This window comes from Pseudomonas lyxosi, assembly GCF_047758685.1.
Taxonomy (GTDB): domain Bacteria; phylum Pseudomonadota; class Gammaproteobacteria; order Pseudomonadales; family Pseudomonadaceae; genus Aquipseudomonas; species Aquipseudomonas lyxosi.
Map to the genome: position 1 here is coordinate 3129445 of NZ_CP180481.1, position 114042 is coordinate 3243486.

Here is a 114042-nt window from a genome sequence, read left to right on the forward strand (position 1 = left end):
AGCGTGCGCTGCCAGGGTGAACGACGAAAGGCTGGCCAGTATCAGGGTTGACGCGGCCAGGTGCTTGAGTGAGAAATTCATTGTTGAAGGCATTCCTTTGCAGGCAGTTTGTGAGAAGTTTCTGATCGATGAGACAGAAACGTTACCAAGCTAACACCACGAGAGAGCGATAGGGGAGTCCCCGAAGTGGGATCTGTCGCACAGAAACGCAAAAGCGGCGCACAAACGAAAAAGGCCCGCCAGTCAGACTGAGCGGGCCTTTTGCATGGGCGCAGGTTTTACATCGATAGAATCAAGCGCCCGGCGAACAGGATCAGAATTACCCCCATGGTGCGTTCGAACCAGTGCCCCATGCGCATAAACAGCAGCCGTACCCGGGCACTGGAAAAGAACAGCGCGACGATCACAAACCACAGCGCATTCACAAAACACATCCAGATTCCGTAAAGCGCCTGGATCTTCAGTGGCGTTGTGGCGCTGATGATGGTGGTGAAGATTGCCAGGAAAAACAGTGTGGCTTTCGGGTTGGTCGCGTTGGTCAGGAATCCGGTGGTAAATGCCTTCAGCAATGTTTGTTCTACGACCGGTTCGTCAGGCTTGTCGCCTTCCAGTATGGTCTTGGGTTTGCTGCGCAACAGGCTGACACCGAGGTACAAAATGTAAGCGCCCCCCACAACCTTGGCCACCGTCAGCAGCCAAGGCGTCGTGTGCATCAGGGCGCCGACCCCGAGCAAGGTGTAAAGCACGTGCACGGAAATGCCCGCACCGATGCCCAACGCCGTGCAAATCCCGACCAGTCGACCGAAGCGCACACTCTGACGGATGGTCACTGCGAAGTCCGGTCCGGGTGCAACCACGGCCAGAAAGTGGATAGTTGCCAGCGCCAGAAACTCGCCCAGGTAATTCGAAAGCATCTCAACTCCAGAAAGTAAGGGGTGAAGCATTGCCGCGATAGCCGACAAAGAACGAAAGGCTCAAGCGCGGATCAGCCACACCCGGTGTCACCGAGTGCATGCAGCGCGAATTGAACATGATGAAATCACCCGGCTCGGGAAGAATCTCCAGGGCCGGAGTCCCGAGCAGCGCCGGATCGATGCCGTAACTGTCGCCACGCATTTCGTCGAACTGGTCCGGGGAGATGTCGTGGTCCCACATCTGCAGTGCACCGCCCTCGGCGGGCATGTTCAGGTAAACATTGCAGGCGAACTGCGCTTCCAGGCTTCTGGCCTGGTAACTGTCCGGGGCGTCCTTGGCGAAAATGTCGTGGTGGGCCAGAAAACAGATCCCGGGTTTCACCACCCGGGACAGCCCGACATACATCTTGCGACCGTAGAGATTTTCCAGGTGCGCACCCGCCGGCCAGGACTCGTCGAGCATGCAGCGCAGGGTGTCGACGGGGGACGAATAGGGCGCACACCGGTTGCGCAATTCCGCAATGTTGCGGGTGGCGCGTTCGAAATAATCTTCGATCAGCAGCGGCTGGTTTTCCGCTTCATAAAACGCCATGCCGATGCGACCGATGCTCGGCGCATTGATATAGCCTTCGAAGCCTGGGGCGAGGATCTTGTCGCCAATCTGAATCGCCAGCGGCTTGGGCAACAGGCCTTTGACGCGGATGGCGAGGACTTCTCCATTGGCCAGTTTTTTTATGCACGTCTCATCGAGACGCTCGACGTCAAGCATCATGTCTTAGGTCCATCTATCAGATAGTCAACAGAACCCGCGACCGCAGGTTCCCCCGGCGTCAGGCGATGACAGGAACGGCATCGCCCAAATGCTCAATCCACGCTGTAGTGGACTGACAGCGTTCCCTTCTTCAGTGAAAGGGAAGCGATCGTGACCGTGCCCAAATCCTTCAGGCTACGTACATGGGTGCCGCCGCAGCCGTAGGCGGGCAGTTCACCGAAACCGATTTCCCGGGCGCCTTCACGCATCGACGTCAGGCGCGGCAAATCATGGGCGACCCACTGCTCGATGCCGTGCTGAATCATCTCGGCATCAACCTCTTTTGCCGACTCTGCCGGTTTGAATTGCACGCGTCCTTCGCCCGGCCAGTGATGAGCCTTGATCGGCATCCAGCCCATGGCCTGGACGAAGTGGCCGATCAGGTGGCCGGCGGAATGCATGCGTGAATTGAATTGGCGGCGTTGTTCGTCGACCCGAATCTGAGTCATGCCCGGTTTTACCGGATGGTCGACGAAATGAATGATCCGGTCCGGATCCTGAACCACGCGCAGTACCCGGCTTTCGCCGATCCAGCCGGTGTCAAAGGGCTGGCCTCCGCCTTGGGGATGAAACAATGTGGCGCGCAGCACCACGGCAAATTCGTTCTCATGGGGCGTGCAATCCAGGACTTCCACATTGGCCTTGAGGTCATCACTATGGAAAAAGAGGCGAAGCGTCATATTCCATGCCCTTATTAACAATTCTATTTTTTATTATATGGAGCGTGGAATTGCGTGATAATCCGTTCAAACATCAAAGGACTGTTGCGCTGTGAGCATAAATCTTCCACTACCGCTGCTCGGTGAAATGGCGATTTTCGTCAAGGTTGTCGAGACTGGCAGCTTCTCCGAGGCCGCACGCCAGTTGGGTTCCTCTCCCTCGGCGGTCAGTCGCAGCATTTCGCGCCTGGAGAAGGCGCTCGCCACCCGTTTGCTGCAACGAACCACGCGCAAGTTGCGCTTGAGCGACGGTGGCGAAGAGGTGTTCAAGCGTTGCCAGGAGATGGTCAGCGCAGCCAAGTCAGTGATGGAAATCAGCGGTCAGTTCACCCATGAAGCGGAAGGACTGGTGCGCGTCAGCGTGCCGAAGGCGGTGGGGCGTTTTGTGATTCATCCGCATATGCCGGAATTTTTGCGTCGCTATCCCAAAGTGGATGTGGAGCTGTTGCTTGAGGACCGCCAGGTGGATTTGATCGACGACAACGTTGATCTGGCGATTCGAATTACAGATCGGCCACCTGCCGGACTGGTCGGGCGGCAATTGCTCACCATCGATCATATGCTCTGTGCAACGCCGCAATACCTGGCCGAACACGGCACACCGACCCATCCCCACGACTTGCTCAACCACAGCTGCATCTATCTGGGCGAAACCCCGAGCGATGCACGCTGGAAATTCAAGAAAGGCACCAAGGCTGTCACCGTTGGTGTGCGCGGACGTTATGCGGCCAATCACACCGGCGTGCGCTTGGGTGCAGTGTTGCAGCACATCGGGATTGGCAGCCTGCCGTACTTCACCGCACGTTATGCGCTGGAGCAGGGGCTGATCGTGCAGGTGCTGCCGGACTGGACCTTTCTGGCGTCATACCACGGCGGTGCCTGGTTGCTGCATTCGCCAACCCGTTATTTGCCACCGAAGTTACGGGTGCTGATCGACTATCTGGTGGAGTGCCTGGAGAAGGAACCGACCCTGAGCAAGCCGGGCAAGTTGAGTGGCTCGGTTAGGGGCGCGGCGGAGTATGAGTTACCGGAGAGTGATGGGTTGCTCTGAAGGGGAAAATCAAAAGATCGCAGCCTTCGGCAGCTCACAGTTGAAACGCGATCCCCCTGGAGCTGCCGAAGGCTGCGATTTTTTGATCTTCCGAACACAAAAAAAGGCCCGCATGAATCACCATGCGGGCCTTTTGCGTTTCTGACCGAGGATCAGTGCTTGCTGTCGTCTTTCGACATCGCCAGCAGCTGTTTTTCCTGGTTCCAGTCGAACGGTTCGTCGTTTTGTTCAGCTTCGAAACGACGTTCTTCCAGCGCCTGGTACAAGTCGATTTCATCGTCGGGCATGTAATGCAGGCAGTCACCGGCGAAGTACCACAGCAGGTCACGCGGGACCAGGTGGGCGATTTGCGGGTAGCGGGTGATCACCTGGCACAGAATGTCCTGGCCCAGGTATTGGCTTTCGATCGGGTCGACCGGCAGCAACGCACGCAGTTCGTCGAAGCGCTCGAGGAACAAGGCATGGCTTTCTTCGGGAACCTGTTCGGCCTCACCTACGGCGACCAGGATGCTGCGCAGGTGGTCGAGCAAGACAAGATGATCGGCAACGACATTGGACACGAGATAAGTCCTCAAGAGCAAAACGGGCGCGGGAGTATAAAGCTCCTGCGCCCATTTTTACAGGATCAGCGGACCTTTCCGTCGGCCAGCGCGAGTTCGTCTTTGTCGAAATCATCGACATCAATCACCTTGCGCCGCGCCGCTTCGGCGTCACGCAGGGTCTGCGCTTCCACGGGCTGCAACACGCCAGCTTCAAGCGCTGCATCGATGACGTGTTCCCCGGCGACCGGTTTGATCTGGCCGCTTTTGAGTGCGACATGAAGCTTTTTGCGCAGCGGTTGCGCGGCACTCAGCAGGTTACACGCATGTTGCAGGGCGCCGACCGGGTCATCGGTGGATTGCGGCCGGTAGCAACCGCCGAGCAACTCTTCCAGGGTCGGATCGCCCTTGGCGCGGCCGATCACCGCCGCCACTTCGGCGCCGAGTTTGTCCGATGGCCCTTTGTGACGACGACCGAACGGGAACACGATCACTCGCAACAGGCAACCCAGCACCTTGTTCGGGAAGTTGGTCAGCAGTTCATCCAGCGCTCGTTCCGACTGCCCCAGGCTTTCTTCCATGGCCCAGGTAAACAGCGGTGCCATGTGCTCCGGTGAGTCGAGGTCGTGGTAACGCTTGAGCGCGGCGGAGGCGAGGTACATGTTGCTGAGCACATCCCCAAGACGCGCCGACAGACGTTCGCGTCGTTTCAATTCGCCGCCCAGCAGCATCATGCTCAGGTCGGCGAGCATGGCGAACGCAGCAGCCTGGCGATTGAGGGCACGGAAGTAACCCTGGCTGAGCTTGTCGCCTGGCGCGTGTTCGAAGTGACCGAAACCAAGGTTCAGCACCAGCGTGCTGGCGGCGTTACCCACGGCGAAACCGATGTGCTTGAGCAGCAGACCATCAAACTCGGTGAGTGCCTGGTCCTTGTCTTGACGACCGGCGAGGGCCATTTCCTTAAGCACGAAGGGATGGCAGCGAATCGCACCCTGACCGAAGATCATCAGGTTGCGCGAGAGAATGTTCGCGCCTTCCACGGTGATGAAAATCGGCGCGCCGTTCCAGCTGCGACCAAGGTAGTTGTTCGGCCCCATGATGATTGCCTTGCCGCCATGAACATCCATGGCGTGGCTGATGCACTCGCGGCCGCGTTCAGTGAGGTGGTACTTGAGAATCGCCGACAGCACCGACGGCTTCTCGCCCAAATCCACCGCATTGGCGGTGAGCATCCGCGCGGCGTCCATCATCCAGGCGTTGCCGCCGATGCGCGCCATCGCTTCCTGAATACCTTCGAAGGCTGACAGTGGAACGTTGAATTGTTCACGGACCTGAGCGTACTGGCCGGTCACCAGACTGGTGAACTTGGCGGCGCCGGTGCCGACCGCTGGCAACGAAATCGAACGCCCGACCGACAGGCAGTTCATCAGCATCATCCAGCCTTTGCCGATCATTTCCTGGCCGCCGATGAGGAACTCCAACGGTACGAAGACATCTTTGCCGGAGTTCGGGCCGTTCATGAATGAAGCGCCCAACGGCAAGTGACGGCGGCCGATTTCAACACCGGCGGTATCGGTCGGGATCAACGCCAGACTGATCCCCAGGTCCTCCTCCTCACCCAGCAGGTGATCCGGGTCGTAGGCCTTGAACGCGAGGCCGAGCAGGGTGGCAACCGGTCCCAGCGTGATGTAACGCTTTTCCCAGTTCAGACGAAGGCCCAAGGTTTCCTTGCCTTCCCATTCACCTTTGCAGATCACCCCGGTGTCGGGCATGGAGCCGGCATCAGAGCCGGCCAGTGGGCCGGTCAGTGCGAAGCACGGGATGTCATCGCCGCGCGCCAGTCGTGGCAGGTAGTGATTGCGTTGCTCGTCGGTGCCGTAATGCAGCAGCAGTTCGGCCGGGCCGAGGGAGTTGGGGACCATCACGGTAGAGGCAAGGTCGCCGCTGCGGGTCGCCAGCTTCATCGCCACCTGAGAGTGGGCATAGGCGGAGAAACCTTTGCCGCCAAACTCCTTGGGAATTATCAGGGCGAAGAAGCCGTTTTCCTTGATGTAGGCCCAGGCTTCGGGAGGCAGGTCCATGGTTTGACCGATCTGCCAGTCGCTGACCATGGCGCAGAGTTCTTCGGTCGGGCCGTCGATAAAGGCCTGTTCCTCTTCGCTCAGCTGCGCTTTTGGATAGGACAGTAGTTTTTTCCAGTCCGGGCGACCGCTGAACAGTTCGCCGTCCCACCACACCGTGCCGGCATCGATTGCATCGCGTTCGGTTTGCGACATCGGCGGCAGGGTTTTCTGGAACCAGCTGAACAGCGGCGCGCTGAAGTATTTGCGGCGCAGGTCGGGCAACAACAATGGCGCAGCCACGGCCGCGATCAACACCCAGAAAACCAGCAGCAACCAGCCTGGCGCGCGGCTGAACGCGCCCATCGCCACCACGTAAACGGCAACGACGCACAGGGCGGGCAGCGGGGCGACACGACGGTGGGCTAAAAAAGCAATCCCGACAACCAGAACCAGTATCCACAACAGCAGCATATTTAATCCTCCGTGAAACCAGGGCAAAACCAACTTTCAGAGCTTAGACGGCATCCGCAAAACAGGGCGGTCAGAGCGATGTGATTGAATTCGTGGGAAACCATGGATGAGTTTTGTAGGCCCAGTGGGCAACAGGCCGCGGAAATCGTTCGTTGGGCGGGCGGCAAAGCGTCCATGTTTGGCCGAAACGTCGTTATCTCTGTGCTGAACGTGTCGCTTAGACTCGTGGCTTCCCCAGGAGATTGTTCTCATGCACGAGTATCTGAGTCCCGGCCGCTTCATCGATAGTGACCACCCCTCGGTGGTGGAGTTCGCCGAAAAACATCGCGGCAGCCGTCGCGATCCTCTAGAGCAGGCGATCAATCTCTATTACGCCGTGCGCGAAGCCGTGCGTTACAACCCTTACACCTTCAGTCGCGACCCGGGCACCTTGCGCGGCAGTTATGCGTTGGCGGCGGGGGAGAGTTATTGCGTACCCAAAGCCACGCTGCTGGCAGGTGCAGCCCGGCATTGCGGGATTCCCGCGCGGATCGGTCTGGCGGATGTGCGCAATCATTTGTCGACGCCGCGGTTGCTTGAATTGCTCAAGAGCGATGTGTTCGCCATGCACGGCTATACGGAGCTGTATCTGAATGGTCGCTGGGTCAAAGCCACGCCAGCGTTCAACCAAGCCTTGTGCGAACTGTTCAATGTCGCACCACTGGAATTCGACGGAATCAACGACAGTGTTTTCCATCCGTTCAATCGCGACGGCGAGCAATTGATGGAATACCTGATCGACCACGGCCAGTTCACCGACGTGCCTGAAGCGTTCTTTTTCGAGCACCTGGAAAAGTGCTATCCGCATCTGTTCAGCGACACGCTGCCCGTGCAGCTGGGTGACATGCAGAGCGATTTGAGTCGCGCCTGATCCGGCGTATGCTGCCTGCGCATTCATCCATAAAGAGGCGGTCATGCTGAAGATCTGGGGTCGGAAAAACTCGTCGAATGTCAGAAAACCTTTGTGGGCCGCCGAGGAGCTGGGCTTGGCTTATGAAGCCATCGATGCGGGCGGCGCCTTTGGTGTTGTCGATACGCCGGAGTACCGCGCGATGAACCCCAATGGCCGCGTGCCGGTGATTGAAGACGATGGTTTCGTGCTGTGGGAATCCAACGCCATCGTGCGTTACCTGATGGCTCGCCACGCCAACGGCACCGCCTGGTATCCAGAGGATCTGCAGGCCCGGGCTTCTGCCGACAAGTGGATGGACTGGACCACTTCAAGTTTTGCCGGGCCGTTCCGCACGGTGTTCTGGGGCGTATTGCGCACCCCGGAAGACAAGCAGGACTGGCCGGCCATCAACGCTGCGATCAAGGAGTGCGATGGCCTGCTGTCCATGGCCGATCAGGCGCTGGCGACCCAACCGTACCTGTCCGGCGATGAGATCGGCATGGGCGACATTCCTCTGGGCAGCTTCATTTATGCCTGGTTCGAGATGCCGATCGAGCGCGCACCACAGCCTCATCTGCAAGCCTGGTACGAACGCCTGAAACAGCGTCCGGCCTATCAGAAAGCGGTTATGACCGCGTTGACTTAATACTCACTATCGACACACTTGACTGTACTTGTGTGGCGGCGACAAGCACCATTGCGCTCGTGCGCCGCGGTTGTATTAGTCGCCGCCCGCCCTTATTTGTCCCTTTCTTCCCTTCTTGGTGCGTAAATCCGATATGAGTTCCGCTCTGTCCATCCGGCAGCTAACCAAAACCTACGGCAACGGTTTCCAGGCCCTGAGTGGTATCGATCTGGACGTCGCCGAAGGTGACTTTTTCGCCTTGCTCGGCCCTAACGGCGCCGGCAAATCCACGACCATCGGCATTCTCTCGACCCTGGTGAACAAGACCAGCGGGACGGTGAATATCTTCGGTCACGACCTGGACAAGAATCCTGCGCAGCTCAAGCGCTCCATCGGCGTAGTGCCTCAGGAATTCAACTTCAACCAGTTCGAAAAAACCTTTGATATCGTCGTGACCCAGGCTGGTTATTATGGCATCCCGCCGAAAATCGCCAAGGAACGCGCCGAGCAATATCTGACCCAGCTGGGTCTGTGGGACAAGCGCGATGTCCCGTCGCGTTCACTGTCCGGCGGTATGAAGCGTCGACTGATGATCGCCCGTGCGCTGGTTCACGAACCGCGCCTGCTGATCCTCGACGAACCGACGGCGGGTGTGGACATCGAACTGCGTCGCTCGATGTGGACGTTCCTCACCGAGCTGAACAAGAAAGGCATCACCATCATCCTCACCACCCACTACCTGGAAGAGGCTGAGCAGCTGTGCCGCAACATCGGCATCATCGACCACGGCACCATCGTCGAGAACACCAGCATGAAACAGTTGCTCGGCCAACTGCATGTGGAAACGTTCCTGCTCGACCTCAAAAACACATTGCAAACCGCGCCGCAGTTGCTCGGTTATCCGACCAAGTTGCTCGACAGCCACACCATCGAAGTTCAGGTCGACAAGGCCATGGGCATCACCGCGCTGTTCACCCAATTGGCGCAGCAGAACATCGAAGTGTTGAGCCTGCGTAACAAAACCAATCGCCTCGAGGAGTTGTTCGTGTCCCTGGTGGAGAAAAATCTGTCGAAGGTGGCGGTATGAGTTCCGAGCTGCAACCCAACCTCGTTGCCCTCAACACCATCGTTTACCGAGAGGTCAAACGCTTTACCCGGATCTGGCCGCAGACGCTGCTGCCGCCGGCCATCACCATGGTTCTGTACTTCGTGATCTTCGGCAATCTGATCGGCCGGCAGATCGGCGACATGGGTGGCTTCACCTACATGGAGTACATCGTGCCGGGGCTGATCATGATGTCGGTGATCACCAACTCCTACGGCAACGTGGTCTCGAGTTTCTTCGGCAGCAAGTTCCAGCGTTCCATCGAAGAGTTGATGGTGTCGCCCGTGTCGCCGCATACGATTCTGATCGGCTACACCCTGGGCGGCGTGCTGCGCGGCTTGATGGTCGGGTTCATCGTGACCCTGCTGTCGCTGTTCTTCACCGAGTTGCAGGTGCATCACCTGGGCGTGACCATTCTGGTGGTGGTGCTGACGGCGACGATCTTCTCGCTGCTGGGCTTCATCAACGCCGTGTTTGCGCGCAACTTCGATGACATCTCGATCATCCCGACGTTTGTGCTGACACCGCTGACCTACCTGGGCGGGGTGTTCTACTCGATCTCCTTGCTGCCACCGTTCTGGCAGACCGTGTCCCTGGCCAACCCGGTACTGCACATGGTGAACGCTTTCCGTTACGGCATTCTTGGCGTTTCTGACATCAGGATCAGCGTGGCGATTACCTTCATGCTGGTGGCGACTGTTGTGTTGTACATCGGTTGCGCACGGCTGCTGGTCAGTGGTCGCGGGATGCGCACGTAATCGCGCACTGCTCAATCAGAAACGGCACCTCAGGGTGCCGTTTTTTTATTCTTGCATCCGTCTCTTCTGGCGCCGCCGCCACTGCCGCCCGACCCACCAGCGCCAATACATCATGGTCAGGCAATAGGCGAGAGCGCCGAGCACCAGTCCCGTCACCACCGAGCCGAGTAAAAACGGCTGCCAAAGAGTCGAGAGTTCGCCGCTGATCCATTCCCAGGTCAGCTCGTCCGGCAAATGGCGGGCGGGAACGTCCATCAGCCAGGCACCGGTCTGGTAAGTGCAGAAGAACACCGCCGGCATGGTGATCGGATTGGTCAGCCAGACCAGGCTGACCGCAATCGGCATGTTGCCGCGCACCATGATGGCGAGAATGGCGGCGACCAGCATCTGCAACGGAATCGGCAGGAACGCCGCGAACAGACCCACCGCCATGGCCCGTGCGACGGAATGGCGGTTGAGGTGCCAGAGGTTCGGGTCATGCAGCAGGGTGCCGAGAAAGCGTAAGGACTTGTGTTCCCTGATGCTGGTCGGGTCTGGCATGTAACGTTTGAATAAGCGCCGGGGCATAAGGCTTCTCGGTCGGTTAAGGCGGCAAGTATGTCTGGATTCTATTAGTCGCCCATTCAGACTTTGTGACAATTAATAACGATGCCTGTGCGATTAGCCGGCTATGCCTAGGAGGGGACTCTCAAGGACGGGCGTATGCGCACAGGGATGATGGCGCTGGCGTTGGGTCTGTTGATCCTGCGTTTTTTACCGGTATTACCGCCGGTCTGGTTATGGATGTTGCTGCCGGTAATCGGTTTGATGTTGCTGCCGTTTCGCAGCTATCCACTGGCATTTTTCCTGTTCGGCCTCAGTTGGGCAGGCGCGAATGCACAGTGGGCGCTGGATGATCGGCTGTCGGTGAGCCTCGATGGCGAAACCCGTTGGGTCGAAGGTCGGGTGACGGGATTGCCCCAGAACAATGAGGCCGTCGTGCGATTCGAGTTGGCGGACGCCCGGTCGCGACATGGCAAGGTGCCGAAACTGCTGCGCCTGGCGTGGTATGACGGGCCGCCGGTCAACAGCGGCGAATATTGGCGACTGGCGGTCAAGTTGAAGCGTCCTGCGGGGCTGCTCAATCCCCATGCCTTCGATTACGACGCCTGGCTGCTGGCGCAACGTATCGGCGCTACCGGGACGGTCAAGGATGGCCAGCGACTCAAGGAAGCCCAATGGGCCTGGCGCGACGGCATCCGTCAGCGCTTGCAGGCCGTGGATGCTCAGGGGCGAACGGGCGCGCTGACGGCGTTGGTGCTGGGGGACGGCGCCGGACTGAGTCGCGAAGACTGGCAGGTGCTGCAAGACACCGGCACCGTCCATCTGTTGGTGATTTCCGGACAGCACGTCGGTTTGTTGGCAGGGCTGGTGTATTTGCTGATCGCCGGGCTGGCCCGTTATGGCCTGTGGCCGAAACGCTTGCCTTGGCTGCCGTGGGCCTGTGGACTGGCGTTCGCCGCGGCGCTCGGTTACGGGCTGCTGGCCGGTTTCGAGGTGCCGGTGCGGCGGGCCTGCGTGATGATCGGTCTGGTGCTGTTGTGGCGTCTGCGATTTCGTCACCTCGGCGCCTGGTGGCCGCTGTTGCTGGCGCTTGACGGCGTTTTGGTGCTGGATCCGCTGGCGAGTCTGCAACCGGGTTTCTGGCTGTCGTTCGCGGCGGTGGCGGTGTTGATCTTCACCTTCGGCGGTCGGCTGGGCCCATGGAGTTGGTGGCAAACATGGACCCGCGCCCAATGGCTGATCGCGATCGGTCTGTGCCCGTTGCTGCTGGTGCTCGGGTTGCCGATCAGTCTCAGCGGGCCGGTGGCCAATTTGCTCGCGGTGCCGTGGATCAGTCTGGTGGTGCTGCCTCCGGCATTGCTGGGTACGTTGTTTTTGCCTCTTCCATACGTGGGCGAAGGGCTGCTGTGGCTGGCAGGAGGTTTGATCGACCTATTGTTCAAGGGCCTGGCCCTGATGGCCGGGTACTTGCCCGCGTGGGTGCCGGTGGCCATCCCGTTGTGGATATGGGCACTCGGCACACTCGGTGCCTTTCTACTATTGATGCCTCGAGGTGTGCCGTTTCGCTCGTTGGGTTGGCCGATGCTGCTGTTGCTGGTTTTTCCACCCAGGCAGGTCTTGCCTGAAGGCATCGCCGAAATCTGGCAGCTGGATGTCGGCCAGGGTTTGGCCATCCTGGTGCGCACCCGTCATCACACACTGTTGTATGACACCGGGCCACGTTTCGGCGATTTCGACCTGGGCGAGCGGGTGGTGCTGCCGACATTACGCAAACTGGGCGTGAATGGACTCGATTTGATGTTGATCAGCCATGCTGACGCCGATCACGCGGGCGGCGCCCGGGCCGTTGCCAATGGCCTGCCGGTGAAACGGGTGGTCAGTGGCGATCCCCTGGCGCTGCCGGCCGAGTTGCAGGCAGAAGGCTGCGAGAGCGGCAAGCAATGGGTCTGGGATGATGTACGGTTCCAGCTCTGGCAATGGTCTTCGGCCAGCGACAGCAATCAAAAATCCTGCGTCCTGCAGATAGAAGCCAACGGTGAACGTCTGTTATTGACCGGTGATATAGATGCCGCAGCCGAGCGGGCGCTGCTCGACAGTCCACTGGCCGTCACCACCGATTGGTTGCAGGCTCCGCACCATGGCAGTCGCAGTTCATCTTCCATGGCGCTGCTTTCCGGGTTGCAACCCAAAGCGGTGTTGATCTCCCGCGGCCAGGGCAATTCATTCGGACATCCCCATCCCACGATCATGGCGCGCTATCGAAAACGCGGCATGTCGATCCATGACAGCGCCGAGCAGGGTGCCATCCGTCTGCAACTGGGACGCTTCAAGCCGCCATGGACGATGCGTCAAGAACGGCGTTTCTGGCGCTCTGCGCAATGACTCCGAGTGATTAACGCTCGACCGGATGCGACATCGCGGTTTTCGGTGCGCCGACCCCCTATGTTAGAGTGGCGCACTTTTTCGAGGGGACTGTCACTGTGTGGGAATTGGTCAAATCCGGCGGATGGATGATGATACCGATCATTCTGAGTTCCATCGCAGCCATGGCGATCGTCGCCGAACGTCTCTGGACCCTGCGAGCCAGCCGTGTGACCCCGGAGCATTTGCTCGGGCAGGTCTGGGTCTGGATCAAGGACAAACAACTCAATAAAGACAAACTCAAGGAACTGCGCGCCAACTCGCCGTTGGGGGAGATCCTGGCCGCTGGCCTGGCCAACTCCAGGCATGGTCGCGAGATCATGAAAGAGTGCATAGAAGAAGCCGCCGCGCGAGTGGTTCACGAGCTCGAACGCTACATCAATGCGTTGGGCACCATCGCCGCCATGGCCCCGTTGCTGGGTCTGTTGGGGACGGTGTTGGGCATGATCGATATCTTCAGCGCATTCATGGGTTCGGGCATGACCACCAACGCTGCCGTGTTGGCCGGTGGTATCTCCAAAGCCCTGATTACTACGGCCGCAGGCCTGATGGTCGGCATCCCGGCGGTATTCTTCCACCGGTTCCTGCAACGCCGGATCGATGAACTGGTGGTGGGCATGGAGCAGGAAGCGATCAAGCTCGTCGAGGTGGTGCAGGGTGACCGTGATGTTGACCTGAATGGGGGCAAAGCGTGAAATTCCGCCGCAAGCAACGGGAGAATGTGGACATCAACCTCGCGTCGCTGATCGACGTGGTGTTTATCCTGCTGCTGTTTTTCGTCGTGACCACCACCTTTACCCGTGAAACCCAATTGCGTGTCGATCTGCCGGAAGCGGTCAGCGGTTCGCCTGCCGAAGACCCGCAGGTCAAGCATCTGGACGTTGCCATCAGTGCCGAGGGCGTATTCTCGGTGAACAACCAATTGTTGCCGAAAAACGATCTGGCCACCCTGATGGACGCGCTGCAGAAAGAATCCAGTGGCGACACCAACCTGCCGCTGTCTATCAGCGCTGACGGCAAGACTCAGCATCAGTCGGTCATCACCGCCATGGACGCCGCCGGCAAACTCGGTTTCAGCCACCTGCGCATGACCACTGTAGAGGCGGCGCCGCCCGCGCCCTGATGGCCATGTCAGACCGCTTGCTCGCCGCGTGGTACCAAGGTCATCCGGCCCTGAAGCTGTTGCAGCCGCTGGAGTGGCTGTATCGGCGCGTGGTCAATAATAAGCGCAAGCGTTTTCTGGCGGGTGAGGGCGAGATCTATCAACCGCCGGTGCCGCTGATCGTGGTCGGCAACATCACCGTCGGCGGCACCGGCAAGACGCCGCTGATTCTGTGGATGATCCAGCACTGCCAGCGCAGTGGCTTGCGGGTCGGCGTGGTCAGCCGCGGTTACGGCGCCAAACCGCCGCAACTGCCTTGGCGAGTCGAGGCGGATCAAAGCGCCGATATCGCAGGCGACGAGCCGCTGTTGATCGTCCAGCGCACCGGCGTTCCGTTGATGATCGACCCGGACCGCAGCAGCGCCGTCAAAGCCCTGCTGGCGAGTGAGCCACTGGACCTGATCCTGTCCGACGACGGCATGCAGCATTACCGTCTGGCCCGCGACCTTGAACTGGTGCTGATCGACGCCGCCCGGGGCCTGGGCAACCAGCGCTGCCTGCCCGCCGGGCCGTTGCGTGAGCCGGCCGAGCGCCTGCAAAGCGTCGACGCGGTGCTGTACAACGGCGCAACTGCCGATCGCGACGGCGGTTTTGCCTTCCAGCTTCAACCCACCGAATTGATCAATCTGCAAAGCGGCGAGCGGCGTCCCCTCGACCATTTCCCCGCTGGCCAGGCGTTGCACGCCGTGGCCGGGATCGGCAATCCGCAGCGTTTCTTCACAACCCTCGAAACGCTACACTGGCAGCCTGTCCCGCATGCGTTTGCCGACCACGCCGAATACAGCGTGCAGGCCTTGAATTTCACACCGTCATTGCCGTTGGTGATGACCGAAAAGGACGCGGTGAAGTGCCGTGCCTTCGCCGCCGCCGATTGGTGGTACCTGGCGGTCGATGCTGCGCCATCGCCGGCCTTCGTGGCCTGGTTCGATACGCAGCTGATGCGCCTGTTGCCGGCTCGTCTTTTGCCTTAAATCCGTTTTTATCCAGGGAATGCTCATGGACACCAAATTGCTCGATATCCTCGCTTGCCCGGTCTGCAAAGGCCCGCTCAAGCTCAGTGCCGACAAAACCGAGCTGATAAGCAAGGGCGCAGGCCTGGCTTACCCGATTCGCGACGGCATCCCGGTGATGCTCGAAACCGAAGCCCGCACCCTGACCACCGACGAGCGTCTGGATAAATGACCACAGCCTTTACCGTTGTCATTCCATCGCGTTACGCCTCCACCCGCTTGCCGGGCAAACCGCTGCTGTTGATCGCCGGCAAGCCGATGATCCAGCACGTCTGGGAACAGGCGAGCAAAAGCAGCGCTCAGCGTGTGGTGGTTGCCACTGACGATGCGCGCATCGTCGAGGCCTGCAAAGGGTTTGGCGCTGAAGTGGTGCTGACCCGCGAAGATCACAATTCCGGCACCGACCGTTTGGCCGAAGTCGCCGCGAAGCTGGGCCTCGCGCCCGACGCCATTGTGGTCAACGTTCAGGGTGACGAACCGCTGATCCCGCCGAGCGTGATCGATCAGGTGGCCGCCAACCTGGCCGCCCACACCGAAGCGCGCATGGCCACGCTGGCCGAGCCGATCGAAGACGTGGAAACCCTGTTCAATCCCAACGTGGTCAAGGTTGTCAGCGACCTTAATGGCCTGGCGCTGACCTTCAGTCGTGCCACATTGCCGTGGGCCCGGGACGCATTCGCCAGAAGCCGCGAGCAATTGCCGGAAGGCGTGCCGTATCGTCGCCACATCGGCATCTATGCCTACCGCGCCGGTTTCCTGCATGACTTTGTCAGCTGGGGCCCATGCTGGCTGGAAAACACTGAATCCCTGGAGCAACTGCGTGCCCTGTGGCACGGCGTGCGGATTCACGTCGCTGATGCACTGATCGCACCGCCCACCGGCGTCGATACTGTCGAAGACCTTGAGCGCGTTCGTCGCCTGCTGGAGGCCTGATGCGGGTTTTGTTTGTCTGCCTGGGCAACATCTGCCGTTCTCCGACGGCCGAAGGCGTGTTGCGGCATAAACTGCGCGAAGCGGGGCTGGCCGATCAAATCGAAGTCGCCTCCGCTGGTACCGGTGACTGGCACGTCGGCAAGGCCCCGGACAAGCGAAGCCAGGCGGCGGCCAAGCTGCGCGGTTATGACCTGTCCGCTCAGCGCGCCCAGCAAGTGTCTCGCGCCGATTTCGCCACCTACGACCTGATTCTGGCGATGGATCACAGCAACCTGCGCAACCTCAAGGCCTTGCAACCGGCCAAGGGCAAGGCTGAGCTGGACCTGTTCCTGCGTCGCTACCAGTCGGAAATCGATGAAGTACCGGATCCGTATTACGACGGCGACCAAGGCTTTGAGCAGGTGCTGGACCTGATCGAGCGCGCCAGTGATTTGCTGGTGATCGAATTGAAGGGACGGTTATGAGTTTGCAGGTGCGCGCCCAGGTTTCGCTCAAGCCGTTCAACACCTTTGGCGTCGACGTTCAGGCCCGGCTATTTGCCGAAGCCCACAGCGATGCCGACGTGCGTGAAGCCCTGGCCTATGCGGTGGAGCATGACGTGCCGCTGCTGGTGATCGGCGGTGGCAGCAATTTGCTGCTGACGGCCGATATCCAGTCGCTGGTGCTGCGCATGGCCACGCGCGGGATTCGCATCCTCAGTGATGACGGCAGCAAGGTCGTGATCGAAGCCGAAGCGGGCGAGCCTTGGCATCCGTTCGTGCAGCACACCCTGGCGCAAGGTTTGTCGGGGCTGGAGAACCTCAGCCTGATTCCCGGCACCGTCGGTGCGGCACCGATGCAGAACATCGGTGCCTATGGCGTGGAGATCAAGGACGTGTTCGCCGGCCTGACCGCGCTGGATCGTCAGACCGGCAACCTGCGGGACTTCACCCTGGAAGAGTGCAACTTCGCCTACCGCGACAGCCTGTTCAAGCAGGAACCGGGGCGTTGGTTGATCCTGCGGGTACGTTTCATCCTGGACCGCGCCGCGCACCTGCATCTGGAGTACGGCCCGGTACGTCAGCGCCTGACCGAGCAAGGCATCGATCACCCGACCGCCACCGATGTCAGCCAAGCGATTTGCAGTATCCGCAACGAAAAGCTTCCGGATCCGGCAGTGCTGGGCAATGCCGGCAGCTTCTTCAAGAATCCTTTGGTGCCAGCGGCGCTCGTCGCGCAACTCAAAGGTGAATACCCGGATCTGGTGGCCTACGCGCAACCCGACGGGCAGATGAAACTGGCGGCGGGCTGGCTGATCGAGCGGGCCGGCTGGAAAGGTTTTCGTGACGCCGACGCCGGCGTGCATAAATTGCAGGCGCTGGTGCTGGTCAACTATGGCAACGCAACCGGTCTGCAATTGCTGAACCTGGCGCAACGTATCCAGAAAGACATTTCAGAACGTTTCCATGTCGACCTGGAAATGGAGCCCAATCGGTATTGAGGCTACGCTTTCAAGACTGACCTCAAAGCCCTGCACACGTTTAACGGTGCAGGGCTTTTTTGTTAATGCTGGGTTAACTTAGCCACCTAACGATGCAAACGTTTGCTCCATCAAAGGCCCGATGCAGACGCTACCGTCCGCATAAGAGAGCCTTATTAGCCTGAGCCGATCTGCGTGATGCCAACCGCCAACCCCTGGCGGCAGATTGCTCGACCCCATAACCAATAACTATGCGGGCGTGCCCATGATTACCCTGAAGCTCAATGGTCAAGACCATCAACTCGATGTCACCGAGGACATGCCGCTGCTCTGGGCAATCCGCGACGTGGCCGGTTACAACGGCACCAAATTCGGCTGCGGCATGGGCCTGTGCGGCGCCTGCACCATTCATATCGAAGGCGCCCCGGCGCGCAGTTGCATCACGCCGATCGGTTCGGTGGTCGGCCAGAACGTCACCACCATCGATAACCTGCACGCCGACCCGGTCGGGCAAGTCGTCCAGCAAGCCTGGCTCGACACTGCCGTGGCCCAGTGCGGTTTCTGTCAGGGCGGGCAGATCATGTCCGCCACGGCGCTGCTCAAAACCAACCCGAACCCCAGCGACGAACAGATCGAAGAGGCGATGGTCGGCAATATTTGCCGTTGCGGCACCTACAACCGCATCAAGACCGCCATCCGCCAGGCATCCACTCACCTGAAGGAGGCCAAGGCATGAGCCAGTTACCGAATGATTTCGCGCTGAGCAACCTCAGTCGCCGCGGTTTCCTCAAAGGCGTTGGTGCCACCAGTGCGTTGGTTCTGGTGGCGAGCTGGGGCTGGCAAGACGCTTTTGCTGCCGAGAAAGAGCAGAAATTCGGCGCCGATGGCATGCCCAACGGCTGGATCGATGATCCGAAGGTTTACGTCAGCATCGCCGCCGACGGCATGGTGACCGTGGTCTGCAACCGTTCGGAAATGGGCCAGGGTGTGCGCACCAGCCTGACGATGGTGGTGGCCGATGAACTGGAAGCCGACTGGGCGATGATGAAGGTGCAACAGGCGCCGGGCGACGAAGTGCGCTTCGGCAACCAGGACACCGATGGTTCGCGCAGCATGCGCCACTGGTACGAGCCGATGCGTCGCTGCGGTGCTGCCGCGCGAACCATGCTTGAACAAGCCGCTGCCGAACAGTGGAAAGTGCCGGTCAGCGAATGCCATGCGCAACAGCATAAAGTCATCCATAAACCGTCCGGTCGTGAACTGGGTTATGGCGCATTGGCCGCCGCTGCCGGTGCGCTGGCGGTACCGGCGCGTGACAGCCTGCGACTCAAGCAGCCGTCGGAATTTCGCTACATCGGCAAGGAAGGCACCAAGGCCATCGACGGTGCCGACATCGTCAATGGCCGCGCCATTTACGGTGCAGACGTACATTTCGACGGCATGCTCTACGCCACCATTGCACGTCCTGCGGTGTACGGCGGCAAGGTCAAGTCCGTCGACTCCAGCGCCGCGATAAAAGTCCCGGGCGTGATCAAGGTCGTGCAGATCGAAGGCCATCCGTTGCCGTCGGAGTTTCAGCCGTTGGGCGGCGTGGCCGTGGTCGCCAGTAATACCTGGGCGGCGATCAAGGGCCGCGAAGCGCTGAAAATCGAGTGGGACGATGGCCCCAACGCCAGTTACGACTCGATTGCCTACCGCAAGGAAATTGAGGCTGCATCCCTCAAACCCGGCAAAGTGGTGCGCAATACCGGCAACATCGACGAGGCTATGGGTAGCGCCGACAGCACCCTGGAAGCGTCTTATTACCTGCCGCACCTCACGCAGGCGCCGATGGAACCGATGGTCGCCATCGCCCGCTTCAAGGACGGTGTGTGCGAAGCCTGGGCCCCGAGCCAGGCACCCCAAGTCTCCCGCGAACGAATTGGCGAACGCCTCGGCATTCCGTTCGATAACGTCACCTTCAATGTCACCTTGCTGGGCGGCGGTTTCGGTCGTAAATCCAAACCGGACTTCATCATCGAAGCGGCCATCCTTGCCAAGGAATTCCCCGGCAAGGCAGTGCGGGTGCAATGGACCCGTGAAGACGACATCCACTGTTCCTATTTCCATACGGTGTCGGCCGAGTACCTGAAAGCCAGCCTGAACAAGGACGGCCTGCCGTCCGGCTGGTTGCACCGCACCGTGGCACCGAGCATCACCGCGTTGTTCGCGCCGGGCATGAACCACGAGGCGGCCTTCGAGCTGGGCATGGGCTTTACCAACATGGCGTACGCGATTCCTAACGTGCGTCTGGAAAACCCGGAAGCGGCGATTCACACCCGGGTCGGCTGGTATCGCTCGGTGTCGAACATTCCTCACGGTTTTGCGATTCAGAGCTTTGTCGATGAACTGGCGCACAAGGCCGGCCAGGACCCGCTCAAGTACCAGATCAAATTGCTCGGCCCGGACCGGCAGATCGATCCGCGCACCTTGAGTGAAGAGTGGAACTACGGCGAGTCCCCCGAGCGTTATCCGATCGACACGGCGCGGATGCGTACGGTGTTGGAAACCGCTGCGAAAGCTGCCGGCTGGGGCCGCGAGTTGCCCAAGGGCCGAGGCCTGGGGCTGGCGGTGCATTACAGCTTCGTAACTTATGTGGCGGCGGTGATAGAGGTTGAAGTCAAAGACGACGGCACGCTGATCGTACACAAGGCCGACATCGCGGTGGATTGCGGTCCGCAGATCAACCCCGAGCGGATTCGCGCACAGTTCGAAGGCGCCTGCGTGATGGGCCTGGGCAACGCAGTGCTGGGGGAAATCAGCTTCAAGGACGGCAAGGTCCAGCAGGACAACTTCCACATGTACGAAGTGGCGCGCATGTCGCTGGCGCCGAAGGACGTTGCGGTTCATCTGGTCACACCGCCAGGCAATGTGCCATTGGGCGGTGTTGGTGAACCAGGCGTGCCTCCGATTGCGCCAGCACTGTGCAACGCAATCTTTGCCGCCACCGGTAAGCGCATCCGCAACCTGCCGGTTCGCTATCAGCTGCAAGGTTGGCAGAAGGCGCAGGCCTGATGGACAGCGTCGATCTGAATGTCCTGCGCAGCGTGCTCGAATGGCGCCGCGCCGGTCAGCGGGTGGTGTTGTACAGCGTGGTCCAGACCTGGGGCACTGCGCCTCGGGCACCTGGCGCCATGCTGGCGTTGCGTGAAGACGGCGTGGTGATTGGCTCGGTGTCCGGTGGTTGCGTCGAAGACGATTTGATTGCCCGGCTGCACGATGGTCGTATTCCCGCCGATGGGCCACCGGTGCAGTTGATCACTTACGGCGTCACCCGTGAGGAGGCGGCACGCTTCGGTTTGCCGTGCGGCGGCACTTTGCGCCTGACTGAGGAGCGGGTGGGCGATCCGGACTGGGTCGCTGAGTTGCTGGCGCGCTGCGAGGCGCATGAGATTGTTGCTCGCTCGCTTGATCTCACGACCGGTGAAGTGGTTCTGCAACCGGCAGACAAGACTGATGTGCTGACATTCGATGGCAATACGTTGCGGGCCATTTACGGTCCGCGTTGGCGGCTGTTGCTGATCGGTGCGGGGCAGTTGTCCCGGTATGTCGCCGAGATGGCTCGTTTGCTGGATTTCGAAGTGCTGATCTGCGATCCGCGCACCGAGTTCGTTTACGGCTGGGAAGAGCAGCACGGGCGATTTGTCTCAGGCATGCCCGATGAAGCGGTGCTCAGCATCCAGACTGACGAGCGTACGGCCATCGTCGCGCTGACCCACGATCCTCGACTCGATGACATGGCGCTACTGACGGCGCTGGATTCCAGGGCGTTTTATGTCGGTGCGCTGGGTTCACGGGTTAACAGCTTGAAGCGCCGGGACAATCTGGCTCAGCTAGGCTTGTCACAAGAGGCTATCTCTCGGCTGCACGGCCCGATCGGTTTGCACATTGGCAGCCACACACCGGCGGAAATCGCCTTGTCGCTGCTGGCCGAAATCGTGGCGATCAAGAATGGCGTCGAACTGAAGCAGAAGAAGCCGTTGCAGGAGGTGGTATGAGCGAACCCATCGGCGTCATCGTTTTGGCGGCGGGGCAGGGCAGTCGGTTTCGACAGGAGGCCGGTGCCGAGAAGGACAAGCTGGTGGCGGATTGCACGGGCCGCGAGGGTGCTGTTCATTCGATGATCGAGCAAGTGCTGGTGAATTTGCCGGCTTCCCTTGAGAAGCGCGTCCTGGTGACCACTGTTGATCGACCACAAGTGATCCGCATGGCCAAGGCCTATGGCTGCGAGATTGTGCTTATCGAATCGACCGGCATGGGCGACAGCATCGTGGCCGGGGTGGCGGCGTGTCCGCAGCTCGGCGGTTGGCTGATTGTGCTGGGGGATATGCCGTTCATCCTTCCAGCGAGTATTGAACGTGTGATGGCGGAGATTGCTGATGATGCTGTCAGTGTTCCGGTGCATCAAGGCGAGTATGGGCATCCGGTGGGATTTGGGCGCAGCTTTGGTCCGGCGTTGATGGCGTTGTCCGGTGATCGAGGGGCCAAGGCGTTGTTTGCGCAGGCGAGGGTGGTCGAGGTGGTTGTGGACGATCCCGGAGTGTTGTGGGATGTGGATGTGCCTGAGAAGTTGATCTACCCGCAATGATCGTACCCACGCTCTGCGTGGGAATGCAGCCCGGGACGCTCCGCGTCCCTCTCGAGAGTTGGAACGCGGAGCGTCCGTTGAGGCATTCCCACGCGGAGCGTGGGAACGATCGGATAGACATAAAAAAGCCCCGCCTTGATCACCAGGCGGGACTTTTTAGTGGCCGATGGAATCAGACGAGAGGTTTAGGCTCGTGTTCTTTTTCCAGGGCTTGCTCGTGTTGCTGTACCGCTTCCTGAACGGAGCGCGGTGCTTCGTCGATCACTGATTCAGCGGGTTCGGCTGCAGCGACTTCAGCAGCCGGGGCAGGTGCTGCCTCGACGACTTCAGCGACAACCGGTGCAGCTTCGACAGCAGCCGGAGCAGCAGCGGCAGCCAGTTCGGCTTCTTTCTGCAGACGCTCGGCTTCACGCTTGCGACGACGCACTTCACGTGGATCGTTCGGCGCACGGCCGCTTGGCGTCAGGGCGCTGACAGAGGCGGCTTCGACTTCCGGTGCAGCCACTTCGGTAACAACCGGCGCTTCAACCACCGGAGCAGGCTCGGCAGCAGCAACCACTGGCTCGGACACCATGGCCTCGGCTTCTGGCGCTTCGGCGGCGGCTGGCTCGGCAACCCAGTTGAACGCGGTTTGTTCTTCGCGGACTTCACGGACAGCTTCGGTCACTGTTTCGCTGGCTGTTTCGACAACCGGTTCTGCGGCAACCACTGGCTCAGCGGCAGCTTCAACTACAGGCTGTGCTTCACGAACCGGGGCGACTTCGATTTCCGGAGCGGCGGTCGCTTCGACCGGGGTCGTTGCTTCAACCACTGGCGCTTCCACTGGAGCAGTTTCCAGGGTGGCGGCAGTCGCGCGTTCGGCTTGCTCGTTAGCCTGTGCTTCGGCTGGAGCGCTGATCACGGTGCTGGCAACGGCTGCGGTAACAGCCAGACCGGCGGCCAGATCGGCAGCGCTTGGCGCTTCGTTGGTTTCGGCAGCTTCGTTACCTTCGGCGGACTCGGATTCGTCCGAACCTTCGATCACGTTGCCGTTGGCATCGCGTTGACGCTCGCGACGGTTGCTGCGACGACGCTGGCCACGGGAGCGGCGGCGTGGACGATCGCCTTCGGCGCCTTCCTGACCGTCTTCCTGCAGTTGCTCTTCGTTGGTAACCAGCTCTTCTTCAGCTACTGCGGCAGCGGCTTGCTCGGCACGTGGCTGGCGTTCTTCACGCGGTGGGCGTGGAGCACGTTCTTCACGTGGCTGGCGAGCTGGACGCTCTTCAACGGTAGCAGCGGCGGCCGGAGCGGCATCCAGAGGCTCACGCAGTTCACGAACCGGACGCTCTTCACGATCACCGCGTGGCTTGCGATCTTCGCGAGGAGCGCGCGGTGCACGTTCTTCACCGCGCGGTGCACGTTCTTCACGAGGGGCACGTGGAGCGCGTTCTTCGCGGGCTACTACTGCTGGAGTTTCTTCGCGGGCTTCGCGTGGCTCACGCGGTGCGCGCTCTTCACGCGGTGCACGTTCCTCACGAGGCTTGCGTTCTTCATCGCGGCGACCGTTACGGTTGCGGCTCTGCTGACGACCGTTGCGACGCTCTTCGTTGCGGGCCGGACGCTCGGTGGTTGCTGGTTTTTCAACTACAACCGGAGTAACTGGCTCTTCCTTGGTCGCGAACAGGCTGACCAGCGACTTCACCAGGCCTTTGAACAGGCTTGGCTCAGGCGCGGCGGCCGGTGCGGCAACAGGTGCGGCAGCGACGACTTCGGTTGGAACCGGAGCGTTGGCGCGGGCCGGAGCAGTCTTGACCGCGGCTTCCTGGCGAACCAGGGTGCGGGTCGCAGCGGCTGGCTGGACTTCTTCGACTTCGGCAGCGGCAGCGGCGATTTCGTAGCTGGACTGGCCGACCGCGGCTTCCGGGCTGTCATCGCGCAGACGCTGAACTTCGAAGTGCGGCGTTTCGAGGTGATCGTTCGGCAGAATGACGATGCGGGCACGGGTGCGCAGTTCGATCTTGGTGATCGAGTTGCGTTTTTCGTTGAGCAGGAACGCGGCGACCGGGATCGGCACTTGTGCGCGAACTTCGGCAGTGCGGTCTTTCAGGGCTTCTTCTTCGATCAAGCGCAGGATCGCCAGCGACAGCGATTCAACGTCACGGATGATGCCGGTGCCGTTGCAACGCGGGCAAACGATGCCACTGCTTTCGCCCAGCGATGGACGCAGGCGCTGACGGGACATTTCCAGCAGGCCGAAGCGCGAGATGCGACCGACTTGCACGCGAGCGCGGTCGGCTTCCAGGCATTCGCGGACTTTCTCTTCCACGGCGCGCTGGTTCTTGGCAGGGGTCATGTCGATGAAGTCGATGACGATCAGGCCGCCGATGTCGCGCAAGCGCAACTGACGGGCGATTTCTTCGGCGGCTTCAAGGTTGGTCTGCAAAGCGGTTTCTTCGATGTCGCTGCCTTTGGTGGCGCGCGCCGAGTTGATGTCGATGGACACCAGGGCTTCGGTCGGATCGATAACGATGGAGCCGCCGGAAGGCAGTTCAACGACGCGCTGGAAAGCGGTCTCGATCTGGCTTTCGATCTGGAAACGGTTGAACAGCGGAACGCTGTCTTCGTACAGCTTGATCTTGCTGGCGTACTGCGGCATTACCTGGCGAATGAAGGTCAGGGCTTCGTCCTGGGCTTCAACGCTGTCGATCAGCACTTCGCCGATATCCTGGCGCAGGTAATCGCGGATGGCGCGGATGATCACGTTGCTTTCCTGGTAGATCAGGAACGGCGCGGAACGATCCAGCGAGGCTTCTTTGATAGCGGTCCAGAGTTGCAGCAGGTAATCGAGGTCCCACTGCATTTCTTCGCTGCTGCGGCCCAGGCCGGCAGTGCGAACGATCAGACCCATGTCGGCTGGGGCAACCAGGCCGTTCAAGGCTTCACGCAGTTCGTTGCGCTCTTCACCTTCGATGCGACGGGAGATACCGCCGGCACGCGGGTTGTTTGGCATCAGAACCAGGTAACGACCGGCCAGGCTGATGAAAGTGGTCAGGGCTGCGCCCTTGTTGCCACGTTCTTCTTTTTCGACCTGAACGATGACTTCCTGGCCTTCGCTCAGGACGTCCTTGATGTTGACGCGGCCTTCGGGGGCTTTCTTGAAGTATTCGCGGGAGATTTCTTTGAGGGGCAGGAAGCCGTGGCGCTCAGAGCCGAAATCGACAAAGGCAGCCTCAAGGCTTGGTTCGATGCGAGTAATCCGGCCTTTATAGATGTTGGCCTTTTTCTGCTCGCGTGCACCGGATTCGATGTCCAGGTCGTAGAGGCGCTGGCCATCTACCAGTGCAACACGCAACTCTTCGGGTTGAGTTGCGTTAATCAGCATTCTTTTCATGTAGTACCGTCGGTTTCCGGGCTGCCGGAAACGGCGTTCGGCACACACGACTTCTCATGGTCGGTGTCAGGTGCGTCAGGAGTGGTTGGACACTCCAGTGTCTAGCGAACCCCGACCAATTGGGCCGGCGTCGCGACGTACGCGTCCTGCTTGCTGTGGCTACTTAAGCACTCAGTCAGGAGGAGGAATCAACCAGCGGCTGTGGACGAGATGAAGCGTCTTGATAAAGCCTATTGCTACACAGTCCAGCGGTTGTGCATCTCCACCCTACACGTATCCCTGATAATTCGGGTGCTGCCGCGCGCAGAATCCGCAGCGGGTTGGCATTTACCGTGAGCTCCGAAAGGGGAGGTCACGCATCATGGCTAATTTAGGCGTTGTTTCCGAAGCGTTCGCTCGGGGTTGTTCGTAGCTGACTGCACTTTGTGAACTGGCCGTGAATATTTGCTCGCAAGGCGAGTGAAAACTCTGCTTTGCGGCATGCTTCAGGCCTCATGTCACCTGCGCTCGTTACAACTGCAAACTCTACCGTTTCGTAGCGAAAGCCCCGTAGGACGGCCTCTCGTCCTCGTGAATTGCGTTGGTCAGGGCCGGTTTTTGACCGTTAGTCCGCTGTCCAGGCCACTTTTGGCGGCGTTCGCGACTATAGCAGCAATGATTAAGTGCTTCAATTCCATAAAAAATTGTTATCATCCGCGCCATGACGACTACTGCCCCTTCGACCCCAGCCGTACAACTGCTGGAGGTCTCGCCGGAATATGCCGGCCAACGTATTGATAACTTCCTTCTCGCTCGGCTCAAAGGCGTGCCCAAGACTTTGATTTACCGCATTTTGCGCAAAGGCGAAGTGCGAGTGAACAAAGGTCGGATCAAGCCCGAATACAAGCTGCAGGCGGGCGATATCGTGCGCGTGCCACCGGTTCGCGTGCCTGAGCGCGACGAGCCGGTGCCGCTGGCACAAGGCCTGCTCCAGCGCCTCGAAGCCTCGATTGTCTTCGAAGACAAGGCGTTGATCGTGATCAACAAGCCTTGCGGCATCGCGGTTCACGGTGGCAGCGGCCTGACTTACGGCGTGATCGAAGCCTTTCGTCAGTTGCGTCCCGATTGCAAGGAGCTCGAACTGGTTCACCGTCTCGACCGTGACACCTCCGGCCTGCTGATGATCGCGAAGAAGCGCAGCATGCTGCGTCACTTGCACACGGCATTGCGCGGCGATGGCGTCGATAAGCGCTACATGGCGCTGGTTCGCGGCAACTGGGCGGCCTCGATCAAGCAAGTCCGGGCGTCGCTCGGCAAGAGCAATCTGCGCTCCGGCGAGCGTATGGTCGAGGTCGACGAGGAGGAGGGCAAGGAGTCCGTGACCGTGTTCAAGGTCCTGCGTCGTTTTGGCGACTTTGCCACCCTGATCGAAGCCAAGCCGATTACCGGCCGGACTCACCAGATCCGCGTCCACACCTTGCACGCCGGGCATTGCATTGCCGGTGACACCAAGTACGGCGATGAAGGCTTCAGCAAAGAGATTCGTGAGCTGGGCGGAAAGCGCCTGTTCCTGCACGCCTACATGCTGACTGTGCCGCTGCCGGATGGTGGTGAGCTGAAGCTGCAGGCACCGGTCGACGAGATGTGGGCCAAAACCGTGGAGCGCCTGAGTGCACCCATCTGATTACAAGCTGCTGATTTTCGATTGGGACGGCACTCTCGCTGACTCCATTGGTCGGATTGTCGAGTCGATGCATGTCGCGTCCGAGCGATCCGGATTTCAGTTGCGCGATGATTTTGCTGTCAAAGGCATCATCGGTCTGGGTCTGCCGGAAGCGATTCGCACGTTGTATCCGCAAATCGGCGACGACGAATTGGTAGCCTTCCGTCAGCACTATGCTGATCACTACATCGCCTCGGAGGCTGTTCCTTCGCCGTTGTTCGAGGGTGTGGTCGAGTCGATGGAAGCGTTTCGTTCTGAGGGGTATCGCTTGGCGGTCGCGACCGGCAAGGCCCGTCGCGGGCTGGATCGGGTGCTGAAGTCTCACGGCTGGGAAGATTATTTCGATGTCACCCGCGCGGCCGACGAAACCGCCAGCAAACCCCATCCGCTGATGCTTGAGCAGATCCTCGCTCACTGCGAGGTTCGCCCGGAGCAGGCGCTGATGGTGGGCGATTCGTCCTTTGACTTGCAGATGGCGCGCAACGCTGGCATGGATTCGGTGGCCGTCAGCTATGGCGCGCAATCGATCGAAGCGTTGAAGTTGTTCGAGCCGGCACTGGCCATTGATCGTTTTTCAGAATTGCATGCCTGGCTGAGTCAGCGGGCTTAACAGGTTTTTGCTGGGGTAGATGTCATGACCGACGAATGGAAAGCGCCCGCCAAGTCGAGCGCAGAGAGCGGTGACGAGAAAAGCTGGAAGCTGCTGGAAAAAACCCTGCTGGCCAGCGTGCAGGAGCAGCGGCGGTCCCGTCGCTGGGGGATTTTCTTCAAGCTGCTGACCTTTGTGTACCTGTTTGGCGCGTTGCTCCTGTTCACGCCGCTGATGGACATGGAAAAAGCTGCCACCCGTAGTGGCAACTACACCGCACTGATCGATGTGACCGGCATGATCGCCGACAAGGAGCCTGCCAGCGCTGACAACATCGTCGGCAGCCTGCGTGCAGCGTTCGAGGACGAGAAGGTCAAAGGTGTCATCCTGCGAATCAACAGTCCGGGCGGCAGTCCGGTGCAGTCGGGCTACGTCTATGACGAGATCCGCCGTTTGCGCGGCCTGCATCCGGACACCAAGCTTTACGCGGTGATCTCGGATTTGGGCGCTTCCGGTGCTTACTACATCGCCAGCGCGGCTGATCAGATTTACGCCGACAAGGCGAGCCTGGTGGGTTCCATTGGTGTGACGGCCGCCGGATATGGCTTTGTCGGGACGATGGAAAAGCTGGGTGTCGAGCGTCGCACTTACACCTCCGGCGAGCACAAATCGTTCCTTGATCCGTTCCAGCCGCAGAAGCCTGAAGAAACTCAGTTCTGGCAGGGCGTGCTCGATACCACTCATCAGCAGTTCATCAACAGCGTCAAGAAGGGTCGTGGCGACCGCCTCAAGGACAAGGAGCATCCGGAGCTGTTCTCCGGGTTGGTCTGGTCCGGCGAGCAGGCTCTGCCGCTGGGCCTGATCGATGGTCTGGGGAATGCCAGTTCGGTGGCGCGTGATGTGATCGGCGAGAAAGAGCTAGTGGACTTCACAGTTCAGGAATCGCCGTTCGATCGCTTCTCGAAAAAGCTCGGTGCCAGCGTGGCTGAGCATCTGGCGATGTGGATGGGCTTCCAGGGGCCTTCATTGCGCTGATCTCCTTCGGCATAAAAAAACCGGCCCAAGTGGCCGGTTTTTTAATGTTTGCGCGGTCTCTGTAGCAGCTGGCGAAGCCTGCGTTCGCAAATCCGGATTACGCGGTTTATCTGAAAGGTTGCGGCTTATGGTTTGGCGAGCGCTGCGCACTCGAACGCAGGCTTCGCCAGCTGCTACACACGTTCGGTGCTCAGGGGATCTGCACGCCTTCGGCCAGCAACATGTCCACCAGGCGAATCAGTGGCAGGCCGATCAGGCTGGTGGCGTCAGGGCCTTCGGTGCTTTGAAACAGGCTCACCCCCAAACCTTCGGCTTTGAAGCTGCCAGCGCAGTCGTAGGGCTGTTCCGCGCGCAGGTAGCGTTCGATGCGTGCGGTGTCGAGTGTGCGCATGTGTACGGTGAACGGCACGCAGTCGACCTGGCATTCACCGGTCTGGCTGTTGAGCAGGGCCAGGCCGGTGAGGAAGGTCACGCTGGCACCGCTCGAAGCCAACAATTGTTCGCGGGCCTTTTCGAAGGTGTGCGGTTTGCCGATAATCCGCTCGCCAAGCACCGCGACCTGATCGGAGCCGATAATCAGATGAGCGGGATGATCGCCGGCCAGCGCACGTGCTTTTTCCTCGGCGAGGCGCTTGACCAGCTCGATGGCGGACTCGCCCGGACGATGGCTTTCGTCGATATCCGGCGAGCTGCAGATAAACGGCAGCTGCAAGCGGGCCAGCAATTCCCGGCGATAAACCGAGCTTGAAGCGAGTAATAAAGGCAGCATGCGCATCTCCAGAAGACAGGCGCGAATTCTAGCGGAGGCTTGCAAGTGACGGACAGGGCTGAATTTCCTTTGACATGGCTGGGGGCATCCCTATAATGCTGCGCCTATGTTGAATGACCCGATTCCACCTCACGTTGACCCGCGCAAATTGGCTGATCGTGGCACCACCCTTCAAGGTGAACTGCTGCTGGCCGATTTGGAGAGACTCTGCGACCCGCTTTCCGACACTGTCGGTACGGTGCAGGCTAAATTCGTTTTTGAACGAGATGAACGTAAGTCTGTGGTAATCCACAGTTTTATCGACACCGAAGTCAAAATGGTTTGCCAGCGTTGTCTTGAGCTGGTCACCCTGCCGATCCATAGCGAATGCAGTTATGCTGTGGTGAAGGAGGGTGCGAATACCCAGTCGTTGCCGAAAGGTTATGACGTGCTGGAACTGGGCGAAGATCCTTTGGATCTGCAGTCACTGATCGAGGAGGAGCTTCTGCTCGCCTTGCCCATTGTGCCTGCTCATCATCCGGAAGAATGCCAGCAGCCGGCGGGTCTCGATGAGCCCGAACCGAGCGAGGACGAGGTAACGCGGTCCAACCCGTTCAGTGTATTGGCGCAGTTAAAGCGTGACCCAAACGTTTAGGAGTTAATCAATTATGGCTGTTCAGCAGAACAAAAAATCCCGCTCTGCCCGTGACATGCGTCGTTCGCACGACGCCCTGACGGCAAGCACTCTGTCTGTAGAAAAAACCACCGGTGAAATTCACCTGCGTCACCACGTATCGCCAGAAGGCGTATACCGTGGCCGTAAAGTGATCGACAAGGGCGCTGACGAGTAATCACTTGTCTGCTCAAGTCATCGCGATTGACGCAATGGGCGGGGACTTCGGTCCCCGCAGCATTGTTCAGGCCAGCCTTGCTTGTCTGTCTGCTACGCCCTCGCTGCACCTGACCCTCGTCGGTCAACCCTCCCTACTTGAAGAATTGCTCTCTGGCCAATCGGCTGTGGATCGCTCGCGTCTGTCGATTGCTCCGGCGTCCGAAGTCATCACCATGGACGAAAAACCTGCACAGGCCCTGCGCGGCAAGCCCGACTCGTCGATGCGCGTGGCGCTGGAGTTGCTGCGCGATGGCAAGGTGCAGGCTTGTGTCAGTGCCGGTAATACCGGTGCGCTGATGGCGTTGTCGCGGTTTGTGCTCAAGACCTTGCCGGGCATTGATCGGCCGGCGATGGTGGCGGCGATTCCGACGCAGAAAGGCTACTGTCAGTTGCTCGACCTCGGTGCCAATGTCGATTGCAGCGCCGAGCATCTGTTGCAGTTCGCTGTGATGGGGTCGGTGGCGGCGGAAACCCTGGGCATCGTTCGCCCGCGAGTGGCGCTGCTGAACATCGGTACTGAAGACATCAAGGGCAACCAGCAGGTCAAGCTGGCGGCCACCTTGTTGCAGAGTGCTCGCGGCATCAACTACATCGGTTTTGTCGAAGGTGACGGTGTGTACCGTGGCGAGGCGGATGTGGTGGTATGTGACGGTTTTGTCGGCAATATCCTGCTCAAGTCCAGCGAAGGCCTGGCGACCATGATTGCCGGGCGCATCGAGGCCTTGTTCAAGAAAAACCTTGCGTCGAAAGTGGTCGGTGCTCTGGCATTGCCGCTGATGAAGCGCTTGCAAGCCGATCTGGCGCCTGCGCGACATAACGGCGCAAGCTTCCTTGGTTTGCAGGGGATTGTGGTGAAAAGCCATGGTTCGGCGGGGGTTCAGGGCTTCCAGAGTGCGATTCAGCGTGCCTTGATCGAGATCCAGGAAAACCTGCCGGAACGCATTCACGGTCGCCTGGAGGATTTGTTGCTTTAGGCGTTTTCGTCGGACAATGCTTAAATGTGACCGCTCAGTTCAATTTGCCATCCAACTGTCAGTTTCTTGCGTCCCCCAAGCGGGACGTCAATTCTCCGACGACAAGATCATTAGGGGCTTGTTACATGTCTGCTTCCCTCGCATTCGTCTTTCCGGGACAGGGTTCGCAGTCCCTCGGCATGCTGGCCGAGTTGGGCGCGCAACATCCGGTTGTCCTCGAAACATTCAAAGAAGCTTCCGATGCTCTGGGTTACGACCTGTGGGCACTGACCCAGCAAGGGCCGGAAGAGCAACTCAATCAAACCGATAAAACCCAGCCGGCCATTCTGACCGCCTCGATTGCCTTGTGGCGTCTGTGGCTGGCTGAAGGCGGCGCGCGTCCGGCGTATGTTGCCGGTCACAGCCTGGGCGAATACAGCGCCCTGGTCGCTGCGGGCAGCCTGAGCCTGGGCGACGCGGTGAAGCTGGTTGAGCGCCGTGGTCAGTTGATGCAGGAAGCCGTTCCGGCCGGGCAAGGTGGCATGGCTGCCATTCTCGGTCTGGAAGATGCTGATGTGCTGGCTGCCTGTGCCGAAGCGGCGCAAGGCGATGTGGTCAGTGCGGTCAACTTCAACTCCCCTGGCCAGGTGGTCATCGCCGGTGCCAAGGCAGCGGTCGAGCGCGCCATCGAAGGCTGCAAGGCCCGTGGTGCCAAGCGCGCCATGCCATTGCCGGTCAGCGTGCCGTCACATTGCGAGCTGATGCGTCCGGCAGCCGAACGTTTCGCCGAGTCGATCGCTGCGATCGACTGGCAGGCGCCGCAGATCCCGGTGGTTCAGAACGTCAGCGCCAATGTGCCGGCCGATCTGGAAACCCTCAAGCGCGATCTGCTTGAGCAGCTTTACAAGCCTGTACGCTGGGTCGAATCGGTTCAGGCGCTGGCCGCCAAAGGTGCTACCCAGTTGGTCGAATGCGGCCCTGGCAAAGTGCTGGCTGGCCTGAACAAGCGTTGCGCCGAAGGCGTGTCGACATCCAACCTCAATACCCCCGACGCCTTCGCTGCCGCTCGCGCAGCGCTGGCCTGAATCAGGAGAAGCCTGCATGAGTCTGCAAGGTAAAGTTGCACTGGTCACTGGCGCGAGCCGCGGTATCGGCCAGGCTATCGCCCTGGAACTGGGTCGTCAGGGCGCCATCGTTATCGGCACCGCGACGTCTGCCTCGGGTGCCGAGCGCATTGCGGCAACCCTGAAGGAAAACGGGATTCAAGGCACTGGCCTGGAACTCAATGTCACCAGCGACGAATCCGTTGCTGCAGTACTGGCGAGCATTACATCGCAGTTCGGTGCGCCGGCGATCCTGGTCAACAATGCCGGTATCACCCGCGATAATCTGATGATGCGCATGAAAAATGACGAATGGCATGACGTCGTCGATACTAACCTGAACAGTCTGTTCCGCCTGTCCAAGGGCGTTTTGCGCGGTATGACCAAAGCCCGTTGGGGGCGAATTATCAGTATTGGCTCTGTTGTGGGTGCCATGGGCAACGCAGGCCAAGTAAACTACGCAGCCGCCAAGGCCGGTCTGGAAGGTTTCAGCCGTTCATTGGCGCGTGAAGTCGGTTCGCGTTCGATTACGGTAAACTCGGTGGCCCCTGGGTTCATCGACACCGATATGACCCGCGAACTGCCCGAGGCGCAGCGTGAAGCCTTGCAGACGCAGATTCCGCTGGGCCGTTTGGGGCAAGCTCAAGAGATCGCGTCTGTGGTCGCTTTTCTTGCATCCGACGGTGCGGCTTACGTTACTGGGGCTACAATCCCGGTGAACGGCGGGATGTACATGAGTTAAATGTGACGGATCGCTTCAAAAAAATGTCATACGAGCTGTCTAAAATCCGTTATAAAGCTGCAATCTATTTTATAGGCAGAGGGTCGTCGGGTTTGAGGAGTGAAGCTTTCAGTTGAAAAACTGAAAAGTCTTTCTATACACTTACCCACTGGCCAGCTGCCTGAATTTGTCCATTAGGAGTGAAAACAAGGTATGAGCACCATCGAAGAGCGCGTCAAGAAAATCGTTGCTGAGCAACTGGGCGTTAAAGAAGAAGAAGTGGTCAACACTGCTTCCTTCGTTGAAGACCTGGGTGCCGACTCCCTTGACACCGTTGAGCTGGTGATGGCTCTGGAAGAGGAATTCGAGACCGAAATCCCTGACGAAGAAGCTGAGAAGATCACTACTGTACAAGCTGCAATCGATTACGTTACTAACCACCAGGCTTAATAGCTTGTAATCGTTGCTTGCTGTCATGGAAAAACCGCACTGCCATCACGGCGTGCGGTTTTTTCTTTAGGCCTGATGCAAAGTCGTCATTTGAAAAAGGAGAGTGCTGTGTCGCGTAGACGCGTCGTAGTCACCGGTATGGGTATGTTGTCGCCACTGGGCACGGATGTGCCGAGCAGTTGGCAGGGCATTCTGGCTGGCCGCAGTGGCATTGGTCTGATCGAACACACCGACCTTTCTGCCTATTCCACCCGTTTTGGCGGCTCGGTAAAGGGCTTCAATGTCGAGGAATACCTGTCGGTCAAGGAAGCTCGCAAGCTCGACCTGTTCATTCAATACGGTCTGGCCGCAGGTTTTCAGGCAGTTCGTAACTCAGGTCTGGAAGTCACCGACGCCAACCGTGAGCGCATCGGCGTGGCCATGGGGTCGGGTATTGGCGGACTGACCAATATCGAAGAAACCAGCCGCACGCTGCATGATTCCGGCCCACGACGGATTTCTCCGTTTTTCGTGCCTGGCTCGATCATCAATATGATTTCCGGTTTCCTGTCCATCCATCTGGGCGCACAGGGACCTAACTACGCCATCGCCACCGCGTGTACCACCGGTACGCACTGCATCGGCATGGCGGCACGCAACATCATGTACGACGAAGCCGACGTGATGATTGCCGGCGGCGCTGAAATGGCGGCTTGCGGTCTGGGCATGGGCGGCTTCGGTGCCTCCCGCGCGCTGTCGACCCGCAACGACGAACCGACCCGCGCCAGCCGTCCTTGGGACAAGGGCCGTGATGGCTTCGTGCTGTCCGACGGTGCCGGCGCTCTGGTTCTGGAAGAACTGGAACACGCCAAGGCCCGTGGTGCGACCATCTATGCCGAGCTGATCGGCTTTGGTACCAGTGGCGATGCCTACCACATGACTTCGCCTCCGGCCGATGGCGCGGGTGCTGCACGTTGCATTACCAATGCGCTGCGCGATGCCAGGATCAATGGCGATCAGGTTCAGTACATCAACGCCCACGGCACTTCGACGTCGGCCGGCGATCTTGCCGAAGCCTGTGCGATCAAGTCGGTGTTCGGCGATCACGCTTACAAACTGGCGGTCAGTTCGACCAAGTCCATGACCGGTCACCTGTTGGGTGCGGCGGGCGCGGTCGAGGCGATCTTCAGTGTGCTGGCGATCAACAGCCAGGTAGCGCCGCCGACCATCAACCTTGATGAGCCGGACGAAGGTTGCGACCTCGATTTCGTACCGCATACCGCGCGCAATATGAATATCGATGTGGTGTTGTCCAACTCCTTCGGGTTTGGTGGCACCAACGGCTCGCTGGTGTTCCGCCGGTTCGCTGACTGATGGACAGCTGGGTCGACGGTCAGCCGGCTGACGCTTTGTCGCTGAAGGATCGCGGCCTGGCTTACGGTGATGGTCTGTTCGAGACCATTGCCGTGCGTGGCGGGCAACCGTTGCTGCTGGACCGACATCTGGCGCGTCTGGCCGATGGCTGTTCACGCCTGGCGATCACTGCCGATCATGAGTTGATCCGCAGTGAGCTGGTGGCCTATGCCAGCGCACTGGGTAAGGGCGTGCTCAAGCTCATCATCACCCGCGGCGACAGTCTGCGCGGTTACGCCCCCGATCCCTCGGCTCAGGCCCGACGTATTCTGCAAGGCAATCCACCCGTTGCTTATCCTGCCGTTCATGGCGAGCAGGGCGTTCGCCTGTTCCCTTGTGCGACACGACTGTCCAGGCAGCCTCTGCTCGCCGGACTCAAGCACCTGAACCGTCTTGAGCAGGTCATCGCCCGCTCCGAATGGCAAGACACCGATCATGCCGAAGGCTTGATGCTCGATCAGGCCGGGCGCGTCATTGAAGGCGTGTTCAGCAATCTGTTCCTGATCCGCGATGGCGTGCTGATCACCGCTGATTTGAAGCGCTGCGGCGTGGCCGGCGTGATGCGTGCCGAATTATTGTTTCAAGCCGAGTCATTGGGGATCCCCACCCAAATCACCGACATCACCCTCGATCAGCTGCAATGGGCTGATGAAGTCTTTGTCTGCAACAGCGTGTATGGCGTTTGGCCGGTGCGCGCCTATGCCGCGCTGAGCTGGCCGGTTGGTCCGCTCACCCGTAAACTCCAAACCATTGCCCGCGCGCTACTGGATGCTTGATACGTGAGACGTAAATTCTTGCTGCTGCTGGAAACCGGATTGGTTCTGGCAGGGCTGTGTCTGGGCGCTTCCGCCTGGAAAATCCATTCGGCGCTGGAACAGCCGCTGAACATCACTCAGGAAGAGCTGCTGGAAGTGCCCAAAGGCACGACACCGACCCGCACCTTCTATCGACTCGAAGCCGATGGCGTCATCAAGGACGCTTTCTGGCTGCGGGTGTATTGGCGCTTCAATCTCGCCAAACAACCGTTGCACAAGGGCGAGTACCGCATGCAGCCCGGCATGACCGTCGAAGGACTGATTGACCTGTGGAAACGCGGGGAAATGGTTCAGTACAGCCTGACCCTGGTCGAGGGCTGGAATTTCCATCAGGTGCGCGCTGCTCTGGCCAAGGATGAAAAACTCGAAAAGACCCTCGACGGTTTGAGTGATAGCGAGGTGATGGACAAACTCGGCCACAGCGGGATTTTTCCGGAAGGGCGATTCTTCCCTGACACCTATCGCTTCGTGCGTGGCATGACCGATGTCGAGCTGCTGAAAAAAGCCTACGACCGCCTCGACGAAGTCCTTGCCAAGGAATGGAGCCAGCGCGCCGCTGACGTGCCGTACACCGAGCCCTATCAGGCACTGATCATGGCCTCGCTGGTGGAGAAGGAAACCGGCGTGCCGCAGGAGCGCGGGCAAATCGCTGGCGTGTTTGTACGGCGCATGGAAATGGGCATGTTGTTGCAGACGGATCCGACCGTGATCTACGGCCTCGGTGATCGTTACAACGGCAAATTGACTCGCGCCCATCTCAAGGAATCGACGCCGTACAACACCTACATGATTTCGGGACTGCCGCCGACCCCGATCGCCATGGTCGGCCGCGAAGCGATTCATGCAGCGCTGAATCCGGTGGCTGGCAATAGCCTCTATTTCGTTGCTCGTGGTGATGGCAGCCACGTGTTCTCCGATGATCTGGACGCGCACAATAACGCTGTGCGTGAGTTCCAGATCAAGCGCCGTGCCGACTACCGCTCCAGCCCGGCGCCGGCTACGGCGCCAGAGGCGACGGATGAGCAGGCACCGATTCCGGCTGCTTCGCCCGACACAGCCCCCGAGGCTTTACCGCAAGTGCCGCCGCAAGAGCCTGCTCAGGCGGCGCCACCAGAGCCGCCAGCGCCTGCCCCGTCGCCCTCACCGGAGCCGGCGCAAGAACCCGCTCAAGAACCCGCAGTTGCACCCGCGCCCGAACCGGATGCACCCGCGCCGCAAAGCCCGCAATGACTCTGACTAAGGACTGCCTGTGACTGGCTTGTTTATTACCCTGGAAGGCCCGGAAGGGGCCGGCAAGAGCACCAATCGCGAATACCTGGCCGAGCGCCTGCGCGCCGCGGGTATCGAGGTCGTGCTGACTCGCGAACCAGGCGGCACGCCGTTGGCCGAGCGGATTCGCGAAGTGTTGCTGGCGCCGGTTGACGAAGTCATGAACCCCGACACCGAGTTGCTGTTGGTGTTCGCCGCGCGAGCCCAGCATCTGGCCGAGGTGATTCGACCGGCACTGGCCCGCGGCGCGGTGGTCCTGTGTGATCGCTTTACCGATTCGACCTACGCCTATCAGGGTGGCGGTCGCGGCCTGTCGCTGGAGCGCATCGCGACCCTGGAAGCCTTCGTCCAGGGCGATCTGCGCCCGGACCTGACGTTGATTTTCGATCTGCCGGTGGAAGTGGGCCTGGCCCGCGCCAGCGCTCGCGGTCGTCTGGATCGCTTCGAACTCGAAGGCCGAACCTTTTTTGATGCGGTGCGCAGTGCTTTCCTCAAGCGTGCTGAAGCGGATCCTGCGCGTTATGTCCTGGTCGATGCCGCCCAGCCGTTGGTGCAGGTGCAGCAGTCACTGGATGCCTTGTTGCCGCGCCTGCTGGAGTTGACCCGTGGCTGAAGCCTATCCGTGGCAGGACGGTCTCTGGCAGCAGTTGGCCGGTCGCAAGCAACATGCTCACGCCTATCTGCTCCATGGCCCCGCCGGGATCGGCAAGCGCGCGCTGGCCGAGCGCTTGATGGCCAGTTTGCTGTGCCAGCGTCCGAGCGCCGCCCACGATGCTTGCGGCGAATGCAAATCCTGTCTGTTGCTCAAGGCCGGCAGTCACCCTGACAACTACATTCTGGAACCGGAAGAAGCCGATAAGGCGATCAAGGTCGATCAGGTTCGTGATCTGGTCAGCTTCGTGGTTCAGACCGCGCAGATGGGCGGCCGCAAAGTGGTGCTGATCGAGCCGGTCGAGTCGATGAACATCAACGCCGCCAACGCCTTGCTCAAAAGCCTTGAAGAACCTTCCGGCGATACTGTTTTGCTGTTGGTCAGCCACCAGACCAGTCGGCTGTTGCCGACCATCAAGAGCCGCTGCGTGCAGCAGGCTTGTCCATTGCCGAGCGAAGCCATGAGTCTTGCATGGCTGGCGAAGGCTTTGCCGGACTGCGCGGAAGAAGAGCGTATCGAGTTGCTGACCCTGGCCGCCGGTTCGCCACTGGCCGCCGTCAACTTGCAGGCCCAGGGCGTGCGCGAGCAGCGGGCGCTGGTGGTCGATGGCGTGAAGAAGTTGCTCAAGCAGCAACAGTCACCGACGCAACTGGCCGAAGGCTGGAATGCGATTCCGCTGTTGCTGTTGTTCGACTGGTTCTGCGACTGGTCGAGCCTGATCCTGCGCTATCAGCTGACTCAGGACGAAGAAGGCCTGGGACTGACGGACATGCGCAAGGTGATTCAGTACCTGGCGCAGAAAGCCGGCCAGGACAAAGTCCTGAATATTCAGGACTGGATCCTCGCCCAGCGCCAGAAAGTGATGAGCAAAGCCAACCTCAATCGGGTGTTGTTGCTGGAGGCGCTGTTGGTGCAATGGGTGGGTTTGCCTACCCAGAAGTGACCGACTAAGCCTAGACTCCGAGCATCAGCAACGGAGGTCAGCATGAATGAACTCGTCAATCCGGGGCCGCGCAACGGCATTTTGTCCCTGACGATCAAGGACAAGTCCGTGCTTTACGCGGCCTACATGCCGTTCATCAAGAACGGTGGCCTGTTTATCCCGACCAACAAGAGCTACAAGTTGGGCGATGAGGTATTCATGCTGCTGAACCTGATGGACGAGCCGGAGAAGATTCCGGTCGCTGGCAAGGTCACCTGGATCACCCCCAAAGGTGCGCAGGGCAACCGGGCCGCCGGGGTCGGCGTACAATTCAACGAAGGCGACAATACGGCGCGCAGTCGAATCGAAACCCATCTGGCCGGAGCCCTGAAGTCCGACCGTCCCACTCATACGATGTAAGTTGCAGCCCTTTTATGCTCGTAGATTCCCATTGCCACCTTGATCGCCTCGACCTCGCCGCCCACGACGGCTCCCTGGATGCCGCACTTGATGCGGCCCGTCTGCGCGGGGTAGGGCACTTTCTGTGTATCGGCGTCAGTGTCGAGAATGCCGCCGACGTCAAAGCCTTGGCCGAGCGTTACGACGACGTCGACTGTTCGGTTGGCGTGCATCCGCTGGACGTGCAGCCGGGTGCCGCGCCAGCACTTGATTGGCTATTGCGCGAGCTCAACCACCCGCGTGTGGTGGCGATCGGTGAAACCGGTCTGGATTACCACTACGAGCCGGAAGCAGCGGAGTTGCAGCAGGAGTCGTTTCGCCTGCATCTGCAAGCGGCGCAGCAGACGGGCAAACCGGTGATCATCCACACCCGTGGTGCCCGCGCCGATACGTTGAACCTCCTGCGCGAAGCAGCGCTGCCCCAGGCGGGCGTGCTGCATTGCTTCACCGAAGACTGGGACATGGCCAAAGCGGCGCTGGACATGGGGTATTACATTTCCTTGTCCGGTATTGTCACTTTCCGCAATGCCGACGCTCTGCGTGACGTGGCCAGTAAAGTGCCGGCTGACCGATTGCTGGTGGAAACCGACTCGCCTTATCTGGCGCCGATCCCTCATCGCGGCAAGCCGAACCTGCCGCAGTACGTGCGCGACGTAGCGGAATTTCTGGCAATGTTGCGAGGTGAGCCCTACGAGCGGTTTGCCGAGCAAACCACCGAGAATTTCAAGCGACTGTTTCCGCTGGCGCATGTGAAAGGTTAAATCGCAGGCAAAAAAAACCCGGGTTCTGGGGGGTGAATCCGGGTTAAGACCATTAGGAGTAAAACAAAGGCACGCGGTCCGTTGGTACCTATATCGGCGCAACACTTGGGGGAGATGTCCCGCCGACAGTTGAAGTATTGATCAGTATTGCGCCGAGTCCAGTTTACCGGCGCCGGTTTTTAAACAAATTTGGAATACGGGCGCTTCGGTTGAGTTCTCATTATTCTGCGAGGCTGCCGGAATTCATCAAGAAACACATATATGGTCGGATGATCCGTGCATTTTTGCGCAAGTTAGGCATAATACGCGGCTTCGAATTTTGACCCCTACAGACCTTTTCTTATGCATAAAGAACCTCGTAAGGTCCGTGAGTTTCGTCGCCGCGAGCAAGAAATTCTCGATACCGCGCTCAAGCTGTTCCTCGATCAAGGTGAAGACAGTGTCACCGTCGAGATGATTGCTGATGCCGTCGGTATCGGCAAAGGCACGATCTACAAGCACTTCAAATCCAAGGCCGAGATCTATCTGCGCCTGATGCTCGATTACGAGCGCGATTTGAACGAGCTGTTGCATTCGGCCGATGTCGACAAGGACAAGGAAGCCCTGTCCCGGGCCTACTTCGAATTCCGCATGCGCGACCCTCAACGCTATCGGTTGTTCGATCGCCTGGAAGAAAAGGTGGTCAAGGGCAATCAGGTGCCAGAGATGGTCGAGGAGCTGCACAAGATTCGCGCCTCGAACTTCGAACGCCTGACCCTGCTGATCAAGGGCCGGATCAGCGAAGGCAAGCTCGAAGATGTGCCGCCTTACTTCCATTACTGCGCATCCTGGGCGCTGGTGCACGGCGCCGTGGCGCTGTATCACTCGCCATTCTGGAGCAATGTGCTGGAAGATCAGGAAGGCTTCTTCCAGTTCCTGATGGACATCGGCGTGCGCATGGGCAACAAGCGCAAGCGCGATAGCGACACCCCGAGCAGCTGAACCATTCAGTTGCCTTATTGCGCCATTATTTCGCTACGTGGCGCAGTACCGCAGGAATATACTCAGGCATAGGACTTGCTAAAACTTGATTTGTGAGTCAAGTTTTAGCGGTCCGAATATTCTTCCGCCGGAGTAGTCCATGATCGTTGACCGTCAAGGCAGGCGTTTTCGCAATTTGCGAATCAGTCTGACTTCAGCCTGCAATTACGCTTGTACCTACTGCGTGCCCAACGGCAAGCGGTTGGTCGCTGCGCAGGATGAATTGTCGGCCGAGGCCATGGCGCGTGGCGTGGCCTATCTGATTGAAGCGGCGGGCATCGAGCGTTTGCGCATCACCGGCGGCGAACCTCTGGTCAGCCCCAAACTCGAAACCTTCATGACCGCCGTCGGGCAGATGGGCCTGGCGGACATCAGCCTGACCACCAACGGTCAGCTGCTGGCGAAGAAGCTGCCACTGCTGGTGGATGCCGGCATTCGTCGCATCAACGTTTCCCTCGATACCCTGGATGCCAGCGCTTTTCGCAGCATTGCCCGTGGCGGCGATCTGGCGACTGTGCTCGACGGTATGGATCAGGCCAGCGCCGCCGGCCTGAAGATCAAGGTCAATATGGTGCCGCTGCGTGGACAAAACCTCGATCAAGTGATGCCGCTACTCGATTACTGTCTGGAGCGCGGCTACGAGCTTCGCTTCATCGAGTTGATGCGCATGGGCCACCTGGCCAGCGACTCCAATGCTTTCCTGCAACAATTCGTCAGCCTGCAGCAGTTGCTCAGCCTGATCGGCGAGCGCTACGAATACCTTCAGGCCGATGCGCCGGTAGACGCCACCGCCGTGCGTTACGAAATTCCGGGGCAGGGTTACTTCGGCGTTATCGCCAACGAAAGCGTTCCTTTCTGCCGCACCTGTTCACGGCTGCGTCTGTCCTCCACGGGCTGGCTGCATGGCTGCCTGTCGTCGAGCAACCGCCACTATGTCGGCGACCTGCTGGACAAGCCCCGTCATCAAGCCTTGCCCGCCTTGCAGAGACTCTTGGTGAAAGCCTTGGGCGATAAGCAGGAAGTGGCATTTTCCGGTGGCGCAACCATCATGAAAATCATCGGCGGCTGAGCACGATCCCTGTAGCAGCTGCCGAAGGCTGCGTTCGGCTGCGCAGCAGTCGCGAGATCAGGCGATGCGGTGTTCCAGACATATTTTGCTCACAGGATTTACGACTGCTTCGCAGCCGAACGCAGCCTTCGGCAGCTGCTACAAGAGCCATGCCTCTCCCGAGCTGGCGCGGAAGCTGCATCCAATGGCCATTCGCCGGTTTTCCGTCACCGGCCTCTGGAGGGTAGGATGCGTAGCCTGGTTTTGCTGCTGGCCGTTTTGGCGCTTGGTGGCTGCATGAATGTCAGCGATCTGGCTGAAGGGACTCGCTACCACATGAGCGACGCGGGGTTGCTCGACCATAGCGACAGCCGCCGTGTGAATAACCTGCGCATTCAACCGGACTCATTCGTCTATATCGCCCAGGGCGCCTTTGTGCCGCCAGGCAGTACTGTCTACCCACGACCTAACGTGATAGCCGAAGTCGCCTTCGATGGCTTTGTCGAATACTTCCCGATGGTCCGCCGCGCCCGTGCCCCGGAAGGTCTTGATCAAGCCATGGGCGAAGCCCGTGCCGCCGGTGCCCATTACCTGCTCTATACCCGGTTCGCCAAGTCTGACGACCGTATCGGCAACTCGGACGAATGGCTTGATCAGGAAGCCCTGGATCGCCTCGGTATCGACGGTGGTGTCATTCAAATCATGTTGATCGAGACCAGCACCCAGTATTTGATTGATACTGCACGTATCAAGAGTCGTGGCGGTTTACTGACGTTCCACGACAAAAAGCCAGAAGACCTGATGGGCCCGCCGCTGGAGCAATACGCGCGCAGCCTGCTGGGGCTCAGCGACCAGTAATTCAAAAGGAGAACGCCATGAGTGGCCCGCAAAAAGCCAACGATCTGTTGGGGCAAATCCCCAAAACCAAAGGCTTGCCGCCGGTCCACCTGTGGAACCCCGACTTCTGCGGCGACATCGACATGCGTATCGCCCGTGACGGCACCTGGTATTACCTGGGCACGCCGATCGGGCGCAAGCCGATGGTCAAGCTGTTCTCCACCATCATTCGCCGCGATGGTGACGATTACTTCCTCATCACCCCGGTCGAGAAGGTTGGCATCAAGGTCGACGATGCGCCCTTCGTGGCGATTGCCGTGGAGGTCGAAGGCGAGGGCGAAACCCAGGTCTTGCGTTTCACCACCAATGTTGACGAGACTGCCGAAGCCGGCACCGAACACCCCATGCGCGTGGTGATCGACCCGGTCACGCAGGAACCTGCGCCCTACGTGCATGTGCGCACCAACCTCGAAGCCCTGATCCACCGCAACGTGTTCTACCAACTGGTGGAGCTGGCCGTCACCCGCGAGATCGACGGGCAGCGCTGGTTGGGCGTGTGGAGCGCTGGCGAGTTCTTCCCCATCGGACTTGAACCGTAACTCGCCAAGTTGCTGTGTTCTGGAAAATGGCCCGCTATTCAAGCGGGCCATTTTTTTTGCCTACAAACCTTTGTCTTTAAGCCGAGCAGCATGTTCAAGATAGAGGTGGACCGGGCTTACGTTCCAACTCGTGATCCCGGCCATTTGATTCACTGCATCAAAATGGTCCATCGGGTAATCCGAACGAATGACTTTGCCCAGGTGCGAGCTGTACCGTCCGACGAGCCCATCGTTGGCGTGTTTCTCTTTATAAAATAACTTCGACAGCACGATACAGTTCAAGTGGGACGGATCGAGAGGTTGCAGACTTTGAAAGTTTTGCAGGATCCCGCTCCAGGAGTAGTAGTACACGCCGTTTTCAATTTCGTTGCCGTCCCCACCCCAAATTTGCGGTAGCCCTTGCGGGTACTTCTTGTTGAAGGCTGCCACACCTGCGCTGGTCAGGGATTCGAAAGCCGCTTGTGGGTCCTGGGGGTTTTCCGGATGGTCGCTGATCAACGAAATGAATTTGCCGACTGCTTTGAACAGGGCGAGTACGAGCGCTTCGGGCAACTCTCCAGGCGTCAGCGCCTTATGCAATTGGTCGGCAATCTCGGAGCCATGATTGGGGCAGCTGACAGAAGTGACGGATGCGACCTTTTCCGGGTGTAGCGCCGCTACGTAGCGTGCAGCCAATGGACCTTGGCTGTGGCCGATCAGATTGACCTTGGCAGTTCCCGTTTCCTGCAAAATACGGTTGACGTGTTCGAGCAGTTTTTTACCGCGCTCCTCGTTTCCGTTCACGGCGGGAATGTTAACGGCAAACACCTTGGCCCCAGCGTGTTCCAGAGCTTCCTTGATCTCGAAGAAGTAGGGATAACCGGCAATTTTATCGAAGCCAAAAAGGCCGTGGACCAAAACAATCGGGTATTGCGTAGACGCATCCATGTTCATGCTTATACCTGTCGATAGCGGACTTTAGTTGCGCTTGATCTGTCGCGGCTAACCGTAGGTCACAACATGCATTCGTTCAAATCGCTCGCCTGAACGCCGTCAGACAGAAAAATCAAATTGACACTCAATCGTATGATGATTAGCGTGGACACCCATCGCGCACGGCTTTGTGCCGTCCCTGACTCGAGGTGTCCATGTCCAGCAGTTTTCATGCGTTGACGGTCGATTGGCTGGGTTGCTGGATCGCCACGGGGCAGGTCAAACCGGGTGAGACACTCAAGGTCGAAGCCGACCTGGGTGAGCAACTCGGTGTCAGCCGCACCGTTATCCGCGAAGCGATCAAAACCCTGGTCGCCAAGGGCATGCTTGAAGTCGGGCCCAAGGTCGGCACGCGGGTGTTGCCGGTGCGCCGCTGGAACCTCTTTGATCCACAAGTCGTAGGCTGGCTGTCGCGCAGCGGCTTACCGGAAAACTTCGTCGACGACTTGCTCGACCTGCGCCGCACCATCGAACCCATGGCCGTGCGCTGGGCTTGCGAGCGCGCTACCGTCGAGCAGGTTCACGCTATCCTTCAGGCTTACAACGCATTGGAGCGGGCAGTGGACAGCGGCATCGATTACAACCGTGCCGACCAGTTCTTCCACGAGTGCATTCTCGCTGCCAGCCACAATCAATTTATCGAACAAATGGTCCCAGCCCTCGGCGCGCTGTTGGCGGTGTCGTTCGAAGTGTCCGCCGCCGACCCGGACGAACTACGCCGCACGCTGCCGATTCACAAAGACATGGCCGAGGCCATCGCCGCCCGGGATGCCGCGCGGGGTGTCTGGGCTTGCATGACCCTGATCGACAACGCCGACCTGGCCATCAAGCGCTTCTACCCGCAAGTCATGGCCGACAAAAAGGCCAGCTGACAACAATAAAAAGCAGGAGGTTTCATGACGTGGACTGCGGTTACCGAACACCGGGCACGACTGGGCGAAGGCCCATTCTGGGACGCGCCGACCCAGGCGCTGTACTGGGTTGATATCGCCGGTCAACAGGCGCTGCGGCTGATTGGCGCCAACGTGCAGATCTGGCAGATGCCCGAGCACGTGTCCGCCTTCATTCCCTGCGAAAGCGGTGATGCGCTGGTGACGTTGAACAGTGGCGTGTATCGACTCGATCTGGATTCCCCCGGCCTGGAGCCGCGACTGACCTTGCTCTGCGTCGCTGATCCGCAACCCGGCAATCGCGCCAATGAAGCCCGCTGCGATGCTCAGGGCCGGCTCTGGCTCGGCACCATGCAGAACAACATTGGCGAGCTGGGCGAAGACGTGCCCATCGTGCGGTGTTCCGGTGGCCTGTTTCGCATCGATCGCGATGCCCGGGTCACGCCGTTGCTTCGAGGGTTGGGCATCCCGAACACGTTGCTGTGGAGCGACGATGCGACCACCGTGTATTTCGCCGACAGCCTCGACAGCACGCTTTACCAGTATTTCATCCGCACCGACGGCAACCTCGACCCGGCCCGCGTCTGGTTCGGGCCCCATGAACGTGGCGGCCCTGATGGCTCGGCGATGGATGCCGAAGGTTACATCTGGAACGCCCGTTGGGATGGCAGTTGTCTGCTCAGGCTGACCCCGGACGGGCAGGTTGATCGCGTGATCGAACTGCCGATCAGTCGTCCCACCAGTTGCGTATTCGGCGGTGAAGACCTGAAAACCCTTTACATCACCAGCGCCGCGAGCCCGCTCAACCATCCGTTGGACGGTGCGTTGCTGTCGATTCGAGTCGAAGTGCCCGGAAAAACCTGTACTCGGTTTGCGGGATGAATCCCAAAATATGGGATGTAAAATTATATATTGAGATTATTTGGCGGTCGGGTTTATAGTCGGCTCCATCAGTTACACGCACTCACACTTAAAAAAACAAAACAGGTGAAGTGATGCAGCGATTTTCCAAAAAGCCTTTTGACCGGACATCGACAGATGCCCGGTTTTTGTCGTGTGTTCGAAAAGGAGTCTTGATCCATGGCTGAACCTCTTTCCTTGCCACCGGTGCCCGAGCCGCCGAAGGGTGAGCGCCTGAAAAATAAGGTGGTGCTGCTGACCGGCGCCGCTCAGGGTATCGGCGAGGCGATTGTCGCGACGTTCGCTTCCCAGCAGGCCAAGCTGATCATCAGCGATATCCAGGGTGAGAAAGTCGAAAAAGTCGCGGCGCACTGGCGGGACAAAGGCTTCGACGTTCAAGCAATCAAGGCTGACGTTTCCAACCAGCAAGACCTGCACGCCATGGCCAGACTGGCGATCGAGCTGCACGGTCGCATCGATGTGCTGGTCAATTGCGCCGGGGTCAATGTGTTCCGCGATCCGCTGGAAATGACCGAGGAAGACTGGCGTCGCTGCTTCGCCATCGATCTGGACGGCGCCTGGTATGGCTGCAAAGCGGTGCTGCCGCAAATGATCGAGCAGGGCATCGGCAGCATCATCAACATCGCCTCGACCCATTCCACTCACATCATTCCCGGCTGCTTCCCGTACCCTGTGGCCAAACATGGCCTGCTCGGCCTGACCCGCGCTTTGGGCATCGAATATGCGCCGAAGGGCATTCGCGTTAACGCCATCGCGCCGGGTTACATCGAAACCCAGCTGAACGTCGATTACTGGAACGGTTTTGCCGACCCGCATGCCGAACGTCAGCGCGCTTTCGATCTGCATCCGCCACGTCGCATTGGCCAGCCGATCGAAGTCGCCATGACGGCGGTTTTCCTGGCCAGCGATGAAGCGCCGTTCATCAATGCCTCGTGCATCACCATCGATGGCGGTCGCTCGGTCATGTACCACGACTGAGTAAAACGGATTTCAGACGCGGAACTACGCCTGAAATCCAATCATCATACGATATGACTATTAGCTGCACAGTTTGATTGGCTTTCAAATAACGCTCAAAAAAAATAACAAGGAGTCAGCTTATGAATCGTCGTCGTGGGATCCGTTCCCTGTGCTGTGCCGCTTTGGCGGTCACCGCAGTCAGCCTGAGCAGTTCGTTGCTGGCGGCCGAGGAAGTGAAGATCGGTTTTCTGGTCAAGCAGGCGGAAGAGCCCTGGTTCCAGACCGAATGGGCATTTGCCGAAAAGGCCGGGAAAGAGAAGGGCTTCACCGTCATCAAGATCGCCGTGCCGGACGGCGAGAAAACCCTCTCGGCCATCGACAGCCTCGCCGCCAACGGTGCCAAGGGCTTTGTGATCTGCCCGCCAGACGTATCCCTCGGCCCGGCGATCATGGCCAAGGCCAAACTCAACGGTTTGAAAGTCATCGCCGTTGATGACCGCTTCGTCGATGCCGGCGGCAAGTTCATGGAAGACGTTCCATACCTCGGCATGGCCGCGTTCGAAGTCGGCCAGAAACAAGGCAGCGCCATGGCCACCGAAGCGAAGAAACGTGGCTGGGACTGGAAAGATACCTACGCGGTGATCAACACCTTCAACGAACTCGACACCGGCAAGAAACGCACCGACGGTTCGGTCAAAGCGCTGGAAGACGCCGGCATGCCGAAAGACCACGTTCTGTTCTCGGCGCTGAAAACCCTCGACGTACCGGGCAGCATGGACGCCACCAACTCGGCGCTGGTGAAACTGCCCAGCGCAGCGAAAAACCTGATCATCGGCGGCATGAACGACAACACCGTGCTGGGCGGCGTGCGCGCCACCGAGAGCGCCGGGTTTGCCGCAGCCAATGTGATCGGCATCGGCATCAACGGCACCGACGCCATCGGCGAATTGAAGAAGGCCAACAGCGGCTTCTTCGGCTCGATGCTGCCTAGTCCGCACATCGAGGGCTACAACACCGCCAGCATGATGTACGAGTGGGTCACCACCGGCAAAGAACCACCGAAGTACACCGCGATGGACGACGTGACGCTGATCACTCGCGAGAACTTCAAGCAGGAACTGGAAAAGATCGGCCTCTGGAACTGAGGACCGGTTGATTTCATCGGTGGCCCTGGCGACGGGGCTGCCTGATCTGTGTGAAGAGGTGGGTTATGCACGCGCAATCAAAAACACAACAACACAATGCCGGCGGCAGCTTGCGCTTCAACGGGATCGGCAAGACCTTTCCCGGGGTAAAGGCGCTGGATGGCATCAGCTTCGTCGCCCATCCGGGGCAGGTTCACGCCTTGATGGGCGAGAACGGCGCCGGCAAATCGACCCTGCTGAAAATCCTCGGCGGGGCTTACACCCCGAGCAGCGGCGACCTGCAGATCGGCGAGCAGAAGAGGGTCTTCAAGTCCACCGCCGACAGCATCGGCAGTGGTGTCGCCGTGATCCATCAAGAGCTGCACCTGGTCCCGGAAATGACCGTGGCAGAGAACCTGTTCCTCGGTCACCTGCCGGCCAGTTTCGGCCTGATCAATCGTGGCGCGTTGCGGCAACAGGCATTGGCCTGCCTCAAGGGCCTGGCCGATGAAATCGATCCGCAAGAGAAAGTCGGGCGCTTGTCCCTCGGTCAGCGGCAACTGGTGGAAATCGCCAAGGCCTTGTCCCGGGGTGCGCATGTGATCGCGTTTGACGAACCGACCAGCAGCCTGTCGGCGCGGGAGATTGATCGTTTGATGGCGATCATCGGCCGCCTGCGCGACGAAGGCAAAGTGGTGCTTTACGTCTCCCATCGCATGGAAGAAGTGTTCCGCATCTGCAACGCGGTGACGGTGTTCAAGGACGGTCGCTTTGTGCGTACTTTCGAGGACATGAGCGAACTGACTCACGATCAGTTGGTGACTTGCATGGTTGGTCGCGACATTCAGGACATCTACGATTACCGCCACCGTCAACGTGGTGCGGTGGCGCTCAAGGTCGACGGTTTGCTGGGGCCGGGTTTGCGTGAGCCAGTGAGTTTCGAGGTGCACAAAGGCGAGATTCTCGGGCTGTTCGGTTTGGTCGGCGCCGGTCGCACCGAGCTGTTCCGCATGCTCAGCGGCCTTGAGCGCAACACTGCCGGACGCCTGGAATTGCGCGGTCATGAACTGAAGTTGCGTTCACCCCGCGATGCGATTGCCGCCGGGATTCTGCTGTGCCCCGAGGACCGCAAGAAAGAGGGCATCCTGCCGCTCGCCAGCGTCGCCGAGAACATCAACATCAGCGCTCGCGGCGCCCACTCCACCTTCGGCTGTCTGTTGCGTGGCCTGTGGGAGAAGGACAACGCCGACAAGCAGATCAAGGCGCTGAAAGTGAAGACCCCCAACGCGGCGCAGAAAATCATGTACCTGTCCGGTGGCAACCAGCAGAAGGCCATTCTCGGCCGGTGGCTGTCGATGCCGATGAAAGTCCTGTTGCTCGACGAACCGACTCGCGGCATCGACATCGGTGCCAAAGCCGAGATTTACCAGATCATCCACAACCTGGCCGCCAGCGGTATCGCGGTGATTGTGGTGTCCAGCGATCTGATGGAAGTGATGGGTATTTCCGACCGCATCCTGGTGCTCTGCGAAGGCGCGATGCGCGGCGAGTTGTCTCGCGCAGAGGCCAATGAATCCAACCTGCTGCAACTGGCTTTGCCGCGCCAACGCGCTGACGGCGTGGCGAACTGAGAGGTGACTATGACAATCCAAAACAACGCTTTGCCCACCCAGCGAAAACCTCTGGACCTGCGGCGCTTTCTCGATGACTGGGTGATGCTGCTGGCGGCCGTCGGGATCTTCGTGCTCTGCACCTTGCTGATCGACAACTTCCTTTCGCCATTGAACATGCGCGGCCTGGGCCTGGCGATTTCGACAACGGGGATTGCCGCTTGCACCATGTTGTATTGCCTGGCGTCCGGGCATTTCGATTTGTCGGTGGGGTCGGTGATTGCCTGCGCCGGCGTGGTCGCGGCGGTGGTGATGCGCGACACCGACAGCGTGTTTCTCGGTGTGGTGGCGGCGCTGTTCATGGGGCTGATCGTCGGATTGATCAACGGCATCGTGATCGCCAAGCTGCGGGTCAATGCGTTGATTACCACGCTGGCGACCATGCAGATCGTTCGCGGCCTGGCTTACATCTTCGCCAACGGCAAAGCGGTGGGCGTGTCGCAAGAGCAGTTCTTCGTCTTCGGTAACGGCCAGTTGTTGGGTGTGCCGGTGCCGATCCTTATCACCATCGTTTGTTTCCTGTTTTTCGGCTGGCTGCTGAATTACACCACCTACGGGCGCAACACCATGGCCATCGGCGGTAACCAGGAAGCGGCGTTGCTGGCCGGGGTGAACGTTGATCGGACCAAGATCATTATCTTCGCCGTCCACGGGGTGATCGGGGCGTTGGCCGGGGTGATCCTGGCTTCGCGCATGACGTCCGGACAGCCGATGATTGGCCAGGGTTTTGAGCTGACGGTGATTTCTGCGTGTGTGTTGGGCGGGGTGTCGTTGAGCGGCGGGATCGGCATGATTCGGCATGTGATTGCCGGGGTGTTGATTCTGGCGATTATTGAGAATGCGATGAACCTGAAGAATATCGATACGTTTTATCAGTATGTGATTCGGGGTTCGATCCTGTTGCTGGCCGTTGTAATAGACCGGCTCAAACAACGCTGAGAGTTGTGCTGTCTGGGCTGACGTCTTCGCGGGCAAGCCACGCTCCCACAGGGTTTTGCGTAACCTGTGGGAGCGTGGCTTGCCCGCGATGGCGGCATATCTGAATCACCCCGCTAACGCGAACATCCACATCCTCCCGTCACCTCCCTTAAATATTCCTTGCTCGCCCAACCCCGTTTCGGTTATCTCTTTGTACATGATTAGACAGGTACGATTTGACAAGAAACAACGGGTGGTCGACGAACTCATCCGGCGCATCGAAAGCGGCCTCATGGAGGACGGCTTTCTGCTGCCGGGCGAGCATCAATTGGCTCAAGAATTCAAAGTCAGCCGCGGCACGCTGCGCGAAGCCCTGGCTGAGTTGAAACGGCGCAATTACATCGCGACGCAAAGCGGGGTGGGTTCCATCGTCACCTTCGACGGTGTGGTGCTCGATCAGCGCAGCGGCTGGGCCCAGGCCCTGGCCGACAGCGGGGCGCTGATCAATACCGAAGTGCTGCGGCTGGAGGCGGTCACCCGTCCTGACCTGTTGCCGCGTTTCGGCACCGACCAATTCATTACCCTCGACCGTCGCCGCCGTTCCAACGAAGGCAAGCTGGTCTCCCTTGAACGCTCATTGATGCCCGCCACCGGAGGTCTGGAAAGCCTGCCGCGGGTCGGCCTTATCGACAATTCCCTGACCATCACCCTGGCCGCCTACGGCTACATCGGCGAGCGTGGCGATCAATGGATCGGTGCCGAACCGTTGAACGCCGAAGACGCCGAACTGCTCGGCCGTCCGGAAGGCACGGTGTTCCTTAAGGCCTTGCGCACCACCTACGACCGGCAAAACCGCTTCATGGAACAGGTCGAAAGCTTGCTCGACCCGCTGCATTTTCGCCTGCACCTGCAGTTTGGAGAGTCAAAATGACCGCGCTCAATCGTGCTCTTGGCGCGTTCTATGGACTGGCCCTGGGCGACGCGCTGGGCATGCCGACCCAATCCCTGAGCCGCGCCGAGATCAAGGTGCGCTTCGGCAAAATCACTGACCTGGAAGACGCAGGCCCCGATCAACCGATCGCCGCCAACATGCTCAAAGGCTCGATCACCGATGACACCGAACAGGCGATCCTGGTCGGCCAATTGCTGGTTGAAGGCGAGGGCCGGATCGAACCGTCGCTGCTTGCCCAACGGTTGATCGAATGGGAAGCCGCGATGCAGGCCAAGGGCTCGCAAGACTTGCTTGGCCCTTCGACCAAACGCGCCATCGAAATGATCCTCGCCGGCCACTCGCCGGAAGAAGCGGGGCGCTACGGCACCACCAATGGCGCGGCAATGCGCATCACGCCGGTCGGGATCGCGGCGGATGTCGCCAACCCTGAGCGATTCATCAACGCTGTCGTGCAGGCTTGCCAGGTCACCCATAACACCACGTTGGGCATTTCCAGCGCGGCGGCGGTGGCGGCGGTGGTCTCGGCCGGTATCAACGGCATGGACCTGGGCGAGGCGTTGACCCTCGGCCAGCAAATCGCTCAGCAAGCTGAAGGCCACGGTTACTGGGTGGCTGGCGGACGCATCGCCTCGCGCATCAGTTGGGCGCGGACCATCAGTGTCGACAGCGACAAGGCATTGCTGGCGGATTTGATGTACGACGTGATCGGCACTTCGGTGGCTTCACAGGAATCGGTGGTGGTCTCGTTTGCCCTGGCCCAGCAAGTGGCCATTGGAGAAATGAACGCGTTCGAAGCGCTGTGCATGGCCGCGAGCCTGGGCGGCGACACTGACACCATCGCGGCGATTCTCGGTGCCATGCTCGGCGCCTGCCTGGGCCTTGAGAGTTGGCCGGCGGCGATGATCGACAAGGTTAAAACCGTTAACGATCTCGAGCTGGAACCGTTAGTGAAAGGACTCCTCGCCTTGCGTTGACAGCACTGACGCCATCGCGAGCAAGCTCGCTCCCACAGGTACAGCGTGTACCTCAAGGATTGCACTATCCCTGTGGGAGCGAGCTTGCTCGCGATAGACGCGCCGCCTGTTTGAATTGATAACCACGCAATGGATCGCACGAACTTGGCCAGGATAGCCGGGATGTTGTTTCGTCTTCCGTCATTGCCCACAACCACAACAAAGGCAACAGGAGCATTTCACATGAGTTCATCAAACGCCGGGCAAAGTGCCGGGCAACTGGAAACCCGTGGCATCGAACCGGTGCCGGAAGCGGAGTGCAACGGTCATCCGCTGCAGCTGTTCTGGGTCTGGTTTGCTGCCAACATCTCCATCCTCGGCCTGCCGCTGGGTGCGACCCTTGTAGCCTTTCGCGGCTTGGCGATCTGGCAGGCGATCATCGTCGCGATCCTGGGGGCTGCCGGTTCCTTCGCGGTGGTCGGGATCATCTCCATTGCCGGTCGCCGTGGTCGCGCACCGAGCCTGACGTTGTCGCGAGCGATCTTCGGTGTACGCGGCAACATCGGTCCGACCCTGGTCTCGCTGATGTCGCGTCTGGGTTGGGAAACCGTCAACACCACCACCGCCGCGTTCGTGTTGCTGTCGCTGTGCTCGATCCTGTTCGGCTCGCCAGTGGAAGCCAAAAGCGCGCCTGTGCTGACGTTGATCTTCATTGCGATTTTCGTGCTGCTGACCCTGTCGGTTTCGGGTCTCGGTCACGCCACCTTGCTGGTGATCCAGAAGTGGGCAACCTATGTGTTCGGCGCGCTGAACATTCTGGTCGGCGGTTTCCTCTGCGCCACCATCGACTGGAGCGCGGTGTTCAATGCTACGCCTGCACCGCTGAGCGCAATGATCATCGGCGTCGGCACCATGGCCGCCGGGACCGGGATTGGTTGGGCCAACGCCGGTGCCGACATGTCGCGCTACCAGCACCGCAGCGTCAAAGCCGCACGCCTGGTGGCGTCGGCAGCGTTCGGTGCGGGGATTCCGCTGGTGCTGCTGATCACCCTCGGCGGCCTGCTGTCAGTGGGCAACAATGACCTGGCCTCGGCCACTGACCCGATCATCGCGATCCGCGACATGCTGCCGACCTGGATGGCCGTGCCGTACCTGATCACCGCGTTCGGTGGGCTGCTGCTGTCGAACAACCTGTCGGTGTACTCCGCCGGTTTGACCACGTTGACCCTCGGCCTGAAGGTCAAACGCGTTTACGCGGTGGTGGTGGACATCGTCGCGATCTTCGCCGGTTCGATCTATTTCATGCTGATCGCCGACAGTTTCTACGGCCCGTTCATTACCTTCATTTCGCTGCTGGCCGTGCCGATCACCGCGTGGGTCGGGATCTTCGTCGTCGACCTGATCCATCGTCATTACTACAGCCCCAAAGACCTGCTGGACGTCAGCCCGAGCAGCGCTTACTGGTACAGCGGCGGTATCGAGTGGCGCGCCTTTGGTGCGTGGGCGGTGGCGATCGCGCTGGGCTTCAGCTTTACCACCATCGGCACGACCGAACAAACCGTGTGGTACCGCGGTTTCCTGTCTGACTCCTGGCTGGGCCATAACGGCCTCGGCTGGATCGTGACGTTCCTGGTGGCCGGCGGCATTTATTTTGTACTCGGCGGGGCCAAGGATCGCCGCGCCGCGTTGACCGAGAACGCTCATGCCTAGATTGCTGCACACCGGCCAGGTCATGATCGACCTGGTCATGGCCGTGGATAAATTGCCGCATTCGGGTGGCGACGTACTGGCGCAATCCGCCAGTTTCGAGGCTGGCGGCGGCTTCAATGTGATGGCTGCCGCCCAGCGCAATGGCTTGCCGGTGGTTTACCTCGGGCGTCACGGTACCGGGCGTTTCGGCGATCTTGCCCGTGAGGCGATGAGGGCTGAAGGTATCCGGATTGGCATCGAGAGCAGCGCCGAACGGGATACGGGGTTGTGCGTCGCGTTAACCGAAGCCTCGGCCGAGCGTAGTTTCATTTCCTACATCGGTGCCGAAGGTGAGCTGACGGCCGAGGATTTGGCCAGCGTGCCGGCCGAGGCGGGTGACTATGTCTACGTCAGCGGCTACAGCCTGCTGCATGGCGGCAAAGCCCAGGCGCTGGTGGATTGGGTGCTGGATTTGCCGAGGGGGATCAACGTGGTGTTCGATCCGGGCCCGCTGGTGGATTCGCCGGATGAGCCGTTGATGCAAGCCTTGCTGGCGCGCATCGATCTGTGGACCAGCAACAGTGTCGAGGCGTTGAAGTTTACCGGTGCGGTGGACATTGCCGACGCTTTGAACCGGTTGGCCGAACATCTGCCGGCCGACGTGTTGATGGTGGTGCGTGACGGACCGCAAGGGTGCTGGATCAGTCAGCGTGGAGACCGCCAGCATGTGCCGGGTTTCAAGGTTGAGGCGGTGGACAGCAATGGCGCGGGGGACGCGCATGCCGGGGTGTTTGTGGCCGGGTTGGCGCAAGGGTTGTCGGCGGCTGAGGCTGCTCGGCGGGCTAATGCAGCTGCGGCGTTGGCGGTGACTCGATGGGGGCCGGCGACTTCGCCGGGGACTGCTGAAGTGGATGAGTTGATCAGGAAGACAATTAGCGTCTGATCTGCCGCCTTCGCGGGCAAGCCCGCTCCCACATGGATCGAGTGTGTTCACAAATTTTGTGTCCACCCCAAAACCTGTGGGAGCGGGCTTGCCCGCGATTAGGCCATCAGCCTCAACACAAACCATGGGCCTTAACTCGCCTTGCGCAACGCCTCGATCAACTCCTGCTTACGCATGCTCGACCGTCCCGGAATCTTCTTCGCCCGGGCTTCTTTCATCAAGCTGTCGACGGTCTGGGTTTCGCGCGAAGCCTTGCTGTTTCGCGAATGACCTTCACGGCTGGCCACCGCACGACGAGCTGATTCCTGGCGATCCTGCGACTTGGCACTCGCCGGTTTCTTGCTTCCGGACCCACCTTTGCGTTCACCGCCACCCGACTGCTTGTTGACGGTCGCCCAGGCCCGGGCTTCTGCTTCCTCTTTCGAGACACCCTTGTGCTCGTAGCTCTCTTCGATGTGCTCGGCCTTGTGTTTCTGCTCGGCGGTGTATTTGTCTTTGCTTCCACGAGGCATGGGATTTCTCCTGCTGCTTGTAGAATCTCTCAAACGGTCGCAGCCGCGCACGACTGCGACCTGATTCGTCTTGTTAAACGTCCAGCTTGCGCGCCGCCTCAACCCCTGCGGCACTGAGTTTGATCGGCAAGTTCAACGAGTGCTCACCGGCCTCGTTGCAGATCACATGACCATGCTGGATCAATCCACGATCCTGCAGCGTGGCGAGGGTGCTGGCCACGACTCTCTCCCCCCGGTAATTGTCCAGGACCTCTTTGCCCAAACCGCTTGGATGGGCATGCAGCAGACGGGTCAGGACTTCGTTCTCAAGGTTTTTATCGGCGTTCATGGTTACCTCTTCATGGGTGTGGATAGGTCCATTTAATTAGAGTCCTTACCTGATGTTGGTCCGCCCCCGATTTGGATTGGTGCCTGATGAACGACGAACGGTCTAGGCCTGCTGCAACGTTTTGCTAGTAACGGTTCGACGCCAGACCAACCGGCCGACGCTGATCAGCCAATTCAGTACAGCAACCGCCAATACCGTGAGCAACAGCGTCGCCATTCCCTGTTCCACGATGATTTTCCCGGCCAGCAACGGAAAGCCAAACACGCCGATAAAGTAGGACAGGCTGAACAGCAGCAAGGATTGCGCGGTGGTGCCGTTCGGCGCCTCGTTGGCCGCCAGGCCATTGATCACCGAATAGGTCAGCCCGTAACCGACCCCGAGCATCACCGCCGCCAGCACGTAGCTGAACCCGTCGTCGACGACAAACCCGAACATCAGGATCGAGCCCATCATCAAGCCCGACAGCAGGCAGGACGCCCAGAACGGGTCGCGCTTGACCACGAAACCGGCGATCAGCATGCGGCTGCTGATCGCTGCGCTCATGAAGCCGAGGAAGAACAGTGAATAGTCGAGCGAACGCGCGGCGGCGTAGCTGGTTTGAAAACTCGACAGACCGCCGAAAACGCAACCGCCGAGGCCGACCATGATGATCGGGAACACCGCTCTGGACGACAGCACTTGTGCCGCTGCACGCCAGGAAATTCGTGACACCGCTGCCGAGTGGGTGGGCGCTTTTTTCAGCTGCGAATCCAACCGCCAGAACAGCAACACGCCGATCAGGCTGGCCAGCGCCGCGAGGTAAAACGCCGCGGTGATTGGATAGCCGAGGGCACTGGCTGCGCGGCCTAACAAGGGACCGCTGCCGATCCCGGTCATCATGCTGCCCGACAACAGCGCAAAGTATTTCGCACGTTGGGCAGGCGTTACCAGACTCGCCACAATGATCGGCCCGAGGGTGTAGAACACGCCCCAACCCAGCCCCAGCAAGAGCCCGAAAAACAACAGCAGATTGCCGAAGCCTGGCGCCAAGGCGAAGCCCAGGCTGGCGGCCACCAGCAGAATGCCGAACAGCGCAATCGAGCGGGCCGCGCCGAGCAAATCGGACAAGTGCCCGGAGACGATTACCGCTGCAAACGTACTGAGCATCGCCGCCGAAATCACACTGCCGGCATCGTGCTCGTTGCCGCCGCGGGAACCGATCAACAACGACAGCAAAAAGGTCGAGCCATAGGACAGCGACAGCAAATAGCTGGCCAGGCAAAACAGGCCGAACAATCTGCTGGAGACTTGGGGTGTTGCACTAGGCATGACGCGGTTCCTTGACCCGATAGAAGAGAGCCTCATCTATCTATCTATCATGCAAGGCGTCGATGTTAGGTCTGAGGTTATCGATTTCAGGGTTAGTGTTGGCCGGAGTAAAGCTTCAGCAGGCGCCGATTTCTTCTTTGAACAACTCCATGAACCCCTTCAACCGTTCGTGGCGAATCTGCGCCAGACGCTGGCCGGTGGTCGTTTTGAATCCATCCGCCAAGTGCAGCAGTTTGGTCTGGAAATGGTCGAGGCAAAAACGTTTGTCATCGTATTCCCGGTCCTTCGCCTCGAGATCCTCTGGGTCGTACAACGCGCTGCCCATACGTCCGGCGATGTAAAAGGTGCGCGCCACACCGAGCATGCCGAGGGAATCGAGGCGGTCGGCGTCCTGCATGATTTTGGCTTCGAGAGTGGTCGGCGCGATGTTGGCGGAAAAGCTGTGCGCTTCGATGGCATGGGCAACCGCGCTGACTTTTGCGTCTGGCCAGACCATGTCCGCCAACAATTTCGATGCCTTCTCGGCGGCCAGCCGCGAGGCCTGAGAACGCAGCGGCGAGTTCTTCTCTACCGCCACGCAATCGTGCAAAAGCACTGCCGCCAGCAGCACCTCAAGATCTCCACCTTCTTCAGCGTGAAGCGTACGCACGTTGTTCCACACCCGCTGCAAGTGCGACAGATCGTGGGCGCCATCTTCCGACGGCTCAAGCGCGTGGGGCAGCAGTTGTCCAGCGAGGAGTTGCAGTGGTGCGAAAGCATCAGTGTTCATAAACATCCTGTTAAGTGAAAACGTCTTTTGCAGCGACATAGCCTTGCTACACATGCTCCATGGATCAGCTTTGAATTTCCAGTGTGACGAGCGCCGCGCGCCGACTTAGTATGGCGTTTTCCACTTTTGACGAAGGCACGTCCATGACGATCGAGATCCGCCCGGCGACCCCGAGCGATGCACCGCAAATCCTCGGGTTCATCACTGAACTGGCCGACTACGAACGTGCCCGCCACGAAGTCATCGCCAGCGTCGCCGACATCGAGCGCAGCCTGTTCAGCGAAGGCGCCACCGCCCACGGGCTGATCTGCCTACGCGACGGCTCGCCAATCGGCTTTGCGGTGTTTTTCTTCAGTTATTCCACGTGGCTGGGCAGCAACTGCCTGTACCTCGAAGACCTCTACATCACCCCCGATCAGCGTGGCGGCGGCGCGGGCAAAACCTTGTTGCGTCACCTGGCGAAAATCGCCTGCGCCAATGATTGCGGTCGATTTGAGTGGAGCGTGCTGGACTGGAACAAACCGGCGATCGAGTTCTACAAATCGTTGGGCGCGCAGCCGCAGGAAGAGTGGGTGCGGTATCGGATGGATGGGGCGGTGTTAAGGGAGTTTGCTGAGGGGCGGTGATCGGTATGGACACTAGCGTTACTGGCGATTACGGAAATCGCTATTGCCTCGCGTGACACTTAGAAAGGAATTTTATGCTGTACCTGATCGTGGTGGCCGCAGTGTTTTTGCTGGGTGTGAGGTTCTATAACCGTGCGTTGGATAAACGCACCGACTCACCACCATTGACGGATAACGTTAGTGCGTGCGCGGAAGTGCCTGTGCAGGTCCCAATCAAGAATGAAATGATTGAGAGCGGTACGGGGGTTCCTTTATACATCGGCTACAACGGTGCAATCATTTCATCGCCTGATCGCTCTTTGATCGTTGAGTGGACTTATCAAGACGAGGCACGATTCGGCGATAGCTGGAATGAGGTGTCAGTCAACGGCGCGTGTCTGAATGGCACCCTGTGGGGACGTGGTCACTGTTGGTCATCATGCCTGCGATACCTGACCTTTGAGCAGTACATGGGCTCTCACTCCAGGTTGATTGTGTATTGCGTCGAGCGAGCAGTTTATTTTGAGGTGGCGAAGTTTTCCGCTGCAATATCCTTCAACTATCCAGTGCTGTACTACGGTGAGTACTCGGATGGAGAAAAGGCGATAAGCCAATACGTTTTTGTCGGCAATGAAACATGGCGGTCACTGTAGCCAATGCTTTGAAGTGAATGTTATTCACTGTCCTCCCAGTTACCATTGATCATGCCGTCGAGTGTTTTACTGACACTGATCTTGAAAACCCCGGCCTTCTCCTCATCGAAAGCCACTCTCCACGCCGCGTATCCCTGTTTGAAGTCCGGAATCTCTGCAGTTTCCCCCACACGGTGGGTGATGCTGCGTTCCAGGGTTTTTGCCTGGAAGGGCAGGTGAGGCATGTCGTTGAACTCATTGCCTGTCACCGGATTGATCATCCGAAAACCGTCCACCCTGATGTGAACGACCTTGCCCAGTTTCGGATAATTTTCGATTTTCAGGATCGTGAGTGTCGATCCATCCTCGCCCGGCCGGTTTTTGTAGGCCCAGATATCACCGACCTTCAATTCTTTCGATGCGCTGAATGCCGCCATGGACCAGAGCACGCCGCATAACAGCAGAGCCTTTGAAGCAATCTTCATTTTTCTTCCTTGAGTGGGCGTACGGCTGCAATGGCCGGGCATTTTAAAGCGTCGGCGTAGAAAATCTTGTCACACTTGTAAATCCCATAATATGGGAGTGATATTTATATATTGAGATTTTGATGCGTCCGGGTTTATAGTCCAGCTCACTCACTGCCAATAAACAAAACAGGTGAAGCGATGCTGGCGCAATTGATCGCGCTCGATTGGGGGACAACCTCATTACGTGCTTACAAACTCGCCGCGGGTGGCCAGGTGCTCGAACAGCGTTCGCTGTCGTCGGGGATCATGCAGCTGCCCAGGACGCCGCGAATGATCGCGGGTCAGGAATGCACCGACGGTTTTGAACTGGCCTTCGATGAGGCCTGTGGTGACTGGCTCGACGCGCAGCCCGATTTGCCGGTGATTGCTTGCGGCATGGTCGGCAGCGCACAAGGCTGGCGTGAAGCGGCCTACCGCGATACGCCGGCGAACGTCGCCAATCTCGGAATCTCCCTACAAACGGTTCGCAGTCTTCGCGGTGTCGATGTGCACATCGTGCCGGGCGTGATTCAGCGGTCTCGTTTGCCAAACGTGATGCGCGGCGAAGAAACCCAAGTGCTCGGCGTGCTGCAGAATCTACCGGCCGAGGCGGGTGGTGATCTGTTGATCGGCCTGCCGGGCAGTCATTCGAAATGGGTGGAAGTGGCCGACGGCTGCATCGTGCATTTCGATACCTTCATGACCGGCGAAGTCTTCGCCGTGCTCAGCGAACACAGCATTCTGGGGCGCACCCAGCAAAAGGGCGCGTCCTTCGATGGCCAAGCCTTTGATCGTGGTGTGCAAGTGGCCTTGTCGGCGGATGGCGAGATCGGGCCGTTGTCGACATTGTTCAGTGCCCGCAGCCTTGGGTTGACTGGCGAACTCAGCGCCACCGCCCAACCGGATTACTTGTCCGGTCTGTTGATCGGCCATGAACTGTCAGCGTTGGCGAGTGTTCAGCGACGCCGACGCAACAGCGTTCATCTGCCTTCGATCGTCCTTATCGGTAATTCCCAACTCTGTGCCCGCTACAGCCGGGCGCTCGACGCCTGCGGTTTTGCCCAGGTGACCCTGGCCGAACAGGCCACCGAACGCGGCTTGTGGCAGCTGGCGGTTGCCGCCGGACTGATCACACCCAACCCATCCCGTTAAACCTGACTGGAGGTCTGACATGCTCAAGCAAGCATTGACGCAAAACGGTCTGATCGCGATTTTGCGTGGCCTGCGCCCGCAAGAAGCGGCAGCCATCGGCGAAGTCCTTTATGCCGCCGGATTTCGCGTCATCGAAGTGCCGCTCAATTCCCCTGAGCCGTACGAAAGTATCCGCATCCTGCGCAGTGCCTTGCCCGCCGATTGCCTGATCGGTGCCGGCACGGTGTTGACGCCGGAGCAGGTCGAGCAAGTGAAAGCGGCGGGCGGTCAGGTGATCGTCATGCCTCACAGCGATCCCAAGGTGTTGCGCGCAGCAAAAGTGGCGGGGTTGTTTCTGTCGCCGGGTGTGGCGACGCCGACTGAGGCCTTTGCGGCATTGGCCGAAGGGGCGGACGTGCTGAAGATGTTCCCGGCCGAGCAGATGGGCCCGGCAGTCGTCAAAGCGTGGCTCGCGGTGCTGCCTGCGGGAACGATTCTGGCGCCGGTCGGCGGGATCACGCCGGACAACATGCAGGTGTTTATCGACGCGGGCGTTAAAGGTTTCGGCCTAGGTTCCGGGTTGTTCAAACCGGGCATGACGCCAGATGAGGTGGCGCTTAACGCCAAGGCCTACGTGGCTGCCTGGAAAGCCCTTCGCTAAGACTTTTTGGCGCTGCGAGCGCTACATCTATAAGAGAGACAAAAGATGAAAATCACCAAACTCACCACCTTCATCGTGCCGCCACGCTGGTGCTTCCTCAAGGTCGAAACCGACGAGGGCGTGACCGGCTGGGGCGAACCCGTGGTCGAAGGCCGCGCGCACACTGTCGCCGCTGCCGTTGAAGAATTGTCCGACTACCTGATCGGCAAAGACCCACGCAACATCGAAGACATCTGGACCGTGCTTTACCGCGGCGGCTTCTACCGGGGTGGCGCGATCCACATGAGCGCGCTGGCCGGTATCGACCAGGCGTTGTGGGACATCAAGGGCAAAGCCCTGGGTGTGTCGGTTAGCGATCTGCTGGGCGGTCAGGTGCGGGACAAGATTCGCGTCTATTCGTGGATCGGCGGCGACCGGCCGGCGGACACCGCTCGCGCTGCAAAAGAAGCCGTCGAGCGTGGTTTCACTGCGGTGAAAATGAACGGCACCGAAGAGCTGCAATTCCTCGATTCCTTTGAAAAAGTTGACCTGGCCCTGGCCAACGTCGCCGCCGTGCGCGATGCGGTGGGCCCGAACGTCGGCATCGGCGTTGACTTCCATGGCCGGGTGCACAAGCCCATGGCCAAGGTGCTGATGAAGGAACTCGACCCGTACAAATTGATGTTTATCGAAGAGCCGGTGCTCAGCGAAAACTACGAAGCACTGAAAGAATTGGCGCCGCTGACCAGCACCCCGATTGCCCTCGGTGAGCGCTTGTTCTCGCGCTGGGATTTCAAGCGTGTGCTCAGCGAAGGTTACGTCGACATCATCCAGCCGGATGCTTCCCACGCCGGCGGTATCACCGAAACCCGCAAGATCGCCAACATGGCCGAAGCCTACGACGTGGCGCTGGCGCTGCATTGCCCGCTGGGCCCGATTGCACTGGCGGCGTGTTTGCAGCTGGATGCGGTTTGCTACAACGCGTTCATCCAGGAACAGAGCCTGGGCATCCACTACAACGAGAGCAATGACCTGCTGGATTACGTCAAGGATCCGCGGGTGTTCGACTACGACAAAGGCTTCGTGAAAATCCCGAATGGCCCGGGCCTGGGGATCGAGATCAACGAGGAGTATGTGATCGAACGCGCGGCCGTCGGCCACCGCTGGCGCAACCCGATCTGGCGCCATGCCGATGGCAGTTTTGCTGAGTGGTGATGCCCGTACGGTGATCGACAAGATTGTTCCCACGCTCTGCGTGGGAATGCCTCACCGGACGCTCTGCGTCCGCTTTTGGGACGCTCTGCGTCCCCGGCTGCATTCCCACGCGGAGCGTGGGAACGATCACAACCCACGACCTCAATAAACATAAGAAGAGGCATTCCCCATGCAACCGCAAACCCTCACCGGGCAGGCGTCGTTGGTGACGCCCAGTCGCAAGCGTTTTTTCATCATGGTGCTGCTGTTTATCACCGTGGTGATCAACTACCTGGACCGCAGCAACCTGTCTATCGCCGCCCCGGCACTCACCAGCGAACTGGGCATCGATCCAATCCACGTCGGGCTGATTTTCTCGGCATTCGGCTGGACCTACGCTGCGATGCAAATCCCTGGCGGCTGGCTGGTGGATCGTGTCCCGCCGCGGATTCTTTACAGCGTCGCATTGCTGCTATGGTCGATCGCCACCGTCATGCTCGGCTTCGCTGCCAGCTTCATCGCACTGTTCGTGTTGCGCATGGCAGTCGGTGCGCTGGAAGCACCGGCGTATCCGATCAACAGCCGTGTGGTCACCACCTGGTTCCCCGAGCGCGAACGCGCTACGGCCATTGGTTTCTACACTTCCGGGCAGTTCGTCGGTCTGGCGTTCCTGACGCCGGTATTGGCTTGGCTTCAGCATCAATATGGCTGGCACATGGTGTTTGTCAGCACCGGTGCGGTGGGCATTCTCTGGGCAGTGATCTGGTACGCGGTGTATCGCGAGCCACGGGATTTCAAAGGCGCCAATGACGCCGAAATCGAGCTGATCCGCGAAGGTGGCGGGCTGGTGGATATCCAGGCTGAACAAGCCAAGGTCAAAGCCAAATTCAGCTGGATCGATCTCGGCATCGTCCTGACCAAACGCAAGTTGTGGGGTATCTACCTCGGCCAGTTCTGCCTCAATTCGACGTTGTGGTTTTTTCTGACGTGGTTCCCGACCTACCTGGTGAAATATCGTGGTATGGACTTCATCAAGTCCGGCCTGTTGGCGTCGCTGCCGTTTCTCGCCGCCTTCGTCGGTGTGCTCTGTTCGGGGTTCTTTTCCGACTGGCTGATCCGCCGCGGCTACACCGTGGGTTTCGCCCGCAAGTTGCCGATCATTGGCGGCCTGCTGATTTCCACTTCGATCATCGGCGCGAACTTCGTCGAGTCGACACCGCTGGTGATTGCCTTCCTCGCGTTGGCGTTCTTCGGTAACGGGCTGGCTTCGATCACCTGGTCGCTGGTTTCGACGTTGGCCCCGGCGCGGTTGCTCGGGTTGACCGGAGGGGTGTTCAACTTCATCGGCAACCTGTCGGCGATTACCACGCCGATTGTCATCGGTTTCCTCGCCACCGGTGATTCGTTCGCCCCGGCGATCACCTATATCTCGGTTCTGGCGTTGATTGGCGCGCTTTCCTACATCTTGCTGGTCGGCAAGGTCGAGCGTATCAAGTTGTAGTTGCGGCATGCGGGCGACCATAATGCCGCCCGTTCACTCGCTCAACGGTAAAGGCTGGATATGCAGGAAGACGCCCCAAAAATCGCCAAGGACGCCGCACCGACCGGCACCCAGACACTGCTTCGTGGATTGGGTGTGGTTCAGGCCGTGGCCAGTGGCGCTCGCGATCTCAAGGAAATCGCCCGGCTGATCGGCACCACGCGCAGCACCACCCATCGTCTGGCCAGTTGCCTGGTGGACGAGCGTTATCTGCGCGTGGTGCCGCAAGTCGGTTATCTGTTGGGGCCGAAGTTGATCGAGTTGGGCTTCCAGGCACGTGAAGAATTGCCGCTGGTCACATTGGCCGGGCCGTATCTGGATGAGTTGTCGGCGTTGACGGGCGACACCATTCACTTGGCGATTCGTGAAGGCGACGAAGTGCTGTACTTGCACAAGAATCCGGGGCGCAATGGCCCGGAAATGCGTTCGCGGGTTGGCCATCGCATGCCGTTGGCGCGCACCGGGATCGGCAAGGCGCTGATGCTCGATGACACGCAGGAAGAATGGCAGCGGCTGTACGAAGTCAGCTTGCCGGCGGGTGGGAAAAATCAGTTCTGGCCGCAGCACCCGGAGCAGTCCTGGGAGCAGTTTCAGCAGCGTATGGTCGAGTATGTGGCGGGCGGTTATGCGTTCGATCTGGAAGATAACGAACCGTCGATCCGCTGTGTGGCGGCGCCGATCCGTGATGCCAGCAAGCGCATCGTTGCCGGCATCAGCATCGCCAGCACCGTGCCGTATATGCCGCTGGAGAAAATGGCCGAGCTGATTCCCCTGATCAAAGGGGTCACAGCCCGGCTGTCGGCGGAGCTTGGCGCGAAGGTCTGATTAGACTTTCAGCGTCGCCATATCGATCACGAATCGGTACTTCACATCGCCGGCGATCATGCGGGCGTAAGCCTCGTTGATTTGGCGGATGTCGAGCATTTCAATGTCGCAGGTAATGTTGTGCTCGGCGCAGAAATCCAGCACTTCCTGGGTTTCGGCGATGCCGCCGATCAGCGAGCCGGCCAATACGCGACGGCTCATCACCAGTTTGCCAGCGTGGACCGGTGGATCGACCGGTTCGATCAGGCCCACCAGAATGTGCACGCCGTCGAAACGTAGCGTATCGAGGTAGGGATTGAGGTCGTGCTGCACCGGAATGGTGTCCAGCAGGAAGTCGAAATGCCCTGCCGCGGCCTTCATCTGTTCGGCATCGGTGGACACGATCACGTGGTCCGCACCTTGGCGACGACCTTCTTCAGCCTTGCTCGCCGAGCGGGTGAACAGCGTGACTTCAGCGCCCATGGCCTTGGCGAACTTGATACCCATGTGACCGAGGCCGCCCATGCCGAGAATCCCGACCTTGTCGCCGGCCTTCACGCCGTAGTGCTTGAGCGGCGAGTAGGTGGTGATGCCTGCACAGAGAATCGGCGCGGCGCTGGCTGGGTCGAGTTTTTCCGGAATGCGCACCACGAAGTGTTCGCTGACCACGATGCTGTCGGAATAGCCGCCCATGGTGTTGCTGCCATCGACGCGGTCCGGGGTGGCGTAAGTCATGGTCGGGCCTTCGAGGCAGTATTGCTCGAGGTTCGATTGGCAGGCTTCGCAGCTGCGGCACGAATCGACCATGCAGCCGACACCGACCAGGTCGCCGACTTTATGTTGGGTGACATTCGCACCGATGGCGGTAACTTTGCCTACGATCTCGTGACCGGGCATCAGCGGGTAAACGGCAATGCCCCACTCGTTGCGTGCCTGATGGATGTCGGAATGGCAGACGCCGCAGTAGAGAATATCGATCGCAACGTCGTCAGCACGTGGGCTGCGACGCTCGAATTTCATGGGGGCGAGGGGAGTGGTGGCCGACTGGGCGGCGTATCCGATGGCGGTGTACATGATGAACCTCGCAAAAACAGTGACAGGTGAGGTGGGGCATTCTGGGCGCCGTACCTGTCACCGGCCATGGCGATTCCTCCGGGTGTCATGCCTAATCCTCCGGCATCAGCCTTCAATGGGTCGCATTGGCCATCAGACCTGCGATGATGCTTTCATCCCTGTTTCCGCGACTTTTTTGTGAAGAGCTCTCATGTTGTTGACCCGTCATCTGGATGCCAATGCCACGCTGGTTTCGCTGATTCAGCCTTTGACTAATCGCGACGGTTTCGCGCTCACGGCGTTGCCGGGTGTGCAGGTTTTGCGGGCCAGTTGTGATGTGGCTCGCGGCCCGCAAATTTACGAGCCGAGTCTGGTCATCATCGCCCAAGGCAGCAAACTGGCGTATCTGGGGCCGCGGACGCTGGAGTACGGTGCCGGGCATTATCTGATTCAGGCATTGCCGGTGCCGTTCGAATGCGAGACGTTTTCAGCACCCGATGGCCCGATGCTCGGGGTTTCGATTGCCATTGATCGGGTGTTGCTCGGTGAGTTGGTGTTGGCCATGGGGCTGGCGCCGGGGCGCAATATTCCTGCGCAGACACCCGAGTCGATGACCTCGGCAGTGCTCGACGATGCGATGCGTGGTTGCGTTGAACGGCTGCTGCGTTGCCTGCACGATCCGCTGGAATGCCAGGTCATGGGGCAGGCGCGATTGCGTGAGTTGTTGTTCGTCGCCTTGCGCGGGCCGCAAGCCGATGTGCTGCGGGCGCTGGTCGAGCAACAGGGGCAATTCGCCCGGATCGCGGCGTCGCTCAGCCATCTGCATGCGCATTACACCGAACCCTTGAACGTCGAGACCTTGGCCAGTTGCGCGAACATGAGTGCGTCGACGTTTCACGAGCATTTCAAACGCAGCACCTTGTTGTCGCCGGTGCAGTATTTGAAGCGTTTGCGTTTGCTCAGGGCCCAGCAGTTGTTGCTCGCTGAAGGTTTGGGTGTGGCGCAGGTGGCGCATCGGGTGGGGTATCAGAGTACTTCGCAGTTCAGTCGCGAGTACAAGCGCTACTTCGAGCGTAATCCCGGGGATGAGCGCGCGGCCTGACAGGAATCGCAGATAACAAAAAGGCCCCCGTTCGGGAGCCTTGATGTTCAGCCGTTCGACTTACATGTTCGGGTAAGTCGGACCGCCAGAGCCTTCCGGCGCCACCCAGGTGATGTTCTGTGCAGGGTCCTTGATGTCGCAGGTCTTGCAGTGAACGCAGTTCTGGGCGTTGATCTGGAAGCGCTTCTCGCCGTCTTCCATGGTTACCACTTCGTACACACCGGCCGGGCAGTAACGCTGGGCAGGCTCATCGTAGAGCGGCAGGTTCTTGGCGATCGGGATGCTCGGGTCGGTCAGCTTCAGGTGGCACGGCTGTTCTTCTTCATGGTTGGTACCCGAGATGAACACCGAGCTGAGTTTGTCGAAGCTGATCTTGCCGTCCGGTTTCGGGTAGTCGATCTTCTTGCAGTCGGCCGCGAGTTTCAGGCAAGCGTAATCCGGCTTGGTGTCGTGCAGGGTGAACGGTAGTTTGCCGCCGAAGATGTTCTGGTCGAGCCAGTTGAAACCACCGCCAACAATGGCGCCGAACTTGTGGATCGCCGGGCCGAAGTTGCGGCTGGCGAACAGTTCGTCGTAGAGCCAGCTCTTTTTGAAGGCGTCGACGTAAGTGGTCAGCTCTTCGGTGCCGTCTTTTTCAGCGAACAGCGCCTCGGCCACGGATTCAGCGGCGAGCATGCCGGACTTCATCGCGGTGTGGCTGCCTTTGATCTTGGCGAAGTTCAGGGTGCCGAGGTCGCAACCGATCAGCGCGCCGCCCTTGAAAACCATTTTCGGCAGCGAGTTCAGGCCGCCTTTGCAGATGGCGCGAGCGCCGTAGCTGATGCGCTTGCCGCCTTCCAGGTACTGCTTGAGCACCGGGTGATGCTTGAGGCGCTGGAACTCGTCGAACGGCGACAGGTAAGTGTTGCTGTAGGACAGGTCGACGATCAGTCCGACTACGACCTGGTTGTTTTCCAGGTGATAGAGGAACGAGCCACCGGTGTTCTCGGTGCCCATGATGTCCAGCGGCCAACCGGCGGTGTGGACCACCAGACCTGGTTGATGCTTGGCCGGGTCGATTTCCCAGATTTCTTTCAGGCCGATGCCGTAGTGCTGGGCGTCGGCGTCGCTATCGAGGTTGAAGCGCTTGATCAGTTGCTTGCCGATGTGGCCACGGCAACCTTCGGCGAACAGCGTGTACTTGCCACGGAGTTCCATGCCCGGGGTGTACAGGCCTTCCTTCGGATGGCCTTCGCGGTCAACGCCCAGATCGCCGGTGATGATCCCGCGAACCACGCCGTTCTCGTCGAACAGCGCTTCCTGAGCGGCGAAGCCTGGGTAGATTTCCACGCCCAGGTTCTCGGCCTGCTGGGCCAGCCAGCGGCACAGGTTGCCCAGGGAGATGATGTAGTTGCCTTCGTTGTGCATGGTCTTGGGCACAAAGAGGTCAGGAATCTTCTGCGCGCTGTCAGCGTTCTTGAGAACGAAGATGTCATCGCGGGTGACTGGCGTGTTCAGCGGGGCGCCAAGTTCTTTCCAGTCAGGGAACAATTCGTTCAGGGCGCGTGGTTCGAACACGGCGCCGGACAGGATGTGAGCACCGACTTCGGAGCCTTTTTCGACCACGCAGACGCTGATTTCCTTACCGGCTTCAGCGGCCTTCTGCTTCAAGCGGCAGGCGGCGGAAAGACCAGCGGGGCCGGCACCGACGATGACCACGTCGAATTCCATGTATTCGCGTTCCACAGGTTATCTCCTACTCAAGGCTCAACAGTTTTTTTTCTAATTGGAGGTTTGGTGTCGCATCCATGAATTCCTGCGCAATGCCGGAAGAGGACAATCGATGAGCCACCTTTCTCTCTAAGGTGGCGCATTATATCTACACCACTCCTAGCGTCCAATACAAACGTTTGTTTGAATCGGCTCAAAGCCAGAGAAATCAAAGTCACGCGGCTTATGACTGGCCATTTTGCCGTATTGACCGGAATAGGCGTTCCGGTCAAGATACGGTCGGTTTTGCGCTCGCCGTAGGCTGACTGTTGGTATCAAGAGCACCTCTAAAGACAGGGCGATGGCAGTACAAGGTGATGCGCAGCGCAGGTTCTGGCGCGCAGTTTACACGCCGCGATTATGAATGACTCGTCAGTCACCACTGACGAACGGTCATGTTCATCGTGAGCGCTTGTCACTTGACACCTTTGCCAGCGTTTTTAGAGGTGCCCTTGCGCCGATGAGCATCAAACCGCCAGGTTCGCCTAGGCGACTTTCTTTTCACCGGAGAGTAACGAGGAATCCATGAAGGTTCTTGTAGCTGTCAAACGCGTTGTGGATTACAACGTCAAGGTTCGCGTCAAGGCGGACAATTCCGGCGTCGACCTCGCCAACGTCAAGATGTCGATGAACCCGTTCTGCGAAATCGCAGTGGAAGAAGCCGTACGCCTGAAAGAGAAAGGTGTTGCGACTGAAATCGTCGTCGTCTCCATCGGCCCGTCCACCGCTCAAGAGCAACTGCGCACCGCGCTGGCTCTGGGTGCCGACCGCGCCATCCTCGTCGAATCCGCTGAAGACCTGACTTCGCTGGCCGTTGCCAAGCTGCTCAAGGCTGTTGTCGACAAGGAACAGCCTCAGCTGGTGATCCTTGGCAAACAAGCCATCGACAGCGACAACAACCAGACGGGCCAGATGCTCGCGGCATTGAGCGGCTACGGTCAGGGCACGTTCGCGTCCAAAGTCGAAATCAGCGGCGACACCGTTGCCGTGACTCGCGAAGTCGACGGCGGCGCGCAGACAGTTTCCCTGAAACTGCCGGCCATCGTCACCACCGACCTGCGTTTGAACGAGCCGCGCTACGCGTCCCTGCCAAACATCATGAAAGCCAAGAAGAAGCCTCTCGAAGTGCTGACTCCGGACGCTTTGGGCGTTTCCACCGCCTCCACCAACAAGACCGTGAAAGTCGAAGCGCCAGCTGCACGCAGCGCGGGTATCAAGGTCAAGTCGGTGGCTGAACTGGTCGAGAAACTGAAAAACGAAGCGAAGGTGCTTTGAGTTAAGGAGCCAGAAATGACTATCTTGGTTATTGCAGAACACGACAACAAAGTGCTGGCCCCGGCCACGCTGAACACCGTGGCTGCCGCCGTCAAAATCGGTGGTGACATCCACGTTCTGGTTGCAGGTCAGGGCGCTGGCGCCGTGGCTGAAGCCGCTGCGAAAATCGCTGGCGTGGCTAAAGTGCTGGTGGCCGACAACGCCGCCTACACTCACCAACTGCCGGAAAACGTTGCGCCGCTGGTAGCCGAGTTGGGCAAGGGCTACAGCCATATCCTGGCTGCCGCCACTTCCAACGGCAAAAACATCCTGCCGCGCGTTGCCGCTCAGCTGGACGTTGACCAGATTTCCGAGATCATCTCGGTCGAAAGCGCTGACACTTTCAAGCGCCCGATCTACGCCGGTAACGCCATCGCAACCGTTCAATCGAACGCTGCGGTCAAAGTGATCACCGTGCGCGCCACCGGTTTCGACCCGGTTTCTGCTGAAGGTGGTTCGGCGGCTGTTGAAGCCGTTGCGGCTGCTCACGATGCGGGTATTTCCAGCTTCGTCGGTGAAGAACTGGCCAAGTCTGATCGTCCGGAACTGACCGCTGCCAAGATCGTCGTTTCCGGCGGCCGCGGCATGCAGAACGGCGACAACTTCAAACACCTGTACGCCCTGGCCGACAAGCTGGGCGCTGCTGTCGGTGCTTCCCGCGCCGCGGTCGACGCAGGTTTCGTACCCAACGACATGCAGGTCGGTCAGACCGGCAAGATCGTTGCTCCACAGCTGTACATCGCGGTCGGTATCTCCGGCGCGATCCAGCACCTGGCCGGCATGAAAGACTCCAAAGTGATCGTTGCGATCAACAAGGACGAAGAAGCGCCGATCTTCCAGGTGGCCGATTACGGCCTGGTGGCAGACCTGTTCGAAGCAATCCCTGAGTTCGAGAAGCTGGTCTAATCCAGCGGCCTGACTTATAAAGAGCCCGACCTTTTGGTCGGGCTTTTTTTTGTTCTTCTGTAGGAGCTGTCGAGTGAAACGAGGCTGCGATCTTTTGATCTTTCGCTTGGGATTCGAGTGGACCTGAAAGGATCGCAGCCTCGTTTCACTCGACAGCTCCTACAGTCGATGTAACCGGGTTTGAGTGGAGAGTAATGCCATGGATCTGCGTCGCGTTTACGGCTGGTCATTGCTGCTGGGGCTGACGGTGTTGCCGGCGCTGTCCGTCGCCGCGGGCAAGTGCGAACGCCTGGTGGTCACCGGCAGTCCGGACGCGCCGCCGTACCTGTGGCAAGACCCGCAAAACCCCAAGCACCTGATCGGCGCCAGTGCCGATCTGTTGCAGCAAGTGGCGGGGGAGTTGGGGATCAAGGTCCAATTGCTTTACGCCGGCAAACGCTCTCAGGCTCTGGACGAAGTGCGCAGTGGGCGAATGGACATGCTGGCGGATGCGTCATTGACGGTCAGTGAACTGGAATCCCTGGATTACATTCATCCTCCGTTACTGGAAAACGATTACCTGGTCTGGACCCGCAAAGACTCGACGCTGGTCTACAACGAAGCGCAGGATCTTCACGGTCATCCCGGCGCGTTGTCGGAAAAGTCTCGTATGACCCCGGTATTTGGCACGTTCGCCGAGCAGCAATTGACCCTCGCCCGTACGCCTAACCTGACCCAGGCCTTTCAGAAATTGCTGCTGGGCGAGGTGGAATTTGTCCTTGCCGGACGCTACTCGGGCATGGCGGCTGCGCAGACACTTAACCTGGCCAACGACCTGATCGCCCGTCCACAACCGATCGACAAACCCGGCCTGTTCCTCGCGGTTTCCCACAACTCCGCCTGCAACGATCCGTGGTTACGCGGACAGCTGGCCAAAAAGATGACAGAATTGCCCGCGTCCGGACTGACGGAAGCCGTGCTGCAACGCAATATCGAGCGCTGGAAGGCGCAGCTCTCACAACCGCAGCAGCAGCCTGTCAGTACCCCAAAACAGTAGGGATTTTTAGTGAGTATTCGACCTCTTTTCGCTGCCCTGGCCGTTCTGGCTCTGGCGGGTTGTGCAGCCGATCCGGCGCCGAATGAACAAATGCGCCTGACCGAACAGGCACTCGAACAGGCCAAGGCCGTGGGCGCCACCGCCGCCGACGTGCCGGAAATGAAACTGGCCGAAGATAAGTTCAACCGCGCCAAGGGCAGCATGAACGACCAATCCTTCAAGAACGCGCGCATGCGGGCCGAGCAGGCCGAGCTGGACGCGCGTCTGGCCGAAGCCCGGGTTCTGACCCTCAAGAGCGAGGAGCAGTTGAACGTGCTTAATACCCGCATCACTCGCCTGCGCAAGCAACTGGGAGATGCCCAATGAGCCCCAAGACCAAAGCCCTGGGCGGTTTGATCCTGGCAGGCTGCGCCAGCCTCTATGGTTGTGCCGGTCAGCACAGCGAGGCCGCGTTGCAGCAGGCCAGTACTGACTTCCAGAAGGTCAAGGAAGATTCCAACGTGCTGCGAATCGCGCCCAAGGACGTGATTCGCGCCGGTGAGTCGCTGGCCCGTGCCGATCGTCTGTCCAGCTATTGGGGCAGTGGATCGGACGTGCTGCATTACGCTTACCTGAGTGAGCGCTATAGCGAAATCGCGCGCGAACACACCAATAAGGTGCTCAACGAAGAACGTGCGGCGAAGCTCGAACTGGAGCGTCAGCGCCTGCAGCTGGCCCTGCGCGAATCCAAACTGCTCAGCGTGCAGCAGCAGGGCAAGTGGCTCGAAGAACAGATTGTCGCGTTGGCGACCACCCAGACCGACCGAGGCCTGGTGATGACCTTGGGCGACGTGCTATTCGACACGGGCGAAGCGGAGTTGAAAAACTCGGCAAACCGCGTGGTGTTGAAGATCGTGCAGTTCCTGCAGCTCAACCCCAAGCGCGTGGTGCGCATCGAAGGTTATGCCGACAGTACCGGCGGCAAGCAGGAAAACCTCAAGCTGTCCCGTGACCGTGCGCAATCGGTGGCGGACGTGTTGATGGATTTGGGCATCGACGATAAACGTATTCAGGTCGAAGGCTACGGTGATGAATATCCGGTCGACGTGAACGCCTCCGAACGGGGACGTGCACAGAACCGTCGGGTGGAAATTGTGTTCTCTGACGAAAAAGGCCAGCTCGGCGCTGCCCGGTAGGAGCTGGCGGAGCCTGCGATCTTTTGATCTTGCTCTTGATACTCAAGTGGGCCAGGAAAGATCGCAGCCTCGTTTCACTCGACAGCTCCTACAACCCGGCCTGCCCGTCAGCGCCGGGTTTTTTTACGCCTGCTAATCAACGCACAAAACAGTACAGTTTTTGCTGACACTGCACTGTACGGTCGACTATTGTGGCAACTGTCCCCGTACACTTCTAAACTGTTCCGGTATTGTTTCACACAAGAATAAAATGCCCGTGAAATCGAGTGCTGCGTCATGACCAATCTCTTGCTCTACCAACGTATTGCTCAACAACTGGCCGAAGACATCCGCCGTGGCGTCTATCAACCGGGGGAGCGCGTGCCTTCGGTGCGCAAGATGAGCTCGCAGCTCAACGTCAGCCATGCGACGGTGTTGCAGGCTTACGCCAACCTCGAGGATCAGGGGCTGATCCGCGCCCGGCCGCAGTCGGGTTATTACGTGCACCAGACCCCGGCCCTGACCGCGCCGACCCCGGACATCGCCCGGGTCGAGCGTCCTGGTCTGGTCACTCGCAGCAGCATCATCCAACAAGTCCTGGTCGAATCCCGCCGCGAGGGTGTGTTTCCCTTGGGCGCGGCGGTACCGAGCGTTGATTATCTGCCGGTGCGGGCGCTGCATCAGCAACTGGCCAAAGTCACCCGTTTCCATAGCCCGCGGGCGTTCAGCTACATGTTCAGCCCGGGTTTCGAACCTTTGCGCCGACAAGTGGCGATCCGCATGCGCGATGCCGGCGTGGTGGTCGATCCGTCGGAAGTGGTAATTACCCACGGCTGCGTCGATGCGTTGCAGATGTCCCTGCGAGTGCTGACCCGCCCGGGCGACCTGATCGCCGCCGAATCGCCGACCTATTACGGTTTGCTGCAACTGGCTGACCTGTTGGGCCTCAAGGTCATCGAGATCCCGAGCGATCCGGCCACCGGTATGAGCCTCGAAGCCCTGCAACTGGCGGCCAACCAGTGGTCGATCAAGGCGTTGGTGTTGACCACTCGTCTGAGCAATCCATTGGGCGGCACCATGCCCGAAGAGCGGCAAAAGCAACTGCTGCGCCTGGCCTCGGATTTCGATATCCAGATTGTCGAAGACGATATCTACGGCGAACTGATGTTTGAGCAGGGTCGCACCAAATCGCTTAAAGCCTACGATCGACTGGATCGGGTGATCTATTGCTCAAGCTTCTCCAAAACCCTGTCGCCGGGCGTGCGGATTGGCTGGATGATTGCCGGCAAGTACCAGCAGGAAATCCAGCGTCTGCAGACCTTCAGTACCCATTCGGCTTGCAGCGTCACGCAAATGGGCATTGCGGCATACCTGGAGAACGGCGGCTACGACCGGCATTTGCGCTACATCCGTCAGGAGTACCGCAAGAACCTCAGCGCTTTCCAGCTGGCGGTGCAGCAATACTTCCCGGAAGGCACGCAAATGACCCGGCCGACCGGCGGCTTCATTCTGTGGGTCAGCCTGCCGGGGCGGGTTAACACGCAGGAGCTGCACGTTCGTGCGTTGCAGCAGGGCATCAGCATCGCGCCGGGGCTGATTTTCAGTAACACCGAGCAGTTCAATCACTGCATTCGACTGAACTGCGGGACCCCTTGGAACCGTGAAGCCGAACGTGCATTGATGACCCTGGGCATGCTCGCCACCCAGCTCTGTCAGGAGATGGTCGGCGGCTTTTGATGGGGCGGGCAGGTTATTCCTGCCCGAGCTTGTCATGTCGCGTGCAACAGGCGAGCATACGGCTCCTGCCGTTTGTACCGTTGGGTCCATGAAGCCGATTTTTCCCGCTGTCTGGCTATCGATCTGCCTGCTGATGACCTTCCAGGCCGAAGGTGTATTGGCGGCTTCCGTTCAAGAAAAACCGGCAGCCAGCGCCACTTCGAAAAACCCGGCACCCGCCAGGAAAGCCGCGCCGGTCAAAAAGAAAGCAGCCAAGGTGAAAAAGCGACCGCCGATTGCCTCCAAGTCCAAATCCGCCAGTGAGATCGTGAAAACCAAGCTTCCTTCTGCCGACCTGGATTTGAGCCTGCCCCAAGAGATGGCCGAGGAGTTGAAACCGATCGGTACGGTAGCGTTGCCGCGGCACGATGCGGTATTGCCGCAAATGTTTGGTGAGAAGGCTGGTCCGTTTCAGCTCAACGGAAGGCTGATCAGCAACGAAATGCAGTTGCAACTGCGCAACGAAGAGCGCCGTGAAGTTGAAGGCGCAGCCCTGGAATTCGAGTTCAAACGATAATTTCTTCCCGTCCGTGACCCGCTGGCCAGACGCTTTGTCGGAGACTGGTCAGTCACGCTCGTTTAAGCGAAAAAACCCGGGTCCAGGCAATTTTAAACAAGCGTTTTAGCGGTTACCCTGTGCCATGTCCTTTAACACATCGCCCGTCGAGGAGCTCGTCGTCATGAAATGCCGTGAAGGCTGTGGCGCCTGTTGCATTGCCCCTTCCATCAGTTCACCGATTCCCGGCATGCCCAATGGCAAGCCCGCCGGAGAACGTTGCGTACAACTCTCTGTCGATAACCTGTGCGGCATTTTCGGCAAACCGGAACGTCCTGCAGTATGTTCGGCGTTTGAAGCCGACATCGAAGTCTGCGGAAGCAGCAGTGACGAAGCGATCAAATTGCTGGGGTGGTGGGAGCAAATGACGGCGGCGTGATGTGTTCAACGAACGGATCTTCAACAATAAGGAATAAGACTATGGGTTCGCTGCATCGTATGGCTGTGTTGTGTGGTTTGACGGTTTTGCTGGCTTCCACGGCCGCTCAGGCCGAAGACTGGAAAGTCGCCAAGGAACAGGACGGCATCAAGATCTCCTTGAGCGAGGTGGCCGGCTCCGATTACAAGGCCTACCGTGGTGTCACGCTGATGAAGACCACCGTGGCCAAACTGCGCGCATTGCAGGAAGACGTGCCAGGGGCCTGCGCCTGGATTCACGAATGCAAGACCCAGAAATTGCTCAAACACGAAGGTGATCAGAGCTGGACCTACACTCAGTTCAATACCCCTTGGCCGGTCACCGAGCGTGACTCCGTGTTGCATGTCACCACCATCGAGGGTGCTGACGGCAGTCTGACTCGCAAGCTCGAAGGTGTGCCGAAGTATATTCCTGAAGAAAAAGGCTTTGTGCGGGTTACCAAGGTCGACGGTTTCTGGAAGTTCGTGCCCAAGGGCGATCAGATTGAAGTGACCTATCAGGTGCACACCGAGCCGGGCGGTAGCATACCGCCGATGGTGGCCAACAAGTTTGTGGTCGATGCGCCGTTCAATACCCTGAAAGCCCTGAAAGAGCGCGCCGAGAAGTAATCGCTCTTTTTGATAAAACGCCCTGACTTTGTTCGGGGCGTTTTCTATTTGGTAGGGCGGTTTATTTGATCGGGGGCATATCCGTTTCTTCGGTCATGGCGACTGGCGGTTTCGCTTTTACAGCGAGTCACTTGGAAAAGCCCCAAGTAACCAAGGGCTCTTGCCCCTGACGTTCGGTGCCTCGCCCAGGCTCGGCATGCCCTCGCTCCGGTCCAGCTCCGTGGGCCCGCCGCCATCGGCCATCCATGGCCGGGGGCGGCTAACCCGGCATCCATGCCGGGTTGCCCACTGCGCAGAACCTCCACTCGGCCTCTCGAGGGGGCGTACACCGCAAAAGCAAAGCAAGGCGGCCTACCGGCCGGCCTGTTTCCTCAATGCCTGCGCATACACCTGATCGTTCCCACGCTCCGCGTGGGAATGCATCCCGTGACGCTCCGCGTCACCAGTGCGCAGCAGGACTCAAGGCTCGCGTCGACAGCGGGACGCGGAGCGTCCCCGGCGGCATTCCCACGCGGAGCGTGGGAACGATCAGTGGGTGAGCGCTGAGTGTTGTTGATCTTGCTTTGGTTCTGGCTTTTGATCTTGATCTGCCTGCCCCTTTCCCAGAGGCCGAACGCAGGCGTTGCGCAGGGGGCACCGCGGCAAGGATGCCGCGATAGCCGCCCCCGGCCATGGATGGCCGATGGCGGCGGGCCCCCGGAGCAATGCCGGAGTGAGGGCATGCCGAGCCTAGGCGAGGCACCGAATGGCGGGGCAAGAGCCCTTGGTTACTTGGGGCTTTTCCAAGTGACTCGCTGTAAAAGCGAAACCGCCAGCCGCCATGGCCGAAGAAACGGATATGCCCCCGAACTAACTGCATTAGGGCTGGGGGACTTTATTTTGTTTCCGAATATGCGTTGCACGAAATTTTCACAAAGCCTCCAAGACAATTCGCCCGCGCCAACATGCGGGCAGTAATCAATGGCAATGCCGCGAGTGATCGTGCAACATTTGCGCACCGCGCAAGCCCCGGGGCCGAGTACTGGCCAACAGAGGGCAAGGCGCAGCTGTATTTTTGAAACTTCAACTTCCAATGGGTCCTAAAACGACATGGCAAACCCGGACGCCCTGAGTCAGCAGCGAGCTTCTAGTCGCCTGCTGCAACCGACCGTCAAATCGCATCTGGCCTACACGCTGCTGTGTGCCCTGGTCATGATGGTCATGTTCAGCCTGCTGCGCGTTGCGCTGCTGGTTTATAACCGCGAGATGATCCTCGACACCCCGGCCTCGACCTTTCTCGAAGCGTTCGCCAACGGGCTGCGTTTCGACCTGCGCCTGGTGGTCTACCTCAGCATTCCATTGCTGCTGGCGCTGTTCAGCGCCCGAGCCATGGCCGCACGCGGATTCTTCCGGTTCTGGCTGACCATTGCCTCGAGCATCGCGCTGTTCCTGGGCCTGATGGAGATGGACTTCTACCGCGAGTTCCACCAGCGCCTCAACGGCCTGGTCTTCCAATATGTAAAGGAAGACCCGAAAACCGTGATGAGCATGCTCTGGTACGGTTTCCCGGTGGTTCGCTATCTGCTGGCCTGGGCCGTGGGCACGTTGATCCTGACCCTGGCGTTCAAGGGCGCCGACCGCGCCACCCGTCCTCGTGGCCCCTTCAGCGGCGGCAGCATTGGCACGCGCCAGATCGCCCCGTGGTATGCGCGCATCACGGTGTTCGTCGTCTGCCTGCTGGTCTGCGTGGTCGCCGCTCGTGGCACCCTGCGTCAGGGCCCGCCATTGCGCTGGGGTGACGTTTACACCACCAACTCGAACTTCGCCAACCAGTTGGGCCTCAACGGCACCTTGTCGCTGGTCGCCGCGGCCAAGAGCCGCATATCTGAAGATCGCGACAACGTCTGGAAGGCCACGTTGCCACAGCCTGAAGCGCAGAAAATCGTGCGTGACATGCTGGTGATGGCGGACGACAAACTGGTGGATGCCGGAACCGCAGCCGTACGTCGCGATTACACGCCGCCGGCCGACAAGACCCTGCCGATCAAGAACGTTGTCGTGATCCTGATGGAAAGCATGGCCGGCCACTCGGTGGGCGCCTTGGGCGCACCGGGCAACATCACGCCGTACCTCGACAAACTGTCGAAGGAAGGCCTGATGTTCGACCGCTTCTTCTCCAATGGCACCCATACCCACCAGGGTATGTTCGCCACCATGGCGTGCTTCCCGAACCTGCCGGGTTTCGAATACCTGATGCAGACGCCGGAAGGCAGCCACAAGTTGTCCGGCCTGCCGCAATTGCTCAGTGCCCGTGACTATGACGACGTGTACGTCTACAACGGCGACTTCGCCTGGGATAACCAGTCGGGCTTCTTCAGCAACCAGGGCATGACCAACTTCATTGGTCGTAACGACTTCGTGAATCCGGTGTTCTCCGATCCGACCTGGGGCGTGTCCGACCAGGACATGTTCGACCGTGGTCTGGTAGAGCTCAAGGCGCGGGAAAACGGCAAGCCGTTCTATGCGTTGCTGCAAACCCTGTCCAACCACACGCCATACGCCTTGCCGACACCATTGCCGGTTGAGCGCGTGACCGATCGCGGTAGCCTGAACGAGCATTTGACCGCCATGCGCTATGCGGACTGGGCGCTGGGCCAGTTCTTTGAAAAGGCCCGCAAGGAGCCGTATTTCAAGGAAACCCTGTTTGTGATCGTCGGCGACCACGGATTTGGCAACGAGCGCCAGATCACCGAAATGGACCTGGGCCGCTTCAACGTGCCGATGCTGATGATCGCACCGGGTATCCAGGAAAAGTTCGGCCAGCGTGACCATACCGTGGGCACGCAGATCGACATCGTGCCGACCATCATGGGCCGTATTGGTGGCGAAGTGCGTCATCAGTGCTGGGGCCGCGATTTGCTCAACCTGCCTGAAGGCGACACCGGTTTCGGCGTGATCAAGCCGTCGGGTAGCGAGCAGACCACCGCCATCATCACGGCTGATCAGATTCTGGTGCTGCCGAAGGAAAAGGAAATGGCGCCGAAGATGTACCAGTACGAACTGGGCGCGACACCTCACGCCGAGATCGTTCCGGATGCACCACGTACCGCTGAGCTGAAGCTCAAGCTCGAAGCGTTCCTGCAGACGGCGACCAAGAGCCTGATCGACAACACCGCCGGTGTGGTTGACGGCAAGCCGGACTAAGTCTTGACGCAATAAAAAAGAGGCCCTTGAAAAGGGCCTCTTTTTTTTTGCCTGTTAAGTCTTTATATCTTGCCGAGCAACAGCAGGATCAACAGCACCACCAACACGACGCCGATGATACCCGACGGGCCATAACCCCAACTTCTGGAGTGCGGGAACACTGGCAGACCACCAATCAGCAAGAGGATCAGGATTACGATAAGAATTGTGCCCATGTCTATTTCCTTGTTGGAAGTGTTCTGGAATTACCTGGCGTTTAACTGTCAGCCTAGATGCTATAAAACCAGGCTGCTTACAAAATCCGACTGTCGCCTACGAAAGAAAATTCCAAGTTTTTTTAATGTTTTTCGAAGAAAGGCTTATTTCGTTTTTAATGAGTCTAGTTGGTTCAGGCGCTGCCACGGTTTGCTCGGGCCATTCAGCAATCTGATGGAGCGTGGGTCGGGCATTGTCCTTCGCTACACTCGATGCATCTTCCCCGGAACAACAAGGCTGTTTGCTATGCAAAATCGCATGATGATCACTGGTGCGGGCTCGGGCTTAGGTCGCGAAATCGCGCTGCGCTGGGCGCGTGAAGGCTGGCAGCTGGCCTTGTCGGATGTCAGCGAACCCGGTCTGCAGGAAACCCTTAAATTGGTTCGCGAAGCCGGTGGCGACGGTTTTATCCAGCGTTGCGACGTGCGCGATTACAGCCAGCTGACCGCTTTCGCCCAAGCCTGCGACGAGAAACTCGGTGGCATCGATGTCATCGTCAACAACGCCGGCGTTGCCTCGGGCGGGTTCTTCAGTGAACTGTCCCTGGAAGACTGGGACTGGCAGATCGCGATCAACCTGATGGGCGTGGTCAAGGGCTGCAAGGCCTTCCTGCCGCTGCTGGAAAAAAGCAAAGGCAAGATCATCAACATCGCGTCAATGGCAGCCCTGATGCAAGGCCCGGCCATGAGCAACTACAACGTCGCCAAGGCTGGCGTGGTGGCGTTGTCCGAAAGCCTGTTGATCGAACTGGCGCAGCAGGAAGTCGGCGTGCATGTGGTGTGCCCGTCGTTCTTCCAGACCAACCTGCTGGACTCCTTTCGTGGCCCGACGCCGGCCATGAAAGCCCAGGTCGGCAAGTTGCTGGAAAGCTCGCCGATCAGCGCGACCGACATTGCCGACTACATCTATCAGCATGTCGCGGCCGGCGAATTCATGATCCTGCCTCACGAACAGGGCCGTATGGCCTGGGCGCTCAAGCAGAAGAGCCCGCAACTGCTCTACGACGAAATGACCGTCATGGCCGACAAAATGCGCGCGAAGGCCAAACAAACCGCAGGCTGAACTTGCCCGCACGCAACACCGTCGTTAGGGTGGCCGCCATCGGCCATCCTCGCGAGACGTTTGCATGCTCAATTACCTGTGGTTTTTCCTCGCCGCGCTGTTCGAAATCGCTGGCTGCTTTGCCTTCTGGATGTGGCTGCGCCAGGGTAAAAGCGCTTGGTGGGTCGCACCGGCTCTGCTCAGTCTGACGTTGTTCGCGCTGCTGCTGACCCGCATCGAAGCGACCTACGCCGGTCGCGCCTATGCCGCTTACGGTGGCATCTACATCATCGCGTCGATCGGCTGGCTGGCGGTGGTCGAGCGGATTCGTCCGCTGGGCTCGGACTGGCTCGGCGTGGCGCTGTGTGTAATCGGGGCCAGCGTCATCCTTTTCGGCCCGCGCTTCTCCGCTTCCTGAAGGATCGGTCCTTCATTCAACGGGTTTGTCGGACGTTTCCATAGGAGCTGTTCGGACGGCGCTGTAGGGCGGGACTGATTTACCGCTGTCGCATTGAAGCCCCGCTCAGTGCAGGGCATCTTCAGGGTTCGATAACCCTGAAGGACGAATGCCATGCTTGTACTCAGTCGCGTTGTGGGCGAGTTGATTTCCATCGGTGACAACATTTCCGTGCGCATTCTGGCCGTCAACGGAGGCAGTGTGCGCTTCGGTGTCGAAGCGCCGCAGAACGTCAACGTGCACCGGGCCGAAGTCTACGACCGCATCCAGGTCAAACTGGCGAAAAACAAAGGACGCTGAAAGCCTCAGTCGAACAGATGCTTGGGCACATCGTGCTTGAGCATCAACTGGCATTGCTCGCTTTCCGGATCGAAGACAATCAGCGCCTGGCCCTTGGTCAATGCCTGGCGAACACGCAGAACACGGGTTTCCAGCGGCGTGTCATCGCCGTTGTCTGTACCGTCACGGGTCACGAAATCCTCGATCAGGCGGGTGAGGGTGTCGACTTCAAGTTGGTCGTGGGGAATCAGCATAGGCACCTCGGCTAAACAATGGCGCGATGCTACGGCGAATGGGAGGTTGCGGCTAGCCTGCTGACCCCGAGCGGTGATCGTTCCGACGCTCTGCGTGGGAATGCCTCAAGGGACGCTCTGCGTTCCAGCTCTCGAAAGGGACGCGGAGCGTCCCGGGCTGCATTCCCACGCGGAGCGTGGGAACGATCAGAGGTAAAACTCAGTTGTCTGACCGCTGTCCCACCAGACTATCCACCGACGGCACCCGCGTATCGCTTTCCATCTGCGTCTCATGTTCGATCTGATGACTGAACCGGTCCAGCGACCCTTTCGCAGGCTGAGCATCGCTGGCAAACACCGGCGGACTCAGAATGTAGGCGCCGAGCAGGCGGCTGAGGGCGGCGAGGCTGTCGATGTGGGTGCGTTCGTAGCCGTGAGTGGCGTCGCAGCCGAAGGCGAGCAGGGCGGTGCGAATGTCATGCCCGGCAGTGACCGCCGAATGGGCATCGCTGAAGTAGTAGCGGAACAGGTCACGGCGCACCGGTAACTCGTTGTCACTGGCCAGGCGCAGCAGATGCCGCGACAGGTGATAGTCATAAGGTCCTCCGGAATCCTGCATCGCCACGCTCACCGCATGTTCGCTGGAATGCTGACCCGGCGCGACCGGGGCAATGTCGATGCCGACGAATTCGCTGACGTCCCACGGTAACGCCGCCGCGGCACCACTACCGGTTTCCTCGGTGATGGTGAACAGCGGATGACAGTCGATCATCAACTCTTCGCCGCTGTCGACGATCGCTTTCAATGCCGCCAGCAACGCCGCAACACCGGCCTTGTCGTCGAGATGTCGGGCGCTGATGTGGCCGCTTTCGGTGAACTCCGGCAAAGGGTCGAAGGCGACAAAATCACCGACGCTGATCCCCATTGAGTCGCAATCGGCACGTGTGGCGCAATAGGCGTCCAGGCGCAATTCGATGTGATCCCAACTGATCGGCATTTCATCCACGGCGGTATTGAACGCATGCCCGGAAGCCATCAGCGGCAGCACGCTGCCACGGATCACGCCGTTGTCGGTAAACAGGCTGACCCGGCTGCCCTCGGCAAAACGGCTGGACCAGCAACCGACAGGCGCCAAGGTCAGACGGCCGTTGTCCTTGATCGCGCGAACCGCCGCGCCGATGGTGTCGAGGTGGGCGGAGACCGCGCGGTCGGGGCTGTTCTTCCTGCCCTTGAGGGTGGCGCGGATGGTGCCGCGGCGGGTCATCTCAAAGGGAATGCCCAGCTCTTCAAGCCGCTCGGCGACGTAACGCACGATGGTGTCGGTGAACCCGGTCGGGCTGGGAATGGCGAGCATTTCCAGCAGGACTTTTTGCAGGTAGTTCAGATCCGGTTCCGGAATTTTGCTGGTCATGGAAACTCCTGATGAGTTGAGGCCTGATCGTTCCCACGCTCCGCGTGGGAATGCAGCCAGGGACGCTCTGCGTCCCAAGAACGAACGCAGAGCGTCCGGTGAGGCATTCCCACGCAGAGCGTGGGAACGATCATGAAGGGGAATGTCAGGCCGCCGGCTGACTGTGCGGAAACAACAAATCCACAAACCGCTCAGCCGTCGGCTGCGGCTCATGGTTAGCCAACCCTGCGCGCTCATTGGCTTCGATAAATACATAGTCCGGTTGATCGGCGGCGGGCACCATCAGGTCGAGCCCGACCATCGGAATGTCCAGCGCCCGTGCCGCACGCACCGCCGCATCCACCAATGTCGGATGCAGGATCGCCGTGACGTCCTCAAGAATCCCGCCGGTATGAAGATTCGCCGTACGCCGTACGAACAGATGCTCGCCCGCTGGAAGAATGCTGCTGTAGTCATAACCCGCCGCGTGCAAGGTGCGCTCGGTCTCATGGTCCAGCGGGATTTTGCTTTCTCCACTGGTAGCCGCCTGACGACGCCGGCTCTGGGCTTCGATCAGCGCACCGATGGAATGCTGACCATCGCCCACCACTTCTGCCGGGCGACGAATCGCTGCGGCGACCACCTCAAAACCGATCACCACAATCCGCAAGTCGAGGCCTTCGTGGAAACTTTCCAGCAGCACTCGACTATCGAACCGGCGGGCAGATTCGATGGCTTGCTGGACCTCTTCGATGGTGCGCAGATCCACCGCGACGCCTTGGCCCTGTTCGCCATCCAGCGGTTTGACCACCACCCGTTCGTGCTCGTCGAGAAACGCCAGATTGTCATCGGCGTTGCTGGCCAGTTGCTGCGCTGGCAGGTTCAAACCGGCGGCCTTGAGCACTTTGTGCGTCAGGCTTTTGTCCTGGCACAGGCTCATGCTGATGGCGCTGGTCAAGTCGCTGAGGGATTCGCGGCAACGCACTCGACGCCCACCATGGCTGAGGGTGAACATCCCGGCGTCGGCGTCATCAACTTGTACATCGATGCCGCGACGATGAGCTTCCTCGACGATGATCCGTGCATAAGGATTGAAATCGGCCTCGGGACCCGGGCCAAGAAACAACGGCTGATTGATGCAATTTTTACGCTTGATGGCGAAGGTCGACAGGTTGCGAAACCCGAGCTTGGCGTAAAGACTTTTCGCCTGCTGGTTGTCGTGCAGCACTGACAGGTCCAGGTAACTCAGCCCACGGCTCATGAAGTGCTCGATCAAGTGCCGTACCAGCACTTCACCGACGCCCGGTCGCGAACATTGCGGATCGACCGCCAGGCACCACAGGCTGCTGCCATTTTCCGGATCGTTGAACGCCTTGTGATGGTTGAGGCCCATGACGCTGCCGATGATCGCGCCGCTGTCCTCATCTTCGGCCAGCCAATAGACGGGCCCACCCTGATGACGCGGGGTCAGCAAGTTGGCGTCGATCGGCAGCATGCCGCGCAACTGATACAGCTGATTGATCGCCTGCCAGTCCGCGTCGCTCTGGGCCCGGCGGATGCGAAAGCCGCGAAACACCCGAGTGGACTGACGGTAGTCGCTGAACCACAGGCGCAAGGTGTCGGACGGGTCGAGAAACAACTGCGCCGGCTCCAGCCCCAGCACTTGCTGAGGCGCAGCCACGTACAGGGCGATGTCGCGCTCACCGGTCTGTTCGTTGAGTAGCTCTTGGGCCAGGCTCGCCGCGTCCGGGAAGGTATGACCGATCAGCAACCGGCCCCAACCGCAATGCACGGCAATCGGTGCGGCGCCCAATTCACTGCCGTCTTCGGCCAGACGCGCCTGCAAGCGTTCGTAAGAGGGCGCCTGACCGCGCAACAAGCGTTGGCTGTAGGCCGTGGCGTGGGGTTTCATCGATCAGATTCCTTGTTCACTGAGCCACAGGTTCAGCGCCGCCAATTGCCACAGCTTGGAGCCGCGCAACGGCGTCAACTGGCCTTGCGGATCGCTCAGCAGGCGATCGAGCATCTCTGGCTTGAACAGGCCGCGATCCTGACTCGGATCGAGCAGCAGTTCGCGCACCCAGTTCAGCGTATCGCCCTGCAAATGCTTCAGGCCCGGCACAGGGAAGTAGCCTTTCTTGCGGTCGATCACTTCACTCGGAATCACCAGCCGCGCCGCTTCTTTCAAGACTTGTTTGCCGCCGTCCGGCAGTTTGAATTTGCCCGGCACGCGAGCCGACAGTTCCACCAGGCGATAGTCGAGAAACGGCGTACGCGCTTCCAGGCCCCAGGCCATGGTCATGTTGTCGACGCGTTTGACCGGGTCGTCCACCAGCATGATCGTGCTGTCCAGACGTAAGGCTTTGTCCACCGCGGCATCGGCGCCGGGCTGTGCGAAATGTTCTTTGACGAAGTCACCGGCCGCATCATTAGCCGTCAGCCATTTGGGCTGCACGGTGGCGGCGTAGTCGTCGTAGCTGCGGTCGAAAAACGCATCGCGATAGGCGGTGTAGGGATCTTCGGCACCGTCGACTTGTGGATACCAGTGATAACCGGCGAACAATTCGTCGGCACCCTGGCCGCTTTGCACCACTTTGCAATGCTTGGCCACTTCGCGGGACAGCAGATAGAAGGCGATGCAGTCATGGCTGACCATCGGTTCGCTCATGGCGCGGAACGCTGCAGGCAATTGCTCGATGATCTCTTTTTCGTCGATGCGCAATTGGTGATGCTGGGTCCCGTAGTGCTTGGCGATCAGGTCCGAATACTGGAACTCGTCGCCGCGCTCGCCGCCGGCATCCTGGAAACCGATAGAGAAGGTCGACAGGTTTTCAACACCGACTTCACGCAACAGACCGACCAGCAGGCTCGAATCGACACCGCCCGAAAGCAGCACACCGACGTCGACCGCCGCACGTTGACGGATCGCCACCGCGTCACGGGTGCTGTCGAGCACACGGTCGCGCCAGTCTTCGAGTGTCAGATTCACCTCGTCGGCGTGTGGGCCGTAGGGCAGGGTCCACCAGGTTTTCTGCTCGGTGGTACCGTCCGCTTCGATGCGCATCCAGGTCGCCGGTGGCAGTTTTTCGATGCCGGCCAGCAAGGTGCGCGGGGCCGGGACCACGGCGTGGAAATTCAGATAATGATTGAGTGCCACCGGATCGAGGATCGGGTTGATGTCGCCGCCCTTGAGCAACGCCGGCAGTGCCGAGGCAAAGCGCAGGCGCTGGCCGGTGCGCGACAGGTACAGCGGCTTCACGCCCAGACGGTCGCGGGCGATGAACAGGCGTTTGGCGTCGCGCTCCCAAATGGCGAAGGCGAACATGCCGTTGAGCTTGGGCAGCAGTGCTTCGCCCCAGGCGTGATAACCCTTGAGCAGCACTTCGGTGTCACCACCGGAATAGAACGCGTAACCGAGGCTTTCAAGCTCGGTACGCAGTTCCGGGAAGTTGTAGATCGCGCCGTTGAAGGCCAGGGATAAGCCCAGTTGGTTGTCGACCATCGGCTGCGCCGAGCCGTCCGACAGGTCCATGATTTTCAGGCGACGATGGCCCAGGGCAATCGGCCCTTGGGCATGAAAGCCCCACGCGTCAGGGCCGCGAGGGGCCAGGTGATGGGTGATTCGTTCAACGGCCGCGAGGTCCGCAGGTTGATGATCAAAGCGTAACTCGCCAGCTAATCCGCACATAAATTCCTTACCGGTTTTTCCGTTGGGGAGGGTCAATCGATACCGCGCCAAAAACGGCAGGTACTCAGAAACTGACCCGCCTCGGTAGTGGGAGTTTTAGATCGATAAGTTATAAGCAGGAATTGCCGGACAAATGGCAGGCAGGGCAGAAATGCGCATGGCAGTGGTGGTAAATAATGAGGTGATGCATAGGAGTAGCTGCTTGGATGCGCGCCAATCCAATCCGGTATTCGAATTATTAATTGACCGCTGAGCTTCATAGACTGAGCGCCTCCTCGTGCAATAAGGATATTGCTCATGCTTACCACACCCGAGGCGACACCGGCTGTCGCGACTTTTACAACCGCGCAACGCACCGAACTTTTGGTCGACCATACCGCTGATCTGGACAAGGCCGAGGTTTTGCGCAAGTCCATTCCGGACTGGCTGGCCAGCGCAGACCTGACGGTGGTGCAGGCCCTGAAGGCAGCGATTGAGCAAAGCAATCTCACGTACTCCAAAGCCGAGGAGGTGCTCAACACGCTCAAGCCTCTGGATGAGTTTTGCAAGGAACAACTGACCGTCTTCCTCAAGGGTAAGTGGACGGCTGATTTCGATGTTGAGCGCGACACTCTGGAGATCATCACCACATTGATTTCAGCTACCGGGTTGTTTCCCGTCGGCTACGTGGGGCGTAAAACGACCACGTCTCGCACCCTGTTACACGCGGCCATGGAGAACTTCACCACAGCGCAAGCCAGGCCTGGCGCAATTCCTGAAGAATCGTTAATACGGATCAATGCAAAACCCCAGACGGGTACTGAAATAACCCCGACGAAATTCGCGGCGCTCTGTCGCGAACTCGACCTTGGTACCCTCTATCAACGTCATATCAGCCAGGTGTTGGCATTACCGGGCAACCCCGAAAGCAACCTGCCTGTCGACGATCGTGCAACGGCCGCTGACATCCGGCGGTTGAAATTGCTGGATATGCAAGTCGCCGTTCACATCGCCTACCTGAAAAAGAACATCAGTGCCGCTGTGTACAAGATGATGCTGAGCGTGATCAAACAAGATGTCCCGGCAGCACAGACCAGGGGAGCTGTCTTCGATGGTGCACCGGTGATCTGGCAAGGTCTGACGATTCATGACGCCTGCGTCTGTGGGGCACTGGTGTTCACCAAGGTTTCCATCGATACCGATCCGAAGGCAAAGTGCGTGGTTTACATGCCGAACGAACCTCGGCGACCGCTGTATGAATATGCCTCGCTAGATGAGTTCAAGACTTACCTCACACTTCATCTGCAAAGTAAAAGCTATAGGGACTACTTCGCCAGACAGTACCTCCCAGGTCACGATAAAACCGATTTCTTTACCGAGTTTGATAAGGACAAAACCCTGGGCACGCTCACTGCCACGCCGGCCACTCGTCCTTCAGATTTTTTCTTCAACGCTTTTTTCAGCAAAACCCAGCGAGATGCGCGAATTCTTGCCGTCCCCACCGCAGATGTCGATGAGGAGCAACGGCAGAAAACCATACAAATGTTGCTCGATGGAGGCCTCCTGCTGTTGAACGCGGCATCATTTTTCGTGCCGGTGCTGGGCCAATTGATGGCCATTGCTGCAGTCGTTGACATCGTCAGCGAAGTCTATGAGGGCGTGGAAGATTGGGCGCACGGCGAGCGGACCAGGGCGTTATCCCACTTGCTGACAGTTGTCGAAAGCGTTGCGCAGATGGCGGCGATTGCGGTGGGCGGCAAAGTTGTTTCGACAGCCATCGGTCGAGCCGTGAAAGAAAATGCGACTTTTTTTGACGGCTTCGAGGCGGTGAACCGCGCTGATGGCAAAGCACTGCTTTGGAAGCCCGACCTTCAGTCTTATAAACAGCCCTCGGCACTGCCAGAAGCGTTGCAGCCCGACTCGCAGGGCATTTACACCGACGGCGAGCACTCTTCGATCGTCATGGACGAAGCGACATATCGCGTCTCGCACAACGCGGCCAAGAATGCGTGGCAGATAAAACATCCCGCGCGCCAAGGTGCGTTCGAGCCAGGCATCGAACGGAACGTCGAAGGGGGGTGGCGACATGTCCATGAACATGCGCACGAATGGCCGGATGGCGGTTATGCATTGCGTCGTACGGCGACGCATCTGGGCGGGTTTTCTCCCACTGAGCTGACGCAGATCGCCGAAATGACCGGGATATCACCCGCCGAGCTTTACCGACTGCATGCCGGCAACCTGAAGTTACCGCAACGGCTGAATGATTGTATCGAGCGCTTCAGGCTGGACGGGCGAATCACCCGGCTGATCGCGGCCATGGAGGCGGGAGAGAGCGCCAATACGGAATTTGTACAGGAGCAACTGCATACACTGCCGAGGTTGCCGGGATGGCCCGCCAAGCGCTTCATTGAAGTGCGCGATGAAAATGAACGGGTCGTGTCACGCTTCCCGGAGACGGCGCCAAAAGATGACGACATCAACAGCGTACGGGTTTCTCAAGCGCAACTGAACGCAGGACAACTGCTGGAAACCGTCAACAGCGGACTCCATTCTAACGAGGTCGTAGCCATCGTCGGCCCTGGGAGGACCGAATCGAAGTCTGTGCTGTTGGCAAATAAAATGGCCAGCACTCTGAAGACTGATCGCCGGCCGCTACATGACTGGCTCTACAAAACCTATGACGGCGACGCCACCGGCGATGTCGCGACGTTGCGCGAACAGGCTCCCGAGGTTCCCGTTCGAGTCGCCAAAGAGTTGTTGGATAACGCCTCTGGCAGGGATCGCAGCTTTCTTCGTGACCGCAGGATTCTTGGATTTGAGCTGGCTCGGCAGGTCAGTGAGGCGCAGTCCGCCATCAGGCTGGACCGTGCACTCACGGGGCTGCACCTTGCGCAACTGGCCAACGCCGACACGGACACGCTGGCCCTCAGGCTTCTTGATCGGCTGCAGGGCTGGGATGAAGGTTATCGGCTGGAAGTACGACAGGGGTCGCCGACGGGGACTTTGCTGGACAGTGCGGGCAATGTTGACGCGGCGTCGACCGGGGTAATCGTCAAGACGTCCGCGGGCTATCAGGTCACACAGCGCAACGGCACTTCGCTAACCACCCGAACAAGCGAAACACTCATGGAATCGATCTTCCATGCATTGCCGGCAGACCAACGTACCCGCATGGGCCTCTCAGGCATCGACACACTTGGTGTTCCCGTTCTACGACAACGTCTTTCGGCTGCAGCCACTGGCAATCCGGCGCGTACCGGACAGCTCCTGCGGGGTGAGATCAGTGAAGCCCCGAAACACCTTTCCAACTGTGTCCAGGCTGATCCGCCCGCGACGGGTTCTTACGCAAAAGGCTTGATGCGAAAAGTCAGAAAGCTCTACCCGCTGTTCACCGATGCCCAGGTTTCGTCCTTTCTCGACGAGGCGGGCAGTACCCAAATGCAGCGGGTCAATCGAATCAAGGCACTTGAACAGCAGCTCAAGAGTTTTCTCGGGGTGTTGCACACCTGGCGCGACGATGAGGTTCAGATGAAGAAGCTGCCGGGGCAGCTCAACGATATTCGTGTCAGCCGTCGTCAGGTGGCCAATGCCATCGAAAACTGCTGGCGCCGGGTCGCGCCGCCGCGATGGCCGCAAGATCAGCCTTTTACCACGCTCAAGTTTGATCGCAACCCGGTGGGCCAACTGCCGACGCTGACCGAGCAGGACGTCGCCCATGTGCGCAGCCTGTCCATCAAAGACATGGAAGCCGGAGATGAGCTGGCGTACTTCCTCAGGCCGTTCAAAGGGCTTGTCAGTCTGGAACTGGACCGCAATCGACTGACACGATTGCCTGAAGCGCTGTCGCACATGCCGCACCTTCAGCACTTGAGTCTGAATGGAAATCAGCTGGGACTGACCGAACACACGCTGCGCAAGCTGGCCGATATGCGCAATTTGCGCACGCTAGGGCTCAGCGGTAATCGGTTGGGGGCCACGCCTGATGTCAGCAAAATGTTCCATTTGGAATCTTTGTTTTTGCGCGATACCCACGCCACGGAACTGCCTGTGGGGCTTGCCCGATTGCCGAATCTGGACATGGTCGATCTGCGAGGTAACGAGATTCGGGAGTTGCCGGCCTGGCTGTTTGATGTCCCGAAACGGTTCGCCCAAACGGTCAATCTGCGGCATAACCCATTATCTGTGGCCAGCCGTGCGAAGCTCAAAATCTATCGTGACCGCACAGGCATCGGGATGGGCTTTCTCGACAATGATGCCGCAGTGACCAATGAGCAAATGGCTCGAGACCTGTGGATGCCTTCACCGGGTGAAGAAACCTATGCCGGTCGCAACAGCACATGGAGCGCGCTGAAAAACGAACCCGCTTCGGATGGGTTTTTTCGGTTGTTGGCAGAGGCTGGAAGCACGGCAGATAGCCGCTATTTGCATGAAGACATGACTCGCCGGGTCTGGAGTGTCATTGAGGCGACTCAGGCAGATTCGGCGTTACGCGATCAATTGCTTTCGATGGCTGTGAAGTCCAATTGCACTGATTCTGCGGCCACGACTTTCAGTAATATCGAGGTGGCAGTCGATATCGACAAGGTGATTCGGCAGTCCGCCAATGCTCACGATCAGGCCTCTCGATTGTTAAGTCTGGGGCGACGTCTGTTCCGCCAGGATTATCTCGCCAAGATCGCTCGGGAACATGTCCAGGCCAATCCGAGGCTCGATCCCGTGGAAGTGGAATTGGCCTATCGCACCGGTCTGGCCGAAAAACTCGACCTTGTCGGCCAACCCAGGCATATGCGCTACGCGTCGCTTGGCGGCGTGACATCAAAAGACCTGGATGTTGCGTACAACAGAGTCATCACTGCAGAACTCTCACCCGAGCTACTGAATTACATGAGCAACCGCACGTTCTGGGTCGATTTTTTGCGTCAGCATCATGGCAAGCAATTCACCGACCTTGCCGCGCCTTTTCACCCGCGGATGGAGGCGGCCTTTGGACGCGAGGAAACGCCTGGCGCGGAATATCACGCGCAGGTCGACGGCATCGTGGATGAGCTGCAACGGGGAGAAACCAGCCTGTTGAACAGGCTGACTGAAGAGGCCCTGAAGGCGGACGAGTTGAAGACTTGTTTTATGCTGGGGTGAGCGCGTCAGGCCTTACCTCTGATCAATCGACGCAACGCAAAGCGATTCGGATGACAAGCCTCGGCCACGGCTCTCGGCAGGGGCAATGGTTCGTTATCGAGCCAGGCGGCCAGCAACTCGCCTGACAACGGCGCGGTGATCAACCCTCTGGAACCGTGGCCGCTGTTGACGTACAAACCGTCCAGCCATGGGCAAGGGTTGTCCGGGGTTTTTCGGGCATCCTTGCTCAAGGCGCTATAGGCATCTGCAAATGTCTGACTGTCGGCCAATGGGCCGACAATCGGCAAGTAATCCGGGCTGGTGCAGCGAAACGCCACGCGACCTTCGAGTGTTTCAGGTTGCAATGCATCTGCCTTTAACCGAGCCAACAGGTCCATCGAGATTTCTTCAAGCATCTGCAGGTTGCCTGCATGTTCGGCCGCTGTCGGTGTGAGGTCGTCGGTGTTGAAATCGAAACTGGCACCCAGGGTGTGTTCACCCAGTCGTGCTGGCGCAACATATCCTTCGGCGCAGACCACGGTACTCAGCGTCTGACTTTCAGTTGTCTGCGGCAGGCGAGTGATCTGTCCACGAATACGTTTGAGCGGCAACTCGCTGCTGTAAGGGAACCGCTTGATCTCGGCAGCGCCGGCCAGTACCACTGCCGGTGCGCTGGCCAGTAGCGTGTCGCCGTCCCACGCTTGCCATTGCCCATCAGTGCTGCGCAATTGCAGTACATCATGGTGCGTCAGTATCTGGATATTCGGGTGCGTGGCTTGCCACTGGCACAGGGCCGGCGGATGCACCCAACCGCCCTCGGGATAAAACAGACCTCCCCATTGCAAACCGATACCGGCGCGCGCCTCGGCCTGCGCTCGATCGAGTGTGTGGAGAAAGTCTTCGGGAAACGCTGCCGCCAATTGCGCCTGACGCTCGGCTTCCTTGGCGTTGAAGGCCAGTTGCAAGACCCCGCAATCGTCCCAGTCGACGCCCCGTTGCAGATGTTCGAGCAAGCGCCGGGTGTGACCGAAACCACTGACAATCAGCTGCGACAACGCGGTGCCATGGGCCGAAAGCTTGAGATACAGCACGCCCTGTGGATTGCCCGAGGCTTCTTGCGCCAGCGCATCGTGACGCTCCAGCAGACTGACTTGCCAACCCCGCGCCGCGAGGCTGGCGGCGCTGGCGCAACCGGCCAGGCCGGCGCCGATCACCAAGGCACGACGCTCGCCGTTCAGTGGCGTCGGCCGCGCAAACCACGGTTTAACCGGGGCGGACATCGGGACGTCCTCAGGCCAGCCGAGGAACACGCCTCGCAAAATCTCCCATTTGTGGCCAATGCCGGGTGTGCGCTTCATCTTGAAGCCCGCCGCGTTCAGCAGGCGGCGTACCCAGCCGGTGCTGGTAAACGTACTGATGGTCGAGCCGGGGGCCGCCAGACGCGCCAGTTCGGCGAACAGTTCGGCGGTCCACATGTCGGGGTTTTTCGCCGGGGCGAAACCGTCGAGAAACCAGGCATCGATCTGCGCGTCCAGTTGCGGCAATTGCTCCAGCGCATCGCCGATCAGCAGGGTCAGGGTCACGCGACCGTTGTCCAGCACCAGGCGCTGGAAGCCTTGGTGGATTGCGATGTATTGCGTCAGCAGTTGATCGGCAAACGGTTTGAGCTCTGGCCACAAGGCCAAGGCACGCTGCAGATCGGGCAGGCTTAACGGGTACTTTTCGACACTGACAAAATGCAGTCGCGCCCCGGCCACCGCGTGCTGTTCGAACAGCTGCCAGGCGCAAAGGAAATTCAGCCCGGTGCCGAAACCGGTCTCGCCAATCACCAGTCGACCGCCGGCCGGCAACGCGGCAAAACGTTCACGCAAAGCGTTCTGTTCGAGGAATACGTAGCGGGTTTCGTCCAACCCTGACAGATCGGAAAAATACACATCATCGAACACCCGCGAGCGCGGGAGACCTTGGTCGTCCCAGTCGAGCTGGGCGTGGGGCAATACAGGTTTCATGGCAGGCTCGGCAACGGCAAGGCGGCCATTCTAGCCGATCGCCGGAGCGGTGCTTGATCCATGGCAACGCCTGCGTTCGCAGATTCGCTGAAAATCTGTAGCAGCTGGCGCAGCCTGCGTTCGATCGCGCAGCGGTCGTAAATCCTGAGTTCACGGTTTACCTGAAAAAATACATCGGCTGATTTTGCGACCGCTGCGCGATCGAACGCAGCCTTCGGCAGCTGCTACAAGAAATTATCGTTGCTGCGAAGTAAGGGATTTCTCCCACGGAAAACAACTCAATCCGCTAGTCTTGCTCAATCCTGGAAGGAGCCGTCCCATGTTCGAATCCGCCGAAATCGGTCACGCCATCGACAAAGAAACCTACGACGCCGAAGAACCGGCCCTGCGTGAAGCCTTGCTCGAAGCGCAGTTCGAACTTCACCAGCAACGCCGTTTTCCGGTGATCATTCTGATCAATGGCATCGAAGGCGCCGGCAAGGGCGAGACGGTCAAGTTGCTGAACGAATGGATGGACCCACGCCTGATCGAGGTCCGCACGTTCGATCAGCAGACCGACGAAGAGCTGGCTCGGCCACCGGCCTGGCGCTACTGGCGGATGCTCCCGGCCAAGGGCCGCATGGGGATTTTCTTCGGCAACTGGTACAGCCAGATGCTGCAAGGCCGGGTTCATGGCTTGTTCAAGGACCCGGTGCTGGATCAGGCGATCAACCAGTCCGAGCGCTTTGAAAAAATGCTCTGCGACGAAGGCGCGCTGATCTTCAAGTTCTGGTTCCACCTCTCCAAGAAGCAAATGAAGGCGCGGCTCAAGGCCCTGGCGGATGACCCGCTGCACAGCTGGCGCATCAGTCCACTGGATTGGCAACAATCGAAAACCTACGACAAATTCGTGAAGTACGGCGAACACGTGTTGCGCCGTACCAGTCGCGACTACGCGCCTTGGCACGTGATCGAAGGGGTGGACCCTCATTACCGCAGCCTGGCGGTGGGCAAGATCCTGCTCGAAGGCCTGCAAAGTGCCCTGAAGCGACACAAGGTCCATCCTTCCAAGGTCAATGCCGCGCCGTTGCCCATCCATGTCGATCAGTTGAACCTGCTCGACAGCCTGGATTTGACCCTGCGCCTGGACAAGGACGATTACGAAGAACAGCTGATTATCGAGCAGGCGCGATTCTCCGGCCTGATGCGCGACAAACGCATGCGTCGGCACGCCTTGGTGGCGGTGTTCGAGGGCAATGATGCGGCTGGCAAGGGCGGGGCGATCCGCCGGGTCGCGGCGGCCCTCGATCCGCGTCAGTACAGCATCGTGCCGATTGCCGCGCCCACCGAAGAGGAACGTGCGCAGCCTTATCTGTGGCGTTTCTGGCGGCACATCCCGGCCAAGGGCAAGTTCACGGTGTTCGATCGTTCGTGGTACGGGCGGGTGCTGGTGGAGCGCGTCGAAGGCTTCTGCCCGCCGGCGGACTGGTTGCGGGCCTACAGTGAAATCAATGATTTTGAAGAGCTGATCGCCGAGGCCGGGGTGATCGTGGTCAAGTTCTGGCTGGCCATCGACAAGCAGACGCAACTGGAGCGCTTCCAGGCGCGGGAAGAAATTCCCTTCAAGCGTTTCAAGATCACCGAAGATGACTGGCGCAATCGTGACAAATGGGACGACTACCGCGCGGCGGTCGGTGACATGGTCGATCGCACCAGCACCGAGATATCGCCCTGGACGCTGGTGGAAGCCAATGACAAGCGCTGGGCGCGGGTAAAAGTCCTGCGCACCATCAATCTGGCGCTGGAAGAGGCGTTTGAAAAGTCCGACAAGCACAGCAGGAAAGTGAAACAGTACAAGAAGTGAGCGATGGTTGCGCATACGCGGGGTGAATGATTGTCGCGGTCGGTAATGCAGTGGACTTATGCTCGGTCCACTCCCAACCGACAACAACAATGAGGTATGCCATGCGTGAAGTGGTGATCGTCGACAGCGTGCGGACCGGCCTGGCCAAATCCTTTCGCGGCAAGTTCAACCTGACCCGTCCGGACGACATGGCGGCCCATTGCGTCAATGCGCTGCTGGCGCGCTCGGGCATCGACCCGGCCAGCGTCGAGGACTGCATCGTCGGTGCCGGTTCCAATGAAGGTGGCCAGGGCTTCAACATCGGTCGCAACATCGCGGTGCTGTCGCGCCTGGGCACCGGCACTGCCGGCATGACCCTCAACCGTTTTTGCTCGTCGGGATTGCAGGCGATCGCCATCGCCGCCAACCAGATTGCTTCGGGTTGCAGCGACATCATCGTCGCCGGTGGCGTCGAGTCGATCAGCCTGACCATGAAAAGCATCAACACCGACAACCTGATCAACCCGCTACTCAAAGAGCAAGTGCCCGGCATCTATTTCCCGATGGGCCAGACGGCCGAAATCGTCGCTCGTCGTTATAACGTCAGTCGCGAAGAACAGGATCAGTACGCGCTGCAAAGTCAGCAACGCACCGCTCAGGCTCAGGCCGATAGATTGTTTGACGATGAAATCGTGCCGATGGCGGTGAAGTATCGCGTTGAAGACAAGGCCACCGGTCAGGTACAGATCCTTGACGGCATCGTCGATCACGATGACTGCAATCGCCCGGGCACCACCCTGGAAAGCCTGGCGGGATTGAAACCGGTGTTTGCCGAAGACGGTTCGGTGACGGCGGGCAATTCTTCGCAGCTGTCTGATGGCGCGTCGATGACGCTGGTGATGAGCCTGGAAAAAGCACTGGAACTGGGGTTGAAGCCCAAGGCGTTCTTCCGTGGCTTCACCGTGGCCGGTTGTGAGCCGGATGAAATGGGCATCGGCCCGGTGTTCTCGGTGCCGAAGTTGCTCAAGGCCAAGGGTTTGCAGGTTGCCGACATTGATCTGTGGGAACTCAACGAAGCGTTCGCCTCGCAATGCCTGTACAGCCGCATTCGGTTGGAGATTGATAACGACAAGTACAACGTCAATGGCGGTTCGATTTCCATCGGCCATCCGTTCGGCATGACCGGTTCGCGTCAAGTCGGGCATCTCGTGCGTGAATTGCAGCGCCGCAACGTGCGTTACGGCATCGTCACCATGTGTGTGGGTGGCGGGATGGGGGCGACCGGGTTGTTTGAAGCTGTGCGTTAAGTCTGGGAGATTTGTGTCGTCTGATTAACCGCTTTCGCGAGCAAGCCCGCTCCCACAGGGATCTAGTGTGCAGCATAGATCCAATGTGGGAGCGGGCTTGCTCGCGAAGGCAGCGCCTCGGTCTACAGGCTCATCCGCAGAAGCAGCATCCGCTCAATGTAAGCCTGTACCTCCCGCGCCAACTTCTCCGGGTTTTCAAACGGCCCTTCAAGGGTGTTTTCCCGGGTGCTGAAATACAAATCCCCATTCACACGACACACTCGGTCGCAGCGAAAGTGCGTGGCGGGGGCATTGTCCTGGGCGCGCTTGCCGTACATGGCGATCTCCTGAGGAATGTTCCTGTTGGCGAATCCCATGAGCTTATGCATGAACCACTTGCAACGCCTGGCCAACCGATCGACGGCATAGCGCCAATTTAATGGTGCGACCTGCACAGTTTCATTCGCGGCCAACGCCCAACTGTCCCTGTGTGCCGAACGGCTCTAAGCCTAGAATGACCGTTCTCGCCACTTGGCTTCGGGGTTCGCAATGCACATTTCATCGGGTCGCTGGGTTTACGGTCTGTTCCTGGCCTTGGTGACCGCGCTGCTGTGGGGAATCCTGCCGATCAAACTCAAGCAAGTGCTGCTGGTGATGGACCCGGTGACGGTGACCTGGTTTCGCCTGATCGTATCCGGCGGGTGCCTGTTCATTTATCTGGCGGCGACCAAGCGCCTGCCGAGCCGCAAGGTGCTCGGGCCGCGTGGTGGCTGGTTGGTGTTGATGGCGGTGCTCGGCCTGGTGGGCAACTACGTGTTGTACCTGATGGGCCTGAACCTGCTCAGCCCCGGCACCGCGCAACTGGTGGTGCAGATGGGGCCGATCATGTTGCTGATCGCCAGTCTGTTTGTGTTCAAGGAACGGTTCAGCGTGGGGCAGGGGATTGGCCTGCTGGTGCTGTTGATCGGCTTTGCCCTGTTTTTCAATCAGCGGCTGGCCGAGTTGCTGACCTCGCTGACCGATTACACCGCCGGCGTGCTGCTGGTGCTGTTGGCGTCCACGGTCTGGACGTTCTACGCCTTGGGCCAGAAGCAATTGCTCACGGTGTGGAATTCGCTGCAGGTGATGATGGTGATCTACCTGTTCTGCGCGATGTTGCTGACGCCGTGGGTGCATCCGCTGGAAGCGCTGCAACTGAGTCCGTTGCAAGGCTGGCTACTGCTGGCGTGCTGCATGAATACGCTGATTGCTTATGGCGCGTTTGCCGAGGCATTGGCGCATTGGGAGGCGTCGCGGGTCAGTGCGACGCTGGCGATTACGCCGTTGGTGACGTTTGCTGCGGTGGCAGTGGCCGCGTGGTTGTGGCCGGACTATGTGCATGCCGAGACGATCAATGGTCTGGGTTATGGCGGGGCGGTGCTGGTGGTGCTGGGGTCGGCACTGGTGGCGTTGGGGCCGTCGTTGATTGCGGGGCTCAAGGCCCGAAAGGTACGGGTGGCAGCAGGTTGACCGCGTCATCGTTCATCGCGGGCAAGCCACGCTCCCACAGGTTTTATGTAGATCACAATATTCTTGATCGACTCAGAACCTGTGGGAGCGTGGCTTGCCCGCGATGGCTGACTGTCAGACGCTACAAAACTCAGCCCTTGGCGCCAGCCTCCAGCATATTCTCCGGCCTCACCCACGCATCAAACTCTTCGTCCGTCAGATACCCAAGTTGCAACGCCGCCTCACGCAAGGTCAGCCCTTCGGCGTAAGCCTTTTTGGCGATTTCCGCCGATTTGTCATAACCAATGTGCGGATTCAGCGCTGTCACCAACATCAACCCACGCTCCAGATGTTCAGCCATTTTCTCTGCATCCGGTTCCAGACCGGCGATGCAATGCTGCTGGAAGTTGCTGCAGCCATCGCCCAGCAGGCGGATCGATTGCAGCAGGTTGTGGATGATCACCGGTTTGAACACGTTCAGTTGCAGGTGCCCCTGACTCGCGGCAAACCCGATGGCGACGTCGTTGCCCAAGACCTGACACGCCAGCATCGACAGGGCTTCGCACTGAGTCGGATTGACCTTGCCCGGCATGATCGAGCTGCCCGGTTCGTTGGCCGGCAGTTTCACTTCGGCGAAGCCTGCTCGCGGCCCGGAGCCCAGCAGGCGCAGGTCGTTGGCGATTTTCATCAGGGTCACGGCGAGGGTTTTCAACGCGCCGGACAGCGTGGTCAGCGGCTCATGGCCAGCCAGGGCGGCGAATTTGTTCGGTGCGGTGACGAACGGCAGGCCGGAGAGGGCGGCCAGCTCGGAAGCGATGGCTTCGCCAAAACCGTGGGGCGAGTTCAGCCCGGTGCCGACCGCGGTGCCGCCCTGGGCCAGCTCACAGACGGCCGGCAGCGCGCTGCGGATCGCCCGTTCGGCGTAATCCAGTTGCGCGATGAACGCCGACAGTTCCTGGCCGAAGGTAATCGGTGTCGCGTCCATCATGTGGGTGCGACCGGTTTTGACCAGTTTCATGTGCCGCGCCGACAGCTCGGCCAATCCGCCCGACAGTTCGCTGATCGCCGGCAGCAAATGCTGTTGCACGGCCTGGGCTGCCGCGATGTGCATGGCGGTCGGGAAACAGTCGTTGGAACTCTGGGAGCGGTTGACGTGATCGTTAGGGTGAACCGGCGACTTGCCGCCGCGAGCATTACCGGCCAGTTCGTTGGCGCGACCGGCGATCACTTCATTGACGTTCATGTTGCTCTGGGTGCCGCTGCCGGTCTGCCAGACCACCAGCGGGAACTGGTCGTCATGGCTGCCGTCGAGCACTTCGTCGGCGGCCTGTTCGATTAGCCGGGCGATGTCGGCGGGCAGGTCACCGTTGCGGTCATTGACCCGCGCCGCGGCTTTCTTGATCAGCGCCAGGGCATGCAGCACCGCCAGCGGCATGCGTTCGTTGCCGATCGCGAAGTTAATCAATGAGCGTTGCGTCTGAGCGCCCCAGTAGGCTTCATCCGGGACTTCCACCTGGCCAAGGCTGTCGGTTTCGATACGGCTCATCATGCACACTCCTGTAGGTCTGATAGCGCAGTTTAGGCCGTGATCGCCTGTCGTGGTTCCATCAGTCTGGAATTTGACCGTTCAACCCCTCTAAATCAGGCCCGACAAGGCTTGGGGTTGAGCCACACAGTTTTTTAGGCGCAGAATGGACGCCCTTGGGGTTTTACCTCGCCTGCTAGAAAAGGAAACTCGATGACTCGTCTTCGTGCCATCTGTACCGCGGTTGCACTGGTTTGCGCCAGCGGCCCTGTTTTTGCCGATACCGCCAGCCACAACGCCAGTGCCGAAGCTTTCCTGACCCTGGCGCACGCTGACAAATTGGGCACTCCGGTGTACATGCAAGTGCAGCAAATGTTCGCTCAACGCTTTGAACAAACCAAAGCACCTGAATCGAAAAAAGCCTTGCTGGAAACCTACCAGGCCAAAGCCAACGCCGCGCTGGACCAAGCCATTGGCTGGAACAAGCTGAAGCCGGACATGGTCAAGCTCTACACCACCAACTTCAGCGAATCCGAGCTGAAAGACCTGGTCGCGTTCTACCAGTCGCCACTGGGCAAGAAAGTCCTGGAAAAAATGCCGCAGCTGACTCAGCAATCGGCCCAGATGACTCAAGCCAAGCTGGAAAGCGCCGTGCCTGTGGTCAACAAGCTGCTGGCTGACATGACGGCCGAGCTGGAGCCTAAAGGCGCCGCCGCTCCAGCCAAGAAAAAGCCTTAAGCGGAGTTCGGTATGACCATGCAACAACGCATCGAATCGACGCTGGGCCTGTTGCAGCCGCAGCATCTGCAAGTGCTGGATGAAAGCCACATGCACAGTCGTGGGTTGCAGACCCACTTCAAGGCCGTGGTGGTCAGCCAGCAGTTCGAAGGGCTCAACCGCGTCAAGCGTCACCAGAAAGTCTACGGCACGCTCGGCGAGCTGATGGGCGAGTTCCATGCGTTGGCGCTGCATACCTACACGCCAGAGGAATGGGCACAGATCGACGCGGCTCCGGCCTCGCCGACCTGTGCTGGCGGCAGCAAGCATTAAGCATCGGTTTTTTGCTAGAATCCGCAACGCGCCGCTCACCCGGCGCGTTTTTTTTCGCATCCGGTTCACCCCTTACGAGGGTAGCCACCTGGAGAATCACCCATGACACAACAGATTGTCGTGGCGGCACTGTATAAGTTCGTCACCCTGGAAGATTACGTCGCCCTGCGCGAGCCGCTGCTGCAAGCGATGGTCGACAACGGCATCAAAGGCACGCTGCTGATCGCCGAAGAAGGCATCAACGGCACCGTGTCCGGTAGCCGCGAAGGCATTGACGGGCTGATGGCCTGGCTCAAGAACGACCCGCGCATGGACGACATCGACCACAAAGAGTCGTACTGCGACGACCAGCCGTTCTATCGCACCAAAGTCAAACTCAAGAAAGAAATCGTCACCCTCGGCGTCGAAGGTGTGGACCCGAACAAAAAGGTCGGCACCTACGTCGATCCAGAGAACTGGAACGCGTTGATCAGCGATCCGGAAGTGCTGTTGATCGACACCCGCAACGACTACGAAGTCTCGATCGGCACCTTCGAAGGCGCCATCGACCCGAAGACCACCAGTTTTCGCGAATTCCCCGACTACATCAAAGCCAATTTCGACCCGGCCGTGCACAAGAAAGTCGCGATGTTCTGCACCGGCGGCATTCGTTGCGAAAAGGCGTCGAGCTATATGCTCAGCCAGGGCTTCGACGAGGTCTATCACCTCAAGGGCGGTATTCTGAAGTACCTCGAAGAGGTGCCGCAGGAAGAAACCAAATGGCAGGGCGACTGCTTCGTGTTCGATAACCGCGTGACCGTTCGTCACGACCTCAGCGAAGGCGACTACGATCAATGTCATGCCTGTCGTACACCGATCAGCGTCGAAGACCGCACATCCGAGCACTACGTGGCCGGCATCAGTTGCCCGCATTGCTGGGATAAGCTGAGCGAGAAGACCCGTCGCAGTGCCATCGACCGGCAAAAGCAGATCGAACTGGCCAAGGCGCGCAACCTGCCTCATCCGATCGGCTACAACTACAAGCAAACTCCTTCCGAGGCTTGAACCATGTCCGTGCAGCGCCTGCTCTATGTGATGGACCCGATGTGTTCCTGGTGCTGGGGCTTCGCGCCGGTGGCCAACGCGCTGGTCGAGCAGGCGCAAGCAGCGGGGGTGGACGTGCACCTGGTGGTGGGCGGTTTGCGTACCGGCAGCGGCTCCGCGCTGGAGCCGACCACCCGGCGCTACATCCTTGAGCATTGGCAGGCGGTCACCGAAGCCACGGGTCAACCGTTCAAGCTGGAAGGCGCGTTGCCCGACGGGTTTGTCTACGACACCGAACCTGCCTGTCGGGCGCTGGTGACCGCGCGCAGCCTGGCGCCGGATTGCGCGTGGAAACTGCTCGGGCTGATTCAGCATGCGTTTTACGCCGAAGGTCGCGATGTCACCCACGCCAGTGTTCTGGTGGAGCTGGCGGAGCAGGCCGGTCTGCCGCGCATCGAGTTCGCCGCCGCGTTCGACCGTGCCGATCAGCACGCCGCGACGGCGGCCGATTTCACCTGGGTCCAGGACCTGGGCATTGCCGGTTTCCCTACCTTGCTGGCTGAGCGTGATGGTCAATTGGCGCTGTTGACCAATGGCTATCAGCCGCTCAGCGTATTGTCTCCGTTGCTCGGCCGCTGGCTGGAGCGCGCTGCCTGTGCATGATCTGCCCGACGACGCGCCAGCTCCTTCACGTGTCGACCGTCTGAGCTGGGCAGAAATCCGTCGCCTGGCGCTGCATCACAAGAAATCTCTGTGGATCGCCAACGGCGTGGCGGTGCTGGCAACCCTGTGTAGCGTGCCAATTCCCTTGCTCCTGCCGTTGCTGGTGGACGAAGTGCTGCTGGGCCACGGTGACGCCGCACTGAAAGTCATGAACCACGCGCTGCCCGACGACTGGCAGAAAGCGGCGGGCTACATCGGCCTGATGCTGCTGGTGACCTTGTTGCTACGTTGTGGCGCCTTGTTCTTCAACGTTGTTCAGGCAAAGTTGTTTGCGGCACTGGCCAAAGACATCGTGTACCGCATTCGCACACGGCTGATCGAACGGCTCAAGCGCATTTCCCTGGGCGAATACGAAAGCCTGGGCAGCGGCACGGTGACCACGCACCTGGTCACCGACCTGGATACCGTGGACAAATTCGTCGGCGAAACCCTCAGCCGCTTCCTTGTCGCCATGCTGACCCTGGTCGGCACCGCGAGCATTCTGATCTGGATGCACTGGAAGCTGGCGCTGCTGATCATGCTGTTCAACCCGCTGGTGATCTACGCCACGGTACTGCTGGGCAAACGGGTCAAGCACCTGAAGAAACTCGAGAACGACAGCACCTCGCGCTTTACCCAGGCGCTGACCGAAACCCTCGACTCCATTCAGGAAGTACGCGCCGGCAACCGTCAGGGATTTTTCCTTGGACGCCTGGGTCAACGTGCCCGGGAAGTGCGCGATTACGCGGTGAACTCGCAGTGGAAAACCGATGCCTCGAACCGTGCCAGCGGCTTGCTGTTCCAGTTCGGTATCGATATTTTCCGTGCGGCGGCGATGCTCACCGTGCTGTTTTCCGACCTGTCCATCGGCCAGATGCTCGCGGTGTTCAGCTACCTGTGGTTCATGATCGGTCCGGTGGAACAGCTGCTGAATCTGCAGTACGCCTATTACGCGGCCGGCGGCGCGCTGTCGCGGATCAACGAGTTGCTGGCCCGGGCCGATGAGCCTGAATACCCGGGCGGTGTCGACCCGTTCAACGGTCGCGAAACCGTTGGCATCGAAGTCCAGGGATTGAGTTTCGGTTACGGCGACGAGCTGGTGTTGAACCAGATGAACCTGTCGATCGCCCCCGGCGAAAAAGTCGCGATTGTCGGCGCCAGCGGTGGTGGCAAAAGTACCTTGGTGCAGTTGCTGCTGGGCCTGTACACGCCGCTCGCCGGGACGATTCGCTTCGGCGGCTCGACCCAGCAAGAGATCGGCCTGGAAACCGTGAGGGAAAATGTCGCCGTGGTCCTGCAACATCCGGCGCTGTTCAACGACACCGTCCGCGCCAACCTGACCATGGGCCGCGAACGCAGCGACGAAGCTTGCTGGCAAGCGCTGGAAATCGCGCAACTGCACCAGACCGTTCGAGAGCTGCCCAACGGCCTGGACAGCATCGTCGGACGTTCCGGCGTGCGGTTGTCCGGCGGGCAGCGCCAACGCCTGGCGATTGCGCGGATGGTACTGGCCGAACCCAAAGTGGTGATCCTCGACGAAGCCACCTCAGCGCTGGATGCCGCCACCGAATACAACCTGCACCAGGCGCTGGCGCGGTTCTTGAGCAACCGCACCACGCTGATCATTGCGCATCGGTTGTCGGCTGTGAAGCAGGCTGATCGGGTGCTGGTGTTCGACGGCGGGCAGATCGCCGAGGATGGCGACCATCAGCAGTTGATTGCTGATGGTGGGTTATACGCCAAGCTTTATGGGCATTTGCAGCAGCTGTAATTCATCTCCACAGAACTTCCAGAGCACCTGCCGTGCCGTCATAGCCGAACTCTTTCATGACAACAGAACAGCTGTTGCATGGCGGCATGGTCGTGGCCACGTTGACCGATGTGATCATTTCACGATTCGGGTACTTTTGTCGGAGTGCGCTGATCAGCTTGGACTCGCTGTCCAAAGAAGTCGGTCGGCTGGTCATCGTCGGCTTATAGGTGTCGATGTCCTTTATCGTGTGCGGAATGGCCAGTACCTTTCCTTCGTTTGTGACGTTCAACGCAGTTCTGGTAAATGTCTGGCCTACGTCGATATTGAAGTAGGTGGTCCCGTTGATAATGACTCCATCCGAGGCGAACGGAGGTTTGAACAGCGGTAGTTCTCCGGTAAGTCCTTGCGCACCTGAAACGCTGACATAAACCTCGCGTTTTCCGGTCGGCGTCACGACGTCGGCGTAGGCGATGTTTCTGGCGTTCCGTGATTTAAGATCGTGGGGAAGCAGTTTCTGGAACTTCTCCATTGTCTTATTGATTTTCAAGTTACTGTTCATCCCGACAGTGATGGTTTTCTCAACGAACAGCGTATCGAAGATTTCCGCGGCTCTTTGGCGAAAGGGTTCCGGAGCGGATCCGCTGCGAGACCAGGACGTCGCCCCGGTCGGAAATGTGCTGACAATCATTCGTGTGGAATGGTCGAACAGTACCGCTTCACCGGGGCTGGTATCCACCCTGAGCAGTCTGAGCGTATCCGGCGGATTCACGTGGCCGCCAATCGGAATGGCAATTTCATCCATGGTTTTCATCGCACGTTCCACCGCTTCTATGCCGTGAATCCTTGCCATGTTATTGGCATTGAGCGATCCGGTATAAACCGTCTTCAATTCCTCAGCCAGGTCGGCGGGCAAGGTTTGTGCCTTGCGCAGTGTCAGGGGGGTGGAAAAGCTTTGCCCCGGAAGACGCTCGGTGACGTAAAAATCTCCCGCATCCAGTCGGGTGAACACATAGTGCTTTGAACCGTCCATTGACGGGACGATGATGGCGCCGGCCTCAATGGTATCCAGCTGATTCGAGCGCGAGAGGGGAATACGCGCTTTGATTCGCCCGTAAATCCCTTTTTGAAATTCCATCGAAGCCGTGAGTTGGTCCTGGTTTTTCAGGGTTTTCAGTAACAGAGGCTGTCCCGGGTTGGCCGGCGTATAGAGAGTGTCCCCGAACCACGGTGCCCAACCTTTGCTTTCGTCCTGGCTACCAATGGCCGGCGTAGGTGCCGGATCACGGGTGACGAATGTGGTCGTGCATACCTCGTCACCCGGGCTACGTCGTACCCGGCAAGGCAAGGATTTGAACATTGCCTGGTCATCAATCAAGTCGGCACGGCGCAGTTGGTTGCCGTCCAGACGATAGGGAATGTCATCAACGAACAGTGTGGTTCGACCATCGACCTCAAGTACTTCACGGATATGGGCGTTTTCCGGGAGTTCTACCAGGACGTGGGATTCGGCAGGAGGTAACGTTTTGAAGGTTGACCGGCCCTGTATGAGGTTTTTGCTGTGATTGTGCAGGCGGGGGCCATAGGGCAAGGACGTCACCGGATCGACGGGGTGGAATCGGGTCAGGTCCGACAGGCTGGTATTGCGCACAAGTACATCATCGACACCGTTGACCGTTGCCAGTCGATCATTGCTTGTCAGCGGCTTCCAGCGTCCCGGATCGGTTGTCTGGGGCAGGTTGTGCACCAGTCGGTAGCTGTCGGCGTGTCCTGTCAGTTTCTTGAACCCGCTAACACCTAAGCGTCCCGCCGTGTGCAGTCCTTTCCACGCGCCGCTTCCCATTGTCTTGACCAGTGTCGGAACCCCGTCCAGCGGGTTCAGGTTTCTCGCCGAAGCGGTCAGCAGTTTTCGGGTCAACGTTGAAAAGGAGGGCAGACTTGCTTTGACGGTCATGCGCGAGGCTGTGGTCCCGGCCCTGATCAACCGCACCGAACCCGACATGAATTTCCCGATAGGGCTGATGAATGAAGCCAGATCCAGCACGAGTCCGGCCACGCCTGCGAGTATCCGGTCAGTTTTGCCCGATAAAAGGTCCTCAATACTGCCCCAGAAGGGCACAAAGCCTTTGACCAGCTCTATGAAATTCTGCCGCCGTTGTTCGCCTATGGCCCTGAGGGTGTCGAATGCCGTCATGCCGCGGGCCTGGGAATGCAACTGCCGTTCATCGACGAACAGCAGATTCATTGCAATGTAGTGGGCCACTTCATTCAACCGGACAGATGCTTGCGTTGTCACTTCGCTAACGACTGCGTTTGGCGATACAGCTGCGGGCACGTCACCTACCACGCCGAGGATCGCTATGCAGTACGCCCTGTCAGCAGGCCGTGTGCCTTTCAAGTGAGCGGTCCAATCGATAAGCAGCGTAGTGCTGATTTCAGCCGTATATGTTTGTCCGGGGATCGAGGCGTGCAACGGAAACGTGGTGCGAACCCCGTTGATTGTTGAAACTCTCAGGTGGGGTCGGCAACGAATGAAACCAGCACTCGGGATCAGTTCGTAATAGGTGATTTCATGATTGTGGGTCACCTGTAGAACGAAACCTTTTCTTGGCCGGATGTCTCCCCTTATCTTGATGATTCTTTCTTCCAGGTGCAGGCTCAGCAGCCGGACGTCACCCCATTCAAGGGCCCGGCGGTCGGCCAGTGGCAGTGAGGTCAGCAGACTCGTGATCAGGGTCTGATAAGCCGTTCTGATTCTCGAGAGGTAGTTTGTGAAGTCTGTTTCAAACTGCTTGTTGATATCAGGCAGCGTCTTGCCCCTGTATGTGGTAATAACGCGCCTTTCGATCCCCCCATGAGCTTTGCGAAATTCCTCATGTTGCAGGGTTCGCTTATCGTCAATCTTGATCCAGTGACTGGTTCGTGTTTTCCCATCGGACTGGGTTACAAACCATTTTCTTCCGTCATCCAATTGGCCGTCGGCATAGACATCGAGGAATGCGTGGCCTGGCAGCTTCAATGAGGGCGTGTCTTTGAACCCAAAACTGGTCGGTCGCTCATCACGCAGCAACTTGCGCCCGTCCCATTCGAACATTGCATCGCCAAACAGATCATCCTTTACCCGTTTGGCCATCTCCAGTCTTTCAGGGGGCGGCAAATCGAGTGTCATAACGGCGTTGTTCAGGCTCTCGCTGTGGCTTTCCAGAGCCGCCATCGCCCGTTTCATATCGTCCTCGTCGTAATCGGATTGTTTTCGCGATTGAACGATGCCGCAGCAGACCGCCCATTCCAGTGCTGGCCCCATCCTCAGTCGAGTAATCTTCTCAAGTTGTTCGGACGAGGCATCGGCGCTCCGGGTCAGGGGCAGGTCGACGAGTTGTTGAAAGGACAGCGGTTGCAATCGATCAAGGCCGAGTTCATCTGCCAGCAGCACGCCGTGCATGAAGTTCACCCACACCACCGAGCTTTTGTAAGGAAGGTCGGGCGGGATATCGCGCACAGCGAAGTCCTTTGAGAGGCGGGTCTCGAACACACGAGCGAGAAAGGTCGCCTCTTTTGCATCAGTGACCCGTTTGGTGCGCAGCAAGTGCTGTTCAAAATCGCTGCGCAGGGTCTGATAGCTTTTGCCCCAGTGAGCCGTGTCTTGCCAGCGGAATCCGGCGAGTTCCTGTGGCTCATCCGCTGACGGGGCGTGCAAGTAAAGGCATATGGCTTTGCAAACCAGTTGATGGCGCACGGACGCCGAAGTCTGTTCGCCAGGGCCTGCGCCATACCACTTGAGCGCCTTGAGCAGCCTGTCGCCCAGCTCTTTTGCTTCGACCGTGTTCAGCATTTGCTGGAGGAATACAGAGGGTGTCGCGCGCAGTTGATCAATGGAGGCGGAAGCCAGTACAGAGGCGCCTAGATGACCGATTAACGAACGCTTGCCGTTCAGGAAAGCCTTCACGGTGTCGGTGATTTGAACATTGATGCGTTTTGTCTTGTAAGTATCGATGGTCATGCGTTGCGCGAGGTCGGGGGTCGCGCGCTGAATAGCCTTGAAGCCTCTTCGATCCTGGGCAGTGGGGCGCAGGCGCAAGTGTTCGATATCCGGGGCGTCGTCGAGTCCCAGAGTCTGTCTGGCGCGAAATTCTTCGTCCGCCGGTGATAGAGGGTGTTGATCTGGTGAAGGTAGAGACGTCTCTGTCATGTTGCACTCCTTTGGAAGGGTTCCCGCAACGGATAGGGGGAACCCGAAGTGCCCAGTAAACAGATCTCCAAACCTGCTTTGGCGGTATATATCTATAGGGGGCGCACGTGTACGGCATTGAGGCCGGTCCTCTGCTTGCCGGAACCGGGAACGCACCCTAGTCTAGCTGTAGCGATCACGTTGGATGATGATCTGGCAGTGCTAAAAAGGGACCTCATGAATCAAGCGCGGACTCTCGGAACGCCACGGTTGTTGGGCATCGTCTGGCCATTTATTGCTGTCGTGCTGTTTCAGGCGATGCTCGGTGGCGTCAGCCTGTACGTGCTGTCGGCGGTTCGTGGCTACGTTGCCGGTGAAAGCCTCTGGTCCAAGGGCCAGAAAGACGCCATCTATTACCTCAATCTCTACGCCGACAGTCACGACGAGACGATATTCAACAAATACCAGAACGCGATTGCCGTGCCTCAGGGTGGCCACGAATTGCGTATGGCGCTGGATCATCAGCCGCCGAATATCGAAGCCGCGCGCGTGGCGATCCTCAAGGGCGGCAACCACCCGGATGACATCAATAGTGTGATCTGGCTGTACCTGAATTTCCGGCACTTCAGTTACCACGAGAAAGCCATCAACCTCTGGACGGTGGGCGATGCGTATCTGGTGCAACTCGATGCCATTGCGCGGGAGATGCATCAGCGCATCACCACCCGTCAGGCCACCGATGCCGATATCAAGCGCTGGAAGGATCAGATATTCGTCATCAACGAAAGTGTGACACCGGCAGCGAAGGCCTTCAGCGATGCCTTGGGCGAAGGCTCGCGGATGATCCTGCGGTTGTTGCTGGTGACCAATCTCGCCACGGCCCTGGGTTTGATCGTCCTGGCCTTGATGCGCACGCACAAACTGCTCAAGCAGCGCCATGCCTTCGCCGACGCTCTGCAGTTGGAGAAAGACCGGGCACAAATCACTTTGCAATCGATCGGCGATGGCGTGATCACCACGAATGTCGACGGCGCGATCGCCTACATGAACCCGGCCGCCGAGGCGCTGACCCACTGGAAGGCCGAACAGGCGACGGGTTTGCCGCTGGCGGCGCTGTTCAATCTGCTGGACGAGAACGCTCAGGCCGATGGCTTCACGTTGATCGAGCACATTTTGAGCGGACAGCTGAGCGGTGGCAGCGAACACTCAAAACTGATCCAGCGCCTGGATGGCAGCACGGTTTCGGTCACCCTGGTCGGTGCGCCGATCCGCAACGCCGGCAAGGTCAGCGGTACCGTGCTGGTATTGCACGACATGACCCAGGAGCGACAGTACATTGCCAATCTGTCCTGGCAGGCGACCCATGACGCCTTGACCGGACTCGCCAACCGTCGCGAGTTCGAATATCGCCTGGAACAGGCGCTGCACAACCTGACACGGCAGTCGGGGCGCCATGCGCTGATGTTCCTCGATCTGGATCAGTTCAAACTGGTCAACGATACCTGCGGCCATGCGGCGGGTGACGAGTTACTGCGGCATATCTGCGCTCTGTTGCAATCCGGTTTGCGCGAAGGCGATACCCTGGCCCGGCTGGGGGGCGACGAGTTTGGCGTCCTGCTGGAGAACTGCGCCCCGGAAGCCGCCGAAAAAATCGCCGAAGGCCTGCGTCAGACCGTGCAGAACCTGCACTTCGTCTGGAAAGGCCGACCGTTCGTGACCACTGTGAGCATCGGGCTGGTTCACGTCGCTCAGAATCCTATGACTCTCGAAGCCTCGCTACGCGCTGCCGACATGGCTTGCTACATGGCCAAGGAGAAGGGCCGCAATCGGGTTCAGGTCTATCACGCCGATGATTCGGAACTGTCCCTGCGCTTCGGCGAGATGGCTTGGGTGCAGCGCTTGCACATGGCGCTGGAAGAGGACCGCTTCTGTCTGTACGCCCAGGAAATCGCGCCGCTTGGTCATATCGAGAAGGGCGGTGGACATATTGAAATTCTGTTGCGCCTGCATGACGAAGCCGGACGCATGATTTTACCCAACAGTTTTATTCCGGCTGCCGAACGTTATGGTCTGATGACGTCCCTTGACCGCTGGGTTGTGCAGAACGTTTTCAAAGTCATTGCCCAATGTATAGCCGAACAGCGCAAAGGGCCGTTGGCCATGTGTGCGATTAATCTGTCAGGCACAACTATCGGAGATGAGGCGTTTCTGCACTTCCTGCGTGAACAGTTTGTTACTTACTCCATACCGCCTGAAATGATTTGTTTTGAAATCACTGAAACCAGTGCTATTTCCAATCTTGGAAGTGCAATCAGATTTATTAATGAACTCAAAGGTTTAGGTTGCCACTTTTCACTGGATGATTTTTGCGCCGGAATGTCCTCGTTCGCTTACTTGAAACATTTACCTGTAGACTTCTTGAAGATCGACGGGAGTTTCGTAAAGGATATGCTGGACGACCCGATTAACCGCGCCATGGTCGAAGTGATCAATCACATCGGTCATGTAATGGGTAAGCGTACGATTGCCGAGTTTGTTGAAACACCCCTGATCGAGCAGGCATTGCTGGAGATCGGGGTGGATTACGCTCAAGGGTATGTTATTGAACGCCCGCATTTGTTTACCTGCGACAGTTTACAAAGTCGTCCAGCCAGGCCTCAGCCTTTGTTATTCAAGGCGCCTGGCACGTTCCGTTGAAATCTCTTGCTGATCCTTATAATCACAATCAAAAGGAGCTCGACAGTGATCGATACATTCAATCGAACCGGACCACTCATGGAAGCTGCAAGTTATCCCGCCTGGGCTCAAAGCCTGATCCAGGATTGCAGTGAGAGCAAACGCCGGGTTGTCGAACACGAACTGTATAAGCGTCTGCGTGATAACAAACTCAGTGCAAAGACCATGCGTCAGTACCTGATTGGTGGCTGGCCGGTAGTCGAACAGTTCGCGTTATATATGGCACAGAACCTGACCAAGACTCGTTTTGCCCGCCATCCAGGTGAAGACATGGCGCGTCGCTGGCTAATGCGTAACATACGCGTCGAATTGAACCATGCCGATTACTGGGTGCACTGGAGCCGTGCTCACGGTGTCAGCCTGGAAGATTTGCAAGCGCAAAAGGTTGCCCCTGAACTTCACGCCTTGAGCCACTGGTGCTGGCACACCAGTTCGTCGGATTCGCTGATCGTTGCCATTGCCGCCACCAACTACGCCATTGAAGGTGCGACCGGGGAGTGGTCGGCGCTGGTCTGTTCCAGTGGCGTCTACGCGGCATCATTCCCCGAGGAAGATCGCAAACGGGCCATGAAGTGGTTGAAGATGCATGCCCAGTACGACGATGCCCATCCGTGGGAAGCGCTGGAAATCATCTGCACGCTGGCCGGCATGAACCCAAGCAAATCCCTGCAAGTGGAATTGCGTCACGCAGTCTGCAAGAGCTACGACTACATGTTCCTGTTCCTGGAGCGTTGCATGCAGCTTGAGCATGCGGAAAAGGCTCCTGTCGCGCGTGGACGCATGGAGCTGGCCGAGAGCTGATCGGTTGATACACGCCATTGAAAAAGCCCGCTCCCCCTGTATCGAAAGGGGGGCGGGCTTTTTCGTAATGGCAGCAAACAGTCAGGCGCTGATCTTCAGTCCGACCAGCCCGGAAATGATCAGCGCCACACTGGCAAGCCTGAACAACGCCATGGATTCACCGAACAGAATGATCCCGGCAATTACCGTCCCGACCGCACCGACACCCGTCCAGATCGCGTAGGCCGTGCCCAGCGGCAATTCCTTCATGGCAAGGCCCAGCAAGCCAAGGCTGATGGCCATGGCAGCGACGGTCAATGCGGTGGGGAGAGGGCGGCTGAAGCCATCGGTGTATTTCAGGCCGACGGCCCAGCCAACTTCGAACAGGCCGGCGAAAAACAGAATGATCCAGGACATGAGAGACCTCCATCGATTGACGGGGTCGTCCCCAGATTAATGACTCGATCGAGCCGCGAGGTCGTCCTCGCGTTGCGCAATAGAGTGCCCATCATTAACCCGAGGATCAAGTTTTCGGATCAGTCGATAGCCTGCTGAGCCTCTGTTTCCCGATCTTCTTTCTCACTCATCCGGCGGAAATACGTCGAGAGCAGCGCCCCGGAGATGTTGTGCCAGACACTGAACAACGCACTCGGCACCGCCGCCAGCGGCGAGAAGTGCGCACTGGCCAAGGCCGCACCTAACCCGGAGTTCTGCATGCCGACTTCCAGCGCCAGGGATTTGCGCTGGGCCAGTGGCAATTTGAACAGCCTCCCGGTGAAGTAACCCAGCAGATAGCCGAAGCTGTTATGCAGCATCACCACGGCCATGATCAGCAGGCCGGATTCGGCGATCTTCGCCTGGCTGGCGGCCACCACGGCTGTGACGATAATGACGATGCTCACTACCGAGATCAGCGGCAGCACGTCCACCGCGTGGCGAACCCGATCACCCAGCAGGCGCTGGGCAAC

Annotated in this window: 107 protein-coding genes (2 of these 107 cut by a window edge); 79 read left to right on the top strand and 28 right to left on the bottom strand. The window is 59.2% G+C overall.

Features of this window, described 5'->3' with window-relative positions:
• The 4 genes from ACMXYI_RS14400 to ACMXYI_RS14415 form a co-directional block, all read right to left on the bottom strand.
• Positions 1–81, bottom strand: partial view of a dipeptidase gene (locus ACMXYI_RS14400; RefSeq protein ID WP_415773686.1) — the 5' portion only. Its footprint begins 1659 nt before the window's first position; only the first 81 of its 1740 coding nucleotides appear in the window; it begins with the start codon at positions 79–81; its stop codon lies off the left edge, out of view.
• A 197-nt stretch (positions 82–278) separates the two neighbouring features.
• Entirely contained in the window at positions 279–914 is a 636-nt protein-coding gene (locus tag ACMXYI_RS14405) for a LysE family translocator (protein WP_415773687.1), read from the bottom strand.
• A gap of 1 nt (position 915) precedes the next feature.
• On the bottom strand, positions 916–1686 hold the full coding sequence (locus ACMXYI_RS14410) for a 2OG-Fe(II) oxygenase (protein WP_415773688.1): 771 nt from the start codon (positions 1684–1686) through the stop codon (positions 916–918).
• Positions 1687–1778: 92 nt separating this feature from the next.
• Positions 1779–2405, bottom strand: a complete 627-nt coding sequence (locus ACMXYI_RS14415; protein ID WP_415773689.1) for an alanyl-tRNA editing protein — start codon at positions 2403–2405, stop codon at positions 1779–1781.
• Positions 2406–2496: 91 nt separating this feature from the next.
• Between ACMXYI_RS14415 and ACMXYI_RS14420 the strand changes: the two genes are divergently transcribed.
• On the top strand, positions 2497–3495 hold the full coding sequence (locus tag ACMXYI_RS14420; protein ID WP_415773690.1) for a LysR family transcriptional regulator: 999 nt from the start codon (positions 2497–2499) through the stop codon (positions 3493–3495).
• Positions 3496–3647: 152 nt separating this feature from the next.
• On the opposite strand, the gene ACMXYI_RS14425 is transcribed toward ACMXYI_RS14420, so the two are convergent.
• On the bottom strand, positions 3648–4055 hold the full coding sequence (locus tag ACMXYI_RS14425; RefSeq protein WP_008152400.1) for a PA2817 family protein: 408 nt from the start codon (positions 4053–4055) through the stop codon (positions 3648–3650).
• A gap of 65 nt (positions 4056–4120) precedes the next feature.
• A complete protein-coding gene (locus tag ACMXYI_RS14430) occupies positions 4121–6568 on the bottom strand; it encodes an acyl-CoA dehydrogenase (protein WP_415773691.1) in 2448 nt (815 codons plus the stop codon).
• A 250-nt stretch (positions 6569–6818) separates the two neighbouring features.
• Here ACMXYI_RS14430 and ACMXYI_RS14435 point away from each other — a divergent pair, with 250 nt between their 5' ends.
• The 4 genes from ACMXYI_RS14435 (at position 6819) to ACMXYI_RS14450 (ending at position 9987) form a co-directional block, all read left to right on the top strand.
• A complete protein-coding gene (locus ACMXYI_RS14435; RefSeq protein ID WP_415773692.1) occupies positions 6819–7478 on the top strand; it encodes a transglutaminase-like domain-containing protein in 660 nt (219 codons plus the stop codon).
• Positions 7479–7521: 43 nt separating this feature from the next.
• Entirely contained in the window at positions 7522–8145 is a 624-nt protein-coding gene (locus tag ACMXYI_RS14440; protein WP_415773693.1) for a glutathione S-transferase family protein, read from the top strand.
• A 133-nt stretch (positions 8146–8278) separates the two neighbouring features.
• Positions 8279–9211 (top strand): ABC transporter ATP-binding protein, encoded by a 933-nt coding sequence (locus ACMXYI_RS14445; RefSeq protein WP_415773694.1) that lies wholly within the window; start codon positions 8279–8281, stop codon positions 9209–9211.
• Positions 9208–9987, top strand: a complete 780-nt coding sequence (locus ACMXYI_RS14450; protein ID WP_415773695.1) for an ABC transporter permease — start codon at positions 9208–9210, stop codon at positions 9985–9987. The genes ACMXYI_RS14445 and ACMXYI_RS14450 overlap by 4 nt, the downstream gene beginning before the upstream one ends.
• Before the next feature lie 45 nt (positions 9988–10032).
• Here the strand turns inward: ACMXYI_RS14450 and ACMXYI_RS14455 are convergent, their stop codons facing one another.
• Positions 10033–10554: a DUF2062 domain-containing protein gene (locus ACMXYI_RS14455; protein ID WP_415773696.1), complete on the bottom strand. Its 522-nt coding sequence runs from the start codon at positions 10552–10554 to the stop codon at positions 10033–10035.
• 135 nt (positions 10555–10689) lie between these two features.
• Here ACMXYI_RS14455 and ACMXYI_RS14460 point away from each other — a divergent pair, with 135 nt between their 5' ends.
• The 12 genes from ACMXYI_RS14460 to ACMXYI_RS14515 all read left to right on the top strand — a co-directional run bounded on the left by ACMXYI_RS14460 (position 10690) and on the right by ACMXYI_RS14515 (position 22142).
• The gene (locus ACMXYI_RS14460; protein ID WP_415773697.1) at positions 10690–12912 is read left to right on the top strand and encodes a DNA internalization-related competence protein ComEC/Rec2; all 2223 of its coding nucleotides are present in this window, start codon (positions 10690–10692) and stop codon (positions 12910–12912) included.
• Between the two features lie 98 nt (positions 12913–13010).
• On the top strand, positions 13011–13646 hold the full coding sequence (locus tag ACMXYI_RS14465) for a MotA/TolQ/ExbB proton channel family protein (protein WP_033056924.1): 636 nt from the start codon (positions 13011–13013) through the stop codon (positions 13644–13646).
• Positions 13643–14074: an ExbD/TolR family protein gene (locus tag ACMXYI_RS14470; protein WP_415773698.1), complete on the top strand. Its 432-nt coding sequence runs from the start codon at positions 13643–13645 to the stop codon at positions 14072–14074. Before ACMXYI_RS14465 ends, ACMXYI_RS14470 begins: the two co-directional genes overlap by 4 nt.
• Positions 14074–15084, top strand: a complete 1011-nt coding sequence (lpxK, locus tag ACMXYI_RS14475) for a tetraacyldisaccharide 4'-kinase (protein WP_415773699.1) — start codon at positions 14074–14076, stop codon at positions 15082–15084. The genes ACMXYI_RS14470 and lpxK overlap by 1 nt, the downstream gene beginning before the upstream one ends.
• Before the next feature lie 25 nt (positions 15085–15109).
• Complete coding sequence (locus ACMXYI_RS14480) at positions 15110–15295, top strand: Trm112 family protein (protein WP_007945752.1); 186 nt, start codon at positions 15110–15112, stop codon at positions 15293–15295.
• The gene (kdsB, locus tag ACMXYI_RS14485; RefSeq protein WP_415773700.1) at positions 15292–16056 is read left to right on the top strand and encodes a 3-deoxy-manno-octulosonate cytidylyltransferase; all 765 of its coding nucleotides are present in this window, start codon (positions 15292–15294) and stop codon (positions 16054–16056) included. The genes ACMXYI_RS14480 and kdsB overlap by 4 nt, the downstream gene beginning before the upstream one ends.
• Entirely contained in the window at positions 16056–16520 is a 465-nt protein-coding gene (locus ACMXYI_RS14490; protein WP_046049063.1) for a low molecular weight protein-tyrosine-phosphatase, read from the top strand. The genes kdsB and ACMXYI_RS14490 overlap by 1 nt, the downstream gene beginning before the upstream one ends.
• Entirely contained in the window at positions 16517–17536 is a 1020-nt protein-coding gene (gene murB, locus ACMXYI_RS14495) for a UDP-N-acetylmuramate dehydrogenase (RefSeq protein WP_415773701.1), read from the top strand. The genes ACMXYI_RS14490 and murB overlap by 4 nt, the downstream gene beginning before the upstream one ends.
• Before the next feature lie 244 nt (positions 17537–17780).
• The gene (locus ACMXYI_RS14500) at positions 17781–18251 is read left to right on the top strand and encodes a (2Fe-2S)-binding protein (RefSeq protein ID WP_008152370.1); all 471 of its coding nucleotides are present in this window, start codon (positions 17781–17783) and stop codon (positions 18249–18251) included.
• Positions 18248–20569: a xanthine dehydrogenase family protein molybdopterin-binding subunit gene (locus tag ACMXYI_RS14505; RefSeq protein ID WP_415773702.1), complete on the top strand. Its 2322-nt coding sequence runs from the start codon at positions 18248–18250 to the stop codon at positions 20567–20569. The genes ACMXYI_RS14500 and ACMXYI_RS14505 overlap by 4 nt, the downstream gene beginning before the upstream one ends.
• Entirely contained in the window at positions 20569–21552 is a 984-nt protein-coding gene (locus ACMXYI_RS14510) for an XdhC family protein (RefSeq protein WP_415773703.1), read from the top strand. The genes ACMXYI_RS14505 and ACMXYI_RS14510 overlap by 1 nt, the downstream gene beginning before the upstream one ends.
• A complete protein-coding gene (locus tag ACMXYI_RS14515) occupies positions 21549–22142 on the top strand; it encodes a nucleotidyltransferase family protein (RefSeq protein ID WP_415773704.1) in 594 nt (197 codons plus the stop codon). The genes ACMXYI_RS14510 and ACMXYI_RS14515 overlap by 4 nt, the downstream gene beginning before the upstream one ends.
• A 172-nt stretch (positions 22143–22314) precedes the next feature.
• On the opposite strand, the gene rne is transcribed toward ACMXYI_RS14515, so the two are convergent.
• Positions 22315–25512 (bottom strand): ribonuclease E, encoded by a 3198-nt coding sequence (rne, locus tag ACMXYI_RS14520; RefSeq protein ID WP_415773705.1) that lies wholly within the window; start codon positions 25510–25512, stop codon positions 22315–22317.
• Between the two features lie 700 nt (positions 25513–26212).
• Here rne and rluC point away from each other — a divergent pair.
• Genes rluC through ACMXYI_RS14535 form a run of 3 tightly spaced genes read left to right on the top strand, consistent with a single transcriptional unit; the run spans position 26213 to position 28838 of the window.
• Complete coding sequence (gene rluC / locus ACMXYI_RS14525) at positions 26213–27175, top strand: 23S rRNA pseudouridine(955/2504/2580) synthase RluC (RefSeq protein WP_282481238.1); 963 nt, start codon at positions 26213–26215, stop codon at positions 27173–27175.
• Positions 27162–27824 (top strand): HAD-IA family hydrolase, encoded by a 663-nt coding sequence (locus ACMXYI_RS14530; RefSeq protein ID WP_415773706.1) that lies wholly within the window; start codon positions 27162–27164, stop codon positions 27822–27824. Before rluC ends, ACMXYI_RS14530 begins: the two co-directional genes overlap by 14 nt.
• A 24-nt stretch (positions 27825–27848) precedes the next feature.
• On the top strand, positions 27849–28838 hold the full coding sequence (locus tag ACMXYI_RS14535) for a S49 family peptidase (RefSeq protein ID WP_415773707.1): 990 nt from the start codon (positions 27849–27851) through the stop codon (positions 28836–28838).
• 190 nt (positions 28839–29028) lie between these two features.
• Here ACMXYI_RS14535 and ACMXYI_RS14540 read toward each other — a convergent pair whose 3' ends face one another.
• The gene (locus ACMXYI_RS14540; RefSeq protein WP_415773708.1) at positions 29029–29607 is read right to left on the bottom strand and encodes a Maf family protein; all 579 of its coding nucleotides are present in this window, start codon (positions 29605–29607) and stop codon (positions 29029–29031) included.
• A 106-nt stretch (positions 29608–29713) separates the two neighbouring features.
• Between ACMXYI_RS14540 and ACMXYI_RS14545 the strand changes: the two genes are divergently transcribed.
• The 17 genes from ACMXYI_RS14545 (at position 29714) to ACMXYI_RS14625 (ending at position 43479) form a co-directional block, all read left to right on the top strand.
• Entirely contained in the window at positions 29714–30241 is a 528-nt protein-coding gene (locus ACMXYI_RS14545; RefSeq protein ID WP_004371317.1) for a YceD family protein, read from the top strand.
• Positions 30242–30254: 13 nt separating this feature from the next.
• Positions 30255–30437, top strand: a complete 183-nt coding sequence (gene rpmF, locus ACMXYI_RS14550; protein ID WP_008152339.1) for a 50S ribosomal protein L32 — start codon at positions 30255–30257, stop codon at positions 30435–30437.
• Between the two features lie 4 nt (positions 30438–30441).
• Positions 30442–31452: a phosphate acyltransferase PlsX gene (gene plsX / locus ACMXYI_RS14555; protein ID WP_082459097.1), complete on the top strand. Its 1011-nt coding sequence runs from the start codon at positions 30442–30444 to the stop codon at positions 31450–31452.
• Positions 31453–31577: 125 nt separating this feature from the next.
• Positions 31578–32516: an ACP S-malonyltransferase gene (gene fabD / locus ACMXYI_RS14560; protein WP_415773709.1), complete on the top strand. Its 939-nt coding sequence runs from the start codon at positions 31578–31580 to the stop codon at positions 32514–32516.
• Positions 32517–32532: 16 nt separating this feature from the next.
• A complete protein-coding gene (gene fabG / locus ACMXYI_RS14565) occupies positions 32533–33276 on the top strand; it encodes a 3-oxoacyl-ACP reductase FabG (protein ID WP_095132058.1) in 744 nt (247 codons plus the stop codon).
• A 192-nt stretch (positions 33277–33468) separates the two neighbouring features.
• Complete coding sequence (gene acpP / locus ACMXYI_RS14570) at positions 33469–33705, top strand: acyl carrier protein (RefSeq protein ID WP_003442511.1); 237 nt, start codon at positions 33469–33471, stop codon at positions 33703–33705.
• Between the two features lie 108 nt (positions 33706–33813).
• Positions 33814–35058: a beta-ketoacyl-ACP synthase II gene (gene fabF / locus ACMXYI_RS14575; RefSeq protein WP_415773710.1), complete on the top strand. Its 1245-nt coding sequence runs from the start codon at positions 33814–33816 to the stop codon at positions 35056–35058.
• The gene (gene pabC / locus ACMXYI_RS14580) at positions 35058–35873 is read left to right on the top strand and encodes an aminodeoxychorismate lyase (protein ID WP_415773711.1); all 816 of its coding nucleotides are present in this window, start codon (positions 35058–35060) and stop codon (positions 35871–35873) included. Before fabF ends, pabC begins: the two co-directional genes overlap by 1 nt.
• A gap of 3 nt (positions 35874–35876) precedes the next feature.
• Complete coding sequence (mltG, locus tag ACMXYI_RS14585) at positions 35877–37142, top strand: endolytic transglycosylase MltG (RefSeq protein WP_415773712.1); 1266 nt, start codon at positions 35877–35879, stop codon at positions 37140–37142.
• A gap of 19 nt (positions 37143–37161) precedes the next feature.
• Entirely contained in the window at positions 37162–37794 is a 633-nt protein-coding gene (tmk, locus tag ACMXYI_RS14590) for a dTMP kinase (protein ID WP_415773713.1), read from the top strand.
• Positions 37787–38776, top strand: a complete 990-nt coding sequence (locus ACMXYI_RS14595) for a DNA polymerase III subunit delta' (RefSeq protein ID WP_415773714.1) — start codon at positions 37787–37789, stop codon at positions 38774–38776. Before tmk ends, ACMXYI_RS14595 begins: the two co-directional genes overlap by 8 nt.
• A gap of 42 nt (positions 38777–38818) precedes the next feature.
• Positions 38819–39175, top strand: coding sequence for a PilZ domain-containing protein (locus ACMXYI_RS14600; protein WP_415773715.1), 357 nt, complete (start codon positions 38819–38821; stop codon positions 39173–39175).
• Between the two features lie 14 nt (positions 39176–39189).
• Entirely contained in the window at positions 39190–39975 is a 786-nt protein-coding gene (locus tag ACMXYI_RS14605) for a TatD family hydrolase (RefSeq protein ID WP_033056960.1), read from the top strand.
• A gap of 342 nt (positions 39976–40317) precedes the next feature.
• Positions 40318–40956, top strand: a complete 639-nt coding sequence (locus ACMXYI_RS14610) for a TetR/AcrR family transcriptional regulator (RefSeq protein WP_007945721.1) — start codon at positions 40318–40320, stop codon at positions 40954–40956.
• A 139-nt stretch (positions 40957–41095) separates the two neighbouring features.
• Positions 41096–42064, top strand: a complete 969-nt coding sequence (locus tag ACMXYI_RS14615; RefSeq protein ID WP_074878968.1) for a GTP 3',8-cyclase MoaA — start codon at positions 41096–41098, stop codon at positions 42062–42064.
• A 228-nt stretch (positions 42065–42292) separates the two neighbouring features.
• Positions 42293–42901, top strand: a complete 609-nt coding sequence (locus ACMXYI_RS14620) for a DUF4823 domain-containing protein (protein WP_102614828.1) — start codon at positions 42293–42295, stop codon at positions 42899–42901.
• A 17-nt stretch (positions 42902–42918) separates the two neighbouring features.
• Positions 42919–43479, top strand: a complete 561-nt coding sequence (locus ACMXYI_RS14625) for a DUF1285 domain-containing protein (protein WP_046049085.1) — start codon at positions 42919–42921, stop codon at positions 43477–43479.
• 60 nt (positions 43480–43539) lie between these two features.
• Here the strand turns inward: ACMXYI_RS14625 and ACMXYI_RS14630 are convergent, their stop codons facing one another.
• Complete coding sequence (locus ACMXYI_RS14630) at positions 43540–44412, bottom strand: esterase/lipase family protein (RefSeq protein WP_415773716.1); 873 nt, start codon at positions 44410–44412, stop codon at positions 43540–43542.
• A 194-nt stretch (positions 44413–44606) separates the two neighbouring features.
• Here ACMXYI_RS14630 and ACMXYI_RS14635 point away from each other — a divergent pair, with 194 nt between their 5' ends.
• The 10 genes from ACMXYI_RS14635 to ACMXYI_RS14680 all read left to right on the top strand — a co-directional run bounded on the left by ACMXYI_RS14635 (position 44607) and on the right by ACMXYI_RS14680 (position 55471).
• Positions 44607–45323, top strand: a complete 717-nt coding sequence (locus tag ACMXYI_RS14635; protein ID WP_415773717.1) for a FadR/GntR family transcriptional regulator — start codon at positions 44607–44609, stop codon at positions 45321–45323.
• A 24-nt stretch (positions 45324–45347) separates the two neighbouring features.
• Positions 45348–46223 carry an SMP-30/gluconolactonase/LRE family protein gene (locus tag ACMXYI_RS14640; RefSeq protein ID WP_415773718.1) on the top strand — a complete coding sequence of 292 codons (876 nt, stop codon included), beginning with the start codon at positions 45348–45350 and terminating at the stop codon, positions 46221–46223.
• A gap of 198 nt (positions 46224–46421) precedes the next feature.
• Positions 46422–47240: an SDR family oxidoreductase gene (locus ACMXYI_RS14645; RefSeq protein ID WP_008152305.1), complete on the top strand. Its 819-nt coding sequence runs from the start codon at positions 46422–46424 to the stop codon at positions 47238–47240.
• Positions 47241–47362: 122 nt separating this feature from the next.
• The gene (locus ACMXYI_RS14650) at positions 47363–48367 is read left to right on the top strand and encodes a substrate-binding domain-containing protein (RefSeq protein ID WP_415773719.1); all 1005 of its coding nucleotides are present in this window, start codon (positions 47363–47365) and stop codon (positions 48365–48367) included.
• A gap of 65 nt (positions 48368–48432) precedes the next feature.
• On the top strand, positions 48433–49977 hold the full coding sequence (araG, locus tag ACMXYI_RS14655) for an L-arabinose ABC transporter ATP-binding protein AraG (RefSeq protein WP_283181203.1): 1545 nt from the start codon (positions 48433–48435) through the stop codon (positions 49975–49977).
• 9 nt (positions 49978–49986) lie between these two features.
• Positions 49987–50955 (top strand): L-arabinose ABC transporter permease AraH, encoded by a 969-nt coding sequence (gene araH, locus ACMXYI_RS14660; protein WP_111451791.1) that lies wholly within the window; start codon positions 49987–49989, stop codon positions 50953–50955.
• Positions 50956–51151: 196 nt separating this feature from the next.
• Positions 51152–51865, top strand: coding sequence for a GntR family transcriptional regulator (locus ACMXYI_RS14665; RefSeq protein WP_415773720.1), 714 nt, complete (start codon positions 51152–51154; stop codon positions 51863–51865).
• The gene (locus ACMXYI_RS14670) at positions 51862–52860 is read left to right on the top strand and encodes an ADP-ribosylglycohydrolase family protein (protein ID WP_415773721.1); all 999 of its coding nucleotides are present in this window, start codon (positions 51862–51864) and stop codon (positions 52858–52860) included. The genes ACMXYI_RS14665 and ACMXYI_RS14670 overlap by 4 nt, the downstream gene beginning before the upstream one ends.
• Positions 52861–53082: 222 nt before the next feature.
• Complete coding sequence (locus ACMXYI_RS14675; protein WP_415773722.1) at positions 53083–54549, top strand: purine-cytosine permease family protein; 1467 nt, start codon at positions 53083–53085, stop codon at positions 54547–54549.
• Complete coding sequence (locus ACMXYI_RS14680) at positions 54542–55471, top strand: PfkB family carbohydrate kinase (protein ID WP_415773723.1); 930 nt, start codon at positions 54542–54544, stop codon at positions 55469–55471. The genes ACMXYI_RS14675 and ACMXYI_RS14680 overlap by 8 nt, the downstream gene beginning before the upstream one ends.
• Positions 55472–55602: 131 nt before the next feature.
• Here the strand turns inward: ACMXYI_RS14680 and ACMXYI_RS14685 are convergent, their stop codons facing one another.
• The 4 genes from ACMXYI_RS14685 to ACMXYI_RS14700 all read right to left on the bottom strand — a co-directional run bounded on the left by ACMXYI_RS14685 (position 55603) and on the right by ACMXYI_RS14700 (position 58388).
• Positions 55603–55983 (bottom strand): Rho termination factor N-terminal domain-containing protein, encoded by a 381-nt coding sequence (locus ACMXYI_RS14685; RefSeq protein WP_415773724.1) that lies wholly within the window; start codon positions 55981–55983, stop codon positions 55603–55605.
• A 73-nt stretch (positions 55984–56056) separates the two neighbouring features.
• Positions 56057–56311 carry a hypothetical protein gene (locus tag ACMXYI_RS14690; protein WP_033056985.1) on the bottom strand — a complete coding sequence of 85 codons (255 nt, stop codon included), beginning with the start codon at positions 56309–56311 and terminating at the stop codon, positions 56057–56059.
• Positions 56312–56413: 102 nt separating this feature from the next.
• Positions 56414–57619 carry an MFS transporter gene (locus ACMXYI_RS14695; RefSeq protein ID WP_415773725.1) on the bottom strand — a complete coding sequence of 402 codons (1206 nt, stop codon included), beginning with the start codon at positions 57617–57619 and terminating at the stop codon, positions 56414–56416.
• 115 nt (positions 57620–57734) lie between these two features.
• Positions 57735–58388 (bottom strand): HD domain-containing protein, encoded by a 654-nt coding sequence (locus ACMXYI_RS14700; protein ID WP_415773726.1) that lies wholly within the window; start codon positions 58386–58388, stop codon positions 57735–57737.
• A gap of 143 nt (positions 58389–58531) precedes the next feature.
• Between ACMXYI_RS14700 and ACMXYI_RS14705 the strand changes: the two genes are divergently transcribed.
• Positions 58532–59014, top strand: a complete 483-nt coding sequence (locus tag ACMXYI_RS14705; RefSeq protein ID WP_056745432.1) for a GNAT family N-acetyltransferase — start codon at positions 58532–58534, stop codon at positions 59012–59014.
• 74 nt (positions 59015–59088) lie between these two features.
• A complete protein-coding gene (locus tag ACMXYI_RS14710) occupies positions 59089–59646 on the top strand; it encodes a hypothetical protein (RefSeq protein ID WP_415773727.1) in 558 nt (185 codons plus the stop codon).
• 20 nt (positions 59647–59666) lie between these two features.
• Here the strand turns inward: ACMXYI_RS14710 and ACMXYI_RS14715 are convergent, their stop codons facing one another.
• Entirely contained in the window at positions 59667–60110 is a 444-nt protein-coding gene (locus tag ACMXYI_RS14715) for a hypothetical protein (protein ID WP_415773728.1), read from the bottom strand.
• 180 nt (positions 60111–60290) lie between these two features.
• Here ACMXYI_RS14715 and ACMXYI_RS14720 point away from each other — a divergent pair, with 180 nt between their 5' ends.
• The 5 genes from ACMXYI_RS14720 to ACMXYI_RS14740 all read left to right on the top strand — a co-directional run bounded on the left by ACMXYI_RS14720 (position 60291) and on the right by ACMXYI_RS14740 (position 65461).
• Entirely contained in the window at positions 60291–61283 is a 993-nt protein-coding gene (locus tag ACMXYI_RS14720; protein WP_415773729.1) for a 2-dehydro-3-deoxygalactonokinase, read from the top strand.
• A 19-nt stretch (positions 61284–61302) separates the two neighbouring features.
• Positions 61303–61923, top strand: a complete 621-nt coding sequence (locus tag ACMXYI_RS14725; RefSeq protein ID WP_415773730.1) for a 2-dehydro-3-deoxy-6-phosphogalactonate aldolase — start codon at positions 61303–61305, stop codon at positions 61921–61923.
• A 45-nt stretch (positions 61924–61968) separates the two neighbouring features.
• Positions 61969–63117 (top strand): galactonate dehydratase, encoded by a 1149-nt coding sequence (gene dgoD / locus ACMXYI_RS14730; protein ID WP_008152275.1) that lies wholly within the window; start codon positions 61969–61971, stop codon positions 63115–63117.
• A gap of 169 nt (positions 63118–63286) precedes the next feature.
• Positions 63287–64597, top strand: coding sequence for an MFS transporter (locus ACMXYI_RS14735; protein WP_123364820.1), 1311 nt, complete (start codon positions 63287–63289; stop codon positions 64595–64597).
• Between the two features lie 60 nt (positions 64598–64657).
• A complete protein-coding gene (locus tag ACMXYI_RS14740) occupies positions 64658–65461 on the top strand; it encodes an IclR family transcriptional regulator (protein ID WP_008152270.1) in 804 nt (267 codons plus the stop codon).
• Here ACMXYI_RS14740 and ACMXYI_RS14745 read toward each other — a convergent pair whose 3' ends face one another.
• Positions 65462–66514, bottom strand: coding sequence for an NAD(P)-dependent alcohol dehydrogenase (locus ACMXYI_RS14745; RefSeq protein WP_415773731.1), 1053 nt, complete (start codon positions 66512–66514; stop codon positions 65462–65464).
• A gap of 190 nt (positions 66515–66704) precedes the next feature.
• Here ACMXYI_RS14745 and ACMXYI_RS14750 point away from each other — a divergent pair, with 190 nt between their 5' ends.
• Entirely contained in the window at positions 66705–67595 is an 891-nt protein-coding gene (locus ACMXYI_RS14750) for an AraC family transcriptional regulator (RefSeq protein WP_415773732.1), read from the top strand.
• A 60-nt stretch (positions 67596–67655) separates the two neighbouring features.
• On the opposite strand, the gene ACMXYI_RS14755 is transcribed toward ACMXYI_RS14750, so the two are convergent.
• Positions 67656–69320: an electron transfer flavoprotein-ubiquinone oxidoreductase gene (locus tag ACMXYI_RS14755; RefSeq protein WP_415773733.1), complete on the bottom strand. Its 1665-nt coding sequence runs from the start codon at positions 69318–69320 to the stop codon at positions 67656–67658.
• Positions 69321–69869: 549 nt separating this feature from the next.
• On the opposite strand from ACMXYI_RS14755, the gene ACMXYI_RS14760 reads away from it, so the two are divergent.
• From ACMXYI_RS14760 to ACMXYI_RS14805, 10 genes are all read left to right on the top strand, one after another.
• Complete coding sequence (locus ACMXYI_RS14760; protein WP_283188805.1) at positions 69870–70619, top strand: electron transfer flavoprotein subunit beta/FixA family protein; 750 nt, start codon at positions 69870–69872, stop codon at positions 70617–70619.
• A 15-nt stretch (positions 70620–70634) separates the two neighbouring features.
• A complete protein-coding gene (locus tag ACMXYI_RS14765) occupies positions 70635–71564 on the top strand; it encodes an electron transfer flavoprotein subunit alpha/FixB family protein (RefSeq protein WP_415773734.1) in 930 nt (309 codons plus the stop codon).
• A 199-nt stretch (positions 71565–71763) separates the two neighbouring features.
• A complete protein-coding gene (locus ACMXYI_RS14770) occupies positions 71764–72600 on the top strand; it encodes a substrate-binding periplasmic protein (protein ID WP_415773736.1) in 837 nt (278 codons plus the stop codon).
• A gap of 9 nt (positions 72601–72609) precedes the next feature.
• Entirely contained in the window at positions 72610–72966 is a 357-nt protein-coding gene (locus ACMXYI_RS14775; RefSeq protein WP_008147008.1) for a DUF4398 domain-containing protein, read from the top strand.
• Positions 72963–73775, top strand: a complete 813-nt coding sequence (locus ACMXYI_RS14780) for an OmpA family protein (protein WP_415773737.1) — start codon at positions 72963–72965, stop codon at positions 73773–73775. The genes ACMXYI_RS14775 and ACMXYI_RS14780 overlap by 4 nt, the downstream gene beginning before the upstream one ends.
• Positions 73776–74051: 276 nt before the next feature.
• Positions 74052–75491: a PLP-dependent aminotransferase family protein gene (locus ACMXYI_RS14785; RefSeq protein WP_008146981.1), complete on the top strand. Its 1440-nt coding sequence runs from the start codon at positions 74052–74054 to the stop codon at positions 75489–75491.
• An 88-nt stretch (positions 75492–75579) separates the two neighbouring features.
• The gene (locus ACMXYI_RS14790; RefSeq protein ID WP_415773738.1) at positions 75580–76047 is read left to right on the top strand and encodes a translation initiation factor 2; all 468 of its coding nucleotides are present in this window, start codon (positions 75580–75582) and stop codon (positions 76045–76047) included.
• 163 nt (positions 76048–76210) lie between these two features.
• Positions 76211–76465: a YkgJ family cysteine cluster protein gene (locus tag ACMXYI_RS14795; RefSeq protein WP_056745406.1), complete on the top strand. Its 255-nt coding sequence runs from the start codon at positions 76211–76213 to the stop codon at positions 76463–76465.
• Between the two features lie 41 nt (positions 76466–76506).
• Positions 76507–77112, top strand: coding sequence for an START domain-containing protein (locus ACMXYI_RS14800; RefSeq protein WP_415773739.1), 606 nt, complete (start codon positions 76507–76509; stop codon positions 77110–77112).
• Positions 77113–78201: 1089 nt separating this feature from the next.
• A complete protein-coding gene (locus tag ACMXYI_RS14805) occupies positions 78202–80295 on the top strand; it encodes an LTA synthase family protein (protein ID WP_415773740.1) in 2094 nt (697 codons plus the stop codon).
• A 62-nt stretch (positions 80296–80357) separates the two neighbouring features.
• Here the strand turns inward: ACMXYI_RS14805 and ACMXYI_RS14810 are convergent, their stop codons facing one another.
• Positions 80358–80516 carry a DUF3309 family protein gene (locus ACMXYI_RS14810; protein WP_172901242.1) on the bottom strand — a complete coding sequence of 53 codons (159 nt, stop codon included), beginning with the start codon at positions 80514–80516 and terminating at the stop codon, positions 80358–80360.
• 280 nt (positions 80517–80796) lie between these two features.
• Here ACMXYI_RS14810 and ACMXYI_RS14815 point away from each other — a divergent pair, with 280 nt between their 5' ends.
• The 3 genes from ACMXYI_RS14815 to csrA all read left to right on the top strand — a co-directional run bounded on the left by ACMXYI_RS14815 (position 80797) and on the right by csrA (position 82348).
• Entirely contained in the window at positions 80797–81612 is an 816-nt protein-coding gene (locus ACMXYI_RS14815) for an SDR family oxidoreductase (protein WP_415773741.1), read from the top strand.
• Between the two features lie 64 nt (positions 81613–81676).
• Entirely contained in the window at positions 81677–82009 is a 333-nt protein-coding gene (locus ACMXYI_RS14820; protein WP_415773742.1) for a YnfA family protein, read from the top strand.
• 153 nt (positions 82010–82162) lie between these two features.
• Positions 82163–82348 carry a carbon storage regulator CsrA gene (gene csrA / locus ACMXYI_RS14825; RefSeq protein WP_129437377.1) on the top strand — a complete coding sequence of 62 codons (186 nt, stop codon included), beginning with the start codon at positions 82163–82165 and terminating at the stop codon, positions 82346–82348.
• 5 nt (positions 82349–82353) lie between these two features.
• On the opposite strand, the gene ACMXYI_RS14830 is transcribed toward csrA, so the two are convergent.
• The 4 genes from ACMXYI_RS14830 to ACMXYI_RS14845 form a co-directional block, all read right to left on the bottom strand.
• Positions 82354–82581 (bottom strand): YheU family protein, encoded by a 228-nt coding sequence (locus ACMXYI_RS14830; RefSeq protein ID WP_003199186.1) that lies wholly within the window; start codon positions 82579–82581, stop codon positions 82354–82356.
• A gap of 199 nt (positions 82582–82780) precedes the next feature.
• On the bottom strand, positions 82781–83971 hold the full coding sequence (locus ACMXYI_RS14835) for an osmoprotectant NAGGN system M42 family peptidase (protein ID WP_415773743.1): 1191 nt from the start codon (positions 83969–83971) through the stop codon (positions 82781–82783).
• A 145-nt stretch (positions 83972–84116) separates the two neighbouring features.
• Positions 84117–85862, bottom strand: coding sequence for an N-acetylglutaminylglutamine synthetase (gene ngg, locus ACMXYI_RS14840; RefSeq protein ID WP_415773744.1), 1746 nt, complete (start codon positions 85860–85862; stop codon positions 84117–84119).
• A gap of 3 nt (positions 85863–85865) precedes the next feature.
• A complete protein-coding gene (locus ACMXYI_RS14845; RefSeq protein ID WP_415773745.1) occupies positions 85866–87638 on the bottom strand; it encodes an N-acetylglutaminylglutamine amidotransferase in 1773 nt (590 codons plus the stop codon).
• A gap of 297 nt (positions 87639–87935) precedes the next feature.
• On the opposite strand from ACMXYI_RS14845, the gene ACMXYI_RS14850 reads away from it, so the two are divergent.
• On the top strand, positions 87936–92756 hold the full coding sequence (locus ACMXYI_RS14850) for an NEL-type E3 ubiquitin ligase domain-containing protein (protein WP_415773746.1): 4821 nt from the start codon (positions 87936–87938) through the stop codon (positions 92754–92756).
• Positions 92757–92761: 5 nt separating this feature from the next.
• Here ACMXYI_RS14850 and mnmC read toward each other — a convergent pair whose 3' ends face one another.
• A complete protein-coding gene (gene mnmC, locus ACMXYI_RS14855) occupies positions 92762–94744 on the bottom strand; it encodes a bifunctional tRNA (5-methylaminomethyl-2-thiouridine)(34)-methyltransferase MnmD/FAD-dependent 5-carboxymethylaminomethyl-2-thiouridine(34) oxidoreductase MnmC (protein ID WP_415773747.1) in 1983 nt (660 codons plus the stop codon).
• Between the two features lie 319 nt (positions 94745–95063).
• Between mnmC and pap the strand changes: the two genes are divergently transcribed.
• Positions 95064–96587, top strand: a complete 1524-nt coding sequence (gene pap, locus ACMXYI_RS14860) for a polyphosphate:AMP phosphotransferase (protein WP_415773748.1) — start codon at positions 95064–95066, stop codon at positions 96585–96587.
• Between the two features lie 101 nt (positions 96588–96688).
• Positions 96689–97873: a thiolase family protein gene (locus tag ACMXYI_RS14865; protein ID WP_415773749.1), complete on the top strand. Its 1185-nt coding sequence runs from the start codon at positions 96689–96691 to the stop codon at positions 97871–97873.
• A gap of 122 nt (positions 97874–97995) precedes the next feature.
• Here the strand turns inward: ACMXYI_RS14865 and ACMXYI_RS14870 are convergent, their stop codons facing one another.
• Entirely contained in the window at positions 97996–98190 is a 195-nt protein-coding gene (locus ACMXYI_RS14870) for a DUF6316 family protein (RefSeq protein ID WP_033055288.1), read from the bottom strand.
• 211 nt (positions 98191–98401) lie between these two features.
• Between ACMXYI_RS14870 and ACMXYI_RS14875 the strand changes: the two genes are divergently transcribed.
• Complete coding sequence (locus ACMXYI_RS14875) at positions 98402–99361, top strand: DMT family transporter (protein ID WP_415773750.1); 960 nt, start codon at positions 98402–98404, stop codon at positions 99359–99361.
• Between the two features lie 130 nt (positions 99362–99491).
• On the opposite strand, the gene ACMXYI_RS14880 is transcribed toward ACMXYI_RS14875, so the two are convergent.
• Positions 99492–100886, bottom strand: a complete 1395-nt coding sequence (locus ACMXYI_RS14880; RefSeq protein WP_415773751.1) for a class II fumarate hydratase — start codon at positions 100884–100886, stop codon at positions 99492–99494.
• Between the two features lie 192 nt (positions 100887–101078).
• On the opposite strand from ACMXYI_RS14880, the gene ACMXYI_RS14885 reads away from it, so the two are divergent.
• The 5 genes from ACMXYI_RS14885 (at position 101079) to ACMXYI_RS14905 (ending at position 105411) form a co-directional block, all read left to right on the top strand.
• Positions 101079–101603 (top strand): DUF2059 domain-containing protein, encoded by a 525-nt coding sequence (locus ACMXYI_RS14885; RefSeq protein WP_033055281.1) that lies wholly within the window; start codon positions 101079–101081, stop codon positions 101601–101603.
• A gap of 12 nt (positions 101604–101615) precedes the next feature.
• Positions 101616–101915 carry a BolA family protein gene (locus ACMXYI_RS14890; protein ID WP_008151216.1) on the top strand — a complete coding sequence of 100 codons (300 nt, stop codon included), beginning with the start codon at positions 101616–101618 and terminating at the stop codon, positions 101913–101915.
• A gap of 102 nt (positions 101916–102017) precedes the next feature.
• The gene (locus ACMXYI_RS14895) at positions 102018–102959 is read left to right on the top strand and encodes a rhodanese-related sulfurtransferase (protein ID WP_415773752.1); all 942 of its coding nucleotides are present in this window, start codon (positions 102018–102020) and stop codon (positions 102957–102959) included.
• Between the two features lie 39 nt (positions 102960–102998).
• Entirely contained in the window at positions 102999–103601 is a 603-nt protein-coding gene (locus tag ACMXYI_RS14900) for a DsbA family protein (protein WP_177338865.1), read from the top strand.
• Entirely contained in the window at positions 103594–105411 is a 1818-nt protein-coding gene (locus ACMXYI_RS14905; RefSeq protein WP_415773753.1) for an ABC transporter ATP-binding protein, read from the top strand. Before ACMXYI_RS14900 ends, ACMXYI_RS14905 begins: the two co-directional genes overlap by 8 nt.
• A gap of 1 nt (position 105412) precedes the next feature.
• Here ACMXYI_RS14905 and ACMXYI_RS14910 read toward each other — a convergent pair whose 3' ends face one another.
• Positions 105413–109579: a hypothetical protein gene (locus ACMXYI_RS14910; RefSeq protein ID WP_415773754.1), complete on the bottom strand. Its 4167-nt coding sequence runs from the start codon at positions 109577–109579 to the stop codon at positions 105413–105415.
• Between the two features lie 216 nt (positions 109580–109795).
• Here ACMXYI_RS14910 and ACMXYI_RS14915 point away from each other — a divergent pair, with 216 nt between their 5' ends.
• The gene (locus tag ACMXYI_RS14915; protein WP_415773755.1) at positions 109796–112255 is read left to right on the top strand and encodes an EAL domain-containing protein; all 2460 of its coding nucleotides are present in this window, start codon (positions 109796–109798) and stop codon (positions 112253–112255) included.
• Between the two features lie 78 nt (positions 112256–112333).
• On the top strand, positions 112334–113095 hold the full coding sequence (locus tag ACMXYI_RS14920; protein WP_415773756.1) for a TenA family transcriptional regulator: 762 nt from the start codon (positions 112334–112336) through the stop codon (positions 113093–113095).
• 81 nt (positions 113096–113176) lie between these two features.
• On the opposite strand, the gene sugE is transcribed toward ACMXYI_RS14920, so the two are convergent.
• Both sugE and ACMXYI_RS14930 read right to left on the bottom strand, forming a co-directional pair.
• Positions 113177–113491 (bottom strand): quaternary ammonium compound efflux SMR transporter SugE, encoded by a 315-nt coding sequence (sugE, locus tag ACMXYI_RS14925; protein WP_008151200.1) that lies wholly within the window; start codon positions 113489–113491, stop codon positions 113177–113179.
• Between the two features lie 119 nt (positions 113492–113610).
• Positions 113611–114042: the 3' portion of a bile acid:sodium symporter family protein gene (locus ACMXYI_RS14930; RefSeq protein ID WP_415773757.1), read on the bottom strand. Its footprint extends 534 nt past the window's final position; 432 of the gene's 966 nt are visible here — the last part of the coding sequence; its start codon lies off the right edge, out of view; the stop codon is at positions 113611–113613.

Coding starts and splice junctions, on each gene's coding strand:
- murB (WP_415773701.1), top strand. CDS start 16,517: ATGAGTTTGCAGGTGCGCGCCCAGGTTTCGCTCAAGCCGTTCAACACC.
- ACMXYI_RS14630 (WP_415773716.1), bottom strand. CDS start 44,412: ATGAACATGGATGCGTCTACGCAATACCCGATTGTTTTGGTCCACGGC.
- ACMXYI_RS14610 (WP_007945721.1), top strand. CDS start 40,318: ATGCATAAAGAACCTCGTAAGGTCCGTGAGTTTCGTCGCCGCGAGCAA.
- ACMXYI_RS14900 (WP_177338865.1), top strand. CDS start 102,999: ATGTGTTCCTGGTGCTGGGGCTTCGCGCCGGTGGCCAACGCGCTGGTC.
- ACMXYI_RS14680 (WP_415773723.1), top strand. CDS start 54,542: ATGCCTAGATTGCTGCACACCGGCCAGGTCATGATCGACCTGGTCATG.
- ACMXYI_RS14695 (WP_415773725.1), bottom strand. CDS start 57,619: ATGCCTAGTGCAACACCCCAAGTCTCCAGCAGATTGTTCGGCCTGTTT.
- ACMXYI_RS14880 (WP_415773751.1), bottom strand. CDS start 100,886: ATGAGCCGTATCGAAACCGACAGCCTTGGCCAGGTGGAAGTCCCGGAT.
- ACMXYI_RS14410 (WP_415773688.1), bottom strand. CDS start 1,686: ATGATGCTTGACGTCGAGCGTCTCGATGAGACGTGCATAAAAAAACTG.
- ACMXYI_RS14645 (WP_008152305.1), top strand. CDS start 46,422: ATGGCTGAACCTCTTTCCTTGCCACCGGTGCCCGAGCCGCCGAAGGGT.
- ACMXYI_RS14910 (WP_415773754.1), bottom strand. CDS start 109,579: ATGACAGAGACGTCTCTACCTTCACCAGATCAACACCCTCTATCACCG.
- ACMXYI_RS14650 (WP_415773719.1), top strand. CDS start 47,363: ATGAATCGTCGTCGTGGGATCCGTTCCCTGTGCTGTGCCGCTTTGGCG.
- ACMXYI_RS14450 (WP_415773695.1), top strand. CDS start 9,208: ATGAGTTCCGAGCTGCAACCCAACCTCGTTGCCCTCAACACCATCGTT.
- ACMXYI_RS14790 (WP_415773738.1), top strand. CDS start 75,580: ATGAAGCCGATTTTTCCCGCTGTCTGGCTATCGATCTGCCTGCTGATG.
- ACMXYI_RS14875 (WP_415773750.1), top strand. CDS start 98,402: ATGCACATTTCATCGGGTCGCTGGGTTTACGGTCTGTTCCTGGCCTTG.
- ACMXYI_RS14505 (WP_415773702.1), top strand. CDS start 18,248: ATGAGCCAGTTACCGAATGATTTCGCGCTGAGCAACCTCAGTCGCCGC.
- ACMXYI_RS14715 (WP_415773728.1), bottom strand. CDS start 60,110: ATGAAGATTGCTTCAAAGGCTCTGCTGTTATGCGGCGTGCTCTGGTCC.
- ACMXYI_RS14480 (WP_007945752.1), top strand. CDS start 15,110: ATGGACACCAAATTGCTCGATATCCTCGCTTGCCCGGTCTGCAAAGGC.
- mnmC (WP_415773747.1), bottom strand. CDS start 94,744: ATGAAACCTGTATTGCCCCACGCCCAGCTCGACTGGGACGACCAAGGT.
- ACMXYI_RS14895 (WP_415773752.1), top strand. CDS start 102,018: ATGACACAACAGATTGTCGTGGCGGCACTGTATAAGTTCGTCACCCTG.
- ACMXYI_RS14415 (WP_415773689.1), bottom strand. CDS start 2,405: ATGACGCTTCGCCTCTTTTTCCATAGTGATGACCTCAAGGCCAATGTG.
- ACMXYI_RS14845 (WP_415773745.1), bottom strand. CDS start 87,638: ATGTGCGGATTAGCTGGCGAGTTACGCTTTGATCATCAACCTGCGGAC.
- ngg (WP_415773744.1), bottom strand. CDS start 85,862: ATGAAACCCCACGCCACGGCCTACAGCCAACGCTTGTTGCGCGGTCAG.
- ACMXYI_RS14605 (WP_033056960.1), top strand. CDS start 39,190: ATGCTCGTAGATTCCCATTGCCACCTTGATCGCCTCGACCTCGCCGCC.
- ACMXYI_RS14440 (WP_415773693.1), top strand. CDS start 7,522: ATGCTGAAGATCTGGGGTCGGAAAAACTCGTCGAATGTCAGAAAACCT.
- lpxK (WP_415773699.1), top strand. CDS start 14,074: ATGGCCATGTCAGACCGCTTGCTCGCCGCGTGGTACCAAGGTCATCCG.
- ACMXYI_RS14820 (WP_415773742.1), top strand. CDS start 81,677: ATGCTCAATTACCTGTGGTTTTTCCTCGCCGCGCTGTTCGAAATCGCT.
- ACMXYI_RS14435 (WP_415773692.1), top strand. CDS start 6,819: ATGCACGAGTATCTGAGTCCCGGCCGCTTCATCGATAGTGACCACCCC.
- ACMXYI_RS14740 (WP_008152270.1), top strand. CDS start 64,658: ATGCAGGAAGACGCCCCAAAAATCGCCAAGGACGCCGCACCGACCGGC.
- ACMXYI_RS14455 (WP_415773696.1), bottom strand. CDS start 10,554: ATGCCCCGGCGCTTATTCAAACGTTACATGCCAGACCCGACCAGCATC.
- ACMXYI_RS14885 (WP_033055281.1), top strand. CDS start 101,079: ATGACTCGTCTTCGTGCCATCTGTACCGCGGTTGCACTGGTTTGCGCC.
- ACMXYI_RS14800 (WP_415773739.1), top strand. CDS start 76,507: ATGGGTTCGCTGCATCGTATGGCTGTGTTGTGTGGTTTGACGGTTTTG.
- ACMXYI_RS14920 (WP_415773756.1), top strand. CDS start 112,334: ATGGAAGCTGCAAGTTATCCCGCCTGGGCTCAAAGCCTGATCCAGGAT.
- ACMXYI_RS14545 (WP_004371317.1), top strand. CDS start 29,714: ATGTTGAATGACCCGATTCCACCTCACGTTGACCCGCGCAAATTGGCT.
- ACMXYI_RS14710 (WP_415773727.1), top strand. CDS start 59,089: ATGCTGTACCTGATCGTGGTGGCCGCAGTGTTTTTGCTGGGTGTGAGG.
- ACMXYI_RS14850 (WP_415773746.1), top strand. CDS start 87,936: ATGCTTACCACACCCGAGGCGACACCGGCTGTCGCGACTTTTACAACC.
- ACMXYI_RS14890 (WP_008151216.1), top strand. CDS start 101,616: ATGACCATGCAACAACGCATCGAATCGACGCTGGGCCTGTTGCAGCCG.
- ACMXYI_RS14460 (WP_415773697.1), top strand. CDS start 10,690: ATGCGCACAGGGATGATGGCGCTGGCGTTGGGTCTGTTGATCCTGCGT.
- ACMXYI_RS14795 (WP_056745406.1), top strand. CDS start 76,211: ATGAAATGCCGTGAAGGCTGTGGCGCCTGTTGCATTGCCCCTTCCATC.
- ACMXYI_RS14600 (WP_415773715.1), top strand. CDS start 38,819: ATGAATGAACTCGTCAATCCGGGGCCGCGCAACGGCATTTTGTCCCTG.
- ACMXYI_RS14635 (WP_415773717.1), top strand. CDS start 44,607: ATGTCCAGCAGTTTTCATGCGTTGACGGTCGATTGGCTGGGTTGCTGG.
- ACMXYI_RS14535 (WP_415773707.1), top strand. CDS start 27,849: ATGACCGACGAATGGAAAGCGCCCGCCAAGTCGAGCGCAGAGAGCGGT.
- ACMXYI_RS14540 (WP_415773708.1), bottom strand. CDS start 29,607: ATGCTGCCTTTATTACTCGCTTCAAGCTCGGTTTATCGCCGGGAATTG.
- ACMXYI_RS14445 (WP_415773694.1), top strand. CDS start 8,279: ATGAGTTCCGCTCTGTCCATCCGGCAGCTAACCAAAACCTACGGCAAC.
- acpP (WP_003442511.1), top strand. CDS start 33,469: ATGAGCACCATCGAAGAGCGCGTCAAGAAAATCGTTGCTGAGCAACTG.
- ACMXYI_RS14430 (WP_415773691.1), bottom strand. CDS start 6,568: ATGCTGCTGTTGTGGATACTGGTTCTGGTTGTCGGGATTGCTTTTTTA.
- ACMXYI_RS14510 (WP_415773703.1), top strand. CDS start 20,569: ATGGACAGCGTCGATCTGAATGTCCTGCGCAGCGTGCTCGAATGGCGC.
- ACMXYI_RS14685 (WP_415773724.1), bottom strand. CDS start 55,983: ATGCCTCGTGGAAGCAAAGACAAATACACCGCCGAGCAGAAACACAAG.
- ACMXYI_RS14620 (WP_102614828.1), top strand. CDS start 42,293: ATGCGTAGCCTGGTTTTGCTGCTGGCCGTTTTGGCGCTTGGTGGCTGC.
- ACMXYI_RS14725 (WP_415773730.1), top strand. CDS start 61,303: ATGCTCAAGCAAGCATTGACGCAAAACGGTCTGATCGCGATTTTGCGT.
- ACMXYI_RS14675 (WP_415773722.1), top strand. CDS start 53,083: ATGAGTTCATCAAACGCCGGGCAAAGTGCCGGGCAACTGGAAACCCGT.
- ACMXYI_RS14735 (WP_123364820.1), top strand. CDS start 63,287: ATGCAACCGCAAACCCTCACCGGGCAGGCGTCGTTGGTGACGCCCAGT.
- fabG (WP_095132058.1), top strand. CDS start 32,533: ATGAGTCTGCAAGGTAAAGTTGCACTGGTCACTGGCGCGAGCCGCGGT.
- ACMXYI_RS14745 (WP_415773731.1), bottom strand. CDS start 66,514: ATGTACACCGCCATCGGATACGCCGCCCAGTCGGCCACCACTCCCCTC.
- ACMXYI_RS14490 (WP_046049063.1), top strand. CDS start 16,056: ATGCGGGTTTTGTTTGTCTGCCTGGGCAACATCTGCCGTTCTCCGACG.
- ACMXYI_RS14500 (WP_008152370.1), top strand. CDS start 17,781: ATGATTACCCTGAAGCTCAATGGTCAAGACCATCAACTCGATGTCACC.
- ACMXYI_RS14785 (WP_008146981.1), top strand. CDS start 74,052: ATGACCAATCTCTTGCTCTACCAACGTATTGCTCAACAACTGGCCGAA.
- ACMXYI_RS14720 (WP_415773729.1), top strand. CDS start 60,291: ATGCTGGCGCAATTGATCGCGCTCGATTGGGGGACAACCTCATTACGT.
- ACMXYI_RS14780 (WP_415773737.1), top strand. CDS start 72,963: ATGAGCCCCAAGACCAAAGCCCTGGGCGGTTTGATCCTGGCAGGCTGC.
- ACMXYI_RS14515 (WP_415773704.1), top strand. CDS start 21,549: ATGAGCGAACCCATCGGCGTCATCGTTTTGGCGGCGGGGCAGGGCAGT.
- ACMXYI_RS14615 (WP_074878968.1), top strand. CDS start 41,096: ATGATCGTTGACCGTCAAGGCAGGCGTTTTCGCAATTTGCGAATCAGT.
- araH (WP_111451791.1), top strand. CDS start 49,987: ATGACAATCCAAAACAACGCTTTGCCCACCCAGCGAAAACCTCTGGAC.
- ACMXYI_RS14750 (WP_415773732.1), top strand. CDS start 66,705: ATGTTGTTGACCCGTCATCTGGATGCCAATGCCACGCTGGTTTCGCTG.
- ACMXYI_RS14760 (WP_283188805.1), top strand. CDS start 69,870: ATGAAGGTTCTTGTAGCTGTCAAACGCGTTGTGGATTACAACGTCAAG.
- ACMXYI_RS14835 (WP_415773743.1), bottom strand. CDS start 83,971: ATGACCAGCAAAATTCCGGAACCGGATCTGAACTACCTGCAAAAAGTC.
- dgoD (WP_008152275.1), top strand. CDS start 61,969: ATGAAAATCACCAAACTCACCACCTTCATCGTGCCGCCACGCTGGTGC.
- ACMXYI_RS14765 (WP_415773734.1), top strand. CDS start 70,635: ATGACTATCTTGGTTATTGCAGAACACGACAACAAAGTGCTGGCCCCG.
- ACMXYI_RS14870 (WP_033055288.1), bottom strand. CDS start 98,190: ATGTACGGCAAGCGCGCCCAGGACAATGCCCCCGCCACGCACTTTCGC.
- ACMXYI_RS14865 (WP_415773749.1), top strand. CDS start 96,689: ATGCGTGAAGTGGTGATCGTCGACAGCGTGCGGACCGGCCTGGCCAAA.
- sugE (WP_008151200.1), bottom strand. CDS start 113,491: ATGTCCTGGATCATTCTGTTTTTCGCCGGCCTGTTCGAAGTTGGCTGG.
- ACMXYI_RS14625 (WP_046049085.1), top strand. CDS start 42,919: ATGAGTGGCCCGCAAAAAGCCAACGATCTGTTGGGGCAAATCCCCAAA.
- araG (WP_283181203.1), top strand. CDS start 48,433: ATGCACGCGCAATCAAAAACACAACAACACAATGCCGGCGGCAGCTTG.
- ACMXYI_RS14705 (WP_056745432.1), top strand. CDS start 58,532: ATGACGATCGAGATCCGCCCGGCGACCCCGAGCGATGCACCGCAAATC.
- rluC (WP_282481238.1), top strand. CDS start 26,213: ATGACGACTACTGCCCCTTCGACCCCAGCCGTACAACTGCTGGAGGTC.
- ACMXYI_RS14665 (WP_415773720.1), top strand. CDS start 51,152: ATGATTAGACAGGTACGATTTGACAAGAAACAACGGGTGGTCGACGAA.
- ACMXYI_RS14405 (WP_415773687.1), bottom strand. CDS start 914: ATGCTTTCGAATTACCTGGGCGAGTTTCTGGCGCTGGCAACTATCCAC.
- ACMXYI_RS14700 (WP_415773726.1), bottom strand. CDS start 58,388: ATGAACACTGATGCTTTCGCACCACTGCAACTCCTCGCTGGACAACTG.
- fabD (WP_415773709.1), top strand. CDS start 31,578: ATGTCTGCTTCCCTCGCATTCGTCTTTCCGGGACAGGGTTCGCAGTCC.
- kdsB (WP_415773700.1), top strand. CDS start 15,292: ATGACCACAGCCTTTACCGTTGTCATTCCATCGCGTTACGCCTCCACC.
- rne (WP_415773705.1), bottom strand. CDS start 25,512: ATGAAAAGAATGCTGATTAACGCAACTCAACCCGAAGAGTTGCGTGTT.
- ACMXYI_RS14690 (WP_033056985.1), bottom strand. CDS start 56,311: ATGAACGCCGATAAAAACCTTGAGAACGAAGTCCTGACCCGTCTGCTG.
- ACMXYI_RS14640 (WP_415773718.1), top strand. CDS start 45,348: ATGACGTGGACTGCGGTTACCGAACACCGGGCACGACTGGGCGAAGGC.
- pabC (WP_415773711.1), top strand. CDS start 35,058: ATGGACAGCTGGGTCGACGGTCAGCCGGCTGACGCTTTGTCGCTGAAG.
- ACMXYI_RS14830 (WP_003199186.1), bottom strand. CDS start 82,581: ATGCTGATTCCCCACGACCAACTTGAAGTCGACACCCTCACCCGCCTG.
- rpmF (WP_008152339.1), top strand. CDS start 30,255: ATGGCTGTTCAGCAGAACAAAAAATCCCGCTCTGCCCGTGACATGCGT.
- ACMXYI_RS14770 (WP_415773736.1), top strand. CDS start 71,764: ATGGATCTGCGTCGCGTTTACGGCTGGTCATTGCTGCTGGGGCTGACG.
- ACMXYI_RS14815 (WP_415773741.1), top strand. CDS start 80,797: ATGCAAAATCGCATGATGATCACTGGTGCGGGCTCGGGCTTAGGTCGC.
- csrA (WP_129437377.1), top strand. CDS start 82,163: ATGCTTGTACTCAGTCGCGTTGTGGGCGAGTTGATTTCCATCGGTGAC.
- ACMXYI_RS14915 (WP_415773755.1), top strand. CDS start 109,796: ATGAATCAAGCGCGGACTCTCGGAACGCCACGGTTGTTGGGCATCGTC.
- ACMXYI_RS14670 (WP_415773721.1), top strand. CDS start 51,862: ATGACCGCGCTCAATCGTGCTCTTGGCGCGTTCTATGGACTGGCCCTG.
- ACMXYI_RS14805 (WP_415773740.1), top strand. CDS start 78,202: ATGGCAAACCCGGACGCCCTGAGTCAGCAGCGAGCTTCTAGTCGCCTG.
- pap (WP_415773748.1), top strand. CDS start 95,064: ATGTTCGAATCCGCCGAAATCGGTCACGCCATCGACAAAGAAACCTAC.